At 40.3% G+C, this 115,343-nt stretch carries 115 protein-coding genes, 1 tRNA gene, 1 pseudogene and 1 riboswitch (1 of these 118 running past the window's edge); of the genes and pseudogenes, 106 read left to right on the plus strand and 11 right to left on the minus strand.

The genetic code is table 11. The annotated features are described in order from the left end of the window. Positions 1-243: pseudogene (locus BLP54_RS09475) on the plus strand (group II intron reverse transcriptase/maturase); the annotation flags it as partial. A 91-nt stretch (positions 244-334) separates the two neighbouring features. Here the strand turns inward: BLP54_RS09475 and BLP54_RS09480 are convergent. After that, entirely contained in the window at positions 335-2,377 is a 2,043-nt protein-coding gene (locus BLP54_RS09480) for a beta-galactosidase (RefSeq protein WP_090169131.1), read from the minus strand. Positions 2,378-2,564: 187 nt separating this feature from the next. Here BLP54_RS09480 and BLP54_RS09485 point away from each other — a divergent pair, with 187 nt between their 5' ends. Continuing rightward, on the plus strand, positions 2,565-3,515 hold the full coding sequence (locus tag BLP54_RS09485) for a 3'-5' exoribonuclease YhaM family protein (RefSeq protein WP_090169134.1): 951 nt from the start codon (positions 2,565-2,567) through the stop codon (positions 3,513-3,515). Then, the gene (gene rlmD / locus BLP54_RS09490) at positions 3,515-4,984 is read left to right on the plus strand and encodes a 23S rRNA (uracil(1939)-C(5))-methyltransferase RlmD (protein ID WP_242870677.1); all 1,470 of its coding nucleotides are present in this window, start codon (positions 3,515-3,517) and stop codon (positions 4,982-4,984) included. Before BLP54_RS09485 ends, rlmD begins: the two co-directional genes overlap by 1 nt. Before the next feature lie 6 nt (positions 4,985-4,990). Here rlmD and BLP54_RS09495 read toward each other — a convergent pair whose 3' ends face one another. Further along, complete coding sequence (locus BLP54_RS09495) at positions 4,991-5,347, minus strand: helix-turn-helix domain-containing protein (protein ID WP_090169136.1); 357 nt, start codon at positions 5,345-5,347, stop codon at positions 4,991-4,993. 246 nt (positions 5,348-5,593) lie between these two features. On the opposite strand from BLP54_RS09495, the gene dinD reads away from it, so the two are divergent. The 3 genes from dinD to BLP54_RS09510 all read left to right on the plus strand — a co-directional run bounded on the left by dinD (position 5,594) and on the right by BLP54_RS09510 (position 8,755). Beyond that, positions 5,594-6,436: a DNA damage-inducible protein D gene (dinD, locus tag BLP54_RS09500; RefSeq protein ID WP_090169138.1), complete on the plus strand. Its 843-nt coding sequence runs from the start codon at positions 5,594-5,596 to the stop codon at positions 6,434-6,436. A gap of 108 nt (positions 6,437-6,544) precedes the next feature. Beyond that, entirely contained in the window at positions 6,545-7,063 is a 519-nt protein-coding gene (locus BLP54_RS09505; protein ID WP_090169140.1) for a hypothetical protein, read from the plus strand. A gap of 282 nt (positions 7,064-7,345) precedes the next feature. Next, on the plus strand, positions 7,346-8,755 hold the full coding sequence (locus tag BLP54_RS09510; protein ID WP_176754522.1) for a GGDEF domain-containing protein: 1,410 nt from the start codon (positions 7,346-7,348) through the stop codon (positions 8,753-8,755). Here BLP54_RS09510 and BLP54_RS09515 read toward each other — a convergent pair. Together BLP54_RS09515 and BLP54_RS09520 are read right to left on the minus strand one after the other, a co-directional pair. Beyond that, on the minus strand, positions 8,741-9,712 hold the full coding sequence (locus BLP54_RS09515; RefSeq protein ID WP_090169144.1) for an ion transporter: 972 nt from the start codon (positions 9,710-9,712) through the stop codon (positions 8,741-8,743). The two genes, BLP54_RS09510 and BLP54_RS09515, sit on opposite strands and share 15 nt — an antisense overlap. 27 nt (positions 9,713-9,739) lie before the next feature. Further along, positions 9,740-10,543, minus strand: a complete 804-nt coding sequence (locus tag BLP54_RS09520) for an N-acetylmuramoyl-L-alanine amidase (RefSeq protein ID WP_090169146.1) — start codon at positions 10,541-10,543, stop codon at positions 9,740-9,742. 183 nt (positions 10,544-10,726) lie between these two features. On the opposite strand from BLP54_RS09520, the gene BLP54_RS09525 reads away from it, so the two are divergent. The 14 genes from BLP54_RS09525 to BLP54_RS09590 all read left to right on the plus strand — a co-directional run bounded on the left by BLP54_RS09525 (position 10,727) and on the right by BLP54_RS09590 (position 31,582). Continuing rightward, on the plus strand, positions 10,727-12,214 hold the full coding sequence (locus BLP54_RS09525; protein ID WP_090169149.1) for a GGDEF domain-containing protein: 1,488 nt from the start codon (positions 10,727-10,729) through the stop codon (positions 12,212-12,214). A 52-nt stretch (positions 12,215-12,266) separates the two neighbouring features. Beyond that, positions 12,267-12,444, plus strand: a riboswitch (Lysine riboswitch). A 67-nt stretch (positions 12,445-12,511) separates the two neighbouring features. Then, positions 12,512-13,396 (plus strand): 4-hydroxy-tetrahydrodipicolinate synthase, encoded by an 885-nt coding sequence (dapA, locus tag BLP54_RS09530; RefSeq protein ID WP_090169151.1) that lies wholly within the window; start codon positions 12,512-12,514, stop codon positions 13,394-13,396. Beyond that, a complete protein-coding gene (locus tag BLP54_RS09535; RefSeq protein WP_090169152.1) occupies positions 13,383-14,921 on the plus strand; it encodes a Na+/H+ antiporter NhaC family protein in 1,539 nt (512 codons plus the stop codon). Before dapA ends, BLP54_RS09535 begins: the two co-directional genes overlap by 14 nt. Before the next feature lie 63 nt (positions 14,922-14,984). Next, entirely contained in the window at positions 14,985-15,737 is a 753-nt protein-coding gene (locus tag BLP54_RS09540) for a TraX family protein (protein WP_176754523.1), read from the plus strand. Between the two features lie 91 nt (positions 15,738-15,828). Beyond that, the gene (locus BLP54_RS09545) at positions 15,829-17,184 is read left to right on the plus strand and encodes a uracil-xanthine permease family protein (RefSeq protein WP_090169155.1); all 1,356 of its coding nucleotides are present in this window, start codon (positions 15,829-15,831) and stop codon (positions 17,182-17,184) included. Positions 17,185-17,248: 64 nt separating this feature from the next. Next, entirely contained in the window at positions 17,249-17,887 is a 639-nt protein-coding gene (upp, locus tag BLP54_RS09550) for a uracil phosphoribosyltransferase (protein WP_090169157.1), read from the plus strand. 71 nt (positions 17,888-17,958) lie between these two features. After that, on the plus strand, positions 17,959-19,356 hold the full coding sequence (locus BLP54_RS09555) for an MFS transporter (protein WP_090169159.1): 1,398 nt from the start codon (positions 17,959-17,961) through the stop codon (positions 19,354-19,356). Positions 19,357-19,382: 26 nt separating this feature from the next. Further along, on the plus strand, positions 19,383-20,288 hold the full coding sequence (locus BLP54_RS09560; RefSeq protein ID WP_143002013.1) for an alpha/beta hydrolase: 906 nt from the start codon (positions 19,383-19,385) through the stop codon (positions 20,286-20,288). Positions 20,289-20,437: 149 nt separating this feature from the next. Continuing rightward, positions 20,438-22,714 (plus strand): cyclic nucleotide-binding domain-containing protein, encoded by a 2,277-nt coding sequence (locus tag BLP54_RS09565; RefSeq protein ID WP_090169164.1) that lies wholly within the window; start codon positions 20,438-20,440, stop codon positions 22,712-22,714. A gap of 99 nt (positions 22,715-22,813) precedes the next feature. Next, positions 22,814-26,473 carry a C1 family peptidase gene (locus BLP54_RS15845; RefSeq protein ID WP_090169167.1) on the plus strand — a complete coding sequence of 1,220 codons (3,660 nt, stop codon included), beginning with the start codon at positions 22,814-22,816 and terminating at the stop codon, positions 26,471-26,473. Positions 26,474-26,569: 96 nt separating this feature from the next. After that, positions 26,570-28,078, plus strand: a complete 1,509-nt coding sequence (locus BLP54_RS09575) for a flotillin family protein (protein WP_090169169.1) — start codon at positions 26,570-26,572, stop codon at positions 28,076-28,078. 149 nt (positions 28,079-28,227) lie between these two features. After that, complete coding sequence (locus tag BLP54_RS09580; RefSeq protein WP_090169172.1) at positions 28,228-29,823, plus strand: DUF3298 and DUF4163 domain-containing protein; 1,596 nt, start codon at positions 28,228-28,230, stop codon at positions 29,821-29,823. Positions 29,824-29,847: 24 nt separating this feature from the next. Beyond that, entirely contained in the window at positions 29,848-30,792 is a 945-nt protein-coding gene (locus tag BLP54_RS09585; protein WP_090169174.1) for a P1 family peptidase, read from the plus strand. 10 nt (positions 30,793-30,802) lie between these two features. Next, entirely contained in the window at positions 30,803-31,582 is a 780-nt protein-coding gene (locus BLP54_RS09590) for an SDR family oxidoreductase (protein ID WP_090169176.1), read from the plus strand. A 36-nt stretch (positions 31,583-31,618) separates the two neighbouring features. Here BLP54_RS09590 and BLP54_RS09595 read toward each other — a convergent pair whose 3' ends face one another. Genes BLP54_RS09595 through BLP54_RS09605 form a run of 3 tightly spaced genes read right to left on the minus strand, consistent with a single transcriptional unit; the run spans position 31,619 to position 33,389 of the window. Beyond that, on the minus strand, positions 31,619-32,500 hold the full coding sequence (locus BLP54_RS09595) for a serine O-acetyltransferase (RefSeq protein WP_090169178.1): 882 nt from the start codon (positions 32,498-32,500) through the stop codon (positions 31,619-31,621). Between the two features lie 33 nt (positions 32,501-32,533). Then, complete coding sequence (locus BLP54_RS09600) at positions 32,534-33,172, minus strand: methylenetetrahydrofolate reductase (protein ID WP_242870678.1); 639 nt, start codon at positions 33,170-33,172, stop codon at positions 32,534-32,536. A 40-nt stretch (positions 33,173-33,212) separates the two neighbouring features. Continuing rightward, positions 33,213-33,389, minus strand: coding sequence for a methylenetetrahydrofolate reductase (locus tag BLP54_RS09605; protein ID WP_090169181.1), 177 nt, complete (start codon positions 33,387-33,389; stop codon positions 33,213-33,215). Positions 33,390-33,538: 149 nt separating this feature from the next. On the opposite strand from BLP54_RS09605, the gene BLP54_RS09610 reads away from it, so the two are divergent. The 6 genes from BLP54_RS09610 (at position 33,539) to BLP54_RS09635 (ending at position 42,571) form a co-directional block, all read left to right on the plus strand. Next, the gene (locus BLP54_RS09610; protein WP_176754524.1) at positions 33,539-36,286 is read left to right on the plus strand and encodes a glycoside hydrolase family 3 C-terminal domain-containing protein; all 2,748 of its coding nucleotides are present in this window, start codon (positions 33,539-33,541) and stop codon (positions 36,284-36,286) included. Positions 36,287-36,363: 77 nt separating this feature from the next. Further along, positions 36,364-37,713 carry an ArsB/NhaD family transporter gene (locus BLP54_RS09615; protein ID WP_090169185.1) on the plus strand — a complete coding sequence of 450 codons (1,350 nt, stop codon included), beginning with the start codon at positions 36,364-36,366 and terminating at the stop codon, positions 37,711-37,713. 166 nt (positions 37,714-37,879) lie between these two features. Next, positions 37,880-38,479 (plus strand): cytidylate kinase-like family protein, encoded by a 600-nt coding sequence (locus tag BLP54_RS09620; RefSeq protein WP_090169186.1) that lies wholly within the window; start codon positions 37,880-37,882, stop codon positions 38,477-38,479. A 39-nt stretch (positions 38,480-38,518) separates the two neighbouring features. Beyond that, positions 38,519-40,126 carry a response regulator transcription factor gene (locus tag BLP54_RS09625; RefSeq protein WP_090169188.1) on the plus strand — a complete coding sequence of 536 codons (1,608 nt, stop codon included), beginning with the start codon at positions 38,519-38,521 and terminating at the stop codon, positions 40,124-40,126. Then, positions 40,123-41,568 carry a sensor histidine kinase gene (locus BLP54_RS09630; protein WP_090169189.1) on the plus strand — a complete coding sequence of 482 codons (1,446 nt, stop codon included), beginning with the start codon at positions 40,123-40,125 and terminating at the stop codon, positions 41,566-41,568. Before BLP54_RS09625 ends, BLP54_RS09630 begins: the two co-directional genes overlap by 4 nt. Further along, a complete protein-coding gene (locus BLP54_RS09635; RefSeq protein WP_090169191.1) occupies positions 41,561-42,571 on the plus strand; it encodes an ABC transporter substrate-binding protein in 1,011 nt (336 codons plus the stop codon). Before BLP54_RS09630 ends, BLP54_RS09635 begins: the two co-directional genes overlap by 8 nt. Before the next feature lie 7 nt (positions 42,572-42,578). On the opposite strand, the gene BLP54_RS09640 is transcribed toward BLP54_RS09635, so the two are convergent. Beyond that, positions 42,579-43,541 (minus strand): GntR family transcriptional regulator, encoded by a 963-nt coding sequence (locus BLP54_RS09640; protein WP_090169193.1) that lies wholly within the window; start codon positions 43,539-43,541, stop codon positions 42,579-42,581. A 348-nt stretch (positions 43,542-43,889) separates the two neighbouring features. On the opposite strand from BLP54_RS09640, the gene BLP54_RS09645 reads away from it, so the two are divergent. From BLP54_RS09645 to BLP54_RS09680, 10 genes are all read left to right on the plus strand, one after another. Beyond that, positions 43,890-44,987, plus strand: coding sequence for an ABC transporter substrate-binding protein (locus tag BLP54_RS09645; RefSeq protein ID WP_090169195.1), 1,098 nt, complete (start codon positions 43,890-43,892; stop codon positions 44,985-44,987). A 69-nt stretch (positions 44,988-45,056) separates the two neighbouring features. Further along, on the plus strand, positions 45,057-46,571 hold the full coding sequence (locus BLP54_RS09650) for a sugar ABC transporter ATP-binding protein (RefSeq protein ID WP_090169197.1): 1,515 nt from the start codon (positions 45,057-45,059) through the stop codon (positions 46,569-46,571). Then, positions 46,571-47,635 (plus strand): ABC transporter permease, encoded by a 1,065-nt coding sequence (locus BLP54_RS09655; RefSeq protein ID WP_090169199.1) that lies wholly within the window; start codon positions 46,571-46,573, stop codon positions 47,633-47,635. Before BLP54_RS09650 ends, BLP54_RS09655 begins: the two co-directional genes overlap by 1 nt. Continuing rightward, positions 47,635-48,666: an ABC transporter permease subunit gene (locus tag BLP54_RS09660; protein WP_072914978.1), complete on the plus strand. Its 1,032-nt coding sequence runs from the start codon at positions 47,635-47,637 to the stop codon at positions 48,664-48,666. The genes BLP54_RS09655 and BLP54_RS09660 overlap by 1 nt, the downstream gene beginning before the upstream one ends. Positions 48,667-49,053: 387 nt before the next feature. Further along, positions 49,054-49,398 carry a hypothetical protein gene (locus BLP54_RS09665; protein ID WP_090169201.1) on the plus strand — a complete coding sequence of 115 codons (345 nt, stop codon included), beginning with the start codon at positions 49,054-49,056 and terminating at the stop codon, positions 49,396-49,398. A gap of 24 nt (positions 49,399-49,422) precedes the next feature. Continuing rightward, on the plus strand, positions 49,423-49,557 hold the full coding sequence (locus tag BLP54_RS16240; protein WP_255405335.1) for a hypothetical protein: 135 nt from the start codon (positions 49,423-49,425) through the stop codon (positions 49,555-49,557). 138 nt (positions 49,558-49,695) lie between these two features. Continuing rightward, positions 49,696-50,376, plus strand: a complete 681-nt coding sequence (locus BLP54_RS09670; RefSeq protein WP_090169204.1) for a hypothetical protein — start codon at positions 49,696-49,698, stop codon at positions 50,374-50,376. Then, positions 50,373-50,501: a hypothetical protein gene (locus BLP54_RS16245; RefSeq protein WP_278335360.1), complete on the plus strand. Its 129-nt coding sequence runs from the start codon at positions 50,373-50,375 to the stop codon at positions 50,499-50,501. The genes BLP54_RS09670 and BLP54_RS16245 overlap by 4 nt, the downstream gene beginning before the upstream one ends. Beyond that, positions 50,498-50,746 carry a hypothetical protein gene (locus BLP54_RS09675; RefSeq protein ID WP_090169206.1) on the plus strand — a complete coding sequence of 83 codons (249 nt, stop codon included), beginning with the start codon at positions 50,498-50,500 and terminating at the stop codon, positions 50,744-50,746. Before BLP54_RS16245 ends, BLP54_RS09675 begins: the two co-directional genes overlap by 4 nt. Positions 50,747-50,788: 42 nt before the next feature. After that, positions 50,789-52,078, plus strand: a complete 1,290-nt coding sequence (locus BLP54_RS09680) for a diguanylate cyclase (protein ID WP_090169208.1) — start codon at positions 50,789-50,791, stop codon at positions 52,076-52,078. Between the two features lie 88 nt (positions 52,079-52,166). On the opposite strand, the gene BLP54_RS09685 is transcribed toward BLP54_RS09680, so the two are convergent. Further along, positions 52,167-53,537: an MATE family efflux transporter gene (locus tag BLP54_RS09685; RefSeq protein ID WP_090169211.1), complete on the minus strand. Its 1,371-nt coding sequence runs from the start codon at positions 53,535-53,537 to the stop codon at positions 52,167-52,169. Between the two features lie 88 nt (positions 53,538-53,625). Next, positions 53,626-54,513, minus strand: a complete 888-nt coding sequence (locus tag BLP54_RS09690; protein WP_090169214.1) for a class I SAM-dependent methyltransferase — start codon at positions 54,511-54,513, stop codon at positions 53,626-53,628. 472 nt (positions 54,514-54,985) lie between these two features. Between BLP54_RS09690 and rpsJ the strand changes: the two genes are divergently transcribed. The 47 genes from rpsJ to BLP54_RS09925 all read left to right on the plus strand — a co-directional run bounded on the left by rpsJ (position 54,986) and on the right by BLP54_RS09925 (position 89,413). After that, positions 54,986-55,297, plus strand: coding sequence for a 30S ribosomal protein S10 (gene rpsJ / locus BLP54_RS09695; RefSeq protein ID WP_015548360.1), 312 nt, complete (start codon positions 54,986-54,988; stop codon positions 55,295-55,297). 169 nt (positions 55,298-55,466) lie between these two features. After that, the gene (gene rplC / locus BLP54_RS09700) at positions 55,467-56,150 is read left to right on the plus strand and encodes a 50S ribosomal protein L3 (protein WP_015548359.1); all 684 of its coding nucleotides are present in this window, start codon (positions 55,467-55,469) and stop codon (positions 56,148-56,150) included. Positions 56,151-56,179: 29 nt separating this feature from the next. Next, complete coding sequence (rplD, locus tag BLP54_RS09705) at positions 56,180-56,800, plus strand: 50S ribosomal protein L4 (RefSeq protein WP_015548358.1); 621 nt, start codon at positions 56,180-56,182, stop codon at positions 56,798-56,800. Then, a complete protein-coding gene (gene rplW / locus BLP54_RS09710) occupies positions 56,800-57,099 on the plus strand; it encodes a 50S ribosomal protein L23 (RefSeq protein WP_028248325.1) in 300 nt (99 codons plus the stop codon). The genes rplD and rplW overlap by 1 nt, the downstream gene beginning before the upstream one ends. An 86-nt stretch (positions 57,100-57,185) precedes the next feature. Continuing rightward, entirely contained in the window at positions 57,186-58,028 is an 843-nt protein-coding gene (gene rplB, locus BLP54_RS09715) for a 50S ribosomal protein L2 (RefSeq protein WP_015548356.1), read from the plus strand. An 11-nt stretch (positions 58,029-58,039) separates the two neighbouring features. After that, entirely contained in the window at positions 58,040-58,321 is a 282-nt protein-coding gene (rpsS, locus tag BLP54_RS09720; RefSeq protein ID WP_028242197.1) for a 30S ribosomal protein S19, read from the plus strand. A gap of 22 nt (positions 58,322-58,343) precedes the next feature. Next, positions 58,344-58,733 (plus strand): 50S ribosomal protein L22, encoded by a 390-nt coding sequence (gene rplV / locus BLP54_RS09725; protein WP_015548354.1) that lies wholly within the window; start codon positions 58,344-58,346, stop codon positions 58,731-58,733. Positions 58,734-58,744: 11 nt separating this feature from the next. Continuing rightward, the gene (gene rpsC, locus BLP54_RS09730) at positions 58,745-59,404 is read left to right on the plus strand and encodes a 30S ribosomal protein S3 (RefSeq protein WP_072914965.1); all 660 of its coding nucleotides are present in this window, start codon (positions 58,745-58,747) and stop codon (positions 59,402-59,404) included. Position 59,405: 1 nt separating this feature from the next. Next, positions 59,406-59,834, plus strand: a complete 429-nt coding sequence (gene rplP, locus BLP54_RS09735; RefSeq protein ID WP_015548352.1) for a 50S ribosomal protein L16 — start codon at positions 59,406-59,408, stop codon at positions 59,832-59,834. Then, the gene (rpmC, locus tag BLP54_RS09740) at positions 59,834-60,040 is read left to right on the plus strand and encodes a 50S ribosomal protein L29 (protein ID WP_015548351.1); all 207 of its coding nucleotides are present in this window, start codon (positions 59,834-59,836) and stop codon (positions 60,038-60,040) included. The genes rplP and rpmC overlap by 1 nt, the downstream gene beginning before the upstream one ends. Before the next feature lie 40 nt (positions 60,041-60,080). Then, on the plus strand, positions 60,081-60,335 hold the full coding sequence (rpsQ, locus tag BLP54_RS09745) for a 30S ribosomal protein S17 (RefSeq protein ID WP_028234423.1): 255 nt from the start codon (positions 60,081-60,083) through the stop codon (positions 60,333-60,335). An 18-nt stretch (positions 60,336-60,353) separates the two neighbouring features. Continuing rightward, positions 60,354-60,722 carry a 50S ribosomal protein L14 gene (gene rplN / locus BLP54_RS09750; RefSeq protein WP_015548350.1) on the plus strand — a complete coding sequence of 123 codons (369 nt, stop codon included), beginning with the start codon at positions 60,354-60,356 and terminating at the stop codon, positions 60,720-60,722. Between the two features lie 12 nt (positions 60,723-60,734). Continuing rightward, the gene (rplX, locus tag BLP54_RS09755; RefSeq protein ID WP_015548349.1) at positions 60,735-61,046 is read left to right on the plus strand and encodes a 50S ribosomal protein L24; all 312 of its coding nucleotides are present in this window, start codon (positions 60,735-60,737) and stop codon (positions 61,044-61,046) included. Positions 61,047-61,068: 22 nt separating this feature from the next. Continuing rightward, complete coding sequence (gene rplE, locus BLP54_RS09760; RefSeq protein ID WP_028234422.1) at positions 61,069-61,614, plus strand: 50S ribosomal protein L5; 546 nt, start codon at positions 61,069-61,071, stop codon at positions 61,612-61,614. Positions 61,615-61,624: 10 nt separating this feature from the next. Then, positions 61,625-61,810 (plus strand): type Z 30S ribosomal protein S14, encoded by a 186-nt coding sequence (locus BLP54_RS09765; protein ID WP_015548348.1) that lies wholly within the window; start codon positions 61,625-61,627, stop codon positions 61,808-61,810. Positions 61,811-61,850: 40 nt separating this feature from the next. Continuing rightward, positions 61,851-62,252 (plus strand): 30S ribosomal protein S8, encoded by a 402-nt coding sequence (rpsH, locus tag BLP54_RS09770; RefSeq protein WP_015548347.1) that lies wholly within the window; start codon positions 61,851-61,853, stop codon positions 62,250-62,252. A 135-nt stretch (positions 62,253-62,387) separates the two neighbouring features. Further along, complete coding sequence (gene rplF, locus BLP54_RS09775) at positions 62,388-62,927, plus strand: 50S ribosomal protein L6 (RefSeq protein ID WP_015548346.1); 540 nt, start codon at positions 62,388-62,390, stop codon at positions 62,925-62,927. Between the two features lie 18 nt (positions 62,928-62,945). Next, a complete protein-coding gene (rplR, locus tag BLP54_RS09780; RefSeq protein ID WP_015548345.1) occupies positions 62,946-63,314 on the plus strand; it encodes a 50S ribosomal protein L18 in 369 nt (122 codons plus the stop codon). 11 nt (positions 63,315-63,325) lie between these two features. Then, the gene (gene rpsE / locus BLP54_RS09785; protein WP_090169217.1) at positions 63,326-63,835 is read left to right on the plus strand and encodes a 30S ribosomal protein S5; all 510 of its coding nucleotides are present in this window, start codon (positions 63,326-63,328) and stop codon (positions 63,833-63,835) included. 14 nt (positions 63,836-63,849) lie between these two features. Further along, positions 63,850-64,035, plus strand: a complete 186-nt coding sequence (rpmD, locus tag BLP54_RS09790) for a 50S ribosomal protein L30 (RefSeq protein WP_015548343.1) — start codon at positions 63,850-63,852, stop codon at positions 64,033-64,035. A gap of 17 nt (positions 64,036-64,052) precedes the next feature. Next, positions 64,053-64,496 (plus strand): 50S ribosomal protein L15, encoded by a 444-nt coding sequence (rplO, locus tag BLP54_RS09795; protein WP_090169219.1) that lies wholly within the window; start codon positions 64,053-64,055, stop codon positions 64,494-64,496. 1 nt (position 64,497) lies between these two features. Continuing rightward, positions 64,498-65,811, plus strand: coding sequence for a preprotein translocase subunit SecY (secY, locus tag BLP54_RS09800; protein WP_090169221.1), 1,314 nt, complete (start codon positions 64,498-64,500; stop codon positions 65,809-65,811). 107 nt (positions 65,812-65,918) lie between these two features. Next, positions 65,919-66,563, plus strand: coding sequence for an adenylate kinase (locus BLP54_RS09805; RefSeq protein ID WP_090169224.1), 645 nt, complete (start codon positions 65,919-65,921; stop codon positions 66,561-66,563). 1 nt (position 66,564) lies between these two features. Next, positions 66,565-67,365 (plus strand): type I methionyl aminopeptidase, encoded by an 801-nt coding sequence (gene map / locus BLP54_RS09810; RefSeq protein ID WP_090169227.1) that lies wholly within the window; start codon positions 66,565-66,567, stop codon positions 67,363-67,365. Beyond that, a complete protein-coding gene (locus tag BLP54_RS09815) occupies positions 67,356-67,622 on the plus strand; it encodes a KOW domain-containing RNA-binding protein (RefSeq protein WP_090169229.1) in 267 nt (88 codons plus the stop codon). Before map ends, BLP54_RS09815 begins: the two co-directional genes overlap by 10 nt. Further along, on the plus strand, positions 67,615-67,833 hold the full coding sequence (infA, locus tag BLP54_RS09820; protein ID WP_015548337.1) for a translation initiation factor IF-1: 219 nt from the start codon (positions 67,615-67,617) through the stop codon (positions 67,831-67,833). Before BLP54_RS09815 ends, infA begins: the two co-directional genes overlap by 8 nt. 131 nt (positions 67,834-67,964) lie before the next feature. Further along, a complete protein-coding gene (gene rpmJ, locus BLP54_RS09825) occupies positions 67,965-68,078 on the plus strand; it encodes a 50S ribosomal protein L36 (RefSeq protein ID WP_004604068.1) in 114 nt (37 codons plus the stop codon). Between the two features lie 210 nt (positions 68,079-68,288). Further along, positions 68,289-68,657 carry a 30S ribosomal protein S13 gene (rpsM, locus tag BLP54_RS09830; protein ID WP_028234412.1) on the plus strand — a complete coding sequence of 123 codons (369 nt, stop codon included), beginning with the start codon at positions 68,289-68,291 and terminating at the stop codon, positions 68,655-68,657. A 35-nt stretch (positions 68,658-68,692) separates the two neighbouring features. Beyond that, positions 68,693-69,085 (plus strand): 30S ribosomal protein S11, encoded by a 393-nt coding sequence (rpsK, locus tag BLP54_RS09835; RefSeq protein ID WP_015548335.1) that lies wholly within the window; start codon positions 68,693-68,695, stop codon positions 69,083-69,085. A gap of 16 nt (positions 69,086-69,101) precedes the next feature. Further along, on the plus strand, positions 69,102-69,695 hold the full coding sequence (rpsD, locus tag BLP54_RS09840; protein ID WP_028248319.1) for a 30S ribosomal protein S4: 594 nt from the start codon (positions 69,102-69,104) through the stop codon (positions 69,693-69,695). Positions 69,696-69,851: 156 nt separating this feature from the next. Next, positions 69,852-70,811, plus strand: a complete 960-nt coding sequence (locus BLP54_RS09845; RefSeq protein ID WP_072914929.1) for a DNA-directed RNA polymerase subunit alpha — start codon at positions 69,852-69,854, stop codon at positions 70,809-70,811. Positions 70,812-70,952: 141 nt separating this feature from the next. Continuing rightward, the gene (locus tag BLP54_RS09850; RefSeq protein ID WP_090169231.1) at positions 70,953-71,477 is read left to right on the plus strand and encodes a bL17 family ribosomal protein; all 525 of its coding nucleotides are present in this window, start codon (positions 70,953-70,955) and stop codon (positions 71,475-71,477) included. A gap of 181 nt (positions 71,478-71,658) precedes the next feature. Further along, positions 71,659-72,999 carry an MATE family efflux transporter gene (locus BLP54_RS09855; RefSeq protein WP_090169232.1) on the plus strand — a complete coding sequence of 447 codons (1,341 nt, stop codon included), beginning with the start codon at positions 71,659-71,661 and terminating at the stop codon, positions 72,997-72,999. 101 nt (positions 73,000-73,100) lie between these two features. After that, positions 73,101-74,129, plus strand: a complete 1,029-nt coding sequence (locus BLP54_RS09860) for an ABC transporter substrate-binding protein (RefSeq protein ID WP_090169234.1) — start codon at positions 73,101-73,103, stop codon at positions 74,127-74,129. A 76-nt stretch (positions 74,130-74,205) separates the two neighbouring features. Continuing rightward, on the plus strand, positions 74,206-75,135 hold the full coding sequence (locus tag BLP54_RS09865) for an ABC transporter permease (RefSeq protein ID WP_090169236.1): 930 nt from the start codon (positions 74,206-74,208) through the stop codon (positions 75,133-75,135). Then, on the plus strand, positions 75,128-75,925 hold the full coding sequence (locus tag BLP54_RS09870) for an ABC transporter ATP-binding protein (protein ID WP_090169238.1): 798 nt from the start codon (positions 75,128-75,130) through the stop codon (positions 75,923-75,925). Before BLP54_RS09865 ends, BLP54_RS09870 begins: the two co-directional genes overlap by 8 nt. Before the next feature lie 148 nt (positions 75,926-76,073). Continuing rightward, positions 76,074-78,083: an ATP-dependent zinc metalloprotease FtsH gene (gene ftsH / locus BLP54_RS09875; RefSeq protein WP_090169240.1), complete on the plus strand. Its 2,010-nt coding sequence runs from the start codon at positions 76,074-76,076 to the stop codon at positions 78,081-78,083. Positions 78,084-78,086: 3 nt separating this feature from the next. Continuing rightward, complete coding sequence (uvrC, locus tag BLP54_RS09880) at positions 78,087-79,937, plus strand: excinuclease ABC subunit UvrC (RefSeq protein WP_090169242.1); 1,851 nt, start codon at positions 78,087-78,089, stop codon at positions 79,935-79,937. A gap of 56 nt (positions 79,938-79,993) precedes the next feature. Continuing rightward, positions 79,994-80,929: an HPr(Ser) kinase/phosphatase gene (hprK, locus tag BLP54_RS09885; protein ID WP_090169244.1), complete on the plus strand. Its 936-nt coding sequence runs from the start codon at positions 79,994-79,996 to the stop codon at positions 80,927-80,929. A gap of 76 nt (positions 80,930-81,005) precedes the next feature. After that, complete coding sequence (locus BLP54_RS09890) at positions 81,006-82,403, plus strand: aminopeptidase (RefSeq protein WP_090169246.1); 1,398 nt, start codon at positions 81,006-81,008, stop codon at positions 82,401-82,403. Further along, the gene (gene murB, locus BLP54_RS09895; RefSeq protein ID WP_090169248.1) at positions 82,396-83,331 is read left to right on the plus strand and encodes a UDP-N-acetylmuramate dehydrogenase; all 936 of its coding nucleotides are present in this window, start codon (positions 82,396-82,398) and stop codon (positions 83,329-83,331) included. Before BLP54_RS09890 ends, murB begins: the two co-directional genes overlap by 8 nt. Further along, entirely contained in the window at positions 83,328-84,200 is an 873-nt protein-coding gene (rapZ, locus tag BLP54_RS09900) for an RNase adapter RapZ (RefSeq protein ID WP_090169250.1), read from the plus strand. The genes murB and rapZ overlap by 4 nt, the downstream gene beginning before the upstream one ends. Next, a complete protein-coding gene (gene whiA / locus BLP54_RS09905; RefSeq protein WP_090169251.1) occupies positions 84,201-85,043 on the plus strand; it encodes a DNA-binding protein WhiA in 843 nt (280 codons plus the stop codon). Positions 85,044-85,084: 41 nt separating this feature from the next. Continuing rightward, positions 85,085-85,333, plus strand: coding sequence for an HPr family phosphocarrier protein (locus tag BLP54_RS09910; RefSeq protein ID WP_072914887.1), 249 nt, complete (start codon positions 85,085-85,087; stop codon positions 85,331-85,333). 21 nt (positions 85,334-85,354) lie between these two features. Further along, positions 85,355-86,248: a diacylglycerol/lipid kinase family protein gene (locus tag BLP54_RS09915; protein WP_090169253.1), complete on the plus strand. Its 894-nt coding sequence runs from the start codon at positions 85,355-85,357 to the stop codon at positions 86,246-86,248. Positions 86,249-86,322: 74 nt separating this feature from the next. Further along, the gene (fba, locus tag BLP54_RS09920; protein ID WP_072914879.1) at positions 86,323-87,186 is read left to right on the plus strand and encodes a class II fructose-1,6-bisphosphate aldolase; all 864 of its coding nucleotides are present in this window, start codon (positions 86,323-86,325) and stop codon (positions 87,184-87,186) included. A gap of 106 nt (positions 87,187-87,292) precedes the next feature. Next, positions 87,293-89,413: a glutamine synthetase III family protein gene (locus tag BLP54_RS09925; protein WP_090169254.1), complete on the plus strand. Its 2,121-nt coding sequence runs from the start codon at positions 87,293-87,295 to the stop codon at positions 89,411-89,413. Positions 89,414-89,473: 60 nt separating this feature from the next. Here the strand turns inward: BLP54_RS09925 and BLP54_RS09930 are convergent, their stop codons facing one another. Then, on the minus strand, positions 89,474-92,062 hold the full coding sequence (locus BLP54_RS09930; RefSeq protein WP_090169258.1) for a transglycosylase domain-containing protein: 2,589 nt from the start codon (positions 92,060-92,062) through the stop codon (positions 89,474-89,476). A gap of 79 nt (positions 92,063-92,141) precedes the next feature. Between BLP54_RS09930 and BLP54_RS09935 the strand changes: the two genes are divergently transcribed. The 23 genes from BLP54_RS09935 to BLP54_RS10045 form a co-directional block, all read left to right on the plus strand. Further along, complete coding sequence (locus BLP54_RS09935; RefSeq protein ID WP_090169260.1) at positions 92,142-92,795, plus strand: YigZ family protein; 654 nt, start codon at positions 92,142-92,144, stop codon at positions 92,793-92,795. A gap of 100 nt (positions 92,796-92,895) precedes the next feature. Continuing rightward, positions 92,896-92,967, plus strand: a tRNA-Gln gene (locus BLP54_RS09940). A 55-nt stretch (positions 92,968-93,022) separates the two neighbouring features. After that, positions 93,023-93,721 carry an acyl-[acyl-carrier-protein] thioesterase gene (locus tag BLP54_RS09945; RefSeq protein ID WP_090169262.1) on the plus strand — a complete coding sequence of 233 codons (699 nt, stop codon included), beginning with the start codon at positions 93,023-93,025 and terminating at the stop codon, positions 93,719-93,721. Then, entirely contained in the window at positions 93,721-94,551 is an 831-nt protein-coding gene (locus tag BLP54_RS09950) for a CvfB family protein (protein ID WP_090169264.1), read from the plus strand. The genes BLP54_RS09945 and BLP54_RS09950 overlap by 1 nt, the downstream gene beginning before the upstream one ends. Before the next feature lie 69 nt (positions 94,552-94,620). Then, positions 94,621-94,998 (plus strand): RidA family protein, encoded by a 378-nt coding sequence (locus tag BLP54_RS09955; RefSeq protein ID WP_090169266.1) that lies wholly within the window; start codon positions 94,621-94,623, stop codon positions 94,996-94,998. An 18-nt stretch (positions 94,999-95,016) separates the two neighbouring features. Further along, the gene (gene trxB / locus BLP54_RS09960) at positions 95,017-95,922 is read left to right on the plus strand and encodes a thioredoxin-disulfide reductase (protein ID WP_090169269.1); all 906 of its coding nucleotides are present in this window, start codon (positions 95,017-95,019) and stop codon (positions 95,920-95,922) included. Positions 95,923-96,063: 141 nt separating this feature from the next. Then, complete coding sequence (locus BLP54_RS09965; RefSeq protein WP_090169271.1) at positions 96,064-97,284, plus strand: C40 family peptidase; 1,221 nt, start codon at positions 96,064-96,066, stop codon at positions 97,282-97,284. A 606-nt stretch (positions 97,285-97,890) separates the two neighbouring features. Next, complete coding sequence (locus tag BLP54_RS09970; protein WP_090169274.1) at positions 97,891-98,979, plus strand: PucR family transcriptional regulator; 1,089 nt, start codon at positions 97,891-97,893, stop codon at positions 98,977-98,979. A 32-nt stretch (positions 98,980-99,011) separates the two neighbouring features. Next, on the plus strand, positions 99,012-99,692 hold the full coding sequence (gene ftsE, locus BLP54_RS09975; RefSeq protein ID WP_090169277.1) for a cell division ATP-binding protein FtsE: 681 nt from the start codon (positions 99,012-99,014) through the stop codon (positions 99,690-99,692). Beyond that, positions 99,682-100,590 (plus strand): permease-like cell division protein FtsX, encoded by a 909-nt coding sequence (ftsX, locus tag BLP54_RS09980; protein WP_090169279.1) that lies wholly within the window; start codon positions 99,682-99,684, stop codon positions 100,588-100,590. The genes ftsE and ftsX overlap by 11 nt, the downstream gene beginning before the upstream one ends. Before the next feature lie 72 nt (positions 100,591-100,662). Then, the gene (locus BLP54_RS09985) at positions 100,663-101,958 is read left to right on the plus strand and encodes a S41 family peptidase (RefSeq protein WP_090169281.1); all 1,296 of its coding nucleotides are present in this window, start codon (positions 100,663-100,665) and stop codon (positions 101,956-101,958) included. 138 nt (positions 101,959-102,096) lie between these two features. Next, a protein-coding gene (gene prfB / locus BLP54_RS09990) for a peptide chain release factor 2 (RefSeq protein WP_143002014.1) occupies positions 102,097-103,234 on the plus strand; the annotation gives its coding sequence in 2 pieces (ribosomal slippage) (positions 102,097-102,171 and positions 102,173-103,234; 1,137 coding nt in all). Between the two features lie 309 nt (positions 103,235-103,543). Then, on the plus strand, positions 103,544-103,987 hold the full coding sequence (locus BLP54_RS09995; RefSeq protein ID WP_090169285.1) for an ACT domain-containing protein: 444 nt from the start codon (positions 103,544-103,546) through the stop codon (positions 103,985-103,987). 7 nt (positions 103,988-103,994) lie between these two features. Further along, a complete protein-coding gene (locus BLP54_RS10000; RefSeq protein WP_090169288.1) occupies positions 103,995-105,191 on the plus strand; it encodes a homoserine dehydrogenase in 1,197 nt (398 codons plus the stop codon). A 12-nt stretch (positions 105,192-105,203) separates the two neighbouring features. Continuing rightward, positions 105,204-105,806, plus strand: a complete 603-nt coding sequence (gene thrH / locus BLP54_RS10005) for a bifunctional phosphoserine phosphatase/homoserine phosphotransferase ThrH (protein WP_090169290.1) — start codon at positions 105,204-105,206, stop codon at positions 105,804-105,806. A gap of 386 nt (positions 105,807-106,192) precedes the next feature. After that, positions 106,193-106,771 (plus strand): glycerol-3-phosphate responsive antiterminator, encoded by a 579-nt coding sequence (locus tag BLP54_RS10010; protein ID WP_090169292.1) that lies wholly within the window; start codon positions 106,193-106,195, stop codon positions 106,769-106,771. Between the two features lie 66 nt (positions 106,772-106,837). Beyond that, positions 106,838-108,337: a glycerol kinase GlpK gene (glpK, locus tag BLP54_RS10015; protein WP_090169294.1), complete on the plus strand. Its 1,500-nt coding sequence runs from the start codon at positions 106,838-106,840 to the stop codon at positions 108,335-108,337. Between the two features lie 191 nt (positions 108,338-108,528). Next, positions 108,529-109,251, plus strand: coding sequence for an MIP/aquaporin family protein (locus tag BLP54_RS10020; RefSeq protein WP_090169297.1), 723 nt, complete (start codon positions 108,529-108,531; stop codon positions 109,249-109,251). A gap of 111 nt (positions 109,252-109,362) precedes the next feature. Further along, positions 109,363-110,820, plus strand: coding sequence for an NAD(P)/FAD-dependent oxidoreductase (locus BLP54_RS10025; RefSeq protein ID WP_090169325.1), 1,458 nt, complete (start codon positions 109,363-109,365; stop codon positions 110,818-110,820). Beyond that, on the plus strand, positions 110,820-112,082 hold the full coding sequence (locus BLP54_RS10030) for an NAD(P)/FAD-dependent oxidoreductase (RefSeq protein WP_028248284.1): 1,263 nt from the start codon (positions 110,820-110,822) through the stop codon (positions 112,080-112,082). The genes BLP54_RS10025 and BLP54_RS10030 overlap by 1 nt, the downstream gene beginning before the upstream one ends. Before the next feature lie 20 nt (positions 112,083-112,102). Further along, positions 112,103-112,468 (plus strand): DUF1667 domain-containing protein, encoded by a 366-nt coding sequence (locus BLP54_RS10035; RefSeq protein WP_090169298.1) that lies wholly within the window; start codon positions 112,103-112,105, stop codon positions 112,466-112,468. A gap of 77 nt (positions 112,469-112,545) precedes the next feature. Further along, positions 112,546-113,595, plus strand: a complete 1,050-nt coding sequence (locus BLP54_RS10040; protein WP_090169300.1) for an acyltransferase family protein — start codon at positions 112,546-112,548, stop codon at positions 113,593-113,595. A gap of 9 nt (positions 113,596-113,604) precedes the next feature. Then, positions 113,605-115,343 carry the 5' portion of a Tex family protein gene (locus tag BLP54_RS10045; protein ID WP_090169302.1) on the plus strand. The gene runs 421 nt beyond the window's last position, so 1,739 of the gene's 2,160 nt are visible here — the first part of the coding sequence; the start codon lies at positions 113,605-113,607; its stop codon lies beyond the right edge, outside the window.

Below are 115,343 nucleotides of genomic sequence, written 5' to 3' on the forward strand. Positions count from 1 at the left end.
ATCAGATTCAGACTTCGTATGTGTATTTGGAAGCATTGGAAGACTCCGCAGAATAGAGCTAAGAATTTGATGAAGCTGGACGTACCAAGATGGGCAGCGTATAACATCTCCTATTGTGGAGACAGATATGCAAGACTCGCTCACAATGGATGGGTACAAAAGGCTATAAGTACAAAGAGACTAACCTCATTTGGATTAGTCTCAATGTTAGATTACTACACCGAAAGGTGTGTTACTTGTTAAGTTGATTGAACCGCCGTGTACCGAACGGTACGCACGGTGGTGTGAGAGGTCGGAATTTCTCACTTATGAGAAATTCCTCCTACTCGATTTTTTAGGAATTTTTAATTACTGCAACCTGGTATTTGGTAAGGGTTAAATCTCCAGATATTTCATCTCCTGTAAGCAAATCTATGCCGGAGATATCACTAATAGTTTTCTCATCTTCTGTGCAGTTAAGATAGAAATCATAGCGGGCATCTTCTGAAAGTCTACTATGCTTTTCAATGCCTTCAGGCAACTTCGTAAATGCGATATTTGCATGTGTCAGCATCTCTCTATAAATGAATTCAATATCGTGCTGGTCAGTACGGCAGGCAACATAATATGCGTGGCCTTTTCCGTATTTATTGCAGGTAATAGCAGGTAAGCCTTCAAGGTAATCATTTTCATAACGGGCTAATATATCAGCTGATACATCCCTGAGCATCTCCTGATAATCATGAACAGCTATTGAATGATAACTGCGATTTGCTTTATCATGAATCTTGATAGTAATCTTGTCTTCTGGATAGAGAGTGTCGATTTCTTCAGAGCGAAGACCGAATACTTTATCAAGGTCATCACCAGGGAAACCACCAAGATTAGCAAGCAAATCCTTATTAACGTATCCAGTGAAATATGTAGCCATAAATTCACCACCAGCACTGACAAAATCTGAAATTTTCTGACCAATTCCATCGTGAAGAACATAGAGCATTGGTGCACAAATAATATTATATTTGCTCCAGTCACTGTCCGAGGAAACAATATCAGGCTCAATTCCTAGATGCATAAATTCGTTGTAGATGTTCATGCAGGTTTCATCGAATTTCTTAGTTTCGTTGGCAAGAGCCCAAGCATCATCTATAGCCCAACGGTTATCCCAGTCGAAAACAATAGCCACTTTGTTGTCAGAAACAGAACCAGTAACCTCAGAAAGCTTTTGTAAATCTGCGCCAAGTGAGGCTACTTCCTTAAATATTCTTGTATCGTTTGTTCCAATGTGGTCGATGACAGCTCCGTGCCACTGTTCAGAGGAGCCGCGACTCTTTCTGATCTGGAAATACTGAACAGTATCAGAACCAGCGGCAACAGCCTGCATGGAAATAAGCTTATGGATGCCAGGACGACGATATTTGTTATATGGTCTCCAGTTTACCAATCCAGGAGCAGATTCCATCATCATAAATGGCTGCTCAGGTTTTAGGCTTCTAAATAAAGCGTGGTTAAAGCTGCGTTCTAAAAGATGAGCAGAATCGGACTGCCAGTTGTTATGTATCTCAGGGTAATTATCCCAGCTGATTACATCTATAAACTGGCTCATATACCAGTAGTCATAATCATAGAACATTTCCATGAAGTTGGTAGTAGTAGGTTCTTTGGCACCTGCTGCCCTAAGAGTATCGATTTCAAAGCGCATGAAATCTGTAGCTGACCAGGTAGTAAATCTCTTCCAGTCAAGATTCAAACCAAGGACGCAGTTTTCTCCGTTAGCGTAAGGTGGATCAATCTGGTCAAAGCTGTTAAAGGTGTGAGACCAGAAGGTGGTCCACCATGCTTTGTTGAGCTTATTAATATCATGGTCGTAGCGGTCAGCCAGCCATTCCTGGAATTTCTTGCGGCAGGTATCACAGTAGCAGTATCCGCTAAGCTCATTTGAAATGTGCCACATTAAAAGACCTGGATGATTTGCAAATTTCTGAGCAAGTGCAGTGTCCATGATGCGAACCTTTTCCCTGAATTCAGGTGACTGCATGCAGTGATTATGACGTACGCCGTGATGATTTCTAACACCGCGCTCATCACATCTCATGGCTGATGGATATTTTTCATCAAGCCATGCTGGTCTTGCTCCTGTAGGTGTTGCAAGTACTGTATAAATTCCGTTTTCGTATAGTTTATCCATGATGGCAGCAAGCCAGTCGAAGCTGATATTCCCTTCTGTAGGTTCATGAACTGCCCATGAGAATACACCCATAGTAACGGTGTTTATGCCAGCTTCCTTCATGAGTTGAATATCTTTTTCTAGAATGTCAGGTCGATCAAGCCACTGCTCTGGGTTGTAGTCTCCACCATGGAGCAGGCCATTCACCTGAGGAAATAAAATCTTTGTCATAGTACCTCTCCTTTTATAAAAATCCTAACATAGAAAATGTGCGAAAACGATTAAAAATAGGTGAAATAATTTATATTTTCGCTCATAGTCTAAAGATTGATTATGGTGACCCTATCACTTATAATTAAAGAAGCTAAATTGCAGCTTATGCTGCGCGGCTCCTTTGGAGCTTAGATTGGAGATATACATGAAGTACATTAACACCCTCAGAGAGGGAGACAGAGGCACAGAGACATACCTGTGCAAAAAGAAGACTCAGGGCATCTCAAAGACAGGAAAGGCTTTCGAGTCACTTACATTATGCGATAAGACAGGCACTATCGATGCTAAGATTTGGGATGTTGATTCCGAAGGCATCAGCGATTTTGACGAGTTGGATTTCATCACAGTTACAGGTGATATTACCAGCTGGAATGGTGCATTACAGTTTAATATAAAGCGCCTTCGCAAGGCTAATGAGGGAGAGTTTGACATTGCAGATTACATCCCAGCCAGCAAGAAGGACGTTGGGGTGATGTGGAATGATTTGACAGCTCTCATCAATTCCATCAAGTCTCCATACATGAAGGCATTACTTAAGAAATATTTTGTTGATGATAAAGAATTTATCGAGGAATTCAAGGCTCACTCAGCTGCAAAGTCAGTTCATCATGGCTTCACTGGTGGTCTTTTGGAGCACACTCTTTCAGTTGCTACAAACTGCGACTATTTCAGCAGACAGTATCCATTCCTGGATAGAGATTTACTTATTACAGCCGCTATCTTCCATGATATCGGAAAGGTTAAGGAGCTTTCAGAGTTCCCACGTAACGATTACACAGATGAGGGACAGCTTCTCGGTCACATCTATGTTGGCGCTACAATGGTAGACAGAGCCATCGATGAAATCGAAGGATTCCCAGCTGTAAAGCGTAAGGAGCTTATCCACTGTATCCTTTCACATCACGGCGAGCTTGAATTTGGTTCGCCTAAGAAGCCAGCTATTGCAGAGGCCATCGCACTTTCATTTGCTGATAACATCGATGCAAAGCTCGAGACTATCTACGAGGCTCTTGAGAATGTTGAGGAGAACAATTTGACATGGCAGGGATTTAATCGACTGCTTGATTCAAACATCCGTAGAACAGGAAAGAATTAATGAATAAAAACGATATTGTAAGATTAACAATAGAAGATATGTCCCTTGAAGGGGCTGGAATTGGTCACACTGATGGTGTGACCATTTTTGTCAAAGACGCAGTTGTAGGAGATGTGTGTGATGTAATTATCACAAAGGTGAAAAAGACCTATTGCTTTGCAGCATTGAAGGAAGTTGTGGAGGCTAGTTCATATCGTGTTCAGCCAGCCTGCCCTAATGCAAAGCAATGTGGTGGCTGCCAGATTATGCAGGTTTCCTATGAAAAGCAGCTGGAGATAAAGGATAATATCGTAGCCAATAATCTTGTTAAGATTGGTGGTTATGACCGTGCTTTTGTAGATTCTATTCGTGAGCCAATCCTTGGTATGACTAATCCACTTCGCTATCGAAATAAGGCACAGGTGCCTGTTGGAATGGATAAGGATGGAAAGATTATCGCAGGCTTTTATGGCGCCAGAAGTCATAGGATTGTGCCATCAGATGATTGTAAGATTTGCTCTGAGAAGAGTATGAATATCGTATATGCGGTAATCGATTATATGAATGAAAATAAGGTAGCCGCCTACGATGAATCTACTGGAAAAGGTTTGATTCGCCATGTGCTTGTCCGAGAAGGTAAGGCTACTGGAGAGACAATGGTTTGTGTGGTTGTTAACGGGGATAAGCTTCCAGCGGTGGATTCTTTAATATCGCATATACGAAATGTGGAACCTTCACTTGCATCATTAGTCCTTAATATAAACACACGTCGTGATAATGTCATCATGGGCTATGAGACTAAGGTGCTCTATGGAAAGGAAGCTATTCGAGACACAATAACTCTTACAAATGGTGACACCATCGCTTTTGATATCAGCGCAAATTCCTTCTATCAGGTCAACCATGACCAGATGGAACGTTTATATAGCAAGGCCTTAGAATATGCAGATTTACACGGCACAGAAGAGGTTTGGGATCTTTACTGTGGCATCGGAACCATCTCACTTTCAATGGCAAAACACGCCGGAAGAGTAATTGGAATCGAGGTCGTTCCACAGGCTATTGAAAATGCCAAGGCAAACGCAAAGCTTAACGGTTTAGACAATGCAGAATTCTACTGTGGAGAGGCAGAAGTTGTTCTTCCAGAAATCTACGAAAAGATGTCTCATCCAGATGTCATCATGGTAGATCCACCACGCAAGGGATGCGATACAGTAGCACTTGAAACAATGGTTAAAATGCAGCCAAATCGTATCGTCTATGTCAGCTGCGACAGCGCCACACTGGCCCGTGACCTGAAGTACTTAGAGGAACGTGGTTATCACATTCAAAAATACACTGTATGCGATCAGTTTGGTCATACCATGCATACAGAAACCTGTTGTTTGCTCGAACGACTTCGAAATGCAAAGGATCATGTCATGTTTACGCTTGATATGGAAGACTATTATAGGATTAAGGACGCAGAGTCAGATAAAGAAAAACGATAATACAAACTAATCGTTTTTGGTCAGCTGATGGTAATAACTAAGCAAGCGTTGCAAAGTAGTGTCATCTGCGCTTTGAGTGTTCTTTATCAGTTCAAATAAGATAGGATCACTATTTTTATGAATGTTTATTACATCAGGGGAAATATCATCTGTTTCTCCTGATAAATAGGCAACTGATGTATTCATTTTCTCCGCTATCGATATTATGACTTGTGGAGAAGGCCTGCGGTCACCTGCTTCATATCTAACGTAGGATGCTGCCGTTAATCCAATCCGCCTTGCAGCTTCAGCTTTGGAAAGGTTAAGCCGTTCTCTTGCTGATTTGAGGCGTTCAGGAATAAGAGTATTGTTCGTATGGTTCATAATAACCCTCCTTGACAATTACCAATGGTAACACTATAATATTACCATTGGTAATATTATATAAATCCAGATTATGAATGTCAACGAAGATTTGACGTGTTCTCAGGCATCTTCAATATAGTATTTCTGACAATATTGATAAGAGCCTTTATGATGTGAGAGCTTACGAACCATACCACGGTGGAACTGAACCGCTTATGAGGGTTCGTATTATGGAAAAGTTGGAAGTAGCAGGAGGGGAAAGACTTGGAGAAAAAAGCAATAATACAGTATAAGAAAAGATTTGATGATATCAGGCATGAAGAGAATGGCATTGAATTCTGGTATGCACGAGAGTTGATGGAACTGCTTGAATATGCTCAATGGAGAAATTTTGAGAAGACCATAGAAAAGGCAAAGACTTCTTGTGAAAACAATGGGATAACTGTAACGGATCATTTTGCTGATGTCAGCAAAATGATAAAAATCGGTAAAGGCGGAAATCGAGAAGTTGATGATTATATGCTCACTCGTTATGCCTGCTATCTCATTGCTGAGAATGGAGATCCCCGAAAGGAACAGATTGCATTCGCGCAGAGTTATTTTGCGGTGCAAACAAGAAAGCAGGAACTTATTGAAGAACGAATTGCATATATAGAAAGAACAGAAGCTCGTGGCAAGCTTAGGGAGTCGGAAAAGCGACTATCTCAGAATATCTATGAGCGTGGTGTTGACGATGCCGGGTTCGCAAGAATACGCTCAAAAGGTGATCAGGCTTTATTTGGAGGATATACCACCAAAGAAATGAAAGAACGTCTTGGTGTCAAGGACTCAAGACCGTTGGCGGATTTTTTGCCGACACTTACAATAGCCGCCAAAAATCTTGCAACAGAGATGACAAATTACAATGTTGAAGAAAAGGATTTACAAGGGGAGTCTGCTATAACGGTTGAACATGTTGACAACAACAGTTCAGTAAGAGAGATGCTGGGGCAAAGGGGAATCAAACCGGAGAATCTTCCTCCTTCTGAGGATATTAGAAAACTGGAAAGAAGAGTACAAAAGGAAGATAAGCAACTTGCTAAGAAATCGGGGAAACTTCATGAATAGAATCAGTCTGTTTAGAACCAGAATAGTGATTGAAGACAAGGTATACTTATTAGCAAAGGATGTCTGGAAAGCGATTTTAATACTATCATAACGTCTGACATAGACGTTATGAAAAAGCTTAAGCATATAGAGATAACTCGTGTTGAGACTTTGCGAAATAACACAGAAGCGATAAAGAGTATCTATCCGCTCAAGTTTATTGTAGCAGGAAAAATGTTTGAGAGTGAAGCTAGGATGGCTGGTTATCAGAGTGTTAACGAGTATATGGAAGAGGTTGACTATGTTAAGGAAATCAATAACGAAAAAGAAAAATTGATTTCAAAGAGGGATTTGATAGAGAGTATAAGTCTAAGCAGAGTTAAGCTTTCCGAGTTGATAGACGCTGATGTTCTTGGCAGGAATGACCTTCAAATTCAACAGTATATCCATATCAATAATGGAACTCCTTATATTGAGAGTTTTATAGTTGGACGGGGCATATTTTTTTCTGTATATGATGACGGCTACGCATTTGATGAATTGAGGGTTGAGAACAACGACCTGATCATTCCAACATATGATTATGATGAAGATAATCCTAATAAGAATTATAGTCATGAACAAATTCCGGAATTGACTCTTTTATAGAATAAAGAATATTGCTGAGGTAGCCACTCTATGTCATTATGAAATTCGGTTGCTCAACGAAACAACAGTCGAGACGGTATGTTTATTGTCCAAGAATTAATTCTCACAGAAATTTCACACTGTACACACCATTGCTAACGAAAAATCTGATAGATTAAAGTTAGCGTTACTATGTGCATTTATTGTAGTGAGAAAAGGTAAAGTGTAATGTCAAAAGTGTATAGGGCTGTGACCCGGCACAAAAATAAAAACGAAGATATACGGGAATATTTCAGTATATGTATGGAAGCCATTAACGAGGGTAATCTATACATGCTTCGTCGCGCCTGTATGTATATTTCTATCATATATCTGATTATGATAGGAATAGCTCTTGTTTTTGTGCCAGATTTTAAAATCTCTTGGGTTCATGTTCTGATGCTCCCACTGATGGTTGTCCAGTATCGTGTGAATTTGTACATTATGAGACACGGTCCTATTAGTACCAAAGCTACTGGGATAGTTTGTTGTTCCTTTTACTTTTGGCTTTCAATGATTTTTATCCTGATAGATACATATGTCTATTCGGATAAGCAGGCATATTTTGTTCCAATGCTGATACTTGTATATCCAACGTTATACATAGACAGAATGTATAAGTATGGCTGGGAGGAAATGGTTGCCGCTATTACCTTTGCAGCCTTTTCTTACAATTACAAAGAATTTGCATTATTTAGGCGAGATGTTTATATGGTTCTTGGTGCGTATTCTGTATCAATGGTCCTTGGCCATCTTGTTCTTGAAGTGCGAAGCAGAGAAGCTTTAGCTATGAAGGAACTTAAGGGCGAGAGTTCCTTGGATAAGCTCACACATGTATTTAACAAGGATGCATTATTATCCAAGATTGACTCATATTTCCTTCAAAAGGCAGAAGATGATTATTGTGCCATGATGGTTTTGGATTTGGATGATTTCAAATCTGTAAATGATAATCTTGGGCACAATACAGGTGATATCCTGTTGGAAAATGTTGGAAGATTATTGCTGGATAGCTTCAGAGCCTATGATATTACAGGGCGATATGGTGGAGATGAATTTGTGGTAATGATGCCACAGATGAGTGATGTGGCAATACTTCAGTCTCGTTGCAGGACACTTCAGAAGCTTCTTGCTGAAATAAATTTGGGAAATAGCGAACCATTTACGATGAGTATGGGTGCGATTATAAGCAATAGTGTTCGTGATACCAACGAACTGTTCATGATGGCAGATGATGCCCTTTATAAATCTAAAATCGGTGGCAAAAATAATTGCACTATATGGAGTGTTGAACAGCGTAATTATGAGCTACCTATTCTGCTGAGTATTAATGACGGTAGGGTGGAAGCAATTAAGAAGTTGAAAGAATTTAAAGGGGAAGAGTTTGAAATTCTTTCTGCAGCCAGTGATAGTGATGCGCTTTGTGTTATAAGCCAGTATCATAAACAGCTTAAGCTAGTATTACTGGAAGTAAATGAAGAAAATGAATTTGGAGTACTTACAATGAAATATATGAAGCAAAGAGAAAGCTTCAACAGAATCCCAATCCTTGCAGTTGTTAAATCCCAAGAGGGCGAACGAATTGCGAAGGAATGGGGAGCTGATAAAGTTGTGATGTACACTTCAACGGATGAAGAGTTTGGAGATGCAATTAATACTTTAGTAAGTATGTGAGAAATAAGCTTCGGCGGCCAGGACAACTGTGTCGCCGATTTTTAATGTCAAATCCTGTACAGGAATCAGTGATTCACCGTCACGAGTTATAATTGCAGGAAGATAATGATCAGGCACACCGATTTCTTCAACCTTCAATCCATTCCAGCAATGTCCTTCTGTGACATGAATTGTAAGCAAATCAATGTGTTCATCTCTTGCAAAATTGTTCATAAGCTTCATTTTTGCATAGTGTTCCACGAATCCAGCAGATAAGATACCAGTAGGGATAGCTACAACACCTACGCCCAGGAAACCAGTGAGGATTGCCATAATTCTGCCTGGTGTGGTGATGGGATAGATGTCGCCATAGCCGACCGTAAGAAGAGTGGACACGGACCACCATATTCCAGAAAATGCATTTCTAAAAACTCTAGGCTGTGCTTCGTGCTCTGCATAGTAAATTCCGATTGAGCTGGCAAGCATAAGAATCATTAGGATTACAAGAGAAGATGTAATCTGATTTCTCTTTTCCTTCAAAACTGAAAAGATAACAGCAAAGGAATCATACTGTCCGTTAATTCTAAAAAGATGGAAAATTCTTATTACCCTAAGTATTCTAAATGCCACAAATCCAGATAAAAAGAAAAATGGAAGAATGGTAAATAAATCTATAACACCGTCGAAGGAGAGCAAGAATTTGATTATAGCCTTTTGGCGTGATACCTCCGGATATAATAAATCTGCAGTCCATATCCTGAGTGCATATTCCACGCAGAAAATGAGAATGGTCACAAAGGCGATAACATCAAGAATTGGAAAAATAGGGGTGAATTCCTCGTAGGTTTGAAGAACCATCACTGCCACATTTAAAAGGATTGTGACAGTGATGAAAATATCAAAGGTTCTACTGGCAATATCACCTTTATTTCCTATCTGTATAACATGAAAGATTTGTTCTTTGCTAATCTTTTTCAACTTACTATTCTCCCAAAATCTAAGTAGTTATTTTAAAGAAAGGCCATAGTACTTAGCTATTCCTGTAGCATCGGCTACTCCAAGCTGTTGATATTGTTCAGGTGTGCTAAGATGATTGATTCTATCAGATTCGTTTGTGCAGAAGGCGTGCTCTACGATAATGCAAGGGAAGCCCAGAGTCTTTGCTTTATTTATAAGAGCATAATAATCCTTTGCTGAACCATCAGGATAAGTGCCGCTTTCAGAGTCTCTTGTAACAATACCTGTGCCATTAGGGCAGAGCTTCCAATTGTTTACATTAAGTCCTGTAGCTGTAAGCTGAGCGAGGATTGAGTTACCTAAATCAGAGCCCTTTACACAGATATCTGGTCTGTAGTTTGGATTAGGAATGATGACTTTTGAACCATTTTGAGACTTATCTAAATCTGGATCATAGTCATTATGAAGACTAATAAGCACATCCGCATTTACAGATTTAGCATAGTTGACTCTACCAGTGAGGCAATCTCCTGAAGAATCAGGATTAGCACCATAAGGACAGTCAAAACCGTAGCGAGTCATATAAACGGTTACTCCATTATATTTCTCAAGCTCCTGCTTGCAATAGTAGGCAATGTAAAGGTTTGCGATACCTTCTTCAAAGTTTTGATAGTGACATCCTAAGTGAGTGGTATCATGGCCTGCATCGAGAACTACAACAATGTTTTTAGTGGCTTTTGCTGCCTTCTTTTTTGCTTTCGCATCTACACTAAGAGTTGAGCTGGCAAAAAGTGATAGAGCGATAGAAAAGCAAAGGGCAATTGTTACTATTCGCTTGATTGAAGTTTTCATATTCTTTTTCCTTTCTTTAGAAAAAATCTTAAAACAATTTTACCATCCTACAGTTTGTTTATCAATTTGATGTTGAATAGTAGCCCAAAAAGGAATTATGTAGAAAAAAATCATAGTTTATTCACACTATGGGCAATAAAATACACGAATAATTTGATAGATTAAATTAGGAGCGTGTATGCCATGGGACTATTTGGAAAATATTCAAAAATTAATAGAGAAGAGCTGGATTCGATAAAGCGCTATCTATGGGAATGCCTGCCATCTATTGATGACAACAATCTCCATATGCTTAGGAAAGCCTGCATGTACATCTCCATGGTGTATGTAGGAATGATTATTGTAGGAGAATTATTGCTGGAAGATTTTACCTTTTCTATTGAGCATTGTGGCATGATTCCCCTTATGATTGTGTACTTTTTTGTGAATTTATATACCTTGAGACACAGAGGAGAAATCAGCACAGCAAAGACAGCGGCTATTTGTTGCACCTTTTATTTTTTCCTAGGAGTAGATTTGGCGCTGATTGATGTATTTGACTCGCCAACAGGTCAGGCTCTGTGGCTGCCGCTGGCTTGTATTGGTCTGCCAATGATTTTTATTGATAGAATATACAAATATGCTTTTGAGGAGTCTGTTGTATTATCTATCATGCTAATCATGTCATATTTTCATAGAGATCATGAAGGCTTTTTGAAGGATTTGTATATTTCAATCGCCGCATTCATTGTTTCAATTCTTGCAGCCCGCATTATCCTGGAGGTGCGTGCCAAAGAAGCTCTTGCTATGCAGGAGGTAACAAAGCTTAGTTCGCTTGATAAGCTGACGCATGTACTGAATAAAAATGCATTGATTGAAAGAATCGATAACTATTTTCATAGAAAGACATCAGATGAATTCTGTGCCATGTGCATAATTGATTTGGATGATTTTAAATTGGTCAATGATAATTTAGGACATAGTACAGGCGATATACTACTTGAAAAGGTGGGACAGCTTTTGATTGAAAATTTCAGAGCTTATGACCTTGTGGGAAGGTATGGTGGAGATGAGTTTGTGGTACTCATGCCAAGAATGGGCGATATAAATATTCTCGCCAATAGATGTAAAGCTCTCCAAATGTATATCAGTGATCTTGATATAGGCGCTAATCATATAGTGACAGCCAGCATCGGAGCCGTTATATGCAAGGGGGAGGGCGATTGGAAGGCTATTTTTTCAATGGCAGATGACGCGCTTTATAAGTCAAAAATTCTGGGGAAAAATTGCTGCACTACCTGGGTGTATGTGGACGAACCAAAAGAGAAGGATATTTTGGTGCTGATGGCTTCAGAGATAAATGAAGGTGTTAATAGTCTTTTTGAGGGGGAAGGGGATAGATTTGATATTATCCATGCTACAAATGATGATGAGGTAATTCGAAATATCTCCAGATATCGTGATGGAATAAAAATAATAATGCTGGAGGTAAATGCAGGAACAGGATCTGGTGTTTTCGTCCTCAAGTATTTAAAGAAAAGAGAAGGCTTCGCAAAGATTCCTGTGATTGCAGTGGTCAACACACAAAGGGAAGCAGCTATGGCTGAGGATTTGCAGGCAGATGCAATTATAGGCACTGATGAACCTGATTCAAAATATAAAGAGACAATTGATAAATGTCTAAATAAGTGATAAATTTGCTGTTGACAGAGAATAGACGCTGATGTAGTATAATTTCAACTTAATAAAAGATAGAGGTTGCGAGAAACATTAGTAATCTCATTGATGGGACAGGCCCAAGTGATATGAGATAAAAGGGGATTTCGCCGAAAGAGAGCACACTCCTGTGTGTGTTTGTCTTGGGCATACGAAGAATATTCGTATGACTGTCACTTAGTAATAAGTGGGGAGCTATCATACGATTACGCGATTGTAGGCTGACCATTTATTATGGTCAGCTTTTTTTATTGGATTAAGGAGGATAAAGAAATGAGTATTTTTACTGGTGCAGCGGTAGCTATTGCAACACCTTTTAATGGTGACGGTTCGGTTAACTATGAGAAGCTTGATAATCTGATTGAGTTCCAGATTAAAAACAACACAGATGCAATTGTAATCTGCGGTACAACTGGCGAAGCATCTACACTTTCTCATGAAGAGCATATAGACGTAATTAAGCGTTGCGTTCAGACAGTTAATAAGCGTGTGCCTGTAATTGCAGGAACTGGTTCTAATTCAACTGAAACAGCAATCTATCTTTCACAGGAAGCTGAGAAGGCTGGAGCAGATGCAGTTCTACTTGTAACTCCTTATTACAATAAGGCTACTCAGAAGGGACTTTACGAGCACTTTAAAGATACTGCTGATGCAATTAAGATTCCTTGCATTCTTTACAATGTTCCTTCACGTACTGGTTGCAACATTCTTCCTGAGACAGCAGTAAAACTTGCAAAAGATGTGGATAACATTGTGGCAATCAAGGAAGCATGTGGAAATATCAGCCAGATTGCAAAGCTTGCACAGTTGGCTGATGGATGCATAGATATTTATTCAGGAAATGATGACCAGATAGTGCCTATCATGTCACTTGGAGGACTTGGGGTTATTTCAGTTCTTTCAAATGTTGCACCACAGCAGACACATGATTTATGTCAGGCATGTCTTGATGGAGATTTTAAGAAGGCAGCTGCAATGCAGCTTAAGGCACTTCCACTTATAGATGCACTATTTTCAGAAGTTAATCCTATCCCTGTTAAGAAGGCTCTTAATATTATGGGATTTGAGGCTGGTCCTCTTAGAAAGCCACTTACAGAAATGGAGGAGGCTCATGCAAAGGTTTTAGAAAGGGAATTAAAGAACTATGGAATTCACTAACACAATTTGGTCGCTATTGCCACCACTTGTAGCCATTTTATTGGCACTTATTACAAAGGAGGTTTACTCTTCTTTATTTATTGGAATTTTAGCAGGTGGTCTTTTATATTCTAGCTTTAATCTTACAGCTGCCATGGAGCACATCTTTGTAGATGGTATGATTGGTCAGCTTTCTGATAGCTGGAATGTTGGTATCCTTATCTTCCTTGTAGTTTTAGGAAGTATGGTAATGCTTATGAACAGAGCCGGAGGTTCTGCCGCCTTTGGTAAGTGGGCAGTTACCCATGTTAAGACAAAGGCAGGAGCACAGGTTGCTACAATTGTACTTGGAATGCTTATCTTCATCGATGATTATTTCAACTGCCTTACAGTAGGTTCGGTTATGAGACCAGTTACTGATAAGCATGGTATTTCAAGAGAGAAGCTTGCATATCTTATTGATGCAACTGCAGCGCCTATCTGTATCATCGCACCTATTTCTTCATGGGCAGCGGCTGTAACAGGCTTCGTTGATGGGGCGAATGGACTGACACTTTTCATCAGAGCCATCCCTTACAACTTCTATGCATTGCTTACACTTGTAATGATGTTTGCAATTACTTTCATGAATTTTGATTATGGTTCAATGAATTTGGCAGAGCTTAATCACAGAGCTCAGTTAAAGGAGCGCAAGAAGAAGGATGCTGCATCACTTACTGGTGCAGAAGATCAGCCACATCCACCTATTTCAGAAAAAGGAAAGGTTGCACATCTGGTGTTCCCAATTCTTTCTCTTATTGTTTGTTGTGTAATCGGAATGATTTACACTGGCGGATTTTTCGAGGGTGCGAACTTTATTGATGCATTCTCAAACTCAGATGCATCTGTTGGACTTGTTTATGGTTCGGTTGTTGCTTTGATTCTTACAATCATCAACTATCTTATAACAAAGGTATTAAGCTTTAACGAATGTATGAATGCTATTCCTGAAGGTTTCAAGAGTATGGTGCCAGCTATTTTAGTTCTTACTTTTGCGTGGACACTTAAATCAATGACTGATTCTCTTGGAGCAGCAGAATACGTAGGTGGACTTGTTGCTAACATTGCCGATAACAGAAATCTTATGAGCCTTATTCCTGCAATCGTATTCTTAGTAGGAATCTTCCTTGCATTTGCAACAGGAACATCATGGGGTACATTTGGTATCCTTATTCCTATCGTAGTAAATGTATTTGGTGGCGATGTTAACAATGAGCTTATGATCATTGCCATCTCAGCATGTATGGCTGGTGCAGTTTGCGGTGATCACTGTTCACCTATTTCAGATACAACAATCATGGCCTCTGCAGGTGCTGATTGTGACCATATCAGACACGTAAGCACTCAGCTTCCATATGCATTTACGGTTGCTGCAGTTTCACTAGTTTCTTATATTGTTTCAGGATTTGTGAGAAACTGGTTCATCTGTCTGGTTATTGGTATTGTAATAATGATTGGAACTTTATTCGGAATAAAGGGTCTTTCAAAAGGACAAGAAAAAGCATAGTGTGGTATAATCTCCTTGATGTGTGTTACATCAGGGAGATTTTTTTTGAGAAGGTTTTTGAAAATGGAGAATAAAGTTAGCTTTGGAATAACGGGGAATACATTAAAGCTTATCGCAATAATCACAATGTTAGTGGATCACGTTGCCTATGGCTTGTATTACACACAGGGCATGGCAGACAACAGCTTGAATTGGGAATTCTATCGTTTCTTAAGGGGCGTTGGGCGAATGGCCTTTCCGATATACTGCTTTCTTTTGGTGGAGGGATTTTTCCATACCAGAAATGTGAAAAAGTATGTTATACGTGTGTTTATCTTGGCATTGATTTCAGAGATTCCTTTTGACTGGAGTTTATTTGGAATACCTTTTAACTGGGGAAAGACCAATGTAGTATTTACTCTTTTAATAGGTCTTATTTTGATTTGGATTTTAGAAGAGTCAAAAAAAGAGAAATTCTGGGGTATTGAAAATTTTATAGTGAAAAAGCTTGTAGTACTTATGTGCTATGCAGCGGGAATTCTTATCGCGTATTTTGCTCATGTTGATTACAACATGGTAGGTGTGGCTGTCATAGTTTTAATGTATGTTTTTCATGGGAATGACAGAAATAAAAGATTGCTTGCCTTTGCAGCGGGTGTAGCTATTCTCGCTCTTGGATGCGGAACAATGGAGGCATGGGCATTTTTGATGCTTATTCCGATCGCCTTATATAATGGAAAACGAGGTAGTTCTTCTAAAATTATCAGATATTGTTTCAATTATTTTTATCCTGTGCATCTTTTAATAATTGGGATTGTCAGAGCAATCCTGTTGTGATAGAATACTGAAAGTTTAAGCAAGATTTCATTAATCAGGCTGGTTAATGTAATCACGAAACGTATCAATTCATATTCATGGGAGGAAATGTATGAACACACATGCACCAATCAAGGATGCCTCTACGCTAGGTATTCCGAAAATGCTCATCTTAGGTCTTCAACATTTATTTGCAATGTTTGGAGCCACTATTTTAGTTCCAATTCTCGTCAATAATTATTTCAATGGCGAAGGTCTTTCAATTCAGGTTACTTTATTTTTCGCAGGTGTCGGCACCTTATTTTTCCATTTATGTTCTAAATTAAAAGTTCCAGCTTTCCTTGGTTCCTCATTCGCTTTTCTCGGAGGATTTCACACAGTTGCTAATTTAAATACAGGTATTTTCAAAAATATGACTATGGGCGAAAAGCTTCCATATGCATGCGGCGGTATTGTTGTTGCCGGAGCTCTTTACCTTTTTCTTGCACTTATCATCAAGCTTGTTGGTATCAACAAAGTTATGAAGTATCTTCCACCAGTTGTTACTGGTCCTATCATCATTTGCATTGGTCTTTCACTTGCACCATCAGCAATCACTAATGCATCTTCAAATTGGCTTCTTGCCATCATCGCACTTTCAGTAGTAATCATCTTTAACATCTGGGGAAAGGGATTATTTAAGATTCTTCCTATTCTCATGGGTGTAGTAATTTCATATGTATGCGCTCTTATCTTCAACGCACTTGGTATGACAAATGCAGACGGCAGTGCAATCCTTGATTTCACAGCTGTTAATGAGGCAGCCTGGGTTGGTCTCCCAGATTTCTTCATCTGCAAGTTCAATATCTCAGCAATTCTTGTTATGGCACCAATCGCCATTGCAACAATGATGGAGCACATCGGAGATATGTCAGCAATCTCAGCTACAGTTGGAGAGGATCTTGTTACTGATCCAGGTCTTCACCGTACACTTGTAGGTGATGGTCTTGCTACAGCTCTTTCAGCATTCTTTGGTGGTCCAGCTAACACTACTTATGGTGAGAACACAGGAGTTCTTGAGCTTTCAAAGGTTCACGATCCAAAGGTTATCAGAATTGCAGCAGTTTACGCTATTGTACTTTCATTTATTCCTAAGATGGCCGACATCATCGGCACAATGCCTAGCGCAATCGTAGGTGGAATAAGCTTCATGCTTTATGGTATGATTAGTGCAATAGGAATTAGAAATGTGGTTGAGAATCATGTTGATTTCACACATTCAAGAAACCTTATTATTGCAGCAGTTATCTTAGTTTGCGGTCTTGGTTTCTCTGATGGACTTACCTTCACAGTAGGTTCTACAGACATCACACTTACAAGTTTAGCAATAGCTGCAATCGCAGGTGTAGTTCTCAATGCGATTATCCCAGGAAGAGATTACGAGTATGGTAATCCTGAGAGATATCGTTTTGATAAAGAGGGATGGTAAAGGCATATTTAAATGGCCCGAATCACCTTGTTAATAAAAGAAATTTTAGGAGGAAATTATTCTAATGGAAAAGTTAGATAACGTAGTAGAGTTAACACATCCTTTACTTCAGCACAAAATTACAATGCTTAGAGACAAGAACACAGGTACAGCAGAGTTCCGTGCACTTGTAGAAGAAATAGCTATGCTTGAGGCTTTTGAGGCTCTCAACGATTTACAGACAGTAGAAATCGAGTGCGAAACACCAATCGAGAAGTGCATGGCACCAGTTATCGCTGGTCGTAAGATGGCAATCGTGCCAATCCTTCGTGCAGGTCTTGGAATGGTTAATGGTATCCAGCGTCTTGTACCAACAGCTAAGATTGGTCACATCGGTATGTATCGTGACGAGGAGACACACGAGCCACACGAGTACTACTGCAAGCTTCCTAGCCCAATCGAGGAGCGTCTCATTGTTGTTACAGATCCAATGCTTGCTACAGGTGGTTCTGCTATCGATGCAATCAACCTCATCAAGCAGCACGGTGGAAAGCGCATTAAGTTCATGGCTATCATCGGTGCTCCAGAGGGAGTTCGTGCTCTTCACGAGGCTCACCCAGATGTACAGATTTACATCGGACACATTGATCGCGAGCTTAATTCAGATGCTTACATTTGCCCAGGTCTTGGCGATGCAGGCGACAGAATCTTTGGTACAAAATAATCAAGTCTTGCATTTCCCTCTTATCGTGATACTCTTATGTCTAGGGTATAAATGATAAGGGGGAATTTTATATGGGAAATAATACTCTTGAGAAGGAGGCCAAGGAGTTAGTGCGCCTTAGAAAGGCTGCCAGTGCATCTAAGCCTGCTTACTATCTTGGTATGATAATGGTGGTTCTTACTATTATCTACATCGTTGATGAGGTTACATCTAACATCAATTCGGCTATGCAGCCATACATTATTTTTGATTTATTCAAAATATCATCCAGGGACGTTAATTCAACAGAATATAAGGAGTCGCTAAACTACGTGGCAAGTTGGAATTTACTGTCAAACCTATTCCTGATAATAGCGCCTTTTTATAAGGCTCTGTCCGATCGCTATGGAAGAAGATTATTTCTTATGATTAACACCATAGGTATGGGTCTAGGTATGCTTGTTGTTATGACTTCAACAAGTGTTCTTCAATACATAATAGGTATGCTTTTCATGCTGTTTTTCACACCAAATGATATGCAGGTTCTTTATATTATGGAGACAGCACCAAAGGAGAAACGTGCCACCTACAGCTTTGTAGCTAAGGGCATAGCCCTTATTTCAGTGTCATCTATTGGTGTTCTTTCGAAAGTTTTTTTGAATGATGGAGTCTCATCAAGTTGGAAATATGTATATGCCATACCTGTTGTAGTGGCATTAGTGGTAGGAATTTTATCAGTGGTTTTTGTTAAAGAAACACCTGTGTTCTTAGAACAAAGAATATTTTATCTTTCTTTAACTGAAGAAGAGAAGGAAAGACGCCGCCAGACAGAAAAGGAAAACAATACCTCCAGCCAAGGTGGAGTTTTTAATGCAGTTAAGTTTATATTTACAAACAAGCAATTGAGATGGATTTTAATCGCAGGATTTTTATTCTTTGCAACAACCTTCTACACATCCTACTATGCAACAGTTTTAGAGGGAGCCATGACAACGCAGATGGTGTCATTGGCACTTTTGATATATCCATTCTGCAATGGAATTGTTACTATACTGAGCGGTCTTTTCTCGGACAAATTAGGAAGAAAAAGAGTATGCCTTTTACTTGGAACAATAGCTTTAGGGGGACTTTTAATTTTTGTATTAGCATGTAGACTAGGCTGGGGTCCAATTACAGCAGGAGTAGCTTATGGTTGTTCTATAGGTGGCCTTTGGTCCATGTCAGATACACTGATTCTTACAATGCCTGCAGAATCATCTCCATCAAGCATGCGTTCATCTGTTATGGGTACCATATCAGTCCTTATTGGAGCCGGCATGTTTATAGGACAGATTGCATTTATTATAGGTCAAAAGTTTATTCCTATTGATGTGCTATTCTTAGTAATCTGTGTTCCGTTTATGGCATTATCACTTATAATATTAATGACCAAGGTTAAAGAGACCAAGTTCGTTAATCTGGATCAGGTTACAGTGGATACATTTAAATAGATTTAAATAAATAGAGGTGGGGTTTTGTGAAGATTTTATTGATTATTTTTATTGTGTTATTTGTGATTTTACTAGTTTTAGTGGTGTTTTCTGTTGGCCTACTAAGGTTCGTTACTTTGCCTAAAAATCGTGTGCCAGTTGATAAGGCACCTGAGATAGAAAAAAGCAAGGATTTGTGGGGACCATATGATTCATATGAAAAGGTCGAAATGAACTTCACAATGGATGATGGATATCTTATTCATGGCACATACATCCCATCAGGAGATGATAACAAGTTTGTAATTATCACCCATGGCTATACCTACAATCGATTGGGTGGAGTTAAGTATTTAAACATTTTCCATGAGCTTGGCTACAATGCTTATATATACGACATTAGACATCATGGTGACAATGCAGATTGCTATTGCTCAATGGGATATAAAGAGAGCAGGGATATTGTTAATATAGCCAGACTTCTCAGGGAAAAGTTTGGTCGTGAGATAAGCATAGGTTTACATGGGGAAAGTTTAGGCGCAGCCAGTTCGATACTTGCACTTGGTTTGGATGAATGTTTTGAGTTTTGTGTTGCCGATTGCCCTTTTACAGACCTTTCAGTGTTACTAGAAGATTTGGGGTGGAGCTGGTTTCATATTCCAAAGCCTTTATCGCATTTGGCATCTATAGCAAGTCAGATAGTACATGGTTATCGTTTGGATAGAATCAGACCAATTGATTCATTTAAGAAAAATACTACCACAGCGGTTTGCTTTATTCATGGAGCTGATGATAAGTTTATTTTACCTAAACATAGCAAAGCAGGATACGAAGCCTGCCAGCAGTACAAGGAAATTCATCTGATTTCAGGGGCAGGCCATGCAGAAAGCTACTTGTATGCAAGGCAGGAGTATCACAACATAGTAAGCAAGTTTTTGGAGGCTATATATTAGCCTCCTTTTTTACACTCTAGAGCCCTGTTAGTGAACGGGTTTTTTAATTTTTTGTGAAATGATTTACGTAAGATTGCAATAGTTTTCTGACAATTTTATAATTAAGCTATGAAATATTGGGGTATAATGCACACCTTAAGGAGAAAAGATTGGAATCTATTAATGTTGCGCAGGGGAAAAAGTTAATTAATGAAGGCGATCCTGTAGATAGCATGTATGTAATTGTGACAGGCACTATTGAGCAGGTGTGGAAGGACCAGCATTTGACACTGGGGCCAGGTACAATTGCGGGCCTTTCTGATGCGCTGAATGTTTCTTATGAGGCAGATTATACTGTGGCAGAGGATGCTATGGTAATTAAATGTCCATACAAGAACATGAATGATTTCGATGCTATTTTTGAGGCGCAGCCGGTGTATATATTTGGTTTCTCAAAGGGCGCATTTCGTCAGTGCCGTGATGTTTTCAAGATTTACGATGACAGAAAAAAACAGGTTGATGATTTCTATAGCTATTGCCGAGGAATCAATAACGAATATAAGAAGCAGTGCAGAACCATTGGTGCAGAAATCCAGGAAATTCCAATGTTGGAAGAAATAGAACCGCTGGATTTAAAGGATGAAATTCTTAAGTGGGAGCATGACTACATCGATAGCCTGAATTCCGTTGATAATAAAGAAATTGAAAATATTTATGGAAGCCGCAATGAGATTGCTACAGGTGTTATTGGAATCAGCTGCGGCTATATGAAGCGTGCCATCGAGTGTATCGAGACAATGGGCTTTTATTTGGAGGAATTTTCATCAATTCTTCTTTCACCAGACAAAGGGGATATGTTTGAGCTAATCTTTAATCTTCAGATATATGCTGCTCAGCATGGAGCAAAGCAGGATGACATAAAGAAGCTAATGAAGATGCTCTATAAGTTCATGTCCCAGTCAGGTCTTTATGACAAAGCTTTGATAAAAGAGCGCTGGACAGAGTATGATAGTCATGACTTTGCCGCTACAGCTGCAAACTTCGATGAGGCTAAGATGATGAAGCAGGCTGAATTTACTCAGACCTTTGAGCATATATGTGAATTTGCTGAGATTGATGAGGATAAGACTGCTGAGTATAAAGAGCAAATTGCTGAATACCTTGCCCTTTCAGATAGAGAAGGAAAAGAGGATAACGAGCGTAAGGTTCGTAAGAAAGCTGTGGATCTATTCTATGAGATTTACAAGAAAACCTTCTTTAGAGCTTTGGAGTTCGAAGCATACGGTGGAGAGCTTGATACCATCATAAAGATGTTCCTAAATATGGGATATATTGAATATGATGCTGTTGGTGATGACCTAACTAATGAGTTGGCCGACATCATGGATAGAATGGAAACGCTGTGTCAGGGAGAGCATGTATTCACAATCTATACCTGGCTTAGAGCTGTTTACGCTGGTGAGCGTGAGCCTAGTAGAAACGAGCTGGATCTTGATTATAGAGGCTTCGTTCTTGAGGAACGTAAGGCTGGAAATATTTCCGAAGCAGATATGCCAAATTGGATGAACGACCAGGAGCAGAAGGTAAAATTCGAGATGGACAATTTTTTCATTTCTGCAAACAGAACTACTTCTGGAAAGATGTCATCATTCTGTCCAATTCTTACCAAGGAAGATTTTGGAGGAGATGTTATGAAAACACTTCTGACAAAGGCAAAGCTTGAAGAGGCTATGGGCAAGATTGAAGAAGTGGATTATGGCATTTTCCTTCGCGAAGGATTTTTCACAGATATGGAGGCTGGAGTTAAGAGTGAATCCTACTTGAAGCGTGTCCAGCCGGATATTGTGCTACTTCCAAACTGTGGAATGCGTGCTATGATGTGGCAGGAGTGCGGTGGTATTAAGGTGGATTCACCAGGACGATTCGTATTTCCGATGTTCACTTTCGATGATTTGGATAAGCTGATGATATATTGCTGTGGTGCTTTCCGTTGGGAGATTTGCAGAAAAGAGCAGGGCTCTCGTTGGAACGATATTGGTTCAGAGTGTCTTACTTCAGATTTCTACGATTACTTCACTTTCTATCGAAAAAACAAGGAATTGTCGGCTGAGAATAAAGAGAAGGTAAAAACATTGCTTAAATCTTCACGTAATAATATGCGTGAGGCTTTCACAAAGCAGTACACCATTTGGATTAACTTCGAAGCCCAGGGCAGTATCCGCTTGAATAAGGCGGAGCGAAATATCCTGAACAAGCATTGTACCTTCGCAAAAGCGTATCGTTCAAAGGTAGCAAATCATCCAATGTACGAACAGGTTATTTCCCGGCATGAGATAAAATGCAGCCAGGCGTATAACCATTTGAAAACCATGATAGATAAGGTGGAAAAGAACGAAGGAGAGGTTCCTGATGAGGTGCGTCAGGGATTAGAATATTTGAAAATGTAATGCGATTATGGCAGGTCCGATGGACCTGCCATTTGTTTGACCACAGTATTATAGAATGATAAACTAATTGGGCAAAAATTAAGTTATGGAGTTTAATGTATGAAAACAAAGATTAAAATGCGAGCAGTATCCTGCTTGCTTCTTGTTTCATTACTTTGTAGTGATAGTATCGTTTCCATTGCTACAGAAACTGCAGATATATCGCAGGAAGAAACAACAGAAGTTACGCAAGAAGCTCTACAAGACAATTCTAATGACAGTTCAGAAGAAATTTCTAAAGAAAAATCAGACGATAATTCAAAGGATATTTCCCAGGAAGAATCTACAGAGGAATTAGAAGATAATTCATCTGAAAACTCAAAGAAGGAATTAGAAGAATCCACAGAAAAAATCGATATTCCAGAATTTGAGGAGAAAGCTGAATCAAAGGAGAGTTTGGTAAAGGATGATTCCGAAGAAGAAAACCAAGACGAATCCAAGGAAGATTCAGAGGAAGAAGATCAAGAGGAATTAGATGAAGAGGAGCTAAAGGAAAAAGAGCTAGAAGAAGAGGAAGAAACCTCAGAACTTATTACAGGCTTTGACGAACTTGAGCCTATAGAAACAGAGTATAAGCTGGCTTTCTTCAGCCTTAAAAAGAAGTTTCCAAAGAGTCTTGTGGCCTACACAGAAGGCGATGAGATAGATATAGAAATCTCAAAATGGGAGCCGGTTACTGATTATAATGAGATGCTTGGATCCTATACATTTGCACCTGTTATTGATGGTGATTATGAAATAGATGAAGAGGTTTCTATTCCTGAAATTACTGTAAAAGTTAATAATGAAGATATTCCATCTGAGGGAATAGAAAATCCCGAAGTGGAAAGAGATACAGTAGAAGAAGAGGCTCCAGATAAAAAGGAAAAGACTGGATTATTTGCGTCTTTGTTTCATAAGGTAAGAAGTTTCGCAGGGGAAAAACTTGCTAGATTTTTTGACTGGGATGACGAGGAAGACGATTCAGAGGAATCAGAATATGAGGAGTTGGGGTGTCCAGACTGGCCAGAGTATGATGAGAATTTAGATTGCCCGGACTGCCCAGAGGAAGAGGACCCAGATTGCCCGGACTGTCCAGAGGAAGAAGACCCAGACTGTCCGGATTGTCCAGAGTACGAGGATCCGGACTGCCCGGACTGTCCAGAGGAAGAGGACCCAGATTGTCCGGATTGTCCAGAGGAAGAGGACCCAGATTGTCCGGATTGTCCATATGTTGAGCATAATGAAAAAGAAATTTACGAGGGTCCTGAACACGAGCCTCCTGCAGCTTATAATGGTTACGAGCAGGGTAACTTGCCAGCGGTACGAGATCAGGGGGATTATGGTACCTGTTGGGCACACGCAACTGTTGGGGCTATCGAAACTGATGTTATAAATCGAAACACTTGTGTTGATAGCGGTTTTGATTTATCAGAATTACAGTTAGCATATTACTGTGCTCATTATTATGATGATCCTAAGAATTGCCATGATAACGATGTATATACTGTTGGCGAAGGAAGTGATTATCTCCAGGATGGTGGACATGATTCATATATTTATAACGCAATGTTTAATGGTGTAGGAGCTGTTCCAGAGTCGGTAGTTCCTTATAGCAGGGCAGAAGAGGATGTCGATTCCAAATATGCTATGGACTACAATTGCGTAAGACTGGAAAGTATTAATCGTATAAAGACAAGCGAAAGAGATAACGTTAAAGATGCTATTTTAAAGCATGGCTCAGTATATACACTTGTCTGCACCAAAGGCGAGTATTTTAGTTGGATGGAAGATTCCATGTATAACTATAGTGATGGGGAGGATTGTATGCCGGATCATGCGGTTACTATAGTTGGATGGGATGATAATTTCCCAGCTGAAAACTTCAAAACCACTGCGCCAGGCGATGGTGCCTGGTTGATTAGAAATAGCTGGGGCCTAAATGATTATGGAATGAATGGTTATTTCTGGGTATCCTATTACGATAATGGTATTAACTGGACAGGTACTGTTACAGCGTTTACAACTAGTCTTCATCCTTATGACAATACATATTCATATTCATCATCTTTGATTTGGGATAACTATTATGTTGATTCAGAGTCGGCAACTGTGACAACAGATTACAAGGTGAATGCAGGAGAAACAATAGAAGCTGTTGCAGCATATATAGATAATGCCTATTCGGAAATGGATGTTGAAGTTAAGGCTGCGGGAAAGACTGCAAAGGGGCATTTAGCCAATAAATATAAGGGTGTTTATACCCTTCATTTAGATAATCCAATTGAGATAAAAAAGGATACTAATGTAACGGTTTCCCTTACTTACACTGACAAGAATAATGGTTGGGTTAGTGTTCCAGTGGAGTACAATTACACTCTCACAAGTGAATCCTATAAAATCGATTGCCCAGTTGATCATGGATGCACAATAAATGGCGATGAGTATGAATATGATCCAAGAGTTTTCCTTTACACAAATAATAATGAGGAATCCTCTGACGAGAAAAAAGCACTTACAGTCAAAGAAGAAAGCATTCGAGGACATAAGGATGATACCTACCAGATTGTAATGGGTGCAGATTCAGTTGTAGATGATGCTTCAAAGGTTACATGGGAGTCTAGAAATCCAGATGTGGCGGACGTTGATGAAAACGGACTTGTTACCTTTTATGGGAAAAAGGGAAATACAGCAATAATAGGAACCTACGACAGCTATAGAACCGTATTCTATGCATCGACTGAGCCATACAAGCTAAAGTATGTGTTTGGTGATGATGTTGAAGTAACTAAGTTGCCAAAATATTATTATCCTGGTGATTCTGAAAATAGCCCTTATTACATAGGTGGAGGCTTTTACAAAAAGGGATATACGGTTTACGACTGGTATTTAGATGAGGAATTAACTGAGCCTGTGCCAAATTGTGATTTGGCAGAATTAAGTGGTGATTTGGTTTTATATCCAAAGTGGGGATATCAGTATGGAGATTTAGCATACTATGCCCCAAATGAGGATTTAAAGAGCTATTCAGATGAATTAATGTATATTGATTATGAGATTAGTATTGATGATATGCCTTATGAAATCCCTGATCTTGATAATGCTACGCAAAGTGTAATAAAACCGGAAAGCTATATTCCTGAGGGCTCAAATATGGAATTTGCATATTGGTCACTAGACCCTGAGGGAGAGCAGCCTGTTACTGAAATAACAGAAGATCAGATGTTTAAATGTCATTACAGTAGCTATCAAAAGTCATTTATAGTTGATGCAGAGGTGATACTTTATCCTCAGTACAGGGAAAAAAAGAAACCTGAGGAAGAGAAACCTGAGGAGAAAAAAGAAGATACTAAGGCTGATGAGAAGACTGATACTCCGGAGAAAAAAACAGTAGAAGCAGAGCAGGTAATTAATCAGAGTTCAAGTCTCTTAGTGGAGGAAAATTCAACACAGATAGATAATGAATCTTCAAAGAATGTTGAAAATGAAAAGATAGATAATAAGAAAGATTCATCTAAGAAACAGGTTAATAAAAACAAACAGACAAAGAATAACTCCGAGAAGAGCTCAAAAAAGAAAAAAGACAAAAAGAAGTATAAATCTTCGAAAAAGCAAAATAAAAAGAAACAGACCAAGAAGATTGAAGCTAAAGACAAAAAGACTAAAAAGAAAAGTAAGAGTAGTAAAAAATCCTCTATATGGTCAATTATTTCGCAAAAATTGAAAGATATACTATTTTAATTTTCTTAACCAGATATGTATAATTGGTGAGTAACGCTATAACATATAACTATCAAGAGATAGTTATAGCGACCTAGTCGCAGAAGGAGGAAATGTATGGAACTTATCCCTATTATTGCACTAATTATTGTACTTGTATTAATCATTGTAGCAGGTTATGTAAAGGCACCACCTGATAGAGCATTTATCATTTCAGGTCTTAGAAAGAATCCTAGAATTTTAGTTGGTCGTGCTGGTATCAAGATTCCATTCTTTGAGCGAGTTGATAAGCTCTATCTTGGACAGATGACAGTAGATATTAAGACAGAGCAGTCAGTACCTACAAACGATTTCATCAATGTAAATGTTGATGCAGTTGCAAAAGTAAGAATTGGTACAGATCCAGCAGCTATCCAGCTTGCAGCAAAGAACTTCTTAAATAAGAACCCAGAGCAGATTACTCAGGATTTACAGGATTCATTACAGGGTAACATGCGTGAGATTATCGGTACCCTTTCTCTTAAGGTAATCAACACTGACAGAGATAGCTTCTCAGATCAGGTTATGGAGAAGGCTTCACGCGACATGAGCAAGCTTGGTATCGAGATTCTTTCTTGCAACATCCAGAATGTAACTGATGAAAATGGACTTATCAATGATCTTGGTATGGATAACACAGCTAAGATTAAGAAGGACGCAGCTATTGCAAAGGCTCAGGCAGATAGAGACGTGGCAATCGCACAGGCTGAGGCAGATAAGGCAGCAAACGATGCAAGAGTTACAGCTCAGACAGAAATCGCTGAGAAGAACAATGCACTTGCTATTAAGCAGGCAGAGTTGAAGCAGCAGGCTGATACAGCAAACGCTGTTGCAGATGCAGCATACTCAATCCAGCAGCAGGAACAGCAGAAGACAATCGAAGCAGCTACTGTAAATGCTCAGATTGCTAAGGCAGAGCGCGAGGCAGAACTGAAGCAGAAGGAAGTAGTAGTTAAGCAGCAGGAGCTTGCAGCCCAGATTGAGAAACAGGCAGATGCTGAAAAGTATCAGGCAGAGAAGAAAGCTGAGGCAGAATTAATTCAGAGACAGAAGAAGGCTGAGGCTGCTAAGTACGAGCAGGAGCGTGAGGCTGATGCAAAGAAGGCGCAGGCTGAGGCTCAGAAGTTTGCTGCAGAGCAGGAAGCAGCTGGTATCAAGGCTAAGTATGATGCTGAGGCAGCTGGTATCGCAGCAAAAGGTAAGGCAGAGGCTGAAGCAATCAAAGCAAAGGGTCTTGCTGAGGCTGAGGCAATGGAGAAGAAGGCAGAGGCATATCGTAAGTACAACGGTGCTGCTATGGCAGAAATGATGATTAAGGTAATGCCTGAAATCGCAGCTGAAATTGCTAAGCCACTTTCACAGATTGACAAGATTAACATTTACGAGACAGGTGATGGCGGCGAAGGCGGAGCAGCCAGAATTTCAGCTAACATGCCAATCGTTATGAAGCAGGTTTTTGATACCATGAGCGAGGCAACAGGTGTAGATTTCACAGAGATTATGAGAGCTAACACATACGATGCTAAGGTAAACAAGAACGTAAACATCTCTGGCGCAGATGTAAGTGTAAAGACTGAAGAAAAGTAAATATAATTAATGTGTAGGGCTGACTTTAAATAGTCAGCTCTATTTTTATTGCCTATAAGGAGGAGATTATAGCCATAAAAGAGATAATTTGGTAATATTTTAAAGAAAGATATAATATTTTATTATGAGATTTGAAAGGAAATGATGTAATGAAAAAGAGATTATTGGCCTGTGTTATGGCGGTGGCATGTTCACTGTCGCTAGTAGGCTGTGATAAGATGACAATGGGTGATAACGATGATACTAAGATTGGTATTACAGTTGTATATCATCCACTTGAGGCTAAAAAAGATGAAACTGTTTACGCTACGGGGTTTTACCCAGAGGTAATTCTCTCTGAGGAATACGCAAACAACTATCCAAATCTTGCAAGTAGCATAGATGACTATAATTTGAGCTGGGCAGAAAGTGCAAAATCAGCAGTAGCGGATTTTGGTTACATGAAGCAGGAGTACGCTGAGGAGGATGGCGAAGAATACTCGGTAGACTATGTGGATGAGACTTCTATTGAAATAGTTCGTGCAGATGACAGATTGTTTTCAGCGCTGATTTCGAGTTATTCGGATGCAGGTGGAGCTCATCCTAGTCACTATACATATTCAATTAATATTGATACAAATACAGGACACAGCATAAATCTGTCAGAAGTGGTTACTGACAAAGAGGCTCTTTGGAAGAAAATTCGTGAAAAGATTTTTGAAAAGTATCCTGAAAATAAAGAGGAAATAGAAAATTACCTGGTATGTGAGTGTGCTATGGATGGAGATCCATTCGAAATCAAGATGAGCGAAGACAGCTATACTTGGACCATGTCATATGAGGGTATTCATATATATTTTTCACCATATGAAATTGCAAGCTATGCAGCGGGTGATATGGATGTAGTTATTACTGAGGATGATATCGCTGGAATTATCCAGAAAAACTATAAGCCATCTGGAAAACAGGATATGGACTCAATCGTTACTAAGGAGACAGCTGAGACAGAGACAGTTGAGCCAACAAAAATGGGTGATGGCGAAGACTATGGATATGATGATGGCGCTGCAGGTGTAACTGTAGCCAATCCAACCTGGCATAAATATGTTAGTGATTCGGCAAAGCCAGCAGCTGCTAAGCACATTACACTTACTGAGACAAGTAAGGATACGAGTGAATGGCTTGATACTTCAGTATGGCGAGAGAAGAATGGTTTTGAAGAACCATTCTTAAGCTATGGTGATGGAAACTATTATTACGCACCAGGTGATGGTGGCGATTGGGGATATGAGTTCACAACATTATTCCTGTATGATTATGAAACTAATGAGCTTCTTCATACTTATGATATGTCTGTTCTTTGCAATGGACCTGATGAAGAGGAAGGTAAAGAATCCAGTCAGTATATTCATTGGGCAAAGGCTATGGATGGTGTGCTTTATGTATCACTGGCACATAATGGATATACTTCCGAAGCACCATGGTCAGGCTATATGGTGGCCATTGATATGAGCACAGACAAGGTGTTATGGAGAAGTGAGCCACAGGTAAGCAATGCCTGCAATTTCCAGATTGTAGACGATACAATAATTTGTGGATACGGCTTCACAGCAGAGCCAGATTACTTATATCTTCTTGATAAAAATACTGGAGAAAAGGTAGAACAGATTAAGCTGGAATCAGCTGCAGATCAGTTTGAAATAAAAGATGATACACTTTATGTGGCTACTTACAATACCGCATATACGTATCAGATAAATAGATAGTTTTATTAGTAAGGGGAGGGGAAAATGAAACTCAAAGAAATCAATATAAATTCTATAGGTAATGTACGAATTGGTCAGACGGAGGACAAAAAGGCTGGAACAGGTGTCACTGTCTTTGTGGTTCCTGAGGGAGCTCCCTGTGGTCTTGATATCAGAGGCGGTGGCCCAGCAGGTCGTGAGTCGGGATTACTTGATCCACTTGCAGCAGCAGAGGTGATTCATAGTGTTGTTCTTGGTGGAGGCTCAGCCTTTGGACTTGAGGCAGCCAGTGGTGTAATGCAGTATCTCTCAGAGCATAAGATAGGTTTTCCTGTTGGGGATGTTGTAGTTCCTCTTGTTTGTCAGTCAGATATTTTTGATTTGCAATATGGTCGCAGCGATGTATATCCTGATAAGGCTATGGGCTATAAGGCTACAGAGCTTGCTTTCAAAGGAAAGCATGGAAATTATAAAGATGGAAGTGTTGGCGCAGGATGCGGTGCCACAGTAGGAAAAATGCTTGGTCCTGACAGATGTTGGAAATCTGGAATAGGAAGCTATGCTGTAGAGCTTGGAGAACTGAAGGTTGGTGCAATCATCTGTACAAATGCTATCGGTGATGTGTACGATGCTAAAAATGGCAAGAGAATTGCAGGCGTCAAAAATGAGAAGGGTACTGGATTGAATAAGGTATCCTGCGAGGAGCTTTTATATGATATGTATGTGAATCCTCCAGCAGGTATGACCACAAATACAACCATAGGAATCATTCTTACAAATGCCAAGTTTAATAAGACACAGCTTTGCAAGCTTGCAGGAATGGGACACGATGGATATTCACGTTCTATTCGTCCAGTTCATACCTCTATGGATGGTGACAGCATTTATGCTATGTCACTTGGAGATGTGCAGGCGACCCTTGATGTAGTGGGAACTCTTGCAAATCATGTGATTTGTGAAGCGATAAAGAGAAGTGTAACCATATTGTAGGAGGAGAAGTATGGGGAAGAATTATTTTGATTTATCGGGACAAGTTGCACTGGTAACAGGCTGCTCATCAGGTCTTGGAGTGCAGATGGCAAAGGCACTGGCTGCACAGGGGTGCAACATTGTTGCAGTAGCCAGACGTCAGAATCTAATCGAAGAGGTTGCCGCAGAGATTACAAAGGAGTTTGGAGTAAAAGCTATAGGAGTTCCTTGTGACATCACTGACACTGACAGAGTAAATGCAGCAGTGGATGAGGTGCTTAAGGAATTTGGCAGAATTGATATCCTTATCAATAATGCAGGCACCGGTTCGGGAGCTACATCTGCTGAAGATATGGAAGATTCGCAGTTTGAAGGTGAGGTTGCAATCGACCTAACTGGGAGCTTTAAGATGGCAAGAGCAGTGGCTAAGAAGGCAATGCTTCCTGCTGGTTATGGACGTGTGATAAACATTGCTTCAATGTATGGTCTTGTTGGAAATAACATTGCACCAGCCGCAGCCTATCATGCTGCAAAGGGTGGTATGGTTAATCTGACAAGAGCACTTGCGGCTGAGTGGGGCGCAAAAGGAATTACCGTAAATACGATATGCCCGGGTTATTTCGAAACACCACTTACAAAGGAGACTCTGGATAGTGAGTTCTTCCAGCAGTACGCTAAGACAATGATTCCACTTAGCAGATATGGTAAGGAGGGCGAGCTGGATACAGCCGCAATTTTCCTTGCATCACCTGCAAGTTCATACGTAAATGGTGTTATTCTTCCAGTAGATGGTGGATATACTTGTATGTAATAAAAAAGGTCTGCTCAGTTTGAGCAGGCCTTAATTTTATTTTACATCATAATAAATTCTTGATTCTGGTGGAACAGATTCTGTGATGAAGGTAGAACCTCCAATAATGGAATCATGTCCGATGACTGTATCGCCACCAAGTACAGAAGCGTTTGAGTAAATAGTAACGTTGTCTTCGATGGTAGGGTGACGGCGTACACCACGAAGATTCTGACCGCCTCTTGTAGAAAGAGCTCCAAGAGTAACACCTTGATAGATTTTTACATTCTTTCCAATTACAGTAGTCTCACCAACGACGATACCTGTACCGTGGTCGATGAAGAAATATTCGCCAATGGTAGCACCAGGATGAATATCAATTCCTGTAAGAGAGTGGGCATGCTCAGTCATAATACGAGGGATGATAGGTACTCCTAAATCGTAAAGCTCATGAGCCAGACGGAAAATAGTAATAGCTAAAATTCCCGGATAAGCAAAGATGATTTCATCGATGCTTGTTGCAGCTGGGTCGCCATCGTAAGCAGCCTGAAGGTCAGTATCCAGCAAAGCACGAACCTTTGGAATACGCTTAAGGAATGCAAGGGAAAGCTCCTCAGCCTTTGTTGCGCACTCATCATCACAACATCCACAGTAATCTGCACTGTAGCAGAGGATAAGCGCAATCTGTTTATTGAGATTGTAAACAACATCCTCCATTAAAGTGTTAAGGTTTGTCTCTACATTGTAAACCTTGTAAACGTGGTCTCGATAGTAGCCAGGATAAACGATTCTAAGAAGCTTCTTAGTGATATCGATTATGCTGTCCTTGTTTGGCTGATGGAAAGTGTCCATCTTATCAATCGCACGATCTGATTTATAATCCTTTATGAGCTCTTCGGTGATTTCTAAAATCTCCTGCTCAATTTTCTTACCATCCATTATATTTCTCCAATCATTAATAATGATTATATTTTAACATATACCTTCACAGATTTCTTTTGTCATTTTAGGTTTGTTCATACAGTAGATGTGAATGTGTCCCATTCCGCAGCGCTTCAAGTCATTGATTTGGTCTATCGCATATGCGATACCAGCCTTGCGCATATCCTCTGGCGACTCTCCGTATTTTGCACAGATATCGGCAAGCTTCTTTGGAACAGAGGAACCAGCAAGAGTAACCGTAGAGCCAATCTGCTTAGCAGAGGTAATAGGCATGATTCCAGCTACGATAGGTACTGTAATCTCAGCGCGACGGGCACGTTCAATGAATCTGTAAAAATCCGAATTGTCGAAGAAGAGCTGTGAGATAAACATCTCAGCGCCCATATCCTGCTTCATTTTCATAAAAGCTATATCAGAATCCATGGAAATTGCTTCTGGATGCTTTTCAGGGTAACAAGATGCTGATACAATTAAATTAGTATTTTGATTAATAAAATGTATTAGGTCGGTTGCATGAGGAAAGATTCGCTGCTCAAATTGTTCATCTGACATATCTCGTGGCTTATCTCCGCGAAGGGCAAGAACGTGATTGACGCCAACAGCCTCGAGATCCTTTGTGACAGCTAAAATATCTTCTTCAGTTGAGCCTACACAGGTCATGTGTGCCATGGCATCTATCTTTAGTTGATTCTGTATATACGAAGCAATATCAACGGTTTTTTTTGGAACGACTGCCGCCAGCACCGTAGGTTACACTGATGAAATCTGGATTGATTTCAGCAAGAGAATCCAGAACCTTGTAGCAGTTTTCAAATTCATCATCTTTTTTAGGCGGGAATACTTCAAAGGAAAGAGATGAATCTCTCTCAAACATATCTTTAAACATGCAGACCTCCTTAATCCTTTTAAAATGCGCAAAAATCACTTTTTTTCACATTTTTTAAATAAAAAAATATTATCATATAATTTGTCTAAATGAAAGATTTCTGGGGAGGGATTTTTCGGGGTTATGTAATTGCTAAGGAGTACTTGAAGATGAACCTAAGACAATTGAGGGGAATAATTACTAAGGGTGGAAAAATGGCGTTTCCTGAACACAGGGACTTAGTCCGCCAACTTGGTGCCGACAGTATGGTATTGCTGAAAAATAATGGCATTCTTCCTATTCAGCGAGGTAAGATTGCGTTATTTGGATCAGGGGCTGTTGACACTCTTTTTTGCGGCATTTTTTACAACCGAGTTTACACAGATAAAAATGTAAACGTCAGGGATGGCCTCGAAAATAACGGATTTACGTTTAGCACCGATAGCTGGCTGAACAAGATGGAAAAGGCTGTGAAGCAGGCTGAACGTGAGTATTCAGATTCGAAAAATCGGGTGAATATTATGTTTGGCGGAATGAAAATGCTTTCACCTGAGGTTCCAATTTCAGAGGCTGATATGGCAGAAGCTATTCTTGGAACTGATACATGTGTATATGTAGCCAGAAGACCTTTTATAGATGATCCTCAATTTTTTGAGAATAATAAAACATATCAGTTTTCTCCTGAGGAGATGGATAATATTAATCGTATAGCATCATCCTTCAAGAATGTAATTCTGGTATTAAATTCCAATGCTTTAGAGATTGCAGCTGTTGCAAGAATGAAAAGCGTAAAGGGTATTATCCTTATGGGAGTTCCTGGCATGGAAGCGGGAAATTCCCTTGCAGATGTTCTAACGGGAGCAGTGAACCCAAGTGGACGTCTGACCTGTACATGGGCGAAGAAATTCAAGGATTATTCAACCTGCTACAATCATTCTGCAACCACGAAGGCAGTCAGGGAAAACTCAATAGACTATAAAGAAGGTGTCTATGTAGGATATCGTTATTTTGATGCCTTTGATATCACGCCGTTGTATCCATTTGGCTTCGGTTTGAGTTATACCAGCTTTGATATGAACCTTGAATATTTCGAGGCAAGCTGGATATCAATAATGATGAGAGTGAAGGTGACAAATACTGGAGACTGCGCTGGTCGACAGGTGGTTCAGGTATATTGCACTCTTCCAGATGGCAAGCTTGATAAACCATACCAGGTACTTTGCGGCTTTGGAAAGACTGGTAAGATAAAGCCAGGTGAATCAGAGGAAGTAACTGTAAAGATTCCAATGATGGCGCTTACTTCCTTCGATGAGGAAGAATCTCTATTCCTTATGGAGGAGGGCGATTATATATTCAGATTGGGAAGCGATTCTCGAGATACAAAGATTTGTGCAAAGATGGTTTTGGACAAAACAACTATCTTGAAGAAGGTTACTCAGTTTGTCGAGAAGCGTGATTTTGGAAATTATCTTACACCACCTCCACGAAAGGAAGAGGAGACAGGATACATACTTGTGGCATCCCTGTCAGGTGACGATTACAATTCCTTGAACAGAGACGTTGTGCCACAGGATGAATTTACTACCTATGTCACCGAGGGTAGCAATTATCTCTCATATGTTAACAATAATGCCTACGATATTCCTTTCAGGGCTTATGAGAAAATCGAAAAGGTGAAGCCTTGCGGAAGCGCTACGTTTATTGATGTGGTTAAGGGCAAGGTTACAATGGAGGAGTTTGTCGCTTCACTATCACCAGAAATTTTAGCGCGAATCGTAATTGGTTCTGTGGAAGAATCGAAACTTGATAACGACAGTAGATTTGGTTTCAAATTTAATATTGATGACAAGAAGATTGATATCGCCGCTAAATCCACTAATCAGTTTGAGACTACCTTGGGTATTCCAAGAGTTAATTTCGCGGATGGTCCATCTGGACTAAGAATAGTTGGTATTCCATGTACCTGTTTTCCATCACCTATGAATATGGCACAGACCTGGGATATGAGTGCCATGGTTAGAATGGGCCGCGCCTATGGCCGTGAGATGGAGGAATATGATATTGATTATTGTCTTGCTCCATTTTTAAATGTAAATCGAAATCCTATGTGGTGCAGAAGCTTTGAATTCTATTCTGAGGATCCTGCATTATCAGGTGTTCTTGGTGCAGGCTTTATCATGGGTGTAAAGAGATATGAGGGCAGAAATGTCATATTAAAAAATCTCGTAACCACCAATCAGGAGACCTTTACATGGGATGCAGATATTAACCTTACAAGAAGAGCCTTTGCAGAAATTTACTTAAGACCATTTTCTGCATGTGTAAGCATAATAAAGCCTGCAGGATTTTTAACTTCTGGAAACAGGATAAATGGCAAGTTCACCTCATCTCAAAAGGGACTTATTACTGATATAGCAAGAGTTGACTGGGGCTTTAACGGATTTATCATGTCCGACTGGGGCTCAATGTCAGATAAGGGCGAGGATATTCATGCTGGCTGCGATTTGATTATGCCAGGTTATGATCCAGACAAGCTTTTGGAATCTATGATGAATGTATCTCCAACCTTTGAGCCAGATGGTTATGTCTCTGTTGTCGAACGAGCACATCTTTATGGAATGCCAATGATTAGATATGAAAAATGGGGTTCTTTCAAGTTGGATAAAAAGGGTGATGCCCGTGTAACTACTATTGTTGAACCGGGAAAGAAGGTTAGCGAGAAGGCAATCGAATTACAAAAAGAAGGTCTATGTAAGATTAAAGAGCAAGCGGATGGAACAAGGCAGATTACCTATAAAGGATTTAATCGTGGACCATATCTTGCACTTGGCGATTTGCAGCAGGCGGCTATTCATTTGTTAGAGGAATACAAAAATACTGCATCGATGAAAAAATTAATAGAAAACGCAAACATTTAGTGCAAAATGTTTATTCAAAATCAAACTCTCTTCGTATACAATATGTTGGAAAAATAAAGTATATGAAGGGAGTTTTTATGTTAGCAGAAATATTTGCTATAGTCATTTTTTTGGCTATGTTCGTACTAATCGTATGGGATAGATTTCCAAAGCATTATGTGACATTGGGCTGTGCTGCTCTTACCAGTATTTTTGTATTTGGTATTGGTATGAGAGACGCTCATGCATTCGTAAATACGTTAGCATTTAAGAACATTTTTAAAACTAGTTTTTGGTATTCAGCAGGAGAGGCTGCTGAGCAGACTTCAGGTATCAACTGGGCTACTATCATTTTCCTTTGGGGCATGATGGTAATGGTAGAAGGTATGGCTGCGGCAGGCTTCTTTGATTGGCTTTGTCTCAAGATTGCAAAGCTTGCAAATTTTGAGCCTAGAAAGATTTTCGTAGCATTCATGGTACTATCATCTGTACTTGCTATGTTTATTGATTCAATCACAGTTATTCTGTTCCTTGCAGCAGTTACAATCCGTTTGGCACGTACATTAAAGTTTAATCCAGTGCCAGTTATCATGGCGGAGATTTTCTGTGCAAACCTCGGTGGTAGTGCCACAATGTGCGGTGATCCACCAAACATTATTATCGGTACATCTCTTGGATATTCCTTTGCAGATTTCGTAATGAATACAGGAGCCCTTGCTGCAGTGTCCCTTGTGATTATCATCATCTATTTTTACTTTACAATGCGTAATCGTCTTCAGAATCCAGCGGACAAGGTAGACCCTAGCACAATCGATGTGGATATTAAGATTAATGATAAGAAGATGTTCTTCTGGAGCGTAGTTATTTTTGCCATAGCAGTAGGTCTTCTTATTACACATGCTATGACAGGTCTTACTGTTGCATTCATCGGTGTGTTTGTAGCTATCATCACACTTTGTGCAGGAAGAAAGAGATTCAAAGAGCTTATCACAAGAGTTGATTATGAGACTCTGTTTTTCTTCATCGGACTTTTTGTTGTAGTTGGTGGTCTCGAGGAGACAGGCGTACTTGTTACTATCGCAAATGTTATCGCAAAGATTTCAGGTGGTAATGCACACGTTATGATTGCCATCATACTTTGGGTAAGTGCAGTCGCATCAGCCTTCATTGATAACATTCCATTCTCAGCTACTATGATTCCTGTTATCAATGCTTTGGCACAGACTACAGGTGTAGATCTTTCGACAATGGCATGGACACTTGCTGTTGGTACAGATATCGGTGGAAGCATGACTCCTATCGGAGCTTCAGCTAACGTAGTTGGTATCTCTACTGCAGGTAAAGAAGGTTATCCTATCAGCTGGGCAACCTACTGCAAGGAGCTCGTACCAGGCACCATCATTGTAATTGTCGTATCAATGCTTAATATTTATTTAAGATACTTATAGAATTTATAAAGCCACCAGTAGCTATCAATCTCTAAGTGTTACTCAAGCGAAGCTTTCTTCAGCTGAGCGGAGTAATATCTTAGGCTTGAGAGCGTAACTGGGGGCTTTAATTTATTTAGTGAATCATATAAAATAAAATTAACAAAATACTGAAGGGGGTTAGTTTATGGGGCAGTTTATCATTTCAGTAGGTAGAGAGTACGGCAGTGGCGGACACTACATCGCTTCAATTTTGGCAGAGCGTTTCAATGTTCCTATGTATGATCGAAACATGTTGGATCAGTGGGCAGAGAAAAACGGCATTGATGCTGAAAATCTGTACAAGCATGAAGAGATGAAGCGTCAGGGTCTTCACCGTACTGTCAGAGGCCATTCTTCTTCTGTTCAGGATTCCATTGCACAGCTTCAGTTCAATTTCATAAGAGAGAAAGCAGCATCAGGAGAGAGCTTCGTGGTAGTTGGACGATGCGCAGAGAATGTTTTGCGTGACAATCCAGCATTGATTTCTATTTTTGTCAGAGGTGAGGAGGATGCCAAGGTTGAGCGTATCAGCCGCCTGTACAAGCTCAATAAGCTTGAGGCAAAGGCGAAGATGTTCCGTCACGACAAAAAGAGAAAGGCATATCACAACTATTACTCTAAGATGAAATGGGGCGATAGCAGAGGATATGATTTCTGCGTTAACAGTTCTTTGATGGGTGTAGAGGCTACTGCGGAGGGCCTGTATCACCTGATTTCAGAATACCTGAAAGAAAAAGAGAAGTAGTATTAGTTTTAGTAAGTTTTAGAAGGATTTTGGGGAATAATGTATAGTGTATTTTTGGTCGAGGATGAAATTGTGATCCGCGACGGGTTAAAGGCCAGCTTTCCATGGGAACAGTATGGTTTCGCTTATGTAGGAGATGCAGCTGATGGAGAGATGGCATTGCCACTTATCAGACAGACTAAGCCGGACGTTCTAATTACAGATATTAGAATGCCTTTTATGGATGGCATAGCCTTATCTAAAATGATTAAGAAGGAGTTACCTAATACAAGAATAATAATTATTAGTGGCTTCGATGATTTTTCTTATGCCCAGGAGGCAATAAGCATTGGTGTAGACAATTACCTGTTAAAGCCTATCACTAAGGATAAGCTGAAGGAGGTTATGGCAGATGCTAAGGCCAAGCTGGATAAAGAAAATGAGAAAGATAATTATCTAGAGCAATTCAAAGCAGAAAGTCAGGAGTACGAACAGTTCGCTAGAGTAAGATTCTTTAATCAGCTTGTAAGCGGCGCCATGTCTGTCTCAGAGGTTTATGAGAAATCTGAGGAGCTGGGGCTTTCTCTTGATGCCACAAACTATAATCTTGTGCTTCTTGATTTTTCACCTATGACAGAGGTGGCAGCAGCGCCTGTATATTCAAAATACATGGCTCGTCTTTCAGAGCAGCTGATGCAGTTTTTGAAGTGCTGTCCGGAATATATTGTGTTCCACTGGAACATGGATACCTATGCGATTATTGTAAAGGGAGATGTGGACACAATAGCAAGTCATACTACAACACTCATCGAAAACATACAGCGTCGATGTATGGTTTATGAGGATGAGATTAATTGGTATCTTGCTGAAAGTGGACCTATTACGAGATTCTCCGAATTCTCTAAAGCATGTCAGATTGCAAATAAGAGACTTAGCTGCCGATACATGAATCCATCAGGTCATATATTTACAGATTTAGATATTGAAACCATTAGAAACAATAATGAGGAAAGCGATACAGCAACCATCGACCAGCGACTGGTTATGTTGTTTTTGGAAAATGCAGAGGAATCCGAGATACAGGGATTCCTTGGAAATCTTATAAATAAGCAGACGAAGAATGCTATGAAGTCTGTTTTGTTTAGCAAGTATTTTGCTATGACTATGTACATGTGCGTATGCGATTATTTACGTAAGCTTTCGATGGACCCATCTACAGCCCTTGAAACAAATACCAGAGCTTCCATAGAAAATGTGGAGCCAGAGACTGTAATGGAATTGGTGGAGCGCATGTTTGCCATTGCCATTTCAAAACGTAAAAACGTAGTAGGCACACAGTCTAAATCACAGCTTTCTGCTGCTATTAAGTATGTGGATGAGCATTACGCAGATAGCAATCTTAGCTTAAATGAAGTGGCTAAGGAGGTTAATATTTCTCCAAGCTACCTGAGCGCAATGTTCTCAAGAGAGAATAAAACAACCTTCGTGGAATACATGACAGCAAAGCGTATGGAGCATGCCAAGAATATGCTTCTTACTACCGGAGAGAAATCTCAGGCAATTGCTGAGCAGGTGGGTTACAAGGATCCACATTATTTCAGTTACATCTTCAAAAAGACTTATGGCCTTAGCCCTAAGGAATTCAGAGCAAAGGGGCAGGGCGCATGAGAGTGAATACTGCATTTATGAAAAAGTCTACCACCAGCAACATGCTCAGAAGACTTATAGCAGTTACCCTTGTTCCCATGAGTATAGTTGTAGCCGTTCTCATAGGTGTTTTGTGTTGGTATTCCATTCAGTATAGGACTATTCTGCAGAATGTTACTTCTGCATCAGCCTTCAGTCAGAACTTCAAAAATGATGTTGATTTGAAGATGTTTTATTACGTAAGTGACAGTGCCTATTCTGAAGGAAAGCCTGTGGACGAGGTAGAACGCGCCAGAGAACTGGCAGATACCTTACTGTTACACACTACTCAGAAGAAAAGCATCGAGGCTATAGAATCAGTTCGTGATTTGTGTGTGACTCTGGAGCTTCGCATGGATGAAATCGATAATGCAGGTTCCTATGATGAGGGCATGACTCAGCTGGAAAATAATATTTATATTTTGACCGAGCTGATTCAGAGCTATATGTATGATTATCTGTATTATGAGTCTGCACATCTGAGCCAGCTGCAGAATGAAATCACTGAGCAGTTGCAGTATGTGATACTTGGTATTTTTGGTCTGTTTGTAGTTTTGATAGTGACAATTGCTGTGTATACCTCACATCTTACTGAGCAAATCAATTCACCTCTTACCAAGCTTACCAATCGTGTAAAGGATATTCAGAGGGGGGATTTTGAACAGCATATTCCTGTTGAAGCCACGGCGGTAGAGATTCAGACCTTGTCCGATGGTTTTGAGGAAATGGTTGGTCAGCTTAATTCTCTCATCCAGGAGAATAAAAAGGCTGAACGAAGAAAACGTCATGCGGAGTTAGAGCTTTTGCAGGCCCAGATTAATCCGCATTTCTTATACAACACATTGGATACTATTATCTGGCTGATAGAGGCAGATAAAAAACAGGATAGTATCGAAATGGTTAGTGCCCTGTCAGATTTCTTTAGATTCTGTCTTAGCAGGGGCAAGGATGTTATTACACTGGAGGAAGAGCAGAAGCACGTACTGAGTTATCTTTCCATCCAAAAAACAAGATATCAGGATCGTATGGACTATGATGTTAGTATTCCAGAAAGTCTTTATGGATATTCAATTCCAAAGTTGACATTACAGCCACTGGTTGAAAACAGTATTTACCATGGCATTAAGCTTCAGCGCGAAAAGGGAGTAATTAAAGTAAGCGCGGTAGACTTGGGAGATATTATCGAGCTTACTGTAAAGGATAACGGCGCAGGCATGAGTGAGGAGCGTCTTGCGGAATTGAGAAATGCCCTTGAAAATGGTGAGAAGATAGGCTTTGGTCTTAGAACTGTTCACCAGAGAATGCAGCTTTTATACGGAGACGAATATGGTCTTAAGATATCAAGCTCTGAGGGGGTAGGCACCACCATAACAGCGGTAATACCAAAGGTGGAGAGCAGTGAAAAGGGGATAATAAATGTTTAGGGTTAAGAAAAAAATAAGCGCCTTAATGGCGGTAATGCTGGCTATAAGTATAACGGCTTGTGGTTCTCAGTCAGCTTTTGGAGAATTTGATGAAGATAATGGAAATCTGATAGTGGTGGGATTTTCCCAGCCAGGAGCAGAATCAACCTGGCGTGTTGCTCTTACAGATTCTGTTAAAGAGAATTTTACTGAAGAAAGAGGCTATAAGCTTATTTACAAGGATGGCCGCTCGAAGCAGGATAATCAGATAAAGGATATTCGTACCTTTATCCAGCAGGGAGTGGATTACATAATTATTAGTCCTATAGTAGAGACTGGATGGGATACAGTTTTGTCCGAGGCAAAGGATGCAGGGATTCCAGTTATTATTTGCGATAGAAATGTTGTTGTAGAGAATGAATCCCTTTACACAGCTTTTGTGGGCTCAGATTTTACAGCCGAGGGAGAATGTGCAGTTTCGAATCTGGAAAAGTATATACAGGATGATGAGGATGGACAGATAAATATTGTTCATATCCAGGGAACTCTTGGTTCCTCAGCTCAGTTGGGAAGAACCAAGGCAATCGAAGAAGCAGTTAAGGAACATAGCAATTGGAATATTGTGGCTCAGGATTGTGGAGAATTTACAAAGGCTAAGGGTAGAGAAATAATGGCTCAGGCTATAGAGGAGCTTGGTGCTGAAAACATTGATGTTGCTTACTGTGAAAATGATGAGGAAGCCTATGGTGCCATTCAGGCAATGAATGAGGCTGGCGTTAAATATGGAAATAAAGAAGGAATAAAAATAGTATCCTTTGATGCCATGAACTCGGCAATGGTACTATGTATGAACGGACACATCAGTGTGGAGGTGGAATGCAATCCCCTTCAGGGCCCTTACATCTATAATCTTATAAGTCGCCTTGAAAAAGGAAATGCAGTTCCAAAAATCACATACGTTCATGAGGAATGTTTTACAGCTGACAACCTCGCACCTGAAATAATAGAAAAAAGAAGATTCTAATTATATTTTAATGATAAGGAATGGTAATGCCTGTTGCGTTGCCATTCTTTTTTATTTCGATAAATTTTTTTGCGGCCTCTTTGCCAAGTGGCTTGTTCAGTTCAAGCTGATTCGTCTTAACAGGGAAGAGCCACTCTGTGCCAATTCTTTCATCATCTAGATAAATAACCTCTGCCTCCTCGCAGGCATGCTTAAGAAATTTATTGATGAAGGTGACATTTCTGGTGTTGATTCCCTGTGGGTCCACAGAGTTGCACCATAGGAAGCAGGAATCACATATGGCAAGGCCTGCATCCCTTATGGCATCCACATAACCCGAAAAGGCTGCTATGGATGCAACGCTGTCGTGGATAAATATTCCACCAAGTTTTTTTCTTCCAGAATTGATAAAGCGTCTTGCCATTTGATAGCCTCGGCCGTAGTTGTCGGAAGCTACTACAGTGGCGTTGTACACACCAGTCGGTGCTGCTTCTAAAAAGATAATAGGAAGCTGACGTTTCAGTAAAAGATGAATCAAATCTGAGTTGGTGGATGGCAACGCAGAAAGGGCAGGGGCGATGATAAGACCACTGTATATATCTGTCAGCATTGTTGATAAATACTCTCGCTCGAGAGAGTACTGTTGAAGAGTCTCGTGACCTTCTATTGCATAGCCTTCCTTCAATAAAGTGGAGGTAAGATCATCAAGAATAGACTGAGCCTGTGCAGATTTCATTTCTGGCATGAGAATCATGACAGTCTTCTTTTTAGAAGAATCACTTTTGGAAATGACTGTGTTTCCGCTTCCCCAACGTTTGCTGATAATACCATCATTTACCAATAGCTCCAAAGCCTGTCTTACAGTAGAACGACTGACCTTATATTTCTCAGCAAGCTCTACTTCGGTAGGTAATTTTGAATCCAGTGGATAAATATCTGATAAAATATCCTCATTTATTTTTTCTTTAAGAACTATATATTTTGGAACCATAAAAAATTATTCCCCTTTATTCAAAGAGTTTCCACGAGTCTACATAAGATTCTAGCATAATCAGGATAAAATTGGTATGAAATTTGTAGGAATTGAAAACATACCAATCATAAAAATATCTTATATCGATTAAAAAATATTCAACACTTTTTGGAAAGAATCCCGTTAAACGTAAAATTGGTATGTAAAAAACTCAAAAATGCAAAATTGGTATTATCTCAAAAATAGAAACCCTTCTTTTTGATTCTATTTCATTGTTGTAAAAAATTCATAATGCTAAATTAGTATCAGAAAAACAAAGGGGCCAGGAAAAAGGTTGCCTGGCAGGAGAAGGAAGGAGATAACCTTATGAAAAAAAGAATAGTAGCAGGAATGCTCACAGCACTTATGGCTGCATCAATGGTAGCTTGTGGAAGCTCAGATACAGCAGCAGACACATCAGCAGATACAGCTGCTGAGACAACAGAGGAAGCTGGCGATACAGCAGAAGACAGCGGGGAAAAGATTACTGTTGGTTTCGCACAGGTTGGACACGAGTCAGATTGGAGAACAGCTTCTACAAATTCAGTTCAAGATGCTTTCTCAGAGGCTAATGGATATGATTTACAGTTCGTTGACTGCGATAACGATTCAGCTAAGCAGATTGAGGCAGTTAGACAGTTCATCCAGAACGACGTTGATTACATCGTAATCGATCCTATCGTTTCAACAGGTTGGGACACAGTTCTTACAGAGTGTGAGGATGCTGGTATTCCTGTAATTGTAATCGATAGAACAATCGAAGATTCAGATAAGTATGTTTCATGGGTAGGTTCAGAGTTCATGAACGAAGGTCTTGCATCAGGTGCTTGGTTAAAGGCATATGCAGAGGCTAAGGGTATTACAGACCTTAACATCCTTGTTATCGAGGGTTCTAATGGTTCTTCAGCTCAGATCGGACGTACAGATGGTTTCAAGAAGTACGCAGATGCTGAGGGATGGACAATCCTTGATTCTCAGGATGGTGACTTCACACAGGACGGTGGACAGCAGGTTATGGAGTCTTACTGTAAGTCTTATGCAGGTAAGTTCAACGTAGTTGTTTGCCAGAACGATAACGAAGCTTTCGGTGCTATGGATGCTATGAAGGCAGCTGGTGTTTCTTACGGTGTTGATAAGGACGTAATCCTTATTTCTTTCGATGCTTGCAAGGCTGGTCTTGAGTATGTACAGTCTGGTGATATCAACGCAGACTTCATGTGCTACCCACTTCAGGGTTCTTACTGTGCAGACATCGTTAAGGCTCTTAAGAACGGTGAGACAGTTGCAAAGCAGACATTCATGACAGAGCCATGGTATGTTGCAGAAGACATTCTTAAGTCAATCACATACACAAACAACGCTGGTGACGAGGTAACAGAGGACCTTATCCAGGTAACAGATGCAGCTTCACAGGCTTCATACTAAAATTTAGATTTTGTTATGGGGGAAGGACCATCGCCTTCCCCTTATTTTTAAAGAAAGTGGAGAAAGATTATGGATGAAAATTTACTGATTACAATGCGCGACATATCCAAATCCTTTCCAGGCGTAAAAGCATTAGATCATGCACAGTTTACTCTTAGAAAGGGTGAGATACATGCGCTAATGGGAGAAAACGGTGCTGGTAAGTCTACACTCATCAAGGTGTTGACTGGCGTTTATTCTCTCGATGCAGGCGAGATACATGTGGCTGGAGTTGAGGGTCCTGTAATTAATCACTCAACATTGGAAGCACAGGAAAAGGGAATTGCCACAGTTTACCAGGAGGTAAACCTTTGCCCTAACTTGACAGTAGCAGAAAACTTATTTATTGGCCGTGAGCCAAAAACAAAAATAGGAACCATCGACTGGCGCGCAATGAACAAGCGTGCAAAGGAAATTATGGATGGTCTTGATTTAAATATTGATGTAACTATTGCACTTGAAAATTATTCTCTTGCAATTCAGCAGATGATAGCAATTGCAAGAGCTGTAGATATGGATTGTAAGGTTCTTATTCTTGATGAGCCAACATCATCACTTGATGATAACGAGGTTGAAAAGCTCTTCAAGGTTATGAAGGATCTTAAAACAAAGGGAGTTGGAATAATATTCGTTACACATTTCCTTGAGCAGGTATACGCAGTGTGCGATACAATCACTGTTCTTAGAAATGGAGAGTTTGCAGGAGAGTACTCAGTGGAAGAGATGCCACGTGTCAAACTTGTTGCGGCAATGTTAGGAAAAGACTTCGATGACCTGGCAGCAATTAAGAAAGAAGGAGCAGGAAATGTTTCTGAAGATGTTGTTGTTGATGCAAAGAATCTAAGTCATAAAGGAACTATTAAACCATTTGATTTCCAGATTAAAAAGGGCGAAGTTGTTGGTGTTACCGGTCTTCTTGGCTCTGGTCGTTCGGAGATGGTTCGCTGCATTTATGGTGCAGATAAAGCTCAGACAGGCACTTTAAAAGTAAATGGTAAAGAGATAAATATTAAGGAGCCACTTGATGCAATAAAGGCTGGAATGGGATACCTTCCAGATGATAGAAAAGCGGATGGTTGTATCGGTGATCTTTCAGTTAGGGAGAATATTATCCTTGCCCTTCAGGCTAGAAATGGAATGTTCAAAAAAATTCCAATGTCAAAGCAAATTGAAATAGCTGATAAGTTTATCGACATGCTTCAGATAAAGACAGCATCCAGAGAAACTCCTATCAGCCAGCTTTCTGGTGGTAATCAACAGAAAGTAATCTTGGCAAGATGGTTATGCACACATCCAGATTTCTTAATCTTAGATGAGCCAACAAGAGGTATCGATATCGGTACAAAGACAGAATTCCAAAAGCTTGCATTAAAGTTTGCTGAGGAAGAGGGAATGAGTATCGTATTCATCTCATCAGAAATTGAAGAGATGCTTCGTACCTGTTCTAGAATGTATGTAATGCGTGATGGCGCTCAGGTTGGAGAAATTTCTGGAGACATGACTCAGGAATCAGTCATGGCAGCTATCGCAGGAGGTGGAGAATAATGGAGAATTTTAGAAAGCTTACAAAAAAGCCACTGTTCTTGCCAATTTTCTGTATGATATTGGTACTGTTGATAAACTTGATTAAGTCACCTGATTTTTTTGCAATCAGTATCAACAACGGTGTTTTATTTGGTAGATTAATTGATATTTTAAATCGTGGATCAGAAATCGCGATTCTTGCAGTAGGTCAGACATTAGTAGTTGCTGTATCAGCTGGTACAGATATTTCAGTTGGTTCAGTAATGTCACTTTCAGCTTGTAGTTGCTGTATGTTACTTGCAGGTTATGGTAACAACTCAGTTTCAACACTTGCAGTTCCAATGCTTGTAGGTATGCTTTTTGGTGTACTTATGGGTGGTGTCAGCGGTGCAATGAATGGTGCACTTGTTGCAAAGCTTAAGATTCAGCCAATGGTTGCTACTTTGATTTTATTCACAGCAGCGCGTGCTATCGGACTTCTTCTTTGCAACAATCAGATTACGTATATACGATATGAGCCATACAAATATCTGGGCAACTTTATACCGGGATGTCCAATTCCTACCCCAGTATTTGTGGCTGCAATTGTTATCGCAATTGTTGCAGTTCTTCTAAAGAAGACAGCTCTTGGTCTTTATATCCAGTCTGTTGGTATCAACGGAAGAGCAGCTAGAATTTCAGGAATTAATTCAGATGTAATCTGCTTTATCTGCTATGTAGTTTGCGGCGTTTGTGCTGGTATCGCAGGTATCGTTGCTTCATCAAGAATCTATTCTGCAGATTCAAACAACATTGGTCTTAACTACGAGCTTGATGCTATCCTTGCAGTTGCTCTTGGTGGTAACTCACTTGGTGGTGGTAAGTTTAATCTTGCAGGCTCAATCATCGGTGCTTACACAATTCAGGCTATCACAACAACACTTCTTGCTATGGGTGTTTCAACTGATAAGGCACCAGTATTTAAGGCAATCATCGTTATTATTATTGTAGTTGTGCAGGCTCCAGCATTTAAGGCTTACATGGCTGCCAGAAAGGCTCAGAAAGCTTCAAGAGCTCAGCAGCCAGTAGTAAAGGAGGCAGCATAATGAAGACAAAAAAGAAATTAGATTCAAATACAGTACTTATTTTTATTACAATTGCATTATTCGTTTTCATGTATGCAGTTGGTTGTGTAATTTATGCTGATAAGGGATTCGGAAATCTTCAGACTTTTCTTAATGTACTTATCAACAACGCAGGTCTTATCTGCGTAACCTGTGGTATGACTTGTGTAATGCTTACAGGTGGTATTGATATTTCAGTTGGTTCAGTAATTGCTATGGACTGTATGCTTCTTGTATTTGGTATGACAGAGTGGCATATGGGTGCAGTTCCAATGGTAATACTTGTTCTTGTTATTGGTTTGGTATTTGGTGCAGTTCAGGGCTTCCTTGTAGGATATCTTGAGATTCAGCCATTCATCGTAACAATGGCAGGTATGTTCTTCGCAAGAGGTATGACAGCAGTTATCTGTTCAGGTCAGATTTCAATCACAGAGGCAGACAACCCATTATTCTATGCTTGGGCTAACTCAAAGATTAATCTTCCAGAGTTCCTTGGAAAAGCAAACAAGCATGGAAAGATTGTTGCTCCTTACATCAGACCAACAGTACTTATTGCTTTAATCGTACTTGTACTTATCTTCTTAATGCTCAAGTACACAAAGTTTGGACGTAACCTTTACGCAGTAGGTGGCAACCAGACATCAGCTACTATGATGGGTCTTAATGTTAAGAAGACAAGAATGCTTTCACATATCCTTTCTTCATTCCTTTGCTCAATTGGTGGTATTCTTTACTGCTTGAACACAATGTCAGGTTCAGTTAACCAGGCAAAGGGACTTGAGATGGATGCAATTGCATCAGCAGTTATTGGTGGTACACTTCTTACAGGTGGTGTAGGTAACGTTATTGGTTCACTCTTTGGTGTTCTTATCAACGGTACAATTACAGTACTTGTTAATACAAACGGAAAGCTTCTTTCAAGCTGGGCTAACATTGCAACAGCAGCTCTCCTTTGTGTATTCATCATTTTGCAGTCAATCTTTGCACTTGTTAAGGCACAGAGAAATAAATAAGCTGATCTTTTTCATATTCATATTTTCATAATTCAAATCCACGGGAGGGCGGACCAATATCAAGTATTGGCCCGCTTTTTCGCATTTTTATTGCACATTATATTGCATATTGTTGAAAAAAATAATATACTAATGAACTGTAAAACCTTGTTGTTTTGCTGCAGGGATCCTTAACCCTGCAAAATTTTTTTGATTCCATCGTAAATGCTCCGCGATGTAAAACAAGGGGGCATTTTTTTTGTTTTCTTTTATGTTTTATATGAATCAAAAATTGAAAGAATAGGAGCACAACCTTTTGTGAACACTCCTATTTTTTTCTATAGAAATTGATAATCTGTGTAAGATATGAAATAATTGGAAAAGAGTCTAAAAATGGAGAATGTCATAATGAAAAAATATAAAAAGGGATTAACAAATGCGCTACTACAATTTATATGGGCGGTGGTTGGATATATATATCTTACAGTGTATGAATACGACATCTTTATTGCTGTTGTTTTGCTGATTACATTTACAATTTTTGCATGGAACAACCATGATTTTGTAAATACCAGCTTGTTCTTTAAGATTAACAGTCTTGTGTTTGTAATATTTATGGCTGCAGTTACATTATTACATTTGGCAGCTCATTTTAATTTGATTCCTAATATGTGGTGGATACCTTATACCTTCGCAGTAAGTATCGTGTACACCTTTGCAGAGCTTATAGATTTTAGCGGCATGGAATTATAAAGATTTTGAAGGAGATAGGTGGACATGAATTTACTTAATTCTATAGGTTATTATGTATTAATAATCTCGGTGTTATTAGGAGCAGGGCTTGGATTTTTAGGGAAGCTTTATGAGAAAAATCATCCTGAAACAAAGGAAAAGGAACAGGTAGAAGAATAATTGTGAGGGTTAAAAATGCTTATAAGTGAATTTCAAACAACAGCGATTGCCTTATGTCTTGCGGTGATTTGGGTTGTCGTTAAGCTTGTTTTGGATAATATGGAGAAATAATATTTTTAGTATTGAGGAGAATATACTATGGGATTTCTAAATAAACAAAAGCTTAATGAGAGACAGATTTCAATATTAAAAAATGCAAATCTACCTACAGAATGGAAGGATCTTAACTCTGCAGGCCGTATTGGTATAACAGCTATAGAGGAGATGCTTCAATATCTGGATAAAAAATATGGGAAGACCTTTTGCTATAACGGATATGTTCCAGAGAATAAGGTTTTTCTAGATAATGGATGCCTTTATGCTTATGCAGAGGGAGATGATCCAGACATTGATACATTCACTGTGGAGCGAGATGGGAAAGGTTTTAAGGATGGCTATCAGTGGGTACTCAAGGCACCTGGTGTGCAGCAGGAGATGGAAGAGAGGCTGGAGCCACTTCTTCAGGGACAGGCACACAAGATGTTTACAGAGCTGTTAGGTGTGGATGCAGATGGCAATGTAAAAGCTTTTAGTGTAAATATTTATATAGAGAATACGGATAAGGCATACATTGAAAAAACAATGGACAGCATAATCGATGAGATTTATGAGGATGCCAGAGTTTACGATGTTAATTTCTATTGTTTTGACAAGCCAGTTACAAGAGATATGAATGCTAAAAATATAAGAGACTGTTACAAGTATGAGGACATAGTTTTACGTTATGCTAGTTGTACTGCTGACAGGAAAAATGAGACCTGCAGGTGGGTGTGCTTATGACAGATGAAAAACTGGCTTTGCTAGAACTGATTACTTATATTGACAGCAATGTTATGGAAGCAGCCGATATAAATGTAGCGTTATTGCCAATTCTGGTGAAGAGGCATACGGAAGAGTTGGATTGATATATGCTCTTCATTATTCTGTTCATGGTGATGTGACTACATATTATACAGTTACCTTCAATGAGATTATGGATTCAGAAGATGAGTTGACTGACAGCGATATTTATCCATTTAATACATACCTGGAATGTAGCATCGGTAACAGACTTTATGAAGGTGCGGAGAGTATTGAGGACATAAAAAACAGTCAGTGTGAGATAGTAGGTACCACAAACTTTGTGGTAGATGAGTCTAGTTCACTATAATTACATAAAAATGTGGCAAAATAGGGTCACGGAGGCAGTTCTATGGCGAAGAAAAAATTTAGTAACAGTCTAAATAGTCAAATGCTTCGTATGACCCTGATACCACTTACATTGATGGCAATCATCATTATTTCAGTAAGTGTCAGCGGTCTTTATCAGCTTGTTGCTAATAAGACTAAAGAGGAGCTTATCCGTGATGCACAACTGGCACAGTATGTATTAAAAGAAGTTTATGTGGGTGATTATTGGGCTGAGGATGCCGATGATGATGGAATCCCTGAAATGTATAAGGGTGAGCAGCGTATCAACGGTGAGGACACCATGGTTGATGATTTGGCCAAGATGCTTGAGATAGATATATCTGTTTTTTATGATGATGTTCGCTTGATTACTACACTTAAAGATTCAGATGGGAACAGAGCTATTGGTACCAGTGCATCCGTAATTGTAAAGAAGGAAGTTTTGGAGGAAGGTGCCAGCAAATTTTATAGCAATGTTCTCGTATACGATAGAAAAAGCTACGCCTATTATATGCCGCTGTTTTCTGAGACAGGAGACATTAACGGAATGATTGCTGTTAGTCGTTCTCAGGAATCAGTTAAGCAGGAGCTTCTACAATATATCTTTCCTATTTGTGTGACCTGTGGCTTGACTGCATTTTTGATGGGTTACATAATGATCTACTTCAATAGAAAGCTTGCAGGCAGAATCAGGAAGATGGACAAGTATATGAACACCTTGGCAGATGGCAACTTCGATGTGGATATGCCAAGAGAGCTTATGCTTGAGGATGATGAGATTAAGCATCTTGCCAACGATGGAAAACGAATGGCTAAAGCTATACAGACGCTTGTTGAGTTTGATGCTTTGACAGGATTAAACAACAGACGTTATGCTGATAAGAAGCTGGAGGAAATTAGAGTTCGTTCAGTAGAATCAGGTATACGATATTGTGTATGTATATCAGATATTGATTTCTTTAAAAAGGTTAATGATACCTTCGGCCATGAGATGGGTGATTATGTTCTTAGGAAGGTCGCTGGAAAGTTAAAGGCTGGAATGGTTGGGAAAGGTATAGCGGCCCGTTGGGGTGGCGAGGAATTCCTTCTTATATTTGAAAATAGAGAGCTGGACATAGCTCGACGCGAGCTTGAGATTATTATGGACGAGGTTCGCACCATTTGGGTACCAGATTCAGACCGTCAGATTACCATGAGTTTTGGTCTTACAGCCTTGGAACCAGGCGAGACAGTGGATGAAGCTCTTAGCCGCGCCGATGGCAATCTTTACGAAGCCAAGGAAGGCGGCCGTGACCAAATCGTATGTAAATAAGAAAAAGCCAATACTCATAGTCTAGGCAAGCGCGAGTATGGAGGGTGCCCTGCGGGAGCATGTAAAACTTGGAGTATTGGCTTATTTTTTATATATTCTTAAATTCTGGATGATTAAATTCCTTCTTAACAAGAATCAAACAAATTGTAAAGGATAATACATCTGCGATTGGTCCAGCGTAAAGAACTCCATTGAATCCAAATATCATAGGTAAGAAGATGATAAGTGGTGCAAGGAAAAGTACCTGTCTTGTAAGTGACATGAAGATTCCTTTATATGGCTTTCCAATTGATGTAAAGAAGTTTGATGAAATAGGCTGTAAGAAGGCACTGCAAATTCCAAAGAGGAAAATTCTGAAGTACTTCTCACAGAACTGGAAGTATAACTCATCACCTGAACCGAAGATTGAAACAATCTGGCGTGGGAATAACTGGAAGCATGCCCAGCTTGTGAAGGTGATGCAGGCAGCCAATTTTAAAGCAAGTATAAGAGCATCTTTAACTCGCTTATACTGCTTTGCACCATAGTTAAAGCTGATGATTGGCTGTAAGCCCTGTGAAATACCAATAACAAAGGAGAAACAGATTCCGTTAACCTTTGAAATGATTCCTGCGCAAGTAATTGGAATATCTGAACCATAGATTGACTGTGCACCATAGTGACCCATTACATGGTTCATTGTAATCTGAACAAGCATCATAGCAATCTGATTGATAAATGGAGCAGTACCAAGTGAGGTGACAGCTGCAATCATTGCTGGGTTAGGAATGAAGTGTTCCTTGTGAAGCTTGACTGTCTTAAATTTTGTAAGGTAAACAAGCACCATGATACCGGAAATGCACTGTCCGATAATTGTGGCAACAGCAGCACCAGTCATACCCCATTTAAATACAGCTACAAAAAGGAAATCTAAAACGGTGTTGATGATGGCACCAGTCATGTTGATTGCCATTGTCATGTTTGGGCTACCGTCAGCTCTTACAATGTGAGCACCACCGGCAGATAATATGAATAGTGGGTATCCAATAGCACAGATTCTGGAATATTCCATAGCATATGGAAGAATGTTTTCAGTAGCACCACATCCTAAAAGAATTGGCTCAAGGAAAAGCTCTGTAATAATGGAAAGAGCAAGTCCACCAATAAGCATAAGTGAAACAGCATTTCCTATATAATAGCCAGCTTTCTCTGTCTCGCCACGACCCATTGCAAGGTTGAAGGTAGAAGCTGCACCGATACCACAGAGTAGAGCAATTGATACATTAAGTATTGAAAGTGGGAACTGGATGTTTGTAGCACCATTTCCGAGAGGTCCTACAAAGTTTCCGATGAAAAGCTGATCTACCATGTTGTAGAGTGAACCTACAAGCATGGCGATGATGCTAGGTATTGCAAATTTTCTAAGTAGTGTTCCAACTGGCTCTGTACCAAGTGGATTCATTGCTGTCGATTGATTCATAAAATTATTTTCCTTCTAAATAAATGATAGACATAATTATAGTATTTCTTCTATATAATATGTAATCATTTGTTGTTCCTATTTATTATTATTTTCTTACCCATCTACCGCTGGCTCCACATGGAAGTACAAGACCAGATTCAGTAACAGGAAGTCCAATCTCATCAGCAGTAACTTCTCCAGGATGATTCTTAAGAAGAGCAGTGCTAATCATGTAATTAAGAACTGCTGGCTGAAGACCAGTTGTGTATGAGTTAACGAGGAAGAAAAGAGCATCATCTGCAAGTATCTCTTCGCAAAGCTGGATGAATGGGAAGATATCATCTTCAATCTTCCAAACCTCATTCTTAGAACCTCTTCCATATGAAGGAGGATCCATAATGATACCGTCGTATTTATTTCCGCGACGAATCTCTCTCTCAACAAACTTACGGCAGTCGTCGACAAGCCATCTGATAGGTGCATCAGAAAGACCAGATGAAGCTGCATTTTCTTTTGCCCACTGAACCATACCCTTTGAAGCATCTACATGAGTAACCTGAGCGCCAGCTGCAGCAGCTGCAAGTGTGGCACCGCCTGTGTAGGCGAAGAGGTTAAGAACCTTAACTGGACGATTCTTCTCTTTTATTTCCTTATTTATAATAGAAGAAAACCAATCCCAGTTAACAGCCTGCTCTGGGAAAAGACCTGTGTGCTTAAAAGCGAAAGGCTTCAAATTAAATGTAAGCTTCTTATCGCAGATAGGGTAGCTGATAGTCCACTGCTCTGGAAGGTCAAAGAATTCCCACTCACCGCCGCCCTTGTTTGAACGATGATAATGAGCGTTTAGCTTCTTATAATAAGGAGAGCTTTTCTTTGTGTTCCAGATAACCTGTGGATCTGGACGAAGAAGAACGTAGTCTCCCCAGCGCTCAAGCTTCTCGCCAGAGCTACAATCTATTATTTCGTAATCTTTCCAATTATTTGCTGGTTGCATTTTTATACCTGTTCTTTCTATATATAATATGTAGTCTTGACATAACTAGTTGCCTTGACTATTATACTTAAAGATTGTCAATGTTCAATGACTTCTAGTTCAAAAAATTCAATTTAACCACTAGATTTAGTAGTTCTTAAAATTGTACTTAATAAAATACAATTATTTTTATCTTTTTCTTGCATATATCCCTGTTCGCGTGTATATTATAACTTGCTGTGACATGATAGCTATGAAGCGTGAGGTTGCAACCTAGTTACTCAGGTTGGTTTTCCGTGGAGCGAATGTCAAGTTAGGAAACTGACGACAAGTCACTGTACAACAGAAAACCGTCCGCATTCGCGGAGACGACGTGTGAGAACTTGGTTCGAACTTTGAGTTTTAAACCATGATACACACGGGTAAGTGTACAGTCGCCACTTGTTCGATTTTTCAGAAGTCAGAAAAAACGAAAAAGGAGGAGACTTTTTTTATGGCAAATCAAGTTATGAGAATCACACTCAAGGCTTATGATCATGAGTTAGTAGATTCATCTGCCAAGAAAATCATCGAGACTGTTAAGAAGAACGGAGCACAGGTTAGTGGTCCAGTACCTCTTCCAACAAAGAAGGAAGTTGTTACAATTCTTAGAGCTGTACATAAGTACAAGGACTCTCGTGAGCAGTTCGAGCAGAGAACTCATAAGAGATTGATTGATGTCATCGACCCAACACAGAAGACTGTTGAGGCACTTTCTAAGTTGGAGATGCCAGCAGGTGTTGAGATCAGCATCAAGAACAAGTAATTGAGTTCAACCAATTTTAGTTAACATCCAAGATGGTTTTATATAGAAGCAACTCAGAATTCTTATCTGGTTCCACTTATATGATACTGTTCTAGGATGAACGGTTCCGCTACCCCGATAAATAAGTTGGGCAAGAAGCGTTCCGCTGTAGAAAATGGAGGTAAGAAAAATGAAGAAAGCTATTTTAGCTACAAAGGTCGGAATGACTCAGGTCTTCAATGAAGGCGGCGAGCTTATTCCTGTAACTGTACTTTCTGCTGGTCCATGTGTTGTTACACAGATCAAGACAGTAGAGAACGACGGTTACGATGCAGTTCAGGTTGGCTTTGTTGACAAGAAGGTTAAGCTTGTTAATAAGGATGCTAACGGACGCAAAGAAATCATTCATCGCAATGGCGTAAACAAGCCAGAGAAGGGTCACTTCGATAAGGCTGGTGTTGAGCCAAAGAGATTTGTTAGAGAGTTCAGATTTGATAATTGTGCAGATTACGCACTCGCTCAGGAAATCAAGGCTGATATCTTTGAGGCTGGCGACAAGGTTGACGCTACAGCAACATCAAAGGGCAAGGGATTCCAGGGTGCTATCAAGAGATTAGGTCAGCACAGAGGACCTATGGCTCATGGTTCTAAGTTCCACAGACACCAGGGTTCAAACGGTGCATGTTCATCACCTAGCCGTGTATTCAAGGGCAAGGGTATGCCTGGTCAGATGGGCGGAACAAGAGTTACAATCCAGAATCTTGAGATTGTACGTGTTGACGTTGAAAACAATCTGCTTTTAGTAAAGGGTGCTGTTCCAGGACCAAAGAAGTCTCTTGTAACAATCAAAGAGTCAGTTAAAGCAGGAAAGTAATCTTACGATAGGAAAGGAGGAACTTAGCAATGGCTAAAGTATCCGTATTTAATATGGAAGGCAAAGAAGTTGGCAGCATGGATCTTAACGATAGCATCTTCGCAGTTGAGATCAATGAGCACTTAGTGCACATGGCAGTTGTCCAGCAGCTTGCAAATAACCGTCAGGGAACACAGAAGGCTAAGACTCGTTCTGAGGTTTCTGGTGGTGGTAGAAAACCTTGGAGACAGAAGGGAACAGGTCATGCAAGACAGGGTTCTACAAGATCTCCACAGTGGACAGGTGGTGGCGTAGTATTCGCACCAACTCCAAGAGATTATTCATTCAAGCTTAACAAGAAGGAGAAGAGAGCAGCTCTTAAGTCTGCACTTACTTCAGTTGTTAACGAGAACAAGTTCATCGTTGTTGACGAGCTTAAGCTTGATTCTATTAAGACAAAGGATTTCGCAAAGGTTCTTACAAACCTTAACGTTGAGAAGGCTCTCGTAGTTCTTGATACAAACGATCAGAACGTAGTTATGTCTGCAAAGAACATTCCTACAGTTAAGACAGCTCTTACAAACACAATCAACGTATATGACATCCTTAAGTACAACACAGTAGTAGTAACAAAGGCTGCTGTTGATCAGATTCAGGAGGTGTATGCATAATGGCAAACGTACAGTACTATGACGTAATCCTTAAGCCTGTAATCACAGAGAAGTCTATGAACGCAATGGCTGAGAAGAAGTATACATTCCTTGTTCATCCAGAAGCTAACAAGACTATGATTAAGGAAGCTGTTGAGAAGATGTTCGACGGAGTAAAGGTTGCATCAGTTAACACAATGAACGCTGATGGCAAGACAAAGAGACGTGGAATGACATACGGAAAGACAGCAAAGACAAAGAAGGCTATCGTACAGCTTACAGCTGATAGCAAAGATATTGAGATTTTCTCAGGTCTTTAAGATTTAGGTCTTTTATAGACAAGAGTTAATTAATTTTATGTGCAGTCGAGCACGACAATAAACGAGTTTTTGAAAGGAGAATCAAAATGGGAATTAAGACATATAACCCATATACACCTTCGAGAAGAAATATGACTGGTTCAGATTTCTCAGAGATCACAAAGAACTCTCCAGAGAAGTCACTTACTGTTTCACTTAAGAAGCACGCTGGTCGTAACAATCAGGGTAAGATTACCGTAAGACACCACGGTGGCGGTAATAGACAGAAATATAGACTTATCGATTTCAAGAGAAATAAGGATGGAATTCCTGCAAAGGTTATCGGTATCGAGTACGATCCAAACAGAACAGCTAACATCGCTCTTATCTGCTATGCAGACGGCGAGAAGGCTTACATCCTTGCTCCAGCTGGTCTTACAGACGGCATGACAGTTATGAACGGTGCTGACGCTGAAGTTAGAGTTGGTAACTGCTTACCACTTGAGAAGATTCCAGTTGGTACTCTTATTCACAATATTGAGCTTTATCCAGGTCGTGGCGGACAGCTCGTTCGTTCAGCTGGTAACTCAGCTCAGCTCATGGCTAAGGAAGGAAAGTATGCAACTCTTCGTCTTCCTTCAGGCGAAATGAGAATGGTACCTCTTAACTGCCGCGCATCTATCGGTGTAATCGGTAACGGTGATCACAACCTTGTTAAGATCGGTAAAGCTGGTCGTAAGAGACACATGGGTATCAGACCTACAGTTCGTGGTTCTGTTATGAACCCTAATGACCATCCACACGGTGGTGGTGAGGGCCGCGCTCCTATCGGACGTCCAGGTCCATGCACACCTTGGGGCAAGCCAGCTCTTGGTCTCAAGACAAGAAAGAAGCACAAGCAGTCTAACAAGCTCATCGTAAGAAGACGCGATGGTAGAGCAATCAAATAAGGAGGATACACATGGCACGTTCATTAAAAAAAGGACCATTTGCTGATGCAAGCTTATTAAAGAAGGTTGACGCTATGAACGCAAACGGCGACAAGTCAGTTATCAAGACATGGTCACGTCGTTCTACAATCTTCCCACAGATGGTTGGACATACAATTGCAGTACATGACGGAAGAAAGCATGTTCCAGTATATGTTACAGAAGACATGGTTGGACACAAGCTTGGTGAGTTCGTTGCTACTAGAACCTACAGAGGTCACGGTAAGGACGAGAAGAAGTCAAAGGTACGCTAATTAGAGGAAAGGAGTTTTAATCATGGCTAAGGGACATAGATCTCAAATTAAACGTGAGAGAAACGATGTAAAGGATACAAGACCTTCAGCAAAGTTATCTTATGCTAGAATGTCAGTTCAGAAGGCTTGTTTCGTACTTGATGCCATTCGTGGTAAGGATGTTGATACAGCTCTTGCTATCGTAATGTACAATCCAAGATACGCTTCAAGTGTTATAGAGAAATTACTTAAGTCTGCTATTGCAAACGCTGAGAACAATAACGGCTTAGATCGTAAGGACCTTGTAGTAGCTGAGTGCTATGCAAACAAGGGACCTACAATGAAGAGAATTAGACCAAGAGCACAGGGTAGAGCTTACAGAATCGAGAAGAGAATGAGCCACCTTACAATCGTGCTTGATCAGAAAAATTAAGGAGGCAAAACATGGGACAGAAAGTTAATCCTCATGGCTTAAGAGTCGGTGTTATTAAGGACTGGGATTCTAAGTGGTATGCTGAGGGCGAGAACTTCTCAGACTACTTAGTTGAAGACTATAATATCAGAAAATTTCTTAAGAAGAAGCTTTACGCTGCAGGCGTTTCAAAGATTGAAATCGAGCGTGCTGCTGGTAGAGTAAAGGTTACTGTTTACACAGCAAAGCCAGGCGTTGTTATCGGTAAGGGCGGCGCTGAGATCGACAAGATTAAGAGTGAGCTCCAGAAGCAGACAAGCGATAAGCTTGTAGTTGATATCAAGGAGATCAAGAGACCAGATCGCGATGCACAGCTCGTTGCAGAGAACATCGCTGGTCAGCTTGAGAACCGTGTATCATTCCGTAGAGCTATGAAGTCTTGCATGGGTCGCGCTATGAAGACAGGTATCAAGGGTATCAAGACAAGCTGTTCAGGACGTCTTGGTGGTGCTGATATGGCTCGTTCAGAGTCTTACAATGAAGGTACTATTCCACTTCAGACACTTCGTGCTGATATTGATTATGGATTCGCTGAGGCTGACACTACTTATGGTAAGGTTGGTGTAAAGGTATGGATCTATAAGGGTGAAGTACTTCCAAAGAAGAAGAATGTGGAAGGAGGAGCCGAATAATATGTTAATGCCAAAGAGAGCGAAGCATAGAAAGCAGTTCCGTGGAAACATGGCTGGAAAAGCTTCAAGAGGAAATAAGATTGCATACGGTGAGTATGGTATCGTTGCAATGGAGCCAGCTTGGATCAAGTCTAACCAGATCGAGGCAGCTCGTATCGCTATGACACGTTACATTAAGCGTGGTGGTAAGGTTTGGATTAAGATTTTCCCAGACAAGCCAGTTACAGCTAAGCCTGCTGAAACTCGAATGGGTTCAGGAAAGGGTACACTTGAATATTGGGTAGCTGTTGTTAAGCCGGGCCGTGTATTATTCGAGATCTCAGGAGTATCTGAGGAAGTTGCTAGAGAAGCACTTCGTCTCGCTACACATAAACTTCCTTGCAAGTGCAAGATAGTTTCCCGTGAGGATTTAGAAGGCGGTGAAGCATAATGAAGAATACAAAGTACGTAGAAGATTTAAAGAACACTTCAGTAGCAGAGCTTAATGCTCAGCTCGTAGAAGCTAAGAAAGAACTTTTCAACTTAAGATTCCAGAATGCTACAAACCAGTTAGATAACACAGCAAGAATTCGCGAAGTTCGTCGTAACATCGCTCGTATTCAGACTGTTATCACAGAAGCTGAGAAGAACGCATAATTAGTTTAGAATCTTAATTATTTGAAAGGAGATCAAAAACGTGGAAAGAAACTTAAGAAAAACACGTACAGGTGTTGTTGTAAGCGACAAGATGGATAAGACAATCGTTGTTGCAATCCGTGACAATGTAAAGCATCCACTTTACAACAAGATCGTTAAGAAGACATATAAGCTTAAGGCACACGATGAGAACGGCGATGCTCACATCGGTGATACAGTAAAGGTTATGGAGACAAGACCACTCTCTAAGGATAAGAGATGGAGACTCGTTGAAGTAATCGAGAGAGCAAAATAATTAAAGGAGGCTACTATAATGGTACAACAGGAAAGTAGATTAAAGGTAGCTGATAATACAGGTGCCAAGGAAATCCTTGTTATCCGTGTTATGGGTGGATCTACAAGAAGATATGCCAACATTGGCGACGTAATTACTGCTACCGTTAAAGATGCAACACCAGGTGGCGTTGTTAAGAAGGGTGACGTTGTTAAGGCAGTAGTTGTTCGTTCAGTAAAGGGTGCCCGTCGTAAAGATGGTTCTTATATCAAGTTTGATGAAAATGCTGCAGTCATCATCAAAGATGACAAGACTCCAAGAGGAACTCGTATTTTTGGACCTGTAGCTAGAGAGCTTCGTGAGAAGCAGTTCATGAAGATTGTTTCTCTCGCTCCAGAAGTATTGTAGGAGGAAGAACGAATGGCAACAATGAAAATTAAAAAGGGCGATACAGTTCGTGTCATCGCAGGTGGCGATGTAAACAACGAAGGTAAGGTTATCGCAGTAGATAAGAAGAATAACACCGTTACAGTTGAAGGTGTTAACATGGTTAAGCGTCATGTTAAGCCTAGCATGGCTAACCAGGCAGGCGGTATCATCGAGCAGGAAGCTCCTATCGATGCTTCAAATGTTATGTTACTTCATAACGGTCAGCCTACACGCGTTGGCTTCAAGATGGACGGAGATAAGAAAGTCCGTTTCGCTAAGAAGACTGGCGAAGTGATTGACTAATTGAAGAAAGGAGAACAGTTCGTTGAGTAGATTAAAAGATCAGTATCTTAATGAGATCGTACCAGCAATGGTAGAGAAGTTTGGATACAAGAATATTATGGAAGTTCCTAAGATCGAAAAGATCGTTGTCAACATGGGTGTTGGCGAAGCAAAGGACAACGCAAAGCTTCTTGAGTCTGCAGTTAATGATATGGAAAAGATTACAGGCCAGAAAGCTGTTACAACAAAGGCTAAGAATTCTGTTGCTAACTTCAAGATTCGTGAAGGTATGGCAATCGGATGTAAGACTACACTTCGTGGAGAGAAGATGTATGAGTTCGCAGATCGTCTCATCAATCTTGCACTCCCACGTGTACGTGACTTTAGAGGTGTAAATCCTAATTCCTTCGATGGTAGAGGTAACTATGCACTTGGTATCAAGGAGCAGATTATCTTCCCAGAGATCGAGTACGATAAGATCGACAAGACTCGTGGTATGGATATCATCTTCGTAACTACAGCTAAGACAGATGAAGAGGCAAGAGAATTACTTCGTTTATTCAACATGCCTTTCGCTAAGGAAGCATAGGAGGAAAGTTATGGCAAAGAAGTCAATGAAAGTAAAGCAGCAGCGCGCAGCTAAGTTCTCTACACAGGAATATAGCCGCTGCAAAATCTGCGGTCGTCCACATGCATACCTTAGAAAGTATGGTATTTGTAGAGTATGTTTCCGTGAGTTAGCTTACAAGGGTCAGATCCCAGGCGTTAAGAAAGCTTCATGGTAAGATAACGAGCACAGATTGAAAATTAGGAGGAAATTGCATCATGAATATGAGTGATCCAATAGCAGATATGCTTACAAGAATCCGTAATGCAAATACTGCAAAACATGATACAGTAGATATTCCTGCATCAAAGATGAAGCTTGCAATTGCAGACATTCTTGTAGATGAAGGATTTATCACAAAGTACGACATCGTTGATAATGGTAACTTCAAGGATATCCGTGTTACATTAAAGTACGGTGCAAACAAGAACGAGAAGATCATTTCTGGTATTAAGAGAATCTCTAAGCCAGGTCTTCGTATTTACGCTGGTAAGGACGATATCCCATACGTTTTAGGTGGTCTTGGTATCGCTATCCTTTCAACAAACAAGGGCATCATCACAGATAAGGAAGCTCGTAAGCTTCAGGTTGGTGGCGAAGTTCTTGCATACGTTTGGTAATCAATTCCAAACAATAAGTAACTAATTACCAAAAAGTATAACCCGGTTACAGAAGCCGGACATACAGTGCATTAAGAGGGGACCCATTTATGGGGAGATTTCTTATTGCTAACACATATTTAAGGAGGTACGGGCATGTCACGTATAGGAAGAATGCCAATCGCAGTTCCAGCTGGTGTTACAGTTGAGATTGCAGAAAATAATCATGTGACTGTAAAAGGTCCTAAGGGTACTCTTGAGAGAACACTTCCATCAGAGATGGATATTAAGCTTGAGGGTGCAGAAGTTGTTGTTACTAGACCTAATGATTTAAAGAAGATGAAGTCTTTACATGGTCTTACAAGAACACTTATCAACAACATGGTTGTTGGTGTTACTGATGGCTATGAGAAGACTCTTGAGGTTAACGGTGTAGGTTACAGAGCATCAAAGGCTGGTAAGAAGCTTACTCTTAACCTTGGTTACTCACACCCAGTTGAGATGGAAGATCCAGAGGGTATCGAGTCAACTGTTGACGGAAATAAAATTATCATCAAGGGTATCGACAAGGAAAAGGTTGGTCAGTACGCTGCCAACATCAGAGATAAGAGAAGACCTGAGCCATACAAGGGTAAGGGTATTAAGTACTCTGATGAAGTTATTAGACGTAAAGTCGGTAAGACCGGTAAGAAATAGTAAAGGAGTGAATGTAAAATGGTAAGTAAGAAATCTAGATCAGTAGTTCGCCAGACAAAGCATAGAAGACTTCGTAACACTCTAGCCGGTACTGCAGAAAGACCACGTTTAGCAGTGTTCAGAAGCAACAATCACATGTATGTTCAGGTTATCGATGATACATGTGGAAATACACTCGTTTCAGCATCTACTCTTGACGCAGACGTTAAGGCAGATCTTGCAAAGACAAATAACGTAGAAGCTGCTTCAAAGCTTGGTACAGTTATTGCAAAGAAGGCACAGGAAAAGGGAATCAAGGAAGTCGTATTCGACAGAGGTGGTTACATTTATGCCGGCAAGGTTGCAGCTCTTGCAGACGCAGCTAGAGAAGCTGGATTAGAATTCTAGGAGGAGAACACATGAAACGTGAAATCATTGACGCTAGCCAGTTAGAGTTAACTGAGCAGGTTGTAGAAATTAAGCGTGTAACAAAGGTTGTTAAGGGTGGACGTAACATGCGTTTCACAGCTCTTGTTGTAGTAGGCGATAAGAACGGACACGTTGGCGCTGGACTTGGCAAGGCAGCTGAAATTCCTGAAGCTATCCGCAAGGGTAAGGAAGATGCAATGAAGAAGCTCATCACAGTTAAGCTTGATGACAACCACAGTATTACACATGACATTCAGGGTAAGCACACAGGTGCTTCTGTCCTTCTTAAGAAGGCTCCAGAAGGTACTGGTATCATCGCTGGTGGTCCAGCACGTGCCGTATGTGAGCTTGCAGGTATCGGAAACATCCGTACAAAGTCACTTGGATCATCAAATAAGCAGAACGTTGTTCTTGCTACTATCGAAGGACTTAGACTTCTTAAGTCACCTGAGGAAGTAGCTAAGGCTCGTGGCAAGAAGGTTGAAGACATTCTTGCTTAAGGAGGAAAGTTAAAATGGCAGAGAAGAAGTTAAGAGTAACACTCGTAAAGTCTACAATCGGTGCTGTTCCAAAGAACAAGAAGACTGTAGAAGCACTTGGCCTTAGAAAGGTCAATAAGACTGTTGAGCTTCCTGACAACGACAGCGTTCGCGGAATGCTTAGAATGGTCAATCACTTAGTAAAAGTTGAAGAAATTTAATAGAAGGAGGTGCCATAATGGATTTATCTAACTTACAGCCAGCAGAAGGCTCAAAGCATAGCGATAATTTCAGAAGAGGCCGTGGACACGGTTCAGGAAATGGCAAGACTGCTGGTAAGGGTCATAAGGGACAGAAGGCTCGTTCTGGCGGAAGCATTAGACTTGGATTCGAAGGTGGACAGATGCCTTTATACAGACGTCTTCCTAAGCGTGGTTTCAAGAACAGAAATACAAAGGAAATCGTTGGTATCAATGTTTCTTATTTAGAGAGATTTGATAATGGTGCTACTGTAACTGTTGAGACACTTATCGAGAGCGGTATCATTAAGAACCCTCGCGATGGCGTTAAAATCCTTGGTGGCGGCGAGCTTACAAAGAAGCTCAACGTTAAGGCTAACGGATTTAGCGCAAGTGCAAAGGAAAAGATTGAAGCTTTAGGCGGAACTGTAGAGGTGATCTAATATGCTTCAAACACTACGCGATGCTTTTAAAATTAAAGATTTAAGAAGACGAATTGGTTTTACATTTTTAATGCTTATTGTTGTTAGGCTTGGAAGCTTGCTTCCAGTGCCTGGCATCAACGGCAGTGCCTTTAGCAGTCTCTTCGCGGATAGTGACAGTGCATTGAATTTCTTCGATTCAATCACTGGTGGTTCTTTTTCAGCAATGTCAGTATTTGCACTGAACATTACACCATACATTACCTCTTCAATTATTATGCAGTTGCTTACAATTGCATTTCCTAAATTAGAAGAGATGCAGCGAGATGGTGAAGCTGGTCGAAAGAAGATGACTCAGATTACACGTTATCTTACAATCGGCTTAGCACTGGGGGAATCTATTGCTATGGCAATTGGTTTTGGAAGAAGCGGATACCTTGTAGCTTATAATCCATTATATGTTATTTTAGTTGTAGCTTCTCTTACAGCAGGTTCTGCAGTCCTTATGTGGATTGGTGAGAGAATTACAGAAAGAGGAATCGGAAATGGTATTTCAATAGTTCTTACTATTAACATTATCAGCCGTATCCCATCTGATTTAACAAAGCTTTATGAGCAGTTCATGAAGGGTAAGACAGTACCAAAGGCAACTCTTGCTGGAATTATTATTGCAGCAATCATCGTTGCACTTGTAGTATTTGTTGTTATTTTACAGAGCGCAGAAAGACGTATCCCAGTACAGTATTCCAATAAAATTCAGGGTAGAAGACAGGTTGGCGGAAATTCATCTGTAATTCCTATGAAGGTTAATACAGCAGGTGTTATCCCAGTTATCTTCGCACAGTCCCTGTTACAGACTCCAATAATGCTTGTTCAGCTTTTCGATAAGAACGGCGTTCAGGGATTCTGGGGTAAAGTATTAAATGCTATGAATCAGTCTAACTGGTTTAACCCAGGAAATTGGGTAAATACAATTGGTGCAGTTGTTTATGTACTTCTCATCATTGGATTTGCTTATTTCTACACAGAGATTACATTCAATCCACTTGAGATTGCTGAGAATCTTAAGCGTTCAGGCGGATTTATCCCTGGTATTAGACCAGGAAAGCCAACTTCAGATTACTTAACAAGCATTCTGAAGCACATCATTTTCATTGGTGCTATTGGCCTTTCAATCGTAGCTATCCTACCACTCATCTTTAATGGTTTACTTGGCGCTAGCGTTTCATTTGGTGGAACATCAATCATCATTATTGTTGGTGTTATCGTTGAGACACTTAAGCAGGTTGAATCACAGATGATGGTTCGTAATTACAAAGGATTTTTAAATGACTAATCGTCATTAAGATACCGAGGGAGATACGTGATTTTCACGTATCTCTTAAGGTGTTTTTAAGAGAAAAATTTATATGACAATCTACTATGCAGGAGGTTTTTATAAAAATGAAGATTATTATGTTAGGTGCACCTGGTGCAGGCAAAGGAACACAGGCAAAGCAGATTGCCTCTAAGTATTCTATTCCTCACATTTCGACAGGTGATATATTCCGTGCTAACATTAAAAACGGTACAGAACTTGGCAAGAAGGCAAAGGAATACATGGATCAGGGTTTGCTTGTTCCAGATGAACTTACATGTGATCTTGTTATGGACCGTATTGCACAGGATGATGCAAAAAATGGATTTGTATTAGATGGATTCCCAAGAACAATTCCTCAGGCAGAGGCTCTTGACGCAGCTCTTACAAAGATTGGCCAGTCAATGGACTTCGCAATCGATGTAGACGTTCCAGATGAGAACATCATCAACAGAATGTCAGGGCGTAGAGCTTGCCTTAACTGTGGTGCTACATATCACATCGTTTCTATTCCACCTAAGAAGGAAGGAATTTGCGATACTTGTGGTAACGAGCTTGTACTTAGAGAAGATGACAAGCCTGAAACAGTTAAGAAGAGACTTGATGTATATCATGATCAGACACAGCCACTTATTGATTACTATAATGGTAAGGGTATTCTTAAGTCTGTTGATGGTACACAGCCAATGGAAAAAGTTTTTGAGGATATCACAGCTATTTTAGGAGCTTAAGATGTCGGAAGTTATAACTATTAAAACTGAAGAAGAAATTCAATTAATGAGAGAAGCTGGAAAGATTCTTGCTCAGGTTCATGAGACTCTTGCAAAAGAGATTCATGAAGGTATGTCTACTTTAGATGTAGATAGACTGGGTGAGGAAGTCATTAGAAGTTATGGCTGCGAGCCAAACTTCAAGGGCTTATATGGCTATCCAGGAAGCGTTTGTGTTTCTGTTAATGATGAAGTGGTTCATGGCATACCAACAGCAGATCACATTTTAGTAAATGGTGATATTGTTAGTTTGGACACAGGAGTTTTGTATAAAGGCTATCACTCAGATGCAGCTCGTACAGTTGGTGTCGGAGAGATTAGCGAAGAAGCAAGACTTCTTATAGAAAGAACACGACAGTCTTTCTTTCAGGGAATGAAATTTGCTACAGCTGGAAATCATCTTTATGATATTTCCGGAGCGATTGGCGATTATGCCGAGAGCTTTGGATATGGAGTTGTCAGAGATTTGGTTGGCCATGGTATTGGTCGTTCCTTACATGAGGCTCCAGAGATTCCAAACTTCCGTCGTAGATTTAGAAAAGGACCTAAGCTTTTAAAGGGTATGACTCTTGCAGTTGAACCAATGATTAATGCAGGTGGTCCTGATGTAGCTTGGATGGATGATGAGTGGACAGTTGTTACAATGGATGAGTCTTTATCAGCTCATTATGAAAATACAATTGTTATAACAGATGGAGCTCCAGAGATTCTTACACTTACTCCAACAGAGCTTTCAAATCCGGAGGGAAATAAATGGATTTAATGCTTGCAACATCAAAGGCAGGTCATGATAGAAATCAGGTGTTTGTTATTATTGAAGAAACAGATGATTTTTACTTGATTGCAAATGGTACAACAAAGCCAATTGCAAAGCCTAAGAAAAAGAAAAAGATTCATTTACAACTTATAAAAAATATTCCATCAGAAGTGTTGGATGAAATCCAGGATAAAGAAGCGCTGGATGATATAACTATTAAAAGAATTCTTAAGGTTTATAATAGGAGGAACCAAGATGTCTAAGGCAGATGTTATTGAAGTAGAGGGAGTTGTTGTTGAAAAACTTCCAAACGCTATGTTTAAGGTAGAGCTTGAGAATGGTCACCAGATTCTTGCTCACATCAGTGGTAAGTTAAGACAGAATTACATTCGTATCTTACCAGGTGATAAGGTTACAATCGAAATGAGTCCATACGATCTTTCAAAAGGAAGAATTATTTGGAGAGATAAGTAACAAATAGTTATTGAAAAAAGTTATTGACATACTGACAAACGGTCGCTATACTATTAAGCGGACGTTTTTAGAATGTTCAAATAAAAGTTGACCACAACCTTTGAAAAAAGGGCATGGAAAGGAGGAAAATCGTGAAAGTAAGATCTTCTGTAAAGCCTATGTGCGAGAAGTGCAAGGTCATCAAAAGAAAGGGTAGCATTCGCATCATTTGTGAAAACCCAAAGCATAAGCAGCGTCAGGGTTAATTCCTGATTAGTTTATGTAATGCATTTATTATGTGCGGCTGCAGCCTAAAGAGTATCTAATTTAGGCTGTTCATAATAAAACGGCCCATCATACCGGGGCCACTTTGGACAAGATATGGGATATGCACACATTTCAGGCCGATTTTTCGGAGCTGCATTATTTTATATCGCTTATTAATTGTAGAAATATTTATGGAGGTGTAAACACACATGGCTCGTATTGCAGGTGTAGATTTACCAAGAGACAAGAGAATTGAAATTGGTTTAACTTACATTTACGGAATTGGTAGAGTAAGCTCAAACAAAGTTCTTGAGGCAGCTGGCGTAGATCCTAACACACGTGTTAAGGATTTAACTGATGAAGAAGTTAAGAAGATCAGCACAGTTATCGATGAGACATTAACTGTAGAAGGTGATCTTAGAAGAGAAGTTGCCCTTGATATCAAGAGACTTCAGGAAATCGGATGCTATAGAGGAATCCGTCATAGAAAGGGTCTTCCTGTTCGTGGACAGAAGACTAAGACAAACGCTCGTACTCGTAAGGGCCCAAAGCGTACAGTAGCAAATAAGAAGAAGTAATTATTTTAATAGAAAGAAAGTAGGTTAGTTTAATTATGGCTAAAGTTGCAAAGAAGACAACAAAAAAGCGTGTAAAGAAAAACGTTGAACACGGACAGGTACATGTTCAGGCATCTTTCAATAACACTATCGTTACTATTACAGATGCTCAGGGTAATGCTCTTTCATGGGCAAGTGCTGGTGGTCTAGGATTTAGAGGTTCAAGAAAATCTACTCCATATGCTGCACAGATGGCAGCAGAGACAGCAGTTAAGGCTGCATTAGTTCACGGTTTAAAGAGTGTAGATGTATTCGTTAAGGGACCAGGTTCAGGACGTGAAGCTGCAATCAGAGCAATCGATGCAAATGGCGTTCAGGTTCTTACAATCAAGGATGTTACTCCAGTTCCACACAACGGATGTCGTCCACCAAAGCGTAGAAGAGTCTAATTAGGAGGAAAATCTAATGGCAGTTAATAAGACACCAGTTCTTAAAAGATGTAGATCTCTTGATTTAGATCCTACATTTTTAGGATATGATAAAAAGTCACGTAGACAGAAGAATAGAGGAAGAGGTAAGAAGTCTGAGTACGCTCTTCAGCTTCAGGAGAAGCAGAAGGCTAAGTTCATCTATGGCGTACTTGAGAAGCCTTTCCGTAATTATTATGAGAAGGCAGACCGTCAGAAGGGCATGACAGGTGAGAACCTTATGACAATGCTTGAGAGCCGTCTTGATAACGTAGTATTCCGTATGGGATTCGCACGTACAAGAAAGGAAGCTCGTCAGGTTGTTGATCACAAGATGTTCCTTGTAAACGGAAAGCCAGTTAACATCCCTTCATACCTTGTAAAGGCTGGAGATGTTATCGAAGTTCGCGAGAAGTCAAAGAGCATTCAGAGATTCAAGGATATCACTGAGGTAACAGCTGGTAGAACAGTTCCAGAGTGGGTTGACGTTGACGCTGAGAACCTTAAGGGTACAGTTAAGGAGCTTCCTAACAGAGAGCAGATCGATGTTCCTGTAGACGAGATGCTTATCGTCGAGTTATATTCAAAATAATAAATTTTAGTAAATTATTACAAAAAGCACTTATACAAGCTTGCTTGTATAAGTGCGATTTGTTAAAATTTTTCTATACGGCATAAGCAGATTCAGAATATTTTTAAAATATTCTGTTTTTTAGAGTCTAGCAAACTATATTAAGGAGGCAATGTAGTGTTAAATTTTGAAAACCCAAATATTGAAATCGCTGAGATTTCTGAGGACAAAAAATACGGCAGATTCGTTGTAGAGCCTCTTGAGAGAGGTTATGGTATAACACTTGGCAATTCTCTTCGTAGAATTATGCTTTCATCTCTGCCAGGAGCTGCAGTTAGCCAGATTAAGATTGAGGGCGTTCTTCATGAGTTTAGTGCCATCCCAGGCGTTAAGGAAGACGTTACAGAAATCGTTATGAATATCAAGGAGCTTGCTATTAGAAATAATAGTAGTTCAGATGAGCCAAAGACAGCATATATCGAGTTCGAGGGAGAAGGAGTAGTAACAGCTGCTGATATCCAGGTTGACTCTGATATCGAGATTATTAACCCTGATCTTGTAATTGCTCACCTTAATGGTGGCAATGATTGCAAGCTTTATATGGAGCTTACAATTACAAAGAACCGTGGTTATATTTCAGCAGATAAGAACAAGACTCCAGATACTCCAATCGGCAAGATTGCAGTTGACTCAATTTACACACCAGTAGAGCGTGTAAATATGACAGTTGAAGACACTCGTGTAGGCCAGGTTACAGATTATGACAAGCTTACACTTGATGTATACACAAATGGTACTATGGGTCCTGATGAGGCCGTATCTATGGCTGCAAAGGTACTCAGTGAGCACCTTAACTTATTCGTTAATCTTTCAGAGGCTGCTCAGGATCTCAGTGTTATCGCTGACAAGCCTGATGATACAACAGGTAAGACTCTTGAGATGAGCATTGATGAACTTGAGCTTTCAGTTCGTTCATACAACTGCTTAAAGAGAGCTGGTATCAACACAGTAGCAGAGCTTTGCGACAAGTCACCTGATGATATGATGAAGGTACGTAACCTTGGTCGCAAGTCTATGGAAGAAGTAGAGCAGAAGCTTAGCGAGCTTGGTCTTTCACTTAGATTAATTGAAGACTAATTCGCTTAGTGATATTTAAGTAACAGGAAATAATACGTGAAATATAAGACCGATGAGCATTTTCGCGCATGCCTTTCCATTAATCGAGTTACGGGGTAAGACCGATGAGCACCTGTGACGCCAGTTTTAAGGAGAAAAGAAATGGCAAAGTACAGAAAGTTAAGCAGAACATCTTCACAGAGAAAAGCACTTTTAAGAAATCAGGTAACTGAGCTTCTTTATCACGGAAAGATCGTTACAACTGAGGCTAAGGCTAAGGAAGTAAAGAAGATTGCAGAGCACATCATTACACTTGGTATCAAGGAAAAGGATAACTTCGAAGAGGTTACAGTTCAGGCTAAGGTGGCTCGCAAGGATAAAGATGGTAAGAGAGTAAAGGAAGTTGTTGATGGCAAGAAGGTTACTGTATACGATACAGTAGACAAGAAGATCAAGAAGGATTCAGCTTCAAGACTTCACGCTCGTCGTCAGATGATGCAGGTTCTTTACACTCCAACAGCTAAGGGTGCTAAGAAGTCAGAGTCACACAAGGTTGACATGGCTAACTTCGTATTCGATGAGATCGCTCCAAAGTACGTTGATCGTAAGGGTGGTTACACACGTATCGTTAAGATCGGACCACGTAAGGGCGATGCAGCTATGGAAGTTGTTCTTGAGTTAGTATAATTTGAGACTTTCATTAATCCCAGAACAGATATTGTTCTGGGATTTTTTTGCACATTTTTTAGGAAAAATTCATATCAAATAAAAATTAGATATTGTATTATGAAGGCATAAACAATTAAATGGAGCAAAACACATATAGTCTTCAAAATTTAATTAATCTATAGATAAAAGAGGGAATGCTATGGCAGCTGATTCTACAAAAAAGTTAACTGAGGGAAATCCATTAACTCTTATATTGGGATTTTCTATCCCTATGTTGGCAGGTTTATTATTTCAACAAATGTATAGCTTGGTTGACACAATCATTGTTGGACAGACCTTAGGCGATAGCGCACTGGCTGCTGTTGGTTCCACTGGCTCTATCAATTTTCTTATAAATGGATTCTGCATAGGTGTATGTTCAGGTTTTGCTATTCCAGTTGCACAGCGCTTTGGAGCAGAGTCTTATGATTCTATGAGAAAGTTTGTAGGTAATTCTATAATTCTTTCAGTAATATTTTCTCTTATGCTCACCATAATTGTCTCAATCTTTTGTTATCAAATATTAGCGATAATGCAGACTCCTGATGACATTATCGATTTAGCGTATTCATATATTTCAATAATATTCTTTGGTATTCCAGTAACTTTTCTTTACAATTTAACAGCAGGTATAATGCGCTCATTAGGAGATAGTAAGACACCTACATATTTCCTTATTATGGCGGCAGGCATCAATATCGTACTTGATATTGCCTTTATTTTAGGCCTTAAAATGAATGTGGAAGGTCCAGCCTTGGCTACAGTTATATCACAGCTTATTGCAGGTCTAAGCTGTCTTATCTATATGAGAAAGAAGTTCCCTATTTTAAAGATGGCTAAAACTGATATGGTGCTTGGCAAGCATCATACTCAGGTTTTAATTTCCATGGGAATTCCCTTTGGACTTCAATATTCCATTACAGCCATTGGATCTGTAATTCTTCAGACAGCTGTTAACGGACTTGGCACAATTGCTGTAGCATCCATGACAGCAGGTGTAAAAGTATCTATGTTTGTAGTATGTCCGTTTGATGCTTTAGGCGGTACTATGGCCACATATGCAGGTCAGAACGTAGGCGCAAAGAATATACAACGTGTAAAAAGGGGTGTTTGGACAGCACAGCTTCTTGGAACAATATATGCTGTTATTATATTCGTGATTTTATTCTTCTCAGGAAGATATATCCTTAGATTATTTACGGCAACAGATATAGTAATTGAGCAGGCAATGATGTTCCTGTTAGCAAATGCCATTACCTACACTTTACTAGCCGCAGTTAATATATTTAGATTTGCAATTCAAGGTATGGGATTCTCCACCTTTGCTATATATTCTGGAGTAATGGAAATGATTGCAAGAATTCTAGTAGCCTTTACTTTCGTGCCAATGATAGGTTATGCAGGTGCAATATGGGCCAGCCCTATTGCATGGCTATTTGCAGATATCTTTCTTATCCCAGGATTCTACTGGTGCTGTAAAAAGCTTGATAAGATGTATTAAATACAGAAATAATTTTCCTCCAAAAGCCTTAATTTGACTAATTGACTTTAGCCGTTAAAAGTGCTAAAGTGTACACATTGAATACTAAGGAGGAGAAAAATATGAAGAAGATTGTTAGTCTGATTGCAGTAATGACAATGACACTTTCTTTGGTGGCCTGTGGAACTGATTCTGCTGCTCAGAAAGAAGCTGAGAGCGCATCAGCAGAAGCTGCTACAGAGGCAGCAGCTGATTCGACAGTCGATTCAAAGACTTATAATGTAGGGGTTATTCAGCTTGTTCAGCATCCAGCTTTAGATGCAGCTACTCAGGGCTTCCAGGATGCTTTAGTTGAGAAGTTAGGTGACAAGGTAACAGTCACAATCGAGAACGCATCAGGTGATAACGCTACATGCGCTACAATTGCCAATACCTTTGTATCTGATAATGTAGATTTGATAATGGCAAATGCTACACCAGCGTTACAGGCTGCAGCTACAGCTACAAATTCTATTCCAATCGTAGCCACATCTATCACAGATTATGCTTCAGCACTTGATATCGAGAATTGGAGCGGCGCTACTGGAGTAAACGTAACAGGTACATCTGATCTTGCACCGCTTGATGGCCAGGCAGAGATGTTAAATGCACTTTTCCCAGACGCAAAAGAAGTTGGTCTTATCTATTGCTCAGGTGAGAAAAACTCTTTATATCAGGCAAAGGAAATCACAAAGTACTTAGAGGAGTACGGTTACAACGTAACAGATTACACATTTGCAGATTCTGCAGATGTTGCAACAGTAGTTCAGTCAGCATGTGGCTCAAGCGACGTTTTATATGTGCCAACAGACAATGTAGCAGCAAACGCAGCTGAGACAATTAATAATGTAGCATTAACAGCAGGCGTTCCTATCATCGCAGGTGAGGAGGGAATCTGTAAAGGCTGTGGTATTGCAACACTTTCGATTTCATATTATGACATCGGGTATAATGCAGGTCTCATGGCTTACGAGATTTTAGCAAACGGAAAAGATCCAGCCACATATGATATTGAGTATGCTACAGAGTTTACAAAGGAATATAACAAGAATATCGCTGATAAGCTTGGTATCGAAATTCCAGATGACTATGTAGAAATTGAAATGGAATAAAGAGAAGTATTAAAAATATAAAATTTATTAATACGGGCAAGGCCAGAAGTTTTGGCCTTGCTCTTTGGAGTTTAAAATGGGAATTGAAACATTAATAGCAGGAATGCCAGGTACCGTAGCTCAGGGTATCATCTATGGAATTATGGCACTTGGTATCTTCATCACATTCAAATTATTAAATTTTGCGGATTTGTCAGTGGATGGCTCATTTGCAACGGGCGGCGCAGTAGCTGCTATGGTAATTCTTTCAGGTCACTCATGGGTACTTGCACTTGTGCTTGCCTTTATCGCAGGCGCAGCAGCAGGTCTTATCACCGGAGTGCTTCATACAGTACTTGGAATACCGGATATTTTGGCGGGAATATTAACACAGCTTGCATTGTATTCTATCAATCTTCGCATAGCTAACAATCAGCCTAACACTCCTATTTCTGTAGATAAATATAATTTAGCAGTATCACTTCGATACAAGACAGACGCGCTTATTACAGTAATTGTAATGGCTGCCTTTATCATTGCTCTCATGTACTGGTTCTTCGGTACAGAGATGGGTTCAGCTCTTCGAGCAACAGGAACAAATCCAGCCATGGCAAAGGCGCAGGGAATTAATGTTAATGTAATGAAAGCATTGGGACTTATCATTTCAAATGCATTAGTTGCATTCGCTGGAGCGCTTTTTGCACAGTTTAACGGAAATGCTGACGTAAACATGGGACGTGGTGCTATCGTTATCGGACTTGCATCAATCATCATTGGTGACGTTTTGTGTACAGCGCTGTTTAGAAAGAAGTCTAATTTTGCACTGACACTTGCATTCGTTATTGTTGGTGGAATTCTCTACTATTTATTTATTGCAATTGTACTTTGGCTCAAGATGCCAGCGAACGATATGAAGCTCTTTACAGCAATTATCGTTGCGGTATTCCTTGCAGTACCATATTTAAAAAATAAGGCGAACAGCTCATTCAGAAAGGCTGCCAGAAGAGGAGGTAAAGGAAATGCTTAATGCTTTTAACTTACAAAAGACCTTCAATCCTGGCACTATAAATGAAAAGATAGCATTGGCTGGTGCCACACTTAATCTTGAGGAGGGAGAGTTCTGTACTGTAATCGGTGGTAATGGTGCAGGAAAATCTACATTCCTTAATGCAGTTGCAGGCGTTTGGCCTGTAGATGGCGGAAGCATCACTATTGATGGAATTGATGTTACAGGACTTCCAGAACATAAGCGTGCAAAATATCTTGGAAGAGTTTTCCAGGATCCAATGACAGGAACTGCAGCCAACATGCAGATTGACGAGAATATGGCTCTTGCAGCCCGCCGTGGAAAAGGCAGAGGCCTTGGCTGGGGCGTTACACGTGCAGAGCGTGCTCGTTATCATGAAATGCTTAAGGAATTAGACTTAGGCCTTGAGGATAGACTTACAGCAAAGGTAGGACTTCTTTCAGGCGGACAGCGTCAGGCTCTTACACTCTTGATGGCTACACTTCAAAAGCCAAAGGTGCTACTTCTTGATGAGCACACCGCAGCTCTTGATCCAAAAACTGCATCAAAGGTTCTTGAAATCACTGATATGCTTATTAAAGAGCATGGCCTTACAGCAATGATGGTCACACACAACATGCGTGATGCTATTAATTACGGAAATCGACTTATCATGATGAATGAAGGTCGAGTAATCCTCAACATCAGCGGTGAGGAAAAGAAGAACCTTACAATTGAAGATCTTCTTCATAAATTTGAAGAAGTATCAGGTACAGAGTTTACTAATGATACAGAAATCCTTTCGAAATAAGATAATAAGATTTAGAGACCTCCAGTTTATGTCTAAACTGGGGGCTTTTTATTTTAATTCTATTAAAAAAGTATTAAATTCGATACTTTTGCCACAAGATATGATAAATTAATATCGTACAAAATTTAATTACGACACGGAGGCAGATGTGAACGAAAATAATAACAACCAAAATGGTGGGGATAAAAAGAATAATCGTCAGCCTTTTTATACATTAGGAATTCTTGTACTTATAGCGCTTTTCTTTACAAGCATGATGTATAAGGGCTCAAGTTCCGGTGGTAATCAGGAAATCACTTACACAGAGTTCTTGACACTGGTTGAGGACGATAAGGTAGATAGCGTCACTTTTAAGGATGATGTTATTAACATTGAGCTTAAAAAGGGAGAGACCTACGGCGTTTCAGAGGAAGATGCAGCAAAGCTTCAGCAGCTTTACGAGGCTACAGGCCAAAGCGCAAAGGCAAGCTTATACACAGCCTATATTAAGGATGATGAGCTTCTTCCACTTTTAAAAAAGCATAATGTTGAAATCGATGGTACAATTGCTGATTCCACAGCAGCTATCATCTACAATATCTTATCCTTTATTCTTCCATTGGTATTGCTTTGGGTAATCCTTGGCTACCTTATGAAGAAAATGGGTGCAGGCCCAATGGGTGTTGGCAAGTCAAATGCCAAGCTTTATAACATGGAAAAAGCTACAGGCATCACCTTCAAGGATGTTGCTGGACAGGATGAGGCTAAGGAATCAGTTCAGGAAATGGTTGATTTCCTCCACAATCCTAAGAAATATACAGAAATCGGTGCCAAGCTTCCAAAGGGTGCACTTCTTGTTGGCCCTCCTGGAACAGGTAAGACTCTTCTTGCAAAGGCAGTTGCTGGTGAGGCGGGAGTTCCATTCTTCTCACTTGCAGGTTCTGATTTCGTAGAGATGTTCGTTGGTGTAGGTGCATCACGTGTGCGTGATCTTTTCAAGGAGGCGCAGAAGGTAGCACCTTGTATCGTATTTATCGATGAGATTGATGCCATCGGTAAGAGCCGTGATGCTCATTATGGCGGTGGTAATGATGAGCGTGAGCAGACACTTAATCAGCTCCTTTCAGAAATGGATGGATTTGATTCTAACAAGGGTCTTCTTATCCTTGCAGCTACAAACCGTCCAGAGGTACTTGATAAAGCATTACTTCGTCCAGGTCGTTTTGACAGACGTATTATCGTAGACCGTCCAGATCAGAAGGGACGTCTTGAAATCCTTAAGGTTCATGCCAAGGATGTTAAGATGGACGAATCAGTTGATTTGGATGCACTTGCTCTTGCATCCGTTGGACTTGTTGGTTCAGATTTGGCTAACATTATCAACGAGGCTGCAATCCTTGCAGTTAAGGACAAGAGAAAGTTCGTTAATCAGAAAGACTTATTTGAGGCCTTCGAGCTTGTTGCTGTAGGTGGCAAGGAGAAGAAGGATAGAGCAATGAGTGAGAAGGAACGTAGAATCGTATCTTATCACGAGGTTGGTCATGCACTTGTATCAGCACTCCAGAAGGATGCTGAGCCAGTTCAGAAGATTACAATCGTACCACGTACTATGGGTGCTCTTGGCTACACACTTCAGACTCCAGAGGAGGAGAAGTTCCTTGAGACAAAGGACGAGCTCATTGCAAAGATTGTTACATACATGGGTGGTAGAGCAGCTGAGGATATCAAGTTTGGTTCATTTACATCAGGCGCAGCAAATGATATCGAGCAGGCTACCAAGATTGCCAGAGCGATGGTTACTCGTTTTGGTATGTCAGAGAAGTTTGGCATGATGGGACTAGCTACAGTTGAGAGCCAGTACCTGGATGGCCGTGCATCTCTTATCTGCGGTGAGAATACTGCAGCTCAGATTGATGATGAAGTTCTCAAGATGATTACCGATGCCTATGCAAAGGCTAAGGAGCTTCTCTCAGATAACATGGAAAGCCTTGATAAGATTTCTGAGTATCTCTTTGAAAACGAGACAATTACTGGTAAGGAATTTATGAAGATTTTCAGAGAGATTAAGGGTATTCCTGATCCAGATGCAGAAAAAGAGAAGGAAGAAACATCACAGTTTAAGAGCATCTTTGAAGATGATCCTAATAACGTAGTTACAGATAGTATTTTTGATGAGTAATTTATGGTAACAGAACAAGACTTAAGTAAACTCCCGGACCAACCGGGAGTTTATCTAATGCATGGGAAAAATGATGAGATTATCTATGTAGGCAAGGCGCTGTCTTTGCGCAATAGAGTCCGTCAATACTTTCAGCCTAGTCACGATGAGGGCCTTAAGAAAAAGCAGATGGTTCAGAACATTGATTATTTTGAATTCATTGTTACTGATTCCGAGATGGAAGCCCTCATTTTAGAGTGCAATCTAATAAAGGAATATCGTCCGAAATACAACACAATGCTTCGAGACGATAAGACCTATCCTTACATCGAAGTTACCCTCACAGAGGCTTATCCGAGGGTTCTATTTTCCCGTAAGCTCAAAAAGAATGGAAGCAAATTCTTTGGCCCATTCACATCGGCGGGAGCAGTTCACGACACAATTGATTTAGTTCAGAAATTATATAAGATACGCACTTGCGCGCAAAAGCTTCCTGAGAATTTTGGGAAGAACAGACCATGCTTGAATTATCACATTGGTCAGTGCTTAGGCCCTTGTCAGGGAAATGTTGATAAGGATGAATATCGTAAAAACGTAGACAAAGTGATCGAATTTCTTAACGGAGATTATTACGATACTCTGAAGGATTTAGAAGCAAAAATGTATGCCGCTTCAGAGGAAATGGATTTCGAAAAAGCAGCACTTTATCGTGATTTAATTGAATCTGTCAAGGCATGTGCAGGAAGACAGAAGGCTACACAGCTTGATGGCGAGGATAGGGATATTATTGCTATGGCAAAAGCCACAGAGGATGCTGTTGTTCAGGTATTCTTTATCCGCGGTGGAAAGATGATTGGCCGTGAGCATTTCTTCATTAATGTCAGAGTGGATGACACAGATGAGGAATTATTGCAGTATTTCCTTGAGGATTACTATACAGGAACGCCATTCGTTCCAAGAGAAATTTATGTTCAGTATGATTTGGAAGAAGCCGAGTTGATTGAAACATGGCTGACCAATAAAAAGGGAGCCAGAGTATATCTTAGAACTCCTAAGCGAGGAGCTAAGGAAAAGCTTGTGGAGCTGGCAGCCAAGAATGCTCAGATGGTTCTTGATCAGGACAGAGAGAAAATCAAAAAGGAAGAGGGCCGCACTATTGGTGCCATGAAAGAAATATCAACGCTACTTGGTCTTCCAAATGCCAGCCGAATGGAGGCTTTTGATATTTCCAATATATCTGGCTTCCAGTCAGTAGGTTCAATGGTAGTCTTTGAGAAAGGTAAGCCTAAACGCTCAGATTACCGCAAATTCAAGATAAAAACTGTGGAGGGCCCAAATGATTACGCCTCCATGTACGAAGTCCTTAATCGCCGTTTTTCGCACGGATTAGAGGAATTAGAAGAGAATGGCGGAGTGATCGAGGACAGTTTCACCAAGTTTCCAGATGTAATCATGATGGATGGTGGTAAGGGACAGGTGCACATAGCAGAGCAGGTGCTTGCTGAATTAGGACTTCATATTCCTGTCGCCGGCATGGTAAAGGACGACCATCACAGAACCAGAGGGCTATATTTCAGAGATCAGGAATTGCCTATAGACACTCATTCAGAGGGCTTTAAGCTTATCACAAGGCTTCAGGATGAGGCACACAGATTTGCCATTGAGTATCACAGAAGCCTCCGCAGCAAGGGGCAGGTTCACAGCTTCTTGGATGATATTCCGGGAATTGGCCCAAAGCGAAGAAAAGCTCTCATGAAGAGATTTGTGTCAGCTGAGAAAATGGCAGAAGCTACCCTTGAAGAGTTGGCTGCCACAGATGGAATGAATCAGGAGGCAGCTGCCAACGTATTCAATTACTTTCACCCTATGAATTAATTAGAAAATGATATATCATATACTAAGCGATAAGCATTTATAATGGAGGGAATTTTATGGCAGCAAACAAATATGTTACAGTAGCTACTGTCCAGGAAAGATTTAATCTTACAAATTACACACCTGAATTAAACTTGGAGGAGGTAAAGGTTACTTGCTCCGACGTCAACAGACCAGCTCTTCAGCTTCACGGATTCTATGAGCATTTCGAGCCAAGCCGTATTCAGGTTATCGGTAATGTTGAGGCTGCATATATATCAAAGAAGACTGACGAGGAAAAGATCGAGAGCTTTACACAGCTTTTCTCATACGACATTCCTTGTATCATCTTCTGTAGAGGAGAGAAGCCAGCAGACGTTCTTTTAAAGGAGGCTGTTAAGGCAAATGTACCTATTTTAGGAACAGACCGTGCTACATCAGAATTCATGTCAGCACTTATCTTCTCATTGAACAAGGACTTTGCTCCATACACCACTATCCACGGAGTATTGGTTGATGTATACGGCGAGGGCCTTCTTATCACAGGTGAGTCTGGTATCGGTAAGTCAGAGGCAGCTCTTGAGCTTATCAGACGTGGTCACAGACTTGTATCTGATGATGTTGTTGAGATTCGTCGCCCTAACAACGAGAGATTATATGGTCGTGCACCATCTATCACTCAGTACTTAATCGAGCTTAGAGGTATTGGTATCATTGATGTTAAATCTCTTTACGGTGTTGAGGCTGTTAAGGATGAGCAGAGAATCGACCTTGTAATTAAGCTTGAGGATTGGAGCAAGGAAAAGGAATATGACCGTCTTGGCATGACAGATGAGTACATGAATATCCTTGGTATTGATGTTACATGTCATTCGCTTCCAATCAGACCAGGTCGAAATCTTGCAATTATCTGCGAGGCAGCAGCTGTTAACCATCGTCAGAAGAAGATGGGCTATAATGCAGCAGAAGAGCTTTACCGCAGAGTTCAGAACAATATTGCAGGTGAGCAGTAAAAAAACAATTGCCCTTTAAAGGGTGATTGAGATATATTAAGAAATATTTATTAGAAGTAGGAGTTATTTTTAAGAAATGGAACGTACTAACGCTTGGAGTAAGTATACTTCAGAAAAAGATTTGAAAAAGGTAATGGCATTTGGAGAGGATTACAGAAAGTTCCTTTCACAGTGCAAGACAGAAAGAGAATGTATTGATTTCTTCGTAGAGAAGGCAGAGGCAGCAGGATATATTAATCTTGAGGATGCCATTGCAAAGAATACAAAGCTTAAGGCTGGCGACAAGGTTTATGCTGTAAACAAGGGCAAGATGATGGCTGTATTTAACATCGGTTCTGAGTCTCTTGAGAACGGTCTTAATATCCTTGGTGCACATATCGATAGCCCAAGAATGGATTTAAAGCAGAATCCATTATACGAGGATTCAGATATTGCTATGTTAGATACACACTACTATGGTGGTATCAAGAAATATCAGTGGGTTACTATTCCACTTGCTCTTCACGGTGTTCTTGTTAAGAAGACAGGAGAGGTTGTTAAAGTTAACGTTGGTGAGGACGCTGGAGATCCTGTATTTGGTATCTCAGATCTTCTTATCCACCTTGCAGCAGATCAGATGGACAAGAAGGGTGCTAAGGTTGTAGAAGGTGAAGACCTCAACCTTATCGTAGGAAGCATTCCAGGTTTTGATAAAAAGGGTGAGAAGGAAAAGGAGTCTGTTAAGAAGAACATCCTTAAGCTTCTCAAGGATAAGTATGATGTAGAAGAGGAAGACTTCATTTCAGCAGAAATCGAAGTTGTTCCAGCTGGTGAGGCAAGAGATTTTGGCTTCGACCGTTCTATGATTTTAGGATATGGTCACGATGACAGAGTATGTGCTTACCCATCCTTCATGGCTCTTCTCAACACAACAAAGAAGCTTCCAAAGACAGCTTGTGCACTTCTTGTTGATAAGGAGGAGATTGGTTCTGTTGGTGCAACAGGTATGCAGTCTAAGTTTTTCGAGAACACACTTGCAGAAATCTTCAACCTTATGGGTGATTATTCAGAGCTTAAGCTTAGAAGAGCTCTTACAAACTGCAAGGTACTTTCTTCAGATGTATCTGCAGCTTTCGATCCAAACTATGCATCAGCATTTGAGAAGAATAACTCAGCTTATCTTGGACGTGGTCTTGTATTTAACAAGTACACAGGTGCAAGAGGAAAGAGTGGTTCAAACGATGCTTCAGCAGAGTATGTTGGAGAGGTTAGAGCAATCATGGATAAGGACAAGGTATGCTGGCAGACAGCAGAGCTTGGTAAAGTAGACCAGGGTGGCGGCGGAACAATCGCTTATATCATGGGCAACTACAACATGCAGGTAATTGATTCAGGTGTTGCAGTTCTTTCTATGCATGCACCATGTGAGATTATTTCAAAGGTAGATTTATACGAAGCTTTATTAGGATACGAGGCATTTATTAAGTATGCATAATAGTTTTTCTAAAAAAGATTTTTATAATGAACTGCAGAAGCGTTTTCCTGAGGTAGAGTTCCTTCTTGATGAACCAATGAAGAAGCACACTACCTTCAGGATTGGCGGTCCTGCGGATATTTATGTGGAGCCATCTGTTTCTCAGGTGGTTCCTCTTATTGCTTTCTTAAAAGAGTCTGATGTACCATTTATGGTAATTGGAAATGGAAGTAACCTTCTTGTTTCTGATGATGGAATCGAAGGTGTGGTTATTTCTATGGGCAAGAGCTCCTCAGAAATAATTATTGACGATGCAAAAGGCGAGATTTATGCAGAAGCAGGAGCTATGCTTTCCTCAGTGGCTAATCGTGCTGCAGATGCTGGACTTACAGGCCTTGAGTTCGCTTCAGGTATACCAGGGTCTATCGGGGGTGCTGTGTATATGAATGCAGGCGCTTACGGTGGAGAAATGAAAGATGTTCTTACATCGGTTCAGATTTTAAAAGCCGACGGACAGGTGGAAGATGTATCTGTAGATAAGCTGGATTTATCCTATAGACATTCAGCTCTTATGGAGAATCCTGGAATTGTACTTGGTGCAAAGCTTCAGCTTACGGTTGGAAATGTAGCAGATATAAAAGCAACCATAGATGATATCCGCCAGAAACGCATCGAGAAACAGCCGCTTAATTTCCCTAGCGCGGGTTCAACTTTTAAGCGCCCTGAAGGATATTTTGCAGGAAAACTTATTGATGATACAGGTCTTAGAGGCTATACTGTAGGAGGTGCGCAGGTTTCTGAGAAGCACTGCGGCTTTGTAGTTAATAAATCAGATGCCACAGCTTCAGATGTATTAAAGCTTATGAAGGATGTGGACGAAAAGGTATATGAAAAATTTGGAGTACACCTTACTCCAGAGGTTAGAATTATCGGGAGGAACGTCAATTGAAGCTACTAATTCTTACTGGAATGTCCGGTGCAGGTAAAAGCACAGCGTTTAAAATGTTCGAGGATATGGGATATTATTGCATGGATAATTTGCCTGTACAATTACTGAAGAGTGTAGTGGAATTGGCTGACAATGGCTCCTTTGATAAAAATATTGTAGTCGGAATTGATGTACGTAGTGGCAATGCGATGAAGCTTTTGCCTGATATCCTGCAGGAAATGGACAATGATCAGAAGCAATTTAAGATACTATTTCTCGATGCTGAGGATGATGTCCTTATAAAAAGATATAAGGAGACAAGACGAAATCATCCACTTTCAGGTCGTGAAAGAATTGCAGCAGGAATCAAAGAGGAGAGAGAGTCCATTGGCTTCCTTAGAGAGGATGCAGATTACGTTATTGATACAACACATCTTCTTACCAGAGAGCTTAAGGCAGAGCTGGAGAAGATATTTGTTGATGACGCAGAATACAAGAGCCTGTTTGTTACAATAATATCCTTCGGATTTAAATATGGAATTCCAGAGGATGCGGATTTAGTGTTTGATGTACGTTTCTTACCAAATCCATATTATGACACAGAGCTTCGTCCTTTTACTGGTAACGACCAGCCTATAAAGGATTTCGTATTAAAATATGATGAGGCTAAAATCTTCCTAGAGAAGACAACAGACCTTATCAAATTCCTGATTCCAAACTATATTAATGAAGGAAAGAATCAGCTTGTAATTGCGGTGGGATGCACAGGCGGCAAGCACCGTTCTGTATGTCTTGCAGATGAAATTTTTGAAGCATTAAATGGAGATGAGTCTTACGGACTTAAAATTGAGCATCGAGACATTGGAAAAGATGCTTTGAGAGGGAAATAATTGTCATTTTCAAAAGATGTAAAAGAAGAACTTATTTTGGTTGTTCCAAAAAGTCGACATTGTGTCGTCGCTGAGCTTGCTGGAGTCTTTATGTTACAAGGGCTCGACAGCTTCAGAAAAAAAACAGAAGACCATTTAAATAGAAAAGTCTTTACTTTATTAAAAAATGTATGTAATATAGGGAAAGATGTCATCGTTATTTCTGACGATGTTTTTTTTGAGACGCAAAAAATGCTTAAACTTTCTGAGGATGGACAGATTGTTGATGATATAGTCATTCAGCAGACCTGTTGTAAGAGAGCATTCATCAGAGGCGCATTTTTAGCTGCGGGTTCAATATCAGATCCTAACAAGGGGTACCATTTTGAGATAGTGTGCAACATTCCTCAGCAGGCTAAGCTTTTACAGAAAGCCATGAAGGCCTTTGATGTTGAGGCGAAAATTGTTAAGCGCACTGGTAAACATGTTGTTTACATTAAAGATGGTGCACAGATTGTAGAGATTCTCCGCGTTATGGAGGCAGCGCATTCTGTTATGGATTTGGAAAATATCAGGGTTGTAAAGGAAGTAAGAGGCACCATTAACCGAAAGGTAAACTGTGAAACAGCAAATATTGGAAAGACAGTAAATGCGGCAGTACGTCAGATTGAAGAAATTAATCTGATAAATGAAAAGCTGGGTTTAGAAAACTTACCAGTTCAGTTGCAGGAAATAGCCAATATCAGACTGGCATATCCAGACACGCCATTGGCTGATTTAGGGCAGTTATTGGATCCACCAATCGGAAAGTCAGGAGTTAACCATCGGTTTAAGAAGCTGGCTGCAATAGCAAAGGAATTATAATTAGTCAGCATTAGGTTTTATTAGAAATTCAGGAGGACGTCATGCAAAAAGAAGTTACTATTCAGATGTCAAATTCAATGGAAGCTACACCTATAGCCCATTTAGTTCAGTTAGCAAATAGATTCTCTAGTTCTATTTATTTTGAAATGGATGAGAAAAAGGTCAATGCAAAGAGCATTATGGGTATGATGAGTTTGGTATTAGCTTCTGGCTCGCACGTTGTAATTGATGCAGCAGGAGATGATGAAGAAAAGGCAGTAGCAGAGCTTTCTGATTTTCTTACAAAATAAAGTAATACTTAAGAGGGACATATGTCAAAAAGATTATTATTTATAGCAAACCCTCGCTCAGGCAAGGGGCAAATAAAAGAACATCTGGCTGACATCCTAGATATTATGATTAAGGCTGGCTATCAGGTGAGTGTTCATATCACTCAGGCTGGTGGTGACGCTACAGATCAAACAATTGCACAGGCAGAGAATTTCGATAGAATCGTATGCTCTGGTGGTGATGGTACCTTGGACGAGGTTGTTACCGGTATGATGAAGCTACCATTAGAACAGAGAAAGCCTATAGGATACATTCCTGCAGGCTCTACTAACGATTTCGGAAACTCTCTCGGTATAGATAAGAACATGTTAAATGCAGCGCGTATGAGTGTTTCTGACAACCTGTTTCCATGCGATATAGGCCGTTTTAATTCAGATTCATTCGTTTATGTGGCTGCATTTGGTCTTTTTACAGAGGTTTCTTATGCTACACCACAGGACATGAAAAATATTCTAGGACATGCAGCATATATTATAGAAGGAGCGAAGCAGCTCAGAGATATACCATCTTTCAGGATGCAGGTTGAATATGATGGAAATGTCATTTATGACGAGTTCATTTTTGGAATGATTACCAATTCAAAATCCGTAGGAGGATTCCAGGGTATTATCCGTGGTGACATCGGTTTAAATGATGGTGTATTTGAGGTTACCCTCATAAAAATGCCTCGTAATCCTATTGAGCTTAATGAGATTCTCGGTTTTATGACTGGTATCATTCCAGATTCAGATATGGTTTATGCTTTCCAGTCTGAGGAGATCAAATTTCTAAGTTCTGATGTAGTTCCATGGACTCTCGATGGAGAGTTTGGTGGAAAACATGACGTGGTTGTCATAAAGGATGAGAGCCACGCTGTGGAAATTGCTATTGAATAGAAATTTAGCTTATGCTAAAATTTCGTTTAGATAGGGTTAAAAAGCCTAAAACGAAAATATGGAGGAATAATTTTATGTTAGTTTCTGCAAAAGAAATGCTTGATAAGGCAAAAGCAGGCCACTATGCAGTTGGTCAGTTCAACATTAACAATCTTGAGTGGACAAAGGCCATTCTTCTTACAGCACAGGAGCTCAACTCACCTGTAATTCTTGGTGTTTCTGAGGGTGCTGGCAAGTACATGACAGGCTTCAAGACAGTTGCAGCTATGGTTAAGGCTATGGACGAGGAGCTCGGAATCACAGTTCCTGTAGCACTTCACCTTGATCACGGTACATACGAAGGATGCTACAAGTGCATTAAGGCTGGCTTCACTTCTATCATGTTTGATGGTTCACACTATCCATTCGAGGAGAACCTTGCTAAGTCTACAGAGCTCGTTCACGTAGCTCATGAGCTTGGTCTTTCTATCGAGTGTGAAGTTGGTTCAATCGGTGGTGAGGAAGACGGTGTTGTAGGTATGGGCGAGTGTGCTGATCCAGAAGAGTGCAAGACAATCGCTGACCTTGGCGTTGATATGCTTGCAGCTGGTATTGGTAACATCCACGGCAAGTACCCAGAGAACTGGGCTGGTCTTTCATTCGAGACACTTGATGCTATCCAGCAGAAGACAGGTGCTATGCCACTCGTTCTTCACGGTGGTACAGGTATCCCAGCTGATATGATTAAGAAGGCAATCGAGCTTGGCGTTTCTAAGATCAACGTTAACACAGAGTGCCAGCTTTCATTCGCTGATGCTACACGTAAGTATGTAGAGGCTGGTAAGGATCTTGAGGGTAAGGGATTTGACCCACGTAAGCTTCTTGCTCCTGGTACAGACGCTATCAAGGCTACAGTTAAAGAAAAGATGGAGCTTTTCGGTTCAGTAGGAAAGGCTTAATTCATTATGATTATTTGGCTCTAGTATGAGCTTTGGAAAAGGCAATCGGTATATTTTATATGCTGATTGTCTTTTCTATTATTTTGTGTGAAAGGATACATATAGAATGGAACAATATTTTAATGTGGCTGACATCTTTGGAGAAAACGTTTTTAACGATACAGTTATGCAGGAACGCCTTCCAAAGAAGACATATCAGAAGCTTAAGCAGACTATCTCAGAGGGGAAAGAACTTGATTTAGAGACAGCAGATGTAATTGCTCATGAGATGAAAGAATGGGCAATTGAGAAGGGTGCGACTCACTATACACATTGGTTCCAACCACTTACTGGTATTACAGCAGAAAAACATGATTCCTTCATTTCTGCTCCACTACCATCAGGAAAGGTTCTCATGAGCTTTTCAGGTAAGGAATTGATTAAGGGTGAACCAGATGCATCATCCTTCCCTTCAGGTGGTTTACGTGCCACATTTGAGGCTAGAGGATACACTGCTTGGGATCCAACTTCTCCTGCCTTCGTAAGACAGGATGCAGCTGGAGCTACACTTTGCATTCCTACAGCTTTCTGCTCATATACTGGCGAAGCACTTGATCAGAAGACTCCACTTCTTCGTTCAATGGAGATTCTTTCGGAGCAGGCAATTCGACTTCTTAGATTATTTGGTAACACCACATCACAGCGTGTTACTCCATCAGTTGGTGCAGAGCAGGAATATTTCCTTATCGATCGTGAAATGTATCTTGCACGCAAGGATTTAATGTACACAGGACGTACATTATTTGGCGCTATGCCGCCTAAGGGACAGGAGATGGACGACCATTACTTCGGTTCTATTCCAGAGCGCATTGAGGCATATATGCGCGATGTAAACATTGAGCTTTGGAAGCTTGGTGTTTCTTCAAAGACACAGCACAACGAGGTTGCACCAGCTCAGCATGAGCTTGCACCTATCTATGCACAGTGTAATGTTGCTGTTGATCACAACCAGATTATTATGGAGACACTTAGAAAGGTGGCTAACCGCCATGGCCTTCAGTGCCTTCTTCATGAAAAGCCATTTAACGGCGTTAACGGCTCAGGCAAGCACAATAACTGGTCACTTGTAACAGATGATGGTATCAACCTTTTTGAGCCAGGTAAGTCACCACATGAGAATATCCAGTTCCTCCTTGTTCTTTGCCTTGTGTTAAAGGCAGTAGATAAGCATGCAGATCTTCTTCGTGAGTCTGCAGCAGATGTTGGTAATGACCAGCGTCTCGGAGGCAATGAGGCACCTCCAGTTATCATCTCTGTATATCTTGGAGAGCAGCTTGAGGATGTACTTACTCAGCTTATTTCCACAGGTACAGCTACAAAGTCAAAGAAGGGTGAGAAGCTTGCTACAGGTGTTAAGACTCTTCCTGATTTTAGAAAGGACGCTACTGACAGAAACCGTACATCACCATTTGCCTTCACAGGAAATAAATTCGAGTTTAGAATGCCAGGTTCACAGGATTCCGTAGGTGAGCCAAACGTTGTTTTAAATACAATTATGGCAGAGGCTCTCTGTGAGGCATGTGATGTTCTTGAAAAGGCAAAGGATTTTGATGCTGCTGTTCATGATATGATTAAAGATCTTGCTACAGAACATCAGCGAATCGTATTCAATGGTAATGGATATGGTGAGGAATGGATTGCAGAAGCAGAGAAGAGAGGCTTACCTAGCATTAATTCCCTTGTAGAAGCAATTCCAGCTCTTACTACAGATGCAACTGTTTCAATGTTTGAGAAGTTTGGAGTATTCTCTAAGGTAGAGCTTGAATCACGTGCAGAAATCGAATATGAGCAGTATATTAAATCAATCAACATCGAAGCCCGTACAATGATAGATATGGCTTCTAAGCAGATTATTCCAGCTGTTATCAGCTATGCTACAGAGCTTGGGCTTTCTATTGGCACCATCACAGATGCATGTCCAGAGGCTGATGTAAGCACACAGAAGGAGCTCCTTCTTAAGGTATCTAATTACCTTCGCGAGGCAAAGGATGCTCTTATCACTCTTAAGGAAACTAACGAGAAAGCATATACTATGAAGGCATCTAGCTGTGAGAAAGCTAACTTCTACCACTCAGATGTTGTAAAGGCTATGGAAGACCTCCGTCGTCCAGTAGATGCACTTGAAATGATTGTAGACAAAGATGTATGGCCAATGCCAAGCTACGGCGATATGATCTTTGAAGTTTAATAATAAGCATATAAAAAAAGAGCTTCATTTGAAGCTCTTTTTTGGTTGCCAAAGCGAAGCTTACTCTCCGCCTATAACCTGAATCTTAACTCCGTCAGAGGTGGTCTCTGTGGTGCCTGTGGCGCTTCCGCCGAAGGAACCTGAGTTAGGTAATGGCTCGCCTCCATGATATGGACAATACTGTCCGAAGGTGGCTGGATCAACGCCGAATGGTTCATCCTGTGAACCGGCACCTGCTCCAATTATGAATACACCTGAGTAATGTGGACATCCTGATGTTGCGAACATGTGAGATTCTGTACATACATTACCAAGATAATGCTTATCACAGTATTCTGTAGGCTCTGTGCCTTCCTCAAAGTATTCGGTGTAAACCTGTGAACCTCGAGGATCGCAATCACATACACCTGGTACTGCAATCTTTCCGGATTTCTTACATACGGTGGCTGTTACAATGCCTGATGGCTGTGTGAAGCTCTTGTAAGGCAATTCCTTATGAATTCTGCTCATTACAGCCTTCCAAATAACCTTTGAATAAGTAGTGTAGCTCTGAGGTGTATTGTCATCAAAACCGCCCCAAATAACGCCTGTATAGTATGGTGTGAAACCAGCAAATACTGTATCTTTATTCTTTGTGGTAGTACCAGATTTACCTGCTACAGCCATTCCTTCGAAGTTGGCAACCTTACCAGTTCCAGCAGTCATAACATCCTGCATAGCGCTTGTAAGAAGCCATGCTGTTGTTTCTTTTAATACTCTCTTAGGAGTGTTTTCTCTGTTATCAAGAATTATATTTCCCTGATGATCAACTACTGTAGTGTAGAAGATTGGTTTGTTGTATTCGCCGCCATTTGCGATGGTTGCATATGCAGATGTCAAATCAACATTTGTAACACCATCAGTGATACCACCTAAGGCAAGGGCCTGATTGTTATCGCCGTCAATAAGAGTGGTAATTCCTAAATCCTTTGCATATTGGAAGCCTAGACTTGTTCCAATATCTGCCATTACTTCTATAGTAACTACATTAATTGAATTGGTAATCGCTGTACGGATGTTGGTCCATCCAAGGTAAGAGTTATTATAATTCTTAACTGGTTTACCATTTCTATAGGTAGTAGGCATATCGTTTTCAACAGATGCAAGAGTCATTCCACCGGCATCAAGTGCTGCTGCGTAGCAGGCAATTACCTTGAAAGTAGAACCAGGCTGTCTCTTGATACCTGTAGCACGATTCAAAGTTTTAGCGGCTGTTTTATCACCACGTCCACCAACCATGGCAACCACTTCTCCAGTGGATTGATTAATGATAGTCATCGCTGCCTGAGGCTGAAGTGTGTAAGTGATTGATTCTCCGGCTACTTCATCGCCTTCTTCCATAATAGCAGCTTTATAGGCTTCGATAGCTTCTGCTGCCGCTTCCTCTGATTCGAACTCAAGATTGTAATTACTATTATTCTTTGCAGCCTGATAATAAGAAAGCATTGTAATATCTGAATAATTCTTTGTAGAACCATCAGATTTGGTTATAGTCAGTCTGTAAGAGAATGAAACCTTTTCAAGCTTGTTGTAGTTATCGGTATTATTGATTTCTTCCTCTACAATGTTCTGTATATTTGAATCCTGAGTAGAATAAATTGAAAGACCGCCTGAGTATAATAATGAATATGCCTCAGACTCAGAGTATCCAAGTTTTTCTTCTAAATCAGTAACAATTTCATCTGTAAGAGCATCTACAAAATATGAAGTAGAAGATGATGATAATTCAGTATTAAGAACCTGAATTCTGTCATAAACATCATCAGCTAAAGCAGCTTCATATTCGGAATTAGTAATGTAACCCTGATTTAGCATGTCACCGAGAACTTTTTTACGGCGTTTTGCATTTTCTTCAGGATGTGTAATAGGGTTATATCTTGAAGGGTTCTGAGTAATACCTGCAATAACTGCACTTTCGGAAAGTGTCAAATCGGATACAGATTTATTGAAATATCTTTCTGCAGCTGATTCAACACCTAAAGTATTTTGCCCAAGATTTATACTGTTAAGATAGTTCTCTAAGATAACAGATTTCTTAACGATTTTTTCAAGCTGTACTGCTAAGTATTGTTCCTGAATCTTTCGGTTTATGCTGTCTATTTTTGTGTGTTCAGAAGTCCAGGTTGTAAAATAGTTATTTTTTAGTAGCTGCTGTGTGATTGTGCTGGCACCCTGTGAAAAATGGAAGCCATTAGCTATGCCTGTTACAGCCGCTCTAACAATACCCTGTGGGTCAATTCCATTATGTTCATAGAAACGAGAATCCTCAATTGCAACAAAAGCATGTTGTAAATGCTCAGGAATTTGATCTAGTTTGACATAAGTTCTATTGGCACCTGTGGAAGCAAGAGTCTCAATTTCATTTCCATTTGAATCATAAACTGTACTCATATATCCAGTAGGTGAGATGTCGATTGTAGATACATCTGGCAACTGGTCAATAAGATTTTTTGCATAGAGATAAGCAATAACACCGCATGCAATTACTACAGAAACTATACATATCAATGCGATACGAATAACAGCAAGTCCGGCACTATGGCGTTTACGCTTGCCTCGTCCTGTAAGCTGAGCGGATTGCTTAGCTGCATTTTCTTTTCCGTAATTCATATTTACCTCCAAATTTAGACTTCATTATAGCAAAAAATTTGATTATAATAAAGAGAACTAAGCATTGGAAGGAAGGGACATGGCAGATAAGGAATTTAGAATAGTTTACAAAGGTGGCACAGGCGAGATAGAAGAAAAGAAATCTCGATTCATTGCCCATATAGCTCCAGTTACTTCCGAGGAAGAGGCTGTACAGTTTATTAATGGAAAGAAGAAAGAATTCTGGGATGCCAGACACAACTGTTCTGCTTTTGTGATTGGACAGAATAATGAAATAACAAGATGTAATGATGACGGCGAGCCAGCTCAGACTGCAGGTCGTCCTATGCTTGATGTTTTACTCAGAGAGAATATCCATAATTGTGTTGTGGTTGTTACACGTTATTTTGGAGGAGTACTACTTGGTACAGGCGGACTTGTCCGTGCGTATCAGGCAGCTGTTCAGGAAGGCTTGGCAAATTGTCAGCTTCTTTCTCCAAAAACAGGAAGAGAATGTTCCATTGCCACTGACTATAATGGCTATGGAAAAATTGAGTATGTTCTCAGAGAAAAAAATCTTCCAATTTTAAATACGGATTTTGGAGCTGATGTTGTAATTTCATCCGTTGCACCATCAGAAATGGTAGAAAATTTAAATACAATTATTGCAGACAAAACTGCCGGAAACGCCATAATTACGTGGGATGACGAGATTCGATATGACATACTGGATGGTCAAATTTTAAAATTTTAAAAAAAGTTGAAAAAAGTACTTGCACTTTTAAAATTTATGTCCTATAATAGCATTCGTTGACGCGGTAAAGAAACAAAAACACAGCGGAAACGAATAGTAATGGCCCATCGCCAAATGGTAAGGCAACGGACTCTGACTCCGTCATTTCAAGGTTCGAATCCTTGTGGGCCAGCTTCGAAGACCTAAGCGAAAGTGCTTAGGTCTTTTTTGTATCTAAAGGAGTAGATATGTATCAGTATAATAGCAGAGTAAGTTACAGCGAGGTTGATGCTAATCTTAATCTTACTTATTTTGATTTGGTAAATTACATGCAGGATTGCAGTTGCTTTCATTCTGATGATGTAGGAGTTGGAGTATTTTATCTTGCTCCTAATCACATGGGTTGGTTTGTCACTGCATACGAAATTCATATAAACAGAATGCCTAAATATATGGAGAAGATTGTTATTAAGACTTATCCATATCAGGTTAAGGGTATGCTGGCAAGACGTATCTACACTATAGAAAGTGAAGAGGGCGAATTGCTGGTTTATGCAGATTCGCTTTGGGTATTAATGGATTTGGAGAGTCAGCGTCCAGCTCGTCTTACAGATAAAATGATTGAGGCTTATCCAGAAGATCCAGACAGACCAGAATTTGATTTCAATAGAAGCAAATTAAAAATCTCATCGGAAGGTGAGCAGGTGGGCACATTTGTTGTCAGTGAGTTCCATCTTGATACAAATAGTCACATGAATAATTCCTACTATATAGATGTGACAAGACGATTCCTTCCAAGGGAGGATTTCTCTACCATCACTGTTAATTATAAAAAGGCAGCATTGCTATTTGATGAATTACAGGTTTATTTGGTAGAATTAGAACAAGGTTACCAGGTCGTTCTAAAAAAGGACGATGAAATTTATACAATTGTGGAGTACAAATAATGAAGCTAGGAGAAATACAGAAGCTTAAAATAGAAAAGAAGGTAGAGTTCGGAGTATATCTTTCCGACGGAACAGATAGAGTTCTTCTTCCTAAGAAGCAGGTCCCAGAAGGATCTGGCATAGGAGATGAGGTTACTGCCTTCGTATATAAGGATTCAAAGGACAGACTTATTGCCACTACCAATATGCCTAAGTTAACACTTGGACAGTACGGCGTGCTTTCAGTCAGCCAGGTTAATAAGGTGGGCGCCTTTTTGGATTGGGGTCTTGAAAAAGATTTATTCCTTCCATTTAAAGAAATGACACGTCAGCCATCAGAAGGTGATGAGATTCTTGTCAGAGTATATATTGATAAGAGTGAGAGACTTTGCGCCAGCATGAAGGGCATTTATGAGCTCCTTTCTAAAAAGCCACCATATCAGGTAGGCGATGAGGTTGAGGCTCGTATTTATGAGTTCGGTCATGACTTTGGTACTTTCGTTGCCCTTGAGGACAAATATTCATCTATGATTCCTCGTCATGAAGATGTTTCAAAATATCGTATCGGTGACGTTATCATGGTTCGCATCACTGGAATCAAAGAAGATGGTAAATGTGATGTCACTATCAGAGACAAGGCATATGTCCAGATGGAGGATGATGCCGAGGCACTTCTTGAGCTTATTGACAGCTACGCAGGAGTATTACCATTCTCAGAAAAGGCTTCTCCAGAAGTTATCAAGAGAGAGACTGGTCTTTCAAAGGCTGCCTTTAAGCGTGCAGTAGGACGTCTTTATAAGGAAAGAAAAATAACTTTAACAGATGGCAAAATTCGTCGTGCCGTCGACTAAATTACGTGGTATAATGTAACCAGTAATATCAGCGGTTAAAAAAGGGGAGAGGAAAAGGAGGATATTGGTATGAAAAATGTAATTTCTACCGAAAAGGCTCCGGCAGCTATTGGCCCATATTCACAGGCTATTGAAGTGAATGGTATGGTCTACACATCCGGTATTATTCCTGTTGATCCAGCTACAGGAGTGATTCCAGAAGGTGCAGCTGCTCAGGCCGACAGAGTATTCAAAAGTATGTCTGCTCTTTTAGAGTCAGCAGGCACATCTATGGCTAATGTTGTTAAGACTACTGTGTTCATCAAGAACATGGAAGACTTCGCAGCAATTAATGAGGTGTACGCTAAGTACTTCCCAGAGCCATTCCCAGCACGTTCGTGCATCGAAGTTGCCAGAATCCCAAAAGATGTTCTTTTAGAGGCAGAGGCTATTGCCACTAAAAATTAGGATTTTGGAGAATAAGTTATGATTTATGACATAGTTGTTATTGGCGCAGGACCAGCTGGTCTTGCGGCGGCTATCTATGGCAAGAGAGCGGGAAGAAACATTCTTGTCTTAGATACCAGTTCTATCAGCGGTGGACAAATACTTAGCACTTACGAGATTGATAATTATCCAGGAATGCCAGGTGTCTCAGGTGAAGGTTTGGCAGAAGCCATGAGAGCACACTGTGAAAAGCTTAATGTTGAGTTCGCACGAGGAAGAGTTACTTCTATTATAGATAAGGGCGACACAAAAGAGCTTGTCACTAAGAAAGCTACCTTTGAGACTAAAACCGTTGTCATTGCTACAGGCGCTTCTAATAAGAAGCTTGGCTGTCCAGGCGAGGAGGAGCTTTCAGGAATGGGAGTTTCATACTGTGCTACCTGCGACGGTGCCTTTTTCAAAGATAAGGTGGTTGCTGTAGTTGGCGGTGGTGACGTTGCCTTGGAGGATGCTCTTTATCTTGCAAGATTTTGTCAGAAGGTATACCTGATACATCGTAGAGATGAATTCCGAGGAGCAGTAGTTCTTCAGGAGCAGGTAAAAGCTACAGACAAGATTCAGATTATTTTCGATTCTACAGTAGAGGAAATAATCGGACAGGATAAGGTTGAGGCTGTTAGTGTAAAGAATAAAAACACTGATGAAGTTCAGAAGATTAATCTTGATGGTGTGTTTATTGCAGTTGGTAATGTTCCAAATACTGGGGCGATTGAGGGGTTACCAGCTCAGGACGATGCAGGATATATCATTGCAGATGAGACCTGTGCCACATCCATTAAAGGAATTTATGCCGCCGGAGATGTTAGAACAAAGCAGTTAAGGCAGGTTATTACAGCCACTGCAGATGGAGCAAATTCTATTGCTTCTATAGAGCGTTATTTATAATCACAAAATATTACAAAGACACACATGTCAATAAACTTGGGCATTAGTTCGAAAATTCTTCACTTGACAGGATAGGAAACAGATTATATAATGTTCAAAGTTGTAATAAAGTTGTAACATATTGGAGGATTTCTTACGAAAATGAAATTAAATTTGACAAGAGCCGTTAGCTACACCATTGCTGCTTGCGTCGTTGTTTCTAGTATATCACTTACCTCAGATGCAGCTAGTGCTACATCGGGTGTTAGCGCACTATCAAGTGCTACAGGCGTTTTAGAGACTACTAATTATACTGCTTTTGCAGGAGCACAGCTTACAGTTAATGATATGCTTGCAAATGCAACAGTTATAGCAGCAGATACACAGTTAGCAGATAACGGAGCTGATGCGGTTGCCGCAGCAGAGAATCCATATGCTAACATAGCTATCGCACAGGTTGATAATTACGTATATATTCGCGAAACAGCTTCAGCTGAGAGCGAGTACGTTGGAAAGCTTTATAATAATTCAGCAGCTACAGTTTCAGATACTGTAGAAGCAGAAGATGGTACATGGTTACTTATCACTTCTGGTGATGTAACAGGTTATGTAAAGAGTGAATATGTAGTACAAAATAATGAAGAGCTTGCAAAGCAGGTTTCAAAGCGTCTTGCTACAGTTACCACTACCACACTTCACGTTAGAGAGTCAGCATCTACTGATTCAGCAGTTATTGATTTACTTCCTATCGGAGATGACCTTGTAGTTATCGACGAGTCAGATATTGATAGCGGTTGGGTTAAGGTTACATGTAATGAAGGTGAAGGATATGTCAGCACAGATTATGTTGATATTTCTACAGACTTCACAGTTGCAGAATCTAAGGCAGCAGAGCAGGCTCGTTTAGCAAAGGAAGAGGCAGAGAGAAAGGCAGCAGAGGAAGCAGCTAAGAAAGCTACTGCAGCTGCAGCAAAATCTTCATCTAAGTCTTCATCATCTTCATCGTCTTCATCAGGAAAGAGCTATTCAGCACCATCTGGTTCAGGCGGTGGATCAGTTGTTAATTACGGATCACAGTTTGTTGGTAATCCATATGTATATGGTGGATCATCACTTACAAATGGTACTGACTGCTCAGGTTTCGTAATGAGTTGTTATTCAGCATTTGGTGTAAGCCTTCCACATTCATCAAGCTCAATGCGTAGCGTTGGATATGGAGTATCTTATGATGATATGCAGCCAGGAGATATCGTATGTTACTCAGGTCACGTAGGTATTTACGCTGGTAACGGTACTCTTCTTCATGCATCAAATAAGAGAACTGGTATTACATACTCAAATGTAAACTATAAGAAGATTTTAGCTATCAGAAGAATCTTCTAAATATCTAGAAATTAAAATATTTAGGCATCACCCAGGTGATGCCTTTTATTATGGTTATATATTCTGAAAACTTATAGAATTGTCAGAGAATTATATTTGCTATTCCGGAGAAATTTTAGATAATATTGCACAAAAGAATTGAATGTTAAAAATACATATAATATTCCATTGTGTGTAAATGCAACATTTTATCAACAAAAATTCAAACAATCAAAACGAAAAAACAGACTTGTTAACGACTTATCCACTTTATCCACATTATTTGTGAACTAGTTTGAAAAGTTATCCACAAAGACACTAAACATTTGTTTTGTCCTAAATCAACAAAACTTGTGAAATTGCTTAAAAGTCTTGACTTTAGAAGAGAATAACTTCTATCAGATTTATCTGAGTATTATCAGACAATTTAACTTCTGTTGTACACTTTTGTAAAACCTCACAATAAAAAATATATAGTAAAAATTGTAAATTTGCATAAATAATCATAATATTTCTATTCACATTATTGGTAATTTATATTAGAATATGGATAGGTTATGTGAATTTGTATGCAAAACGGGAGTTTTACATTGTTGATATTGCATATATACTCAGGAGGTATTCGATATGATTTCGAATCAAATTATGCAAAATACACTAGAAGGACTTCATCAACTTACAAAAATTGATTTGGCTGTTATGGATTCTGATGGTGTTATGTGCGCAGCTACATTTGGGGATACTGCACAGTATTCTGATGCAGTAGCTGTTTTTGCGGCATCTGAGGCTGAAAGTCAGGTTGCGTTAGGTTGCCATTTCTTTAAGGTCTTTGACGATCAACAGCTGGAGTTTGTTGTACTTGCAATGGGTGATAGTGAGGAGTCTTCTACAATTGGAAAGATTGCTGCTTTTCAGATACAGGAGCTCATGATTGCTTATAAAGAGCGCTTTGACAAGGATAATTTCATCAAGAATTTATTATTAGATAATCTCCTTTTGGTAGATATCTATAATCGTTCAAAGAAGCTTCATGTTGATATAAATGCTCGTAGAGTAGTTATGATTGTTGAAGTGGGCCCAGAAAAAGATGGTGATGAGCTTGATAGAGTTCGCTCTGTCTTTGGTGGCAAGAATAAGGATTTCGTTACAGCTGTTGATGAGAGAAACATCATCGTTGTTAAGGAATTGGGCGAGAATGATTCTAATGCTGAAATCGATAAGATAGCTGCGGTTATTATCGATGCTTTCCATGATAAGGATACAAAGAAGGTTAGAGTATCTTACGGAATAGTTGTTGGTGAGATTAAAGAGGTTTCACGTTCCTATAAAGAAGCTTCTATGGCTATGGACGTTGGCAAGATTTTCTTTAATGACCAGAATGTTATTGCATACTCACAGCTTGGAATCGGACGACTTATTTATCAGCTTCCTATTCCTCTTTGTAGAATGTTTATCTCAGAGATTTTTGAAAACAAATCTCCTGATGATTTTGATGAGGAGACTCTCACAACCATCAGCAAGTTCTTTGAGAACAGTTTAAATGTATCTGAGACATCACGACAGCTTTATATTCATAGAAATACCCTTGTTTACAGACTAGATAAGCTCGAGAAGAGTACAGGACTTGATTTGCGCGTATTCGAGGATGCCATTACTTTCAAGATTGCATTAATGGTAGTAAAATATATGAAGTATATGGAGAGCGAAAAGTTCTAATATAGTAATTGTTATGGAAATGAGGTAAAAAATTGATACGATTAGATCATGTTAGTAAGTCCTATGAGGCTGGCAAACCTGCCCTCGAGGATGTAACTATTCACATTGATCCAGGCGAATTTGTTTTTGTTGTTGGAGATAGTGGTTCTGGTAAGTCTACTCTTATCAGATTATTATTGAAAGAATTGGAGCCTACAAAGGGCAAGATTTACATTAACGGTCAGGATTTAAAAAAGGTTACTCACAAAAAGGTTCCTATGTATCGTAGGAATGTTGGTGTAGTATTCCAAAACTTCCGACTCCTTCCAGATAGAAATGTTTACGAGAACGTAGCATTTGCCATGAAGGTAGTTGAGTGTTCAAATAGAGAAATAAAGAAAAAGGTTCCAACAATACTTTCACTTGTTGGACTTGCAGCTAAATATAAGTCAAAGCCAAGCCAGCTTTCAGGTGGAGAGCAGCAGCGTGTAGCTATCGCTCGAGCTCTTGTTAATGAGCCAAAGATTATTTTGGCAGACGAGCCTACTGGAAATCTCGATAGTGATAATACATGGGAAATCATGCGACTTCTCGATGAGATTAATCAGAGGGGCACCACAGTTGTTGTGGTAACTCACAATATGGAAATCGTCAGAGCTATGAATAAGCGCGTCATCACCATCAAAAAAGGTGTTGTAGTTAGTGATGTGGGAGGTGACGACTATGAAGATTAGCACTCACATCTATAATATTGGGCAGGGATTAAAGAACATTTGGAGAAATAAGATGTTCTCGCTTGCTTCAATAGCTACCATGACAGCATGTATTTTTCTTTTTGGAATTTTCTTTGCTTTGGGAACGAACTTCCAGTCTATGGTGAGAACTGCAGAGGAAGGTGTCGCAGTTACAGTTTTCTTTGATGAAGGACTTCCTCAGTCTCGTATAGATGAAATCGGAAACGAGATTAAGAAGCGAGTTGAGGTAAAGAGTTTCAATTATATTTCTGCCGAGCAAGCCTGGGCAGATTATCAGGAGGAATATTTTGGCGGCAATGAACAGCTTGCTGCCGGTTTTGCAGATGATAATCCACTTGCTAATTCTGCAAACTATGAGATTTATCTTAATGATGTTTCAATGCAGCCTACATTGGTTTCCTTCCTTCAGGGACTTGATGGAGTTCGTCAGGTAAATCAATCAGAAGTTGCTGCAAAGACGCTTACAGATATCAACAGAGCGATTACAATCGTTTCGATGGCCATTGTCATCATACTTCTTGCTGTATCAGTTTTCCTTATCAGCAACACAGTTATGGTTGGTATCTCTGTTAGAAGAGAAGAGATTGCAATTATGAAGCTTATTGGTGCGAAGAATGCTTTCGTCAGAGCGCCATTCGTAGTTGAAGGTGTTTTCATTGGTTTGATTGGTTCGATTATTCCATTGGTGCTTCTTTTCTTCATATATGAAAAGGTAATTGAGTATGCTAGTTCAGAATTCAATTTCCTCAGTAATATGGTTACTTTCATACCAGTAGAAGAAATCTTTAGAACTTTGGTTCCGGTTTCTCTTATTCTTGGTATTGGAATCGGCTGGTTCGGTTCTCGTGTAACTTTGCACAAGCATTTAAGAGTTTAGTATAAAATGTTTAGTTTTAGGGAGTGCCTTGGCGGATGCTGAGGCACTCCTATATATAATGGAGGAATAATAATGTACGAAGAACAGAATGAACAGAACAAGCAGGTCGTAGATCCAGGGGTGGTAAATTACTACTACGAAGAAAAAACAGAGAAGAAGGCTAAAAAATGGCCTTACTTTTTGGTGGGATTTATTTGCTTACTGATAGGTTGTATCGCTACGGTTATTGTAGGGGTCAGTGTGATTGGTTCGAAGATTTCCTTTAAGGACGAATCCTCTGAAGAGGTACTTGAGTCTTTGCAGTCTGGTAAATCTGGCGATTCAAAGTTCAGCACAATTCTTTCTATAATAGAAACTTATTATTATCAGGATGTAGATAATGATAAGCTTGTAAACGGTGTTTACAAGGGTGTTGTAGAGAGTCTTGATGATCCATATTCAGAATACTATACAGCAGATGAGTACAAGGACCTTATGACTACACTTACAGGAAATTATGCGGGAATCGGAGCTTTGCTTCAGAAGAACGCAGAGACTGGTGCTGTAACCATCACAAAAGTGTACAAGGAAACACCTGCTGAAAAAGCCGGACTGAAGGAAGGCGATTATATTGTTTCTGCTGATGGCTATCTTGCTACAGATGAGGGGCTTGATTCCTTTGTTCAGCACATTCGTGGCGAAGAAGGAACAGATGTTGAGCTTGTGATTTCAAGAGATGGTGAGGAGCAGACAGTTGTATGTACTAGAGCTTCTATTGCTACACCTACTGTTGAACACCAGATGCTTGAGGGAAATGTAGGATATATTGCAGTTTCTCAATTTACAGAGCATACCTACAAGGATTTTGTCGAGGCTTACAAGGATCTTGAAAAGCAGGGAATGACAGCCGTAGTCTTCGATATGAGAAATAATGGTGGCGGTTTACTTGACTCAGTAGTTGAGATGCTTGATTATCTTCTCCCTAAGGGTACTGTAGTTTATACAATGGATAAAGCTGGACATCGTGAAGATTTCCTTTCAGATGAGGGTTCATCCAAGGATATTCCTATGGTTGTTCTTGTAAATGGTAACACAGCCTCAGCAGCAGAAATCTTTACAGGTGCCATCAGAGACTTTGAGTATGGAACTATCATTGGTACAAATACTTTTGGAAAGGGAATTGTTCAGTCTACAATTCCACTTAGCGATGGCTCAGCCTTAAAGCTTACAACTCAGACTTATTACACTCCAAGCGGCGAGTGCATCCATGGAAAAGGAATTGCTCCAGATATCGAGCTTGAATACGAATTCCAGGGTGGCGAAGACGACGAGTATTCCGTTGATCTAGACAATCAGATTCAAAAAGCTTTAGAAGTATTAGCAAAATAATAGTAATAATAGTATTATAAGATAGCTTGTAGCTGACAATCTCTGTGAAATGCTTTAGCGAATCGTGTTAGATGAGCGGAGCATTCACAGGATTGTAAGCGTAACAAGCGAGCTTAAGATAAGGAAAGAGGTGATTTCGTGATAGAACTTGATCAGTTCAAGCAGCGACTTACGTCGCAAAAAAACTCTATGACGGAAGTGAGGGATTCACTTTGACGTCGCAGCTAAGAAAGCTCGCATAGAAGAGCTTGAGCGCGAGATGGAGGCTCCAGATTTTTGGACGGATGCTACCACATCTACAGCCAAGATGAAAGAGCTTAAATCTATGAAGGATGACGTTGCAGTCATAGATAAGCTTGAAGATTTATATAAAGAAATAGAAGATTACATCGAGCTTGGAAATGAAGAAGAGGATCAGGAGATAGTTGATACTGTTTCACTTCTTATAGAAGAGTTCGAGACAGATTTAGAGACTCTCAGAATGAAGACACTTCTTTCAGGAGAATACGATGGCGATAGTGCCATTGTTACTTTGCATTCAGGGGCAGGCGGTGTCGAGGCATGTGACTGGGTACAGATGCTTTACAGAATGTACAGCCGTTGGGCTGGTGATATGGGCTTTGCAGTGGATGAGCTGGATTATCAGGAAGGTGATGAAGCTGGAATCAAATCAGTTACCTTTCAGGTGAATGGTGAGAATGCCTATGGATATCTTAAATCAGAAAAAGGTATCCACCGTTTGGTGCGTATTTCTCCTTTCAATGCACAGGGCAAGCGACAGACTTCCTTTGCCAGCTGTGATGTAATGCCAGATATCGAAGAAGATGTTGATGTTGAGATTAAGGACGAGGACATCAGAATCGATACCTATCGTTCTTCAGGTGCCGGTGGCCAGCATATCAACAAGACAAGCTCGGCTATAAGAATCACACATTTCCCTACAGGAATTGTTGTAACCTGTCAGAACGAGCGAAGCCAGTTCCAAAATAAAGACAAGGCTATGCAGATGTTAAAGACAAAGCTTCTTCTTTTAAAGCAGGAGGAGAATGCAGCCAAAGCTAATGGTATTCGTGGCGAAGTTTCAGAAATCGGTTGGGGCAATCAAATTCGTTCCTACGTCCTTCAGCCATACACCATGGTCAAAGATCTTCGTACAGGTGAAGAATCTGGAAATGCAGATGCAGTCCTTGATGGAAAGCTCACACCGTTCATGAACGCGTACCTGAAATGGTTATCATTAGGTTGCCCAGACCGTAATACATCAGATACGGATTAGATATTAAGCATTCCATAGAAAGACTTGGCAGGCGCGAGCAAGAGGGTGCTAAAGGTCCAGTGGACCTTTGTCCAGCACCGACCGGAGTGAAACGGAGAACCCCGCTCAGGTTATTTGACATCTAGTCAAATGTTCTGAGATGGGAGATGGCTTGCGGGAGTTTTGAAAGAGTAAATCTGGAATGCGTAAGTATTTAAAATACTTTCACAATTTAATATGATAAAGTACTTGAATTTGGGTAGTGTTTAATGTTATTATCTTTGAAGCGTGTACAAATGTATTTGTACAAAAGACACTTGTGGAGGAGATATGGCAGAGAAGACTACCTATTTTGTATTAAAAGAAAAAGCTGTACCAGAAGTATTGCTAAAGGTTGTTGCCGCTAAAAAGTTACTTGATACTGGTAAATGCGATTCAGTCCAGGAGGCTACCGAAAAGGTTGGCATAAGCCGTAGCTCATTTTATAAGTATAAGGATGACATTTTCCCATTCCATGAGGATATAAAGGGAAAGACAATTAATATGGTTATCCAGTTGGAGGATGAGCCAGGAATTCTATCCAGAGTTTTGGAAGAGATGGCCCACTTCCATGTGAATATTTTGACTATACATCAAAGTATTCCAGTCAATGGTTTTGCCACCCTTACTATATCGGTGGATGTACTAGAAGATTCAGGGGATTTCTCTGATTTGGTTAGTGCGATAGAGGCCGTTGATGGTGTTCATTATGTAAAGATTTTAGCAAGGGAGTGACAACAGGATGAAAGCAGCGATTATGGGATACGGAACAATTGGTTCCGGTGTAGCAAAGGTTCTTGAGACAAACAAAGACGTCTTGGCAGAGAGAATTGGTGAGCCACTTGAGCTTAAATATATTCTCGATCTAAGAGATTTCCCTGGAGATCCACATGAGAAATGCTTTGTTAAGGACTATAAGGAAATAGTCAAGGACAAAGAGGTTAAGATTGTTGTGGAGACTATGGGTGGTGTTGAGCCTGCATTTACCTTTGTGAAGGCAATGTTGGAAGCTGGCAAATCAGTTACCACCTCAAACAAGGCACTTGTTGCCGATAAGGGTGCTGAGCTGATGCAGATTGCAGAAAAGCACAATGTAAACTTTGTGTTTGAAGCAGCTGTAGGTGGCGGTATTCCTATCATTAGAACCCTGACCGCCTGCTTAACTGGTGATGTTATAGAGGAAATCGATGCTATCTGCAATGGAACTACAAACTACATGCTTACAAACATGGAGCAGTTTGGCAGTGACTATGCAGAGATTTTAGCAGAGGCACAGTCATTAGGTTATGCTGAGAAGGACCCTACAGCAGACGTTGAAGGCTTCGACAGTTGCCGCAAGATTGCCATCCTTACATCTCTTGTCACAGGAAAGAATGTTGATTTCAATGATATTCCAACAGAAGGAATCAGCAAGATTTCTGCTACTGATTTTAAATATGCAAAGGCTATGGGACGAAGCATTAAGCTTATCGCTCGTAGCGTGAAGGCTGGCGATAAATATGCATGTCGTGTCGCACCATATTTAGTAAAGCCAGAGAACATGCTTTATCATGTCTCAGGAGTTATGAATGCAGTTTCTGTAAAGGGAAATATGCTTGGCGAGTCTATGTACTATGGCGCCGGCGCAGGTGCCCTTCCTACAGCATCAGCTGTTGTAGGAGATATGGTTTTCCTCGCAAAGAATATTGATAAGTACATAAAGCTTGGCTGGACTGATGAAAAGTATCAGCTTTCAGATCCTACTCAGGAGAAGTTTAGATATTTTGTTAGAACCACTGCTTCTCAGTCAGATATTGAGAATGGTTTTGAAAATGTTGAATATTCAAATCTCGACTTGGATGATGAAGTGGGTTTCATTACTTCAGAGATGACAGAGCGTGAATTCAACGAGCGTAAGGCTGCGCTTGGTGGTATTATTTCAGTAATTCGATTGGCATAAGGAGAATAAGACATGTATGTTACTTGCTTAGATTTAGAAGGTGTACTGGTTCCAGAGATTTGGATTGCTTTTGCCGAGGCAACAGGGATCCCAGAGCTTAAAAAGACAACAAGAGATGAGCCTGATTACGACAAGCTCATGAATTATAGAATTGGTATTTTAAAAGAGCATGGACTTGGACTTAAAGAGATTCAGGACACCATCGCTACAATTGATCCACTTCCAGGTGCAAAGGAGTTCTTGGATAAGCTCAGAGCCTTTGGACAGGTTATAATTATTAGCGATACATTTTCACAGTTCGCTGGACCTCTTATGGAAAAGCTTGGAATGCCTACCATTTTCTGCAACGAGTTGATTGTCGGAGATGATGGAGAAATCACAGGCTACAAGATGCGCTGCGAAAAGAGTAAGCTTACAACAGTAAGAGCATTGCAGTCATGTGGCTTTGACACTATTGCCAGTGGCGACAGCTTCAATGATCTCGCAATGATTGAAGCATCAAAGGCAGGCTTCTTATTTAGAACAACAGATGCAATCAAGAAGGACTATCCACAGTATCCAGCCTTCGAAGAATATGACGATTTATACAACGCTATAGTAAGCGTTCAGAAATAAACGGTTTCCCATTGAGACAAAAAGCAAGTTTTGGTATCAACTATCAAAACTTGCTTTAATTTTACTTAAATTCTTTCTCGCAAATACAGTTGTCTATTTTCGCTAAACACTATTTCCTTAAAATAAGCCTATTTATACATAATTTACAGTTTGTTAATATAGTAACAATGACAATTTTGAGCAATTATGAACAGATAATGATAATTATGTGAAAAATATATGTTGAATTTTACCCATATGTCGTGTATCATTTAAACATAAAAGTTAATAAATGCCCGTGAGAAGATGAGAATGTGGCTGTGTCGAGAGTTGGAGCTCTTGTATCTTTAGGCATGTTCTTTTTTTGTGCCTAAAACAATAAGGGTATTAGAGGGAGTAAATTTTCAATGCATAGAGACTTCATCGAAAAGCTGGAAGCAAATCCAGTTATCGCAGCCATAAAAGATGATAAGGGGCTTGAGAAAGCGATTAAAACGGAATGCGAGATTATATTCATACTTTATGGGGATGTATGTACGATTCCAGGTATCGTGCAAAGAATAAAATCAGCAGACAAAATCGCAATGGTTCATTTAGATTTGATTACAGGTCTTAATAACACCAAAGAAATCTCAGTAGACTTCATCAAAAATAACACCCAGGCAGATGGAATAATTACCACCAAGGGTAATCTTATCGGAAGGGCAAAGGAGTTAGGCTTATATACAGTGCTCAGATATTTTGTAATCGACAGCATGGCTCTTGTAAATATTGAAAAGCAAGACCGGCACGGAATATCTCAGCCAGATGTCATCGAGATTCTCCCAGGTATAGTCTTACCAAAGATTATCAAGAGAGTTAACAAAGCCAGCAGAGTTCCTGTTTTGGCAGGAGGACTTATTGGTGACAAAGATGATGTAATGAATGCACTTAATAATGGGGTGCTCGCCGTATCTACCACGAATGAAGAGGTATGGGAGCTTTAAGGGATTCGTTAACAGCCACTCCTTAGTATTAGCCAATGCCACAAGGCAAAAGAAGGAGGAGTAATAATGGCAAAATACGTAATGGCGCTCGATGCCGGAACAACTAGTAACAGATGTATTCTTTTCAATGAGAAAGGTGAGATGTGCTCTGTTGCACAGAAGGAATTCACACAGTACTTCCCACAGCCAGGCTGGGTAGAGCATGATGCTAATGAAATTTGGCAGACACAGCTTTCTGTAGCTCGTGAGGCTATGAGAAAGGTTAATGCTAAGTCAGAGGATATCGCAGCAATCGGTATCACTAACCAGCGTGAGACAGTTATCGTTTGGGATAGAGCAACAGGACAGCCTATCACACACGCTATCGTATGGCAGTGTCGTCGTACAGCTGACTGGGCTGAGCAGATGAAGGGAAAGATTCCTGGTATCGTTGAGAAGTTCCAGCAGAAGACAGGTCTTAAGTTTGACCCATATTTCTCAGGAACAAAGATCCGTTGGATCCTTGATAATGTAGAGGGTGCTCGTGAGAGAGCAGAGAAAGGTGAGCTTTGCTTCGGTACTGTAGATTCTTGGTTAATCTACAAGCTTACAAAGGGTAAAGTACACGTTACAGATTACTCAAATGCTTCACGTACATTATTATTCAACATCAACACTCTTGAGTGGGATGAGGAGCTTTGCCAGATTCTTGACATTCCTATGAGCATGCTTCCAGAAGCTAAGCCTTCAAGCTGCATCTATGGAGAGACAGATCCAGAATTCTTCGGTGGTCCTATCCGTATCGCTGGTGCTGCTGGTGATCAGCAGGCAGCTCTTTTCGGACAGACATGCTACAAAGAGGGTGAAGCAAAGAATACATACGGAACAGGTTGCTTCATGCTTATGAACACAGGTGAGAAGCCAATCTTCTCTAAGAATGACCTTCTTACAACCATCGCTTGGGGATTAGATGGAAAGGTTACATACGCACTTGAAGGTTCTGTATACGTTGCTGGTGCTGCTATCCAGTGGCTCCGTGACGAGTTAAAGATTGTAGATTCTTCACCAGATTCAGAGTACTTCGCTACTCGCGTTAAGGATACAAACGGATGCTATGTTGTACCTGCTTTCACAGGTCTCGGCGCTCCTTACTGGGATCCATACGCACGTGGAGCTATCACAGGTCTTACACGTGGTGTAAATAAATATCACCTTATCAGAGCAACACTTGAGTCACTTGCTTATCAGACATACGATGTTCTTCATGCTATGGAGCTCGATTCTGGAAAGCACCTTACAGCTCTCAAGGTTGACGGTGGTGCATCAAACAACAACTTCTTGATGCAGTTCCAGTCTGATATCATCAACACTGACGTTCTTCGTCCAAGCTGTGTTGAGACAACAGCTATGGGTGCTGCTTACCTTGCAGGTCTTGCAGTTGGATACTGGAAGAGCAAGGAAGACGTTATTAAGAACTGGTCAGTTGACCGCGAGTTCAAGCCAGAGATGACAAACGCTGACAGAACAGCTGCTCTCAAGGGTTGGACAAAGGCTGTTGCAGCTACACGTGGTTGGGCTAAAGAATAAGTCGTTAAAAAATTGAACAATAAGCACCCTTCGGAAAGTTGGCAAGCGCGAGCAGGAAGGCTCCATGCCGGGGAAGGAGGGTGCCCCTTTAGGGGAGTTCCCTTGCCCGAGTATGGAAGGTGGCCTGCGGGAGCATGTTATATTTATTGGGTGCTTATAAATATTATATTTTAAGTAAGGGGGAAATTTTTATGTCAGTTTATGTAGGCGAGTTTATAGGTACTATTTTACTTGTATTACTCGGAGATGGTGTTTGCTGTAACGTTTCATTGAACAAGTCAGGTTTCAAGGGCGGCGGAGCTGTTCATATCCTCATCGGTTGGGGAATGGCAGTTATGGTTCCTGCATTTGCAATGAGCAACTTCACAGGATGCCCTTCAGCGTTCAACCCTGCTGTTACAATCGGTCTTGCTATCAGAACAGGTGACTGGAGCACAGTACCTGGACAGATTGTTGCACAGATGCTTGGCGGTTTCGTAGGCGCAGCAATCCTTATCTTCCTTTATGGAGATCACATTAAGGAAACAGCTGATGATGCAGTAGTACGTGGATGCTTCTGTACAGCACCTTCTATTCCAAATCAGGTTCTCAACTTTGCTTCTGAGTTCGTAGCTACATTCGTGCTCGTATTCACACTTGCACTTATTCCAGCTGGCTCAGACAGAACAGTTTGGGTTCTTGTTTACGGTGTAATCGTTGCTTGCGGTGCTTCATTTGGTGGTCTTACAGGATACGCTATGAACGCAGCAAGAGATACAGCTCCTCGTATTGCTTACCTTTGCCTTGCACCAAACTTTGGTAAGAAGGATGGTAACTGGAGCTATGGATGGATTCCAGCAGTAGCACCTATCTGTGGCGGTATTGTTGCATCAGTTCTTTACAATGCACTTGCAGCTGCTCAGATGTTTGGCTAAAATATTAATTAGAATTAAATACTGAATCATTGAGGCGAGAGAATAGTGAGACTACGGGGGACGTAGTTTATTTCTCTCGCCTTGTTTTATAAGAAGGAGAAAAATTATATGTTGTACGATGTCATAATCATAGGCGCAGGCGTTTCAGGTAGCGCAATCGCAAGAGAACTTTCTCGCTATGAGGCAAATGTCTGTGTATTGGAAAAATGTGAAGATGTATGCGAGGGAACTTCAAAGGCTAATTCAGCGATTGTTCACGCTGGCTTTGATGCAGCAGCAGGCTCCCTAATGGCAAAACTTAATGTACGTGGAAATGAGATGATGGACGACCTTTGCCGCGATTTGGACATTCCATTTAAGCGCAATGGTTCAATGGTAGTTTGCATCCACAAGGAGGCACTTCCAGGACTTCAGGACCTCTATGACAGAGGTGTAAAAAATGGTGTTAAAGATTTGAGAATCCTCAGCCGTGAAGAGGCTCTCGAGATGGAGCCAAATCTTTCAGATAATGTAGAAGGTGCTTTATATGCACCAACTGGCGGAATCATCTGCCCATTCAAGCTTTGCATTGCAATGGCAGAAAACGCAAATGTAAACGGAGTAGATTTTAGATTTAATACAAAGGTAGAAGCTATTACAGCTGGTGAAGACGGATTATGGCACATTCGCACCAACAATGGTGAGTATGTTTCTAAATATGTAGTAAATGCTGCAGGTGTTTACTCAGGTGTTATCCACAATATGGTATCTCAGGATGATGACAAAATCGAAATCATCCCACGTCGAGGTGATTATTGCCTCCTTGATAAAGAGGTTGGTGGACATGTTAGCCACACAATTTTCCCTCAGCCAACAAATCTTGGTAAAGGTGTTCTTGTTTCTCCAACAGTTCACGGCAACCTTATCGTTGGTCCTACAGCTATTGATATTGAGGATAAGGAAGGCACCAACACCACAGCAGATGGAATTAACGATTTGATTGCAAAGGCAAACGATCACGTAAAGAATCTTCCAATGAGAAAGGTTATTACATCCTTCGCAGGCCTTCGTGCACACGAAGCTCGTCACGAGTTTATCATTGGCGAGGTTAAGGGTGCTAAGCACTTTATTGACTGTGCAGCTATAGAATCACCAGGTCTTACATCAAGCCCAGCTATCGGTGAGATGGTAGGAAATATGTTGAGAGATATGATGGCTCTCAAGCCAAAGGCTAACTGGATTAGCACACGTAAGGATGTTATGAACCCAGCAGACCTTTCAGTTGAAGAAAGAAATGAGTTAATCAAGAAAAATCCAGCATATGGTAACATCATTTGCCGCTGCGAATCTATTTCAGAGGGAGAAATTCTTGATGCAATCCATAGACCACTTGGTGCTCGTTCTCTTGATGGAGTTAAGAGAAGAACACGTGCTGGAATGGGAAGATGTCAGGCAGGTTTCTGTTCTCCAAAGACAATGGAAATTCTTCACAGAGAGCTCGGCCTTAAGTATGAAGAAATCACAAAGAGCGGTGGACGTTCAAATATCGTAATTGAGCGCACCAAAAATCAGAAGGGAGGCGAGCAGTAATGTTGAACTATGATATTGTTATTGTTGGCGGTGGCCCAGCAGGTCTTGCAGCTGCAGTTGCAGCAAGAAACGCTGGTGTAGATAAAATTCTTATTTTAGAGAGAGATAAAGAACTTGGTGGTATCCTAAATCAGTGTATCCACAACGGTTTCGGTCTCCACACATTCAAGGAAGAGCTTACAGGTCCAGAGTATGCTTATCGTTTCATCGAGAAGGTTCTCGATGCTAAGATTGAATACAAGCTCAACACAATGGTAATGGATATTTCAGGCGACAGAGTTGTTACAGCTATGAGCCGTGAGGATGGTATGTACCAGATTAAGGCTGGTGCAGTTATCCTTGCAATGGGATGCCGCGAGCGTCCAAGAGGAGCTTTAAACATTCCTGGCTACAGACCAGCTGGTATCTTTTCAGCAGGTACAGCTCAGCGTCTTGTAAATATCGAAGGCTACATGCCAGGCCGAGAGGTAGTTATCCTCGGTTCTGGTGATATCGGACTTATCATGGCACGTCGTATGACACTTGAAGGTGCTAAGGTTAAGGTTGTAGCAGAGCTTATGCCATACTCAGGCGGATTAAAGAGAAATATTGTTCAGTGTCTTGATGACTTTGGTATTCCACTTAAGTTATCACACACTGTTGTTGATATTGAGGGCAAGGAGCACCTTACAGCTGTCACAATTGCAGCAGTTGATAACAAGGGCAAGCCAATCCCTGGCACAGAGGAAAGATACACTTGTGATACCCTTCTTCTTTCTTGCGGCCTTATTCCAGAGAATGAGCTTTCAAGAACAGCAGGTGTTGAGATGAGCCCAATCACAAGTGGCCCAGTTGTAAATGAGTCTCTTGAGACAAATATCCCTGGCGTATTTGCTTGTGGTAACGTTCTTCATGTACACGATCTTGTTGACTACGTTTCTGAGGAAGCAGACAGAGCTGGTCAGAACGCAGCTAAGTTTGTTAAGGGAGAGCTTTCTGATGGTGCAGCTGATATCGAAATCGTTGCAACAGAAGGCGCTCGTTACACAGTTCCATCTACAATTAACGTAGACAGAATGGATGACAAGCTTACAGTTCGTTTCCGTGTTGGTGCTGTTTACAAGGATTCATATGTAAGTGTTTACTTCGATGATGAGAGAGTAATGCACAACAAGAAACGTATCATGGCACCAGGCGAGATGGAACAGGTAATCCTTCTCAAGGACAAGCTTGCTGAGAAGCCAGGATTAAAGAAAATCACAGTTAAGATTGAAGCAGAGTAAAAGGAGGCGGCAGATAGATTATGGAAAAAAGAGAATTAACTTGTATCGGCTGCCCAATGGGTTGTCAGATTACAGTAGAATTAGAAAATGGCGAGGTTTTATCTGTAACAGGTAACACTTGCAAAATCGGCGAGAATTACGCTAAAAACGAAGTAACACATCCTGAGAGAACAGTTACATCTACAGCTGTTATTTTAGGCGGCGACAAGCCACGTGTTTCAGTTAAGACAAAGTCCAACATTCCAAAGGACAAAATCGCTGATGTTATGAAGGAGATTGATGCAGCAGTCATGAAAGCTCCAGTACATATCGGAGATGTAGTTGTTAAGGATGTTTGCGGAACCGGCGTAGACGTTGTAGCAACAAGAAATGTAGAGACATTATAAAAGGAATCAGCTGGCACCTTGTGGTGCCGGCTGTTTTTTTATATACTTAACTAGAAAATAAAACTAGGAGAGTATACATGAAAAAACGAATCATAGGCCTTGATATCCTCCGCGATATCGGCGTCATTTTCATATTCTTTTACCACTTCTTTGTGGAGTATATTGTTACAGCCCAGGGGACAGATGGTGCCATGTACGGCTATAACTATTTCTTTAATATTTTGGCTCGTCCAGCCAGCCTTTTTCTTTTTGTAATTTCAGGCTATGCCCTTATGTATAATCATGAGGATGAGCTGCCACTTGGGAAATATTATTTAAGAAGATTCAAGGGATTGTTTATTCCATTTTATGTAGCTTACACAATAATGTTTGTGGTTTGCTTTTTGGTGGATAATCAGGTGGTAGGTCACGATCTTCCAATCAGCAGATTTATATTTACCATCCTTGGTGTAGACGGAGTGGCTCAGCTTATAAAGGCAGACTTCTACCTTATTGGTGAGTGGTTTATGTCATGTATAGTAGTTTGCTATGCACTATTCCCTCTTCTTGCCAAGCTACTTAAGAAATTCAAATTCATCACACTGGGAGTATTGCTTGTATGGTATGTAATTGCACTTTTGGTTTACAATCCATTCCCATTTACGCAGTTGATGAATCCACTTTTTATCATCGTGTATTTCTATCTTGGAATGCTCCTTCAGGTACAGCTTGGAGACGAGAAGATTAATTCAAAGCTTAGAATAGTTTGTGCGATTTTATCGGCACTTATCTTTATTTACTTCTGCCTTATAGGTTTCGTTCCATCCTTCGAATGGATGAAGCTTACACAGGAGCAGAATGAAATTATTTACTTTGCAATAAGCATGACTATGCTGGTTGCACTTCGTGATGTGGAAATCTCATCAGAAAAATCCGTATATACGATAATAACTTACATCTCCGGCATCAGCTGGTATGTAATTTTATTACATCATAGAATAATGATTTTATTCTATTCACACTTATCAGTAGAAGCATATAACCATCGAGAAATTTTCGCGTTGCTCTTAGCGTGCATTTTCATCACCTGGTCAGCGTCTATTCTCGTACGTAATCTTTCTTCACGTGTGAAAAAAATATTTAAATAGGAGTACATCATGGATATTACTAAAAAGATAGCAACTGAACTTCAAGTTCGTCCACAGCAGGTTGAAGCTGCTATAAAATTATTAGATGAAGGCAACACTGTTCCATTTATCTCACGATACAGAAAGGAAGTTACAGGTGGTCTTAATGATGAGCAGCTTCGTGCACTTGCAGAGCGCCTCACATATTTAAGAAACCTCGAAGATAAAAAAGCTACTTGCCTTGCTTCTATCGAAGAGCAGGGACTTCTTACAGAGGAGCTTAAGAAAGCTATTCTTGAAGCAGAGACACAGGTAGCTGTAGATGACTTATATCGTCCTTACCGTCCAAAGCGCCGCACTCGTGCAACTATCGCTAAGGAAAAGGGCTTGGAGCCACTTGCAAACATCATCATTCTTCAGATGACAGATAAGTCCCTTGCAGACGAGGCAAAGGCGTTCATCAATCCAGAGAAGGAAGTAAACACACCAGAGGAAGCTATCGCAGGAGCTTGCGATATAATCGCTGAAAGCATTTCTGATGATGCGGATTATCGTACCTGGATTCGTGAAAAGACTTTCAAGAATGGTCGTATCGTTTCTAAGGCAAAGGATGCCGAAGCAGAATCTGTTTATGAGAATTACTATGATTATGATGAAGCTATCGCAAAGCTTCCAGGTCATAGAATTCTTGCTCTCAATCGTGGTGAAAAAGAGAAGATTCTTAAGGTTAGCATTGAAGCTCCTGTAGAGGATATTCTTAATTACCTTCAGAAGAAAATTATCAGCCGTGATAACGTAAATACGAATCAGGCGCTCATCGATACAATCGAGGATGCATACACAAGACTAATTGCACCTTCCATTGAAAATGAAATCAGAAACAATCTTACAGAGATGGCAGAAGACGGAGCTATTAAGGTATTTGGCAAGAACCTTACACAGCTTCTCATGCAGCCTCCAATTGCTGGTCGCAATGTTCTGGGTTGGGACCCAGCTTTTAGAACAGGTTGTAAGATTGCAGTAGTTGATGCAACAGGAAAGGTTCTCGATACTACTGTTGTTTATCCAACTGCACCTCAGAACAAAGTAGAGGAGACAAAGAAGGTTATCAAAGGCCTTATTAAGAAATACAACGTTTCCCTTATCTCTCTTGGAAATGGTACTGCTAGCCGTGAGTCTGAGCAGATTATCGTAGATATGCTTAAAGAGATTCCAGAGAAGGTTGAGTACATTATCGTTAATGAGGCAGGTGCTTCTGTTTATTCTGCCAGCAAGCTTGCCACAGAGGAGTTCCCAAACTTCGATGTAGGACAGCGTAGTGCAACATCTATGGCGCGTCGTCTCCAAGATCCACTTGCTGAGCTTGTAAAGATTGATCCAAAATCAGTAGGTGTTGGCCAGTATCAGCATGACATGAATCAGAAGAAGCTTGACGAGACACTTGCAGGTGTTGTAGAGACTTGTGTTAACGCTGTTGGTGTAGATCTTAATACAGCCTCTGCTTCACTTTTAGAGTATGTATCTGGTATCAACAAAACTCTTGCAAAGAACATTGTTGAATATCGTGAGACAAATGGTCGTTTTAATTCACGTGCAGAGCTTAAGAAGGTTCCAAAGCTTGGACCAAAAGCATTTGAGCAGTGCGCAGGTTTCATGCGTATCACAGGTGGTAAGAATCCACTTGATGCCACAGCTGTTCATCCAGAAAGTTATGATGCAGCCAAGGCTCTTCTTGAGAAGCTTGGCTTCGACACAAAGGATATTGCAGC

The sequence above is a fragment of the Pseudobutyrivibrio sp. 49 genome (assembly GCF_900100545.1).
Taxonomy (GTDB): domain Bacteria; phylum Bacillota; class Clostridia; order Lachnospirales; family Lachnospiraceae; genus Pseudobutyrivibrio.

What these genes read in the sequence shown, in the direction of transcription:
- BLP54_RS09480 (WP_090169131.1), bottom strand. Translation starts at nt 2,377, where the DNA reads ATGACAAAGATTTTATTTCCTCAGGTGAATGGCCTGCTCCATGGTGGA.
- BLP54_RS09485 (WP_090169134.1), top strand. Translation starts at nt 2,565, where the DNA reads ATGAAGTACATTAACACCCTCAGAGAGGGAGACAGAGGCACAGAGACA.
- rlmD (WP_242870677.1), top strand. Translation starts at nt 3,515, where the DNA reads ATGAATAAAAACGATATTGTAAGATTAACAATAGAAGATATGTCCCTT.
- BLP54_RS09495 (WP_090169136.1), bottom strand. Translation starts at nt 5,347, where the DNA reads ATGAACCATACGAACAATACTCTTATTCCTGAACGCCTCAAATCAGCA.
- BLP54_RS09505 (WP_090169140.1), top strand. Translation starts at nt 6,545, where the DNA reads ATGAAAAAGCTTAAGCATATAGAGATAACTCGTGTTGAGACTTTGCGA.
- BLP54_RS09510 (WP_176754522.1), top strand. Translation starts at nt 7,346, where the DNA reads ATGGAAGCCATTAACGAGGGTAATCTATACATGCTTCGTCGCGCCTGT.
- BLP54_RS09520 (WP_090169146.1), bottom strand. Translation starts at nt 10,543, where the DNA reads ATGAAAACTTCAATCAAGCGAATAGTAACAATTGCCCTTTGCTTTTCT.
- BLP54_RS09525 (WP_090169149.1), top strand. Translation starts at nt 10,727, where the DNA reads ATGGGACTATTTGGAAAATATTCAAAAATTAATAGAGAAGAGCTGGAT.
- dapA (WP_090169151.1), top strand. Translation starts at nt 12,512, where the DNA reads ATGAGTATTTTTACTGGTGCAGCGGTAGCTATTGCAACACCTTTTAAT.
- BLP54_RS09535 (WP_090169152.1), top strand. Translation starts at nt 13,383, where the DNA reads ATGGAATTCACTAACACAATTTGGTCGCTATTGCCACCACTTGTAGCC.
- BLP54_RS09540 (WP_176754523.1), top strand. Translation starts at nt 14,985, where the DNA reads ATGGAGAATAAAGTTAGCTTTGGAATAACGGGGAATACATTAAAGCTT.
- BLP54_RS09545 (WP_090169155.1), top strand. Translation starts at nt 15,829, where the DNA reads ATGAACACACATGCACCAATCAAGGATGCCTCTACGCTAGGTATTCCG.
- upp (WP_090169157.1), top strand. Translation starts at nt 17,249, where the DNA reads ATGGAAAAGTTAGATAACGTAGTAGAGTTAACACATCCTTTACTTCAG.
- BLP54_RS09555 (WP_090169159.1), top strand. Translation starts at nt 17,959, where the DNA reads ATGGGAAATAATACTCTTGAGAAGGAGGCCAAGGAGTTAGTGCGCCTT.
- BLP54_RS15845 (WP_090169167.1), top strand. Translation starts at nt 22,814, where the DNA reads ATGAAAACAAAGATTAAAATGCGAGCAGTATCCTGCTTGCTTCTTGTT.
- BLP54_RS09575 (WP_090169169.1), top strand. Translation starts at nt 26,570, where the DNA reads ATGGAACTTATCCCTATTATTGCACTAATTATTGTACTTGTATTAATC.
- BLP54_RS09580 (WP_090169172.1), top strand. Translation starts at nt 28,228, where the DNA reads ATGAAAAAGAGATTATTGGCCTGTGTTATGGCGGTGGCATGTTCACTG.
- BLP54_RS09585 (WP_090169174.1), top strand. Translation starts at nt 29,848, where the DNA reads ATGAAACTCAAAGAAATCAATATAAATTCTATAGGTAATGTACGAATT.
- BLP54_RS09590 (WP_090169176.1), top strand. Translation starts at nt 30,803, where the DNA reads ATGGGGAAGAATTATTTTGATTTATCGGGACAAGTTGCACTGGTAACA.
- BLP54_RS09595 (WP_090169178.1), bottom strand. Translation starts at nt 32,500, where the DNA reads ATGGATGGTAAGAAAATTGAGCAGGAGATTTTAGAAATCACCGAAGAG.
- BLP54_RS09600 (WP_242870678.1), bottom strand. Translation starts at nt 33,172, where the DNA reads ATGGCACACATGACCTGTGTAGGCTCAACTGAAGAAGATATTTTAGCT.
- BLP54_RS09605 (WP_090169181.1), bottom strand. Translation starts at nt 33,389, where the DNA reads ATGTTTAAAGATATGTTTGAGAGAGATTCATCTCTTTCCTTTGAAGTA.
- BLP54_RS09610 (WP_176754524.1), top strand. Translation starts at nt 33,539, where the DNA reads ATGAACCTAAGACAATTGAGGGGAATAATTACTAAGGGTGGAAAAATG.
- BLP54_RS09615 (WP_090169185.1), top strand. Translation starts at nt 36,364, where the DNA reads ATGTTAGCAGAAATATTTGCTATAGTCATTTTTTTGGCTATGTTCGTA.
- BLP54_RS09620 (WP_090169186.1), top strand. Translation starts at nt 37,880, where the DNA reads ATGGGGCAGTTTATCATTTCAGTAGGTAGAGAGTACGGCAGTGGCGGA.
- BLP54_RS09625 (WP_090169188.1), top strand. Translation starts at nt 38,519, where the DNA reads ATGTATAGTGTATTTTTGGTCGAGGATGAAATTGTGATCCGCGACGGG.
- BLP54_RS09630 (WP_090169189.1), top strand. Translation starts at nt 40,123, where the DNA reads ATGAGAGTGAATACTGCATTTATGAAAAAGTCTACCACCAGCAACATG.
- BLP54_RS09635 (WP_090169191.1), top strand. Translation starts at nt 41,561, where the DNA reads ATGTTTAGGGTTAAGAAAAAAATAAGCGCCTTAATGGCGGTAATGCTG.
- BLP54_RS09640 (WP_090169193.1), bottom strand. Translation starts at nt 43,541, where the DNA reads ATGGTTCCAAAATATATAGTTCTTAAAGAAAAAATAAATGAGGATATT.
- BLP54_RS09645 (WP_090169195.1), top strand. Translation starts at nt 43,890, where the DNA reads ATGAAAAAAAGAATAGTAGCAGGAATGCTCACAGCACTTATGGCTGCA.
- BLP54_RS09650 (WP_090169197.1), top strand. Translation starts at nt 45,057, where the DNA reads ATGGATGAAAATTTACTGATTACAATGCGCGACATATCCAAATCCTTT.
- BLP54_RS09655 (WP_090169199.1), top strand. Translation starts at nt 46,571, where the DNA reads ATGGAGAATTTTAGAAAGCTTACAAAAAAGCCACTGTTCTTGCCAATT.
- BLP54_RS09660 (WP_072914978.1), top strand. Translation starts at nt 47,635, where the DNA reads ATGAAGACAAAAAAGAAATTAGATTCAAATACAGTACTTATTTTTATT.
- BLP54_RS09665 (WP_090169201.1), top strand. Translation starts at nt 49,054, where the DNA reads ATGAAAAAATATAAAAAGGGATTAACAAATGCGCTACTACAATTTATA.
- BLP54_RS16240 (WP_255405335.1), top strand. Translation starts at nt 49,423, where the DNA reads ATGAATTTACTTAATTCTATAGGTTATTATGTATTAATAATCTCGGTG.
- BLP54_RS09670 (WP_090169204.1), top strand. Translation starts at nt 49,696, where the DNA reads ATGGGATTTCTAAATAAACAAAAGCTTAATGAGAGACAGATTTCAATA.
- BLP54_RS16245 (WP_278335360.1), top strand. Translation starts at nt 50,373, where the DNA reads ATGACAGATGAAAAACTGGCTTTGCTAGAACTGATTACTTATATTGAC.
- BLP54_RS09680 (WP_090169208.1), top strand. Translation starts at nt 50,789, where the DNA reads ATGGCGAAGAAAAAATTTAGTAACAGTCTAAATAGTCAAATGCTTCGT.
- BLP54_RS09685 (WP_090169211.1), bottom strand. Translation starts at nt 53,537, where the DNA reads ATGAATCAATCGACAGCAATGAATCCACTTGGTACAGAGCCAGTTGGA.
- BLP54_RS09690 (WP_090169214.1), bottom strand. Translation starts at nt 54,513, where the DNA reads ATGCAACCAGCAAATAATTGGAAAGATTACGAAATAATAGATTGTAGC.
- rpsJ (WP_015548360.1), top strand. Translation starts at nt 54,986, where the DNA reads ATGGCAAATCAAGTTATGAGAATCACACTCAAGGCTTATGATCATGAG.
- rplC (WP_015548359.1), top strand. Translation starts at nt 55,467, where the DNA reads ATGAAGAAAGCTATTTTAGCTACAAAGGTCGGAATGACTCAGGTCTTC.
- rplD (WP_015548358.1), top strand. Translation starts at nt 56,180, where the DNA reads ATGGCTAAAGTATCCGTATTTAATATGGAAGGCAAAGAAGTTGGCAGC.
- rplW (WP_028248325.1), top strand. Translation starts at nt 56,800, where the DNA reads ATGGCAAACGTACAGTACTATGACGTAATCCTTAAGCCTGTAATCACA.
- rplB (WP_015548356.1), top strand. Translation starts at nt 57,186, where the DNA reads ATGGGAATTAAGACATATAACCCATATACACCTTCGAGAAGAAATATG.
- rpsS (WP_028242197.1), top strand. Translation starts at nt 58,040, where the DNA reads ATGGCACGTTCATTAAAAAAAGGACCATTTGCTGATGCAAGCTTATTA.
- rplV (WP_015548354.1), top strand. Translation starts at nt 58,344, where the DNA reads ATGGCTAAGGGACATAGATCTCAAATTAAACGTGAGAGAAACGATGTA.
- rpsC (WP_072914965.1), top strand. Translation starts at nt 58,745, where the DNA reads ATGGGACAGAAAGTTAATCCTCATGGCTTAAGAGTCGGTGTTATTAAG.
- rplP (WP_015548352.1), top strand. Translation starts at nt 59,406, where the DNA reads ATGTTAATGCCAAAGAGAGCGAAGCATAGAAAGCAGTTCCGTGGAAAC.
- rpmC (WP_015548351.1), top strand. Translation starts at nt 59,834, where the DNA reads ATGAAGAATACAAAGTACGTAGAAGATTTAAAGAACACTTCAGTAGCA.
- rplN (WP_015548350.1), top strand. Translation starts at nt 60,354, where the DNA reads ATGGTACAACAGGAAAGTAGATTAAAGGTAGCTGATAATACAGGTGCC.
- rplX (WP_015548349.1), top strand. Translation starts at nt 60,735, where the DNA reads ATGGCAACAATGAAAATTAAAAAGGGCGATACAGTTCGTGTCATCGCA.
- BLP54_RS09765 (WP_015548348.1), top strand. Translation starts at nt 61,625, where the DNA reads ATGGCAAAGAAGTCAATGAAAGTAAAGCAGCAGCGCGCAGCTAAGTTC.
- rpsH (WP_015548347.1), top strand. Translation starts at nt 61,851, where the DNA reads ATGAATATGAGTGATCCAATAGCAGATATGCTTACAAGAATCCGTAAT.
- rplF (WP_015548346.1), top strand. Translation starts at nt 62,388, where the DNA reads ATGTCACGTATAGGAAGAATGCCAATCGCAGTTCCAGCTGGTGTTACA.
- rplR (WP_015548345.1), top strand. Translation starts at nt 62,946, where the DNA reads ATGGTAAGTAAGAAATCTAGATCAGTAGTTCGCCAGACAAAGCATAGA.
- rpsE (WP_090169217.1), top strand. Translation starts at nt 63,326, where the DNA reads ATGAAACGTGAAATCATTGACGCTAGCCAGTTAGAGTTAACTGAGCAG.
- rpmD (WP_015548343.1), top strand. Translation starts at nt 63,850, where the DNA reads ATGGCAGAGAAGAAGTTAAGAGTAACACTCGTAAAGTCTACAATCGGT.
- rplO (WP_090169219.1), top strand. Translation starts at nt 64,053, where the DNA reads ATGGATTTATCTAACTTACAGCCAGCAGAAGGCTCAAAGCATAGCGAT.
- secY (WP_090169221.1), top strand. Translation starts at nt 64,498, where the DNA reads ATGCTTCAAACACTACGCGATGCTTTTAAAATTAAAGATTTAAGAAGA.
- BLP54_RS09805 (WP_090169224.1), top strand. Translation starts at nt 65,919, where the DNA reads ATGAAGATTATTATGTTAGGTGCACCTGGTGCAGGCAAAGGAACACAG.
- map (WP_090169227.1), top strand. Translation starts at nt 66,565, where the DNA reads ATGTCGGAAGTTATAACTATTAAAACTGAAGAAGAAATTCAATTAATG.
- BLP54_RS09815 (WP_090169229.1), top strand. Translation starts at nt 67,356, where the DNA reads ATGGATTTAATGCTTGCAACATCAAAGGCAGGTCATGATAGAAATCAG.
- infA (WP_015548337.1), top strand. Translation starts at nt 67,615, where the DNA reads ATGTCTAAGGCAGATGTTATTGAAGTAGAGGGAGTTGTTGTTGAAAAA.
- rpsM (WP_028234412.1), top strand. Translation starts at nt 68,289, where the DNA reads ATGGCTCGTATTGCAGGTGTAGATTTACCAAGAGACAAGAGAATTGAA.
- rpsK (WP_015548335.1), top strand. Translation starts at nt 68,693, where the DNA reads ATGGCTAAAGTTGCAAAGAAGACAACAAAAAAGCGTGTAAAGAAAAAC.
- rpsD (WP_028248319.1), top strand. Translation starts at nt 69,102, where the DNA reads ATGGCAGTTAATAAGACACCAGTTCTTAAAAGATGTAGATCTCTTGAT.
- BLP54_RS09850 (WP_090169231.1), top strand. Translation starts at nt 70,953, where the DNA reads ATGGCAAAGTACAGAAAGTTAAGCAGAACATCTTCACAGAGAAAAGCA.
- BLP54_RS09855 (WP_090169232.1), top strand. Translation starts at nt 71,659, where the DNA reads ATGGCAGCTGATTCTACAAAAAAGTTAACTGAGGGAAATCCATTAACT.
- BLP54_RS09860 (WP_090169234.1), top strand. Translation starts at nt 73,101, where the DNA reads ATGAAGAAGATTGTTAGTCTGATTGCAGTAATGACAATGACACTTTCT.
- BLP54_RS09865 (WP_090169236.1), top strand. Translation starts at nt 74,206, where the DNA reads ATGGGAATTGAAACATTAATAGCAGGAATGCCAGGTACCGTAGCTCAG.
- BLP54_RS09870 (WP_090169238.1), top strand. Translation starts at nt 75,128, where the DNA reads ATGCTTAATGCTTTTAACTTACAAAAGACCTTCAATCCTGGCACTATA.
- uvrC (WP_090169242.1), top strand. Translation starts at nt 78,087, where the DNA reads ATGGTAACAGAACAAGACTTAAGTAAACTCCCGGACCAACCGGGAGTT.
- hprK (WP_090169244.1), top strand. Translation starts at nt 79,994, where the DNA reads ATGGCAGCAAACAAATATGTTACAGTAGCTACTGTCCAGGAAAGATTT.
- BLP54_RS09890 (WP_090169246.1), top strand. Translation starts at nt 81,006, where the DNA reads ATGGAACGTACTAACGCTTGGAGTAAGTATACTTCAGAAAAAGATTTG.
- murB (WP_090169248.1), top strand. Translation starts at nt 82,396, where the DNA reads ATGCATAATAGTTTTTCTAAAAAAGATTTTTATAATGAACTGCAGAAG.
- BLP54_RS09910 (WP_072914887.1), top strand. Translation starts at nt 85,085, where the DNA reads ATGCAAAAAGAAGTTACTATTCAGATGTCAAATTCAATGGAAGCTACA.
- BLP54_RS09915 (WP_090169253.1), top strand. Translation starts at nt 85,355, where the DNA reads ATGTCAAAAAGATTATTATTTATAGCAAACCCTCGCTCAGGCAAGGGG.
- fba (WP_072914879.1), top strand. Translation starts at nt 86,323, where the DNA reads ATGTTAGTTTCTGCAAAAGAAATGCTTGATAAGGCAAAAGCAGGCCAC.
- BLP54_RS09925 (WP_090169254.1), top strand. Translation starts at nt 87,293, where the DNA reads ATGGAACAATATTTTAATGTGGCTGACATCTTTGGAGAAAACGTTTTT.
- BLP54_RS09930 (WP_090169258.1), bottom strand. Translation starts at nt 92,062, where the DNA reads ATGAATTACGGAAAAGAAAATGCAGCTAAGCAATCCGCTCAGCTTACA.
- BLP54_RS09935 (WP_090169260.1), top strand. Translation starts at nt 92,142, where the DNA reads ATGGCAGATAAGGAATTTAGAATAGTTTACAAAGGTGGCACAGGCGAG.
- BLP54_RS09945 (WP_090169262.1), top strand. Translation starts at nt 93,023, where the DNA reads ATGTATCAGTATAATAGCAGAGTAAGTTACAGCGAGGTTGATGCTAAT.
- BLP54_RS09950 (WP_090169264.1), top strand. Translation starts at nt 93,721, where the DNA reads ATGAAGCTAGGAGAAATACAGAAGCTTAAAATAGAAAAGAAGGTAGAG.
- BLP54_RS09955 (WP_090169266.1), top strand. Translation starts at nt 94,621, where the DNA reads ATGAAAAATGTAATTTCTACCGAAAAGGCTCCGGCAGCTATTGGCCCA.
- trxB (WP_090169269.1), top strand. Translation starts at nt 95,017, where the DNA reads ATGATTTATGACATAGTTGTTATTGGCGCAGGACCAGCTGGTCTTGCG.
- BLP54_RS09965 (WP_090169271.1), top strand. Translation starts at nt 96,064, where the DNA reads ATGAAATTAAATTTGACAAGAGCCGTTAGCTACACCATTGCTGCTTGC.
- BLP54_RS09970 (WP_090169274.1), top strand. Translation starts at nt 97,891, where the DNA reads ATGATTTCGAATCAAATTATGCAAAATACACTAGAAGGACTTCATCAA.
- ftsX (WP_090169279.1), top strand. Translation starts at nt 99,682, where the DNA reads ATGAAGATTAGCACTCACATCTATAATATTGGGCAGGGATTAAAGAAC.
- BLP54_RS09985 (WP_090169281.1), top strand. Translation starts at nt 100,663, where the DNA reads ATGTACGAAGAACAGAATGAACAGAACAAGCAGGTCGTAGATCCAGGG.
- BLP54_RS09995 (WP_090169285.1), top strand. Translation starts at nt 103,544, where the DNA reads ATGGCAGAGAAGACTACCTATTTTGTATTAAAAGAAAAAGCTGTACCA.
- BLP54_RS10000 (WP_090169288.1), top strand. Translation starts at nt 103,995, where the DNA reads ATGAAAGCAGCGATTATGGGATACGGAACAATTGGTTCCGGTGTAGCA.
- thrH (WP_090169290.1), top strand. Translation starts at nt 105,204, where the DNA reads ATGTATGTTACTTGCTTAGATTTAGAAGGTGTACTGGTTCCAGAGATT.
- BLP54_RS10010 (WP_090169292.1), top strand. Translation starts at nt 106,193, where the DNA reads ATGCATAGAGACTTCATCGAAAAGCTGGAAGCAAATCCAGTTATCGCA.
- glpK (WP_090169294.1), top strand. Translation starts at nt 106,838, where the DNA reads ATGGCAAAATACGTAATGGCGCTCGATGCCGGAACAACTAGTAACAGA.
- BLP54_RS10020 (WP_090169297.1), top strand. Translation starts at nt 108,529, where the DNA reads ATGTCAGTTTATGTAGGCGAGTTTATAGGTACTATTTTACTTGTATTA.
- BLP54_RS10030 (WP_028248284.1), top strand. Translation starts at nt 110,820, where the DNA reads ATGTTGAACTATGATATTGTTATTGTTGGCGGTGGCCCAGCAGGTCTT.
- BLP54_RS10035 (WP_090169298.1), top strand. Translation starts at nt 112,103, where the DNA reads ATGGAAAAAAGAGAATTAACTTGTATCGGCTGCCCAATGGGTTGTCAG.
- BLP54_RS10040 (WP_090169300.1), top strand. Translation starts at nt 112,546, where the DNA reads ATGAAAAAACGAATCATAGGCCTTGATATCCTCCGCGATATCGGCGTC.